At 66.9% G+C, this 114096-nt stretch carries 99 protein-coding genes and 2 pseudogenes (2 of these 101 cut by a window edge); 61 read left to right on the top strand and 40 right to left on the bottom strand.

All coding sequences use genetic code 11. The features are described 5' to 3' along the window. Together ACXI0U_RS17855 and ACXI0U_RS17850 are read left to right on the top strand one after the other, a co-directional pair. Positions 1 to 2028, top strand: the 3' portion of a protein-coding gene (locus tag ACXI0U_RS17855) for an AAA domain-containing protein (RefSeq protein WP_479550621.1). 702 nt of this gene lie to the left of the window's left edge; 2028 of the gene's 2730 nt are visible here — the last part of the coding sequence; the start codon falls outside the window, past its left edge; it ends in the stop codon at positions 2026 to 2028. 180 nt (positions 2029 to 2208) lie between these two features. Then, on the top strand, positions 2209 to 3384 hold the full coding sequence (locus ACXI0U_RS17850; protein WP_479550620.1) for a GGDEF domain-containing protein: 1176 nt from the start codon (positions 2209 to 2211) through the stop codon (positions 3382 to 3384). Positions 3385 to 4061: 677 nt separating this feature from the next. Here the strand turns inward: ACXI0U_RS17850 and ACXI0U_RS17845 are convergent. Beyond that, the gene (locus tag ACXI0U_RS17845) at positions 4062 to 5744 is read right to left on the bottom strand and encodes a hypothetical protein (protein WP_479550619.1); all 1683 of its coding nucleotides are present in this window, start codon (positions 5742 to 5744) and stop codon (positions 4062 to 4064) included. 189 nt (positions 5745 to 5933) lie between these two features. On the opposite strand from ACXI0U_RS17845, the gene ACXI0U_RS17840 reads away from it, so the two are divergent. Further along, positions 5934 to 6473, top strand: a complete 540-nt coding sequence (locus tag ACXI0U_RS17840) for a YaeQ family protein (protein ID WP_021217192.1) — start codon at positions 5934 to 5936, stop codon at positions 6471 to 6473. An 88-nt stretch (positions 6474 to 6561) separates the two neighbouring features. Further along, positions 6562 to 8277 carry a single-stranded-DNA-specific exonuclease RecJ gene (gene recJ / locus ACXI0U_RS17835; protein WP_021217191.1) on the top strand — a complete coding sequence of 572 codons (1716 nt, stop codon included), beginning with the start codon at positions 6562 to 6564 and terminating at the stop codon, positions 8275 to 8277. Positions 8278 to 8669: 392 nt separating this feature from the next. Here recJ and ACXI0U_RS17830 read toward each other — a convergent pair whose 3' ends face one another. Beyond that, positions 8670 to 9464 (bottom strand): SDR family NAD(P)-dependent oxidoreductase, encoded by a 795-nt coding sequence (locus ACXI0U_RS17830; RefSeq protein ID WP_021217190.1) that lies wholly within the window; start codon positions 9462 to 9464, stop codon positions 8670 to 8672. Positions 9465 to 9793: 329 nt separating this feature from the next. Here ACXI0U_RS17830 and ACXI0U_RS17825 point away from each other — a divergent pair, with 329 nt between their 5' ends. The 3 genes and pseudogenes from ACXI0U_RS17825 to ACXI0U_RS17815 all read left to right on the top strand — a co-directional run bounded on the left by ACXI0U_RS17825 (position 9794) and on the right by ACXI0U_RS17815 (position 12949). Beyond that, positions 9794 to 11173: a choice-of-anchor Q domain-containing protein gene (locus ACXI0U_RS17825; protein ID WP_431482585.1), complete on the top strand. Its 1380-nt coding sequence runs from the start codon at positions 9794 to 9796 to the stop codon at positions 11171 to 11173. A gap of 150 nt (positions 11174 to 11323) precedes the next feature. After that, positions 11324 to 12094: pseudogene (locus ACXI0U_RS17820) on the top strand (MCP four helix bundle domain-containing protein); the annotation flags it as partial. Then, the gene (locus tag ACXI0U_RS17815) at positions 12086 to 12949 is read left to right on the top strand and encodes a methyl-accepting chemotaxis protein (RefSeq protein WP_374981941.1); all 864 of its coding nucleotides are present in this window, start codon (positions 12086 to 12088) and stop codon (positions 12947 to 12949) included. The pseudogene ACXI0U_RS17820 and the gene ACXI0U_RS17815, both read left to right, overlap by 9 nt. A 528-nt stretch (positions 12950 to 13477) precedes the next feature. On the opposite strand, the gene ACXI0U_RS17810 is transcribed toward ACXI0U_RS17815, so the two are convergent. Continuing rightward, a complete protein-coding gene (locus tag ACXI0U_RS17810) occupies positions 13478 to 14647 on the bottom strand; it encodes an integrase core domain-containing protein (protein ID WP_111264892.1) in 1170 nt (389 codons plus the stop codon). Between the two features lie 485 nt (positions 14648 to 15132). On the opposite strand from ACXI0U_RS17810, the gene ACXI0U_RS17805 reads away from it, so the two are divergent. Next, a complete protein-coding gene (locus tag ACXI0U_RS17805) occupies positions 15133 to 15504 on the top strand; it encodes a hypothetical protein (protein ID WP_265169622.1) in 372 nt (123 codons plus the stop codon). Further along, positions 15501 to 16070 carry a DUF4166 domain-containing protein gene (locus ACXI0U_RS17800; RefSeq protein WP_479550618.1) on the top strand — a complete coding sequence of 190 codons (570 nt, stop codon included), beginning with the start codon at positions 15501 to 15503 and terminating at the stop codon, positions 16068 to 16070. The genes ACXI0U_RS17805 and ACXI0U_RS17800 overlap by 4 nt, the downstream gene beginning before the upstream one ends. 233 nt (positions 16071 to 16303) lie before the next feature. Here ACXI0U_RS17800 and ACXI0U_RS17795 read toward each other — a convergent pair whose 3' ends face one another. The 9 genes from ACXI0U_RS17795 to ACXI0U_RS17755 form a co-directional block, all read right to left on the bottom strand. Continuing rightward, positions 16304 to 18166, bottom strand: a complete 1863-nt coding sequence (locus tag ACXI0U_RS17795) for an NAD(P)-binding protein (RefSeq protein WP_479550617.1) — start codon at positions 18164 to 18166, stop codon at positions 16304 to 16306. A gap of 67 nt (positions 18167 to 18233) precedes the next feature. Then, a complete protein-coding gene (locus tag ACXI0U_RS17790; RefSeq protein ID WP_043240261.1) occupies positions 18234 to 18710 on the bottom strand; it encodes an ester cyclase in 477 nt (158 codons plus the stop codon). Positions 18711 to 19010: 300 nt separating this feature from the next. Further along, positions 19011 to 20435, bottom strand: coding sequence for a gamma-aminobutyraldehyde dehydrogenase (locus tag ACXI0U_RS17785; protein ID WP_479550616.1), 1425 nt, complete (start codon positions 20433 to 20435; stop codon positions 19011 to 19013). A 68-nt stretch (positions 20436 to 20503) separates the two neighbouring features. Next, entirely contained in the window at positions 20504 to 21310 is an 807-nt protein-coding gene (locus ACXI0U_RS17780) for an ABC transporter permease (protein WP_021217182.1), read from the bottom strand. Further along, positions 21300 to 22250 carry an ABC transporter permease gene (locus ACXI0U_RS17775; RefSeq protein ID WP_479550615.1) on the bottom strand — a complete coding sequence of 317 codons (951 nt, stop codon included), beginning with the start codon at positions 22248 to 22250 and terminating at the stop codon, positions 21300 to 21302. The genes ACXI0U_RS17780 and ACXI0U_RS17775 overlap by 11 nt, the downstream gene beginning before the upstream one ends. A gap of 1 nt (position 22251) precedes the next feature. Further along, positions 22252 to 23280: an ABC transporter ATP-binding protein gene (locus ACXI0U_RS17770; protein WP_479550614.1), complete on the bottom strand. Its 1029-nt coding sequence runs from the start codon at positions 23278 to 23280 to the stop codon at positions 22252 to 22254. 259 nt (positions 23281 to 23539) lie between these two features. Next, positions 23540 to 24691, bottom strand: coding sequence for a putative ABC transporter substrate-binding protein YdcS (gene ydcS, locus ACXI0U_RS17765; protein WP_184487573.1), 1152 nt, complete (start codon positions 24689 to 24691; stop codon positions 23540 to 23542). A 77-nt stretch (positions 24692 to 24768) separates the two neighbouring features. Beyond that, the gene (locus ACXI0U_RS17760; protein ID WP_431482581.1) at positions 24769 to 26274 is read right to left on the bottom strand and encodes a gamma-aminobutyraldehyde dehydrogenase; all 1506 of its coding nucleotides are present in this window, start codon (positions 26272 to 26274) and stop codon (positions 24769 to 24771) included. Positions 26275 to 26378: 104 nt separating this feature from the next. After that, a complete protein-coding gene (locus ACXI0U_RS17755; protein ID WP_021217177.1) occupies positions 26379 to 27290 on the bottom strand; it encodes a LysR family transcriptional regulator in 912 nt (303 codons plus the stop codon). 288 nt (positions 27291 to 27578) lie between these two features. On the opposite strand from ACXI0U_RS17755, the gene ACXI0U_RS17750 reads away from it, so the two are divergent. The 19 genes from ACXI0U_RS17750 (at position 27579) to ACXI0U_RS17660 (ending at position 49853) form a co-directional block, all read left to right on the top strand. After that, on the top strand, positions 27579 to 28298 hold the full coding sequence (locus ACXI0U_RS17750; RefSeq protein WP_316926163.1) for a tellurite resistance TerB family protein: 720 nt from the start codon (positions 27579 to 27581) through the stop codon (positions 28296 to 28298). 464 nt (positions 28299 to 28762) lie between these two features. Then, the gene (locus ACXI0U_RS17745; protein WP_431482580.1) at positions 28763 to 30382 is read left to right on the top strand and encodes a methyl-accepting chemotaxis protein; all 1620 of its coding nucleotides are present in this window, start codon (positions 28763 to 28765) and stop codon (positions 30380 to 30382) included. 1 nt (position 30383) lies between these two features. Next, positions 30384 to 30875 carry a chemotaxis protein CheW gene (locus ACXI0U_RS17740; RefSeq protein ID WP_316926165.1) on the top strand — a complete coding sequence of 164 codons (492 nt, stop codon included), beginning with the start codon at positions 30384 to 30386 and terminating at the stop codon, positions 30873 to 30875. Beyond that, entirely contained in the window at positions 30872 to 32137 is a 1266-nt protein-coding gene (locus tag ACXI0U_RS17735) for a CheR family methyltransferase (protein WP_316926166.1), read from the top strand. Before ACXI0U_RS17740 ends, ACXI0U_RS17735 begins: the two co-directional genes overlap by 4 nt. After that, positions 32127 to 32807 (top strand): chemotaxis protein CheW, encoded by a 681-nt coding sequence (locus ACXI0U_RS17730; protein WP_184487579.1) that lies wholly within the window; start codon positions 32127 to 32129, stop codon positions 32805 to 32807. The genes ACXI0U_RS17735 and ACXI0U_RS17730 overlap by 11 nt, the downstream gene beginning before the upstream one ends. Beyond that, positions 32804 to 35077, top strand: a complete 2274-nt coding sequence (locus ACXI0U_RS17725) for a hybrid sensor histidine kinase/response regulator (protein ID WP_431482579.1) — start codon at positions 32804 to 32806, stop codon at positions 35075 to 35077. Before ACXI0U_RS17730 ends, ACXI0U_RS17725 begins: the two co-directional genes overlap by 4 nt. Beyond that, complete coding sequence (gene cheB / locus ACXI0U_RS17720; RefSeq protein WP_021217170.1) at positions 35074 to 36063, top strand: chemotaxis response regulator protein-glutamate methylesterase; 990 nt, start codon at positions 35074 to 35076, stop codon at positions 36061 to 36063. Before ACXI0U_RS17725 ends, cheB begins: the two co-directional genes overlap by 4 nt. 181 nt (positions 36064 to 36244) lie before the next feature. After that, positions 36245 to 37273 (top strand): diguanylate cyclase, encoded by a 1029-nt coding sequence (locus tag ACXI0U_RS17715; protein WP_431482578.1) that lies wholly within the window; start codon positions 36245 to 36247, stop codon positions 37271 to 37273. Between the two features lie 943 nt (positions 37274 to 38216). Next, positions 38217 to 40256 carry a VIT and vWA domain-containing protein gene (locus ACXI0U_RS17710; RefSeq protein ID WP_431482577.1) on the top strand — a complete coding sequence of 680 codons (2040 nt, stop codon included), beginning with the start codon at positions 38217 to 38219 and terminating at the stop codon, positions 40254 to 40256. Beyond that, positions 40253 to 41599, top strand: coding sequence for an exosortase Q (gene xrtQ, locus ACXI0U_RS17705; protein WP_431482576.1), 1347 nt, complete (start codon positions 40253 to 40255; stop codon positions 41597 to 41599). Before ACXI0U_RS17710 ends, xrtQ begins: the two co-directional genes overlap by 4 nt. 103 nt (positions 41600 to 41702) lie before the next feature. After that, positions 41703 to 42798, top strand: a protein-coding gene (gene prfB, locus ACXI0U_RS17700; protein ID WP_184487585.1) for a peptide chain release factor 2 whose coding sequence is annotated in 2 segments (ribosomal slippage) — positions 41703 to 41774 and positions 41776 to 42798 — 1095 coding nt in all. Because the reading frame shifts where the segments join, the coding sequence is not laid out codon by codon here. A 74-nt stretch (positions 42799 to 42872) separates the two neighbouring features. Continuing rightward, positions 42873 to 44378 carry a lysine--tRNA ligase gene (gene lysS / locus ACXI0U_RS17695; RefSeq protein ID WP_021219498.1) on the top strand — a complete coding sequence of 502 codons (1506 nt, stop codon included), beginning with the start codon at positions 42873 to 42875 and terminating at the stop codon, positions 44376 to 44378. 114 nt (positions 44379 to 44492) lie between these two features. Beyond that, entirely contained in the window at positions 44493 to 45206 is a 714-nt protein-coding gene (locus tag ACXI0U_RS17690) for a TetR/AcrR family transcriptional regulator (RefSeq protein ID WP_021219497.1), read from the top strand. Positions 45207 to 45276: 70 nt separating this feature from the next. Continuing rightward, on the top strand, positions 45277 to 45831 hold the full coding sequence (locus ACXI0U_RS17685) for a hypothetical protein (protein ID WP_431482575.1): 555 nt from the start codon (positions 45277 to 45279) through the stop codon (positions 45829 to 45831). A 2-nt stretch (positions 45832 to 45833) separates the two neighbouring features. Next, positions 45834 to 47129: a flavohemoglobin expression-modulating QEGLA motif protein gene (locus tag ACXI0U_RS17680; protein ID WP_021219495.1), complete on the top strand. Its 1296-nt coding sequence runs from the start codon at positions 45834 to 45836 to the stop codon at positions 47127 to 47129. A 271-nt stretch (positions 47130 to 47400) separates the two neighbouring features. Then, complete coding sequence (locus ACXI0U_RS17675; RefSeq protein ID WP_111262300.1) at positions 47401 to 48147, top strand: TIGR00266 family protein; 747 nt, start codon at positions 47401 to 47403, stop codon at positions 48145 to 48147. Continuing rightward, positions 48144 to 49025 carry an alpha/beta hydrolase gene (locus ACXI0U_RS17670; protein WP_431482574.1) on the top strand — a complete coding sequence of 294 codons (882 nt, stop codon included), beginning with the start codon at positions 48144 to 48146 and terminating at the stop codon, positions 49023 to 49025. Before ACXI0U_RS17675 ends, ACXI0U_RS17670 begins: the two co-directional genes overlap by 4 nt. Beyond that, positions 49022 to 49345: a PA3694 family proteiin gene (locus ACXI0U_RS17665; RefSeq protein ID WP_021219492.1), complete on the top strand. Its 324-nt coding sequence runs from the start codon at positions 49022 to 49024 to the stop codon at positions 49343 to 49345. The genes ACXI0U_RS17670 and ACXI0U_RS17665 overlap by 4 nt, the downstream gene beginning before the upstream one ends. 7 nt (positions 49346 to 49352) lie before the next feature. Next, positions 49353 to 49853, top strand: coding sequence for an O-acetyl-ADP-ribose deacetylase (locus ACXI0U_RS17660; RefSeq protein WP_431482573.1), 501 nt, complete (start codon positions 49353 to 49355; stop codon positions 49851 to 49853). Between the two features lie 266 nt (positions 49854 to 50119). Here ACXI0U_RS17660 and ACXI0U_RS17655 read toward each other — a convergent pair whose 3' ends face one another. Further along, positions 50120 to 52399 (bottom strand): heavy metal translocating P-type ATPase, encoded by a 2280-nt coding sequence (locus tag ACXI0U_RS17655; protein ID WP_431482572.1) that lies wholly within the window; start codon positions 52397 to 52399, stop codon positions 50120 to 50122. A gap of 75 nt (positions 52400 to 52474) precedes the next feature. Between ACXI0U_RS17655 and cadR the strand changes: the two genes are divergently transcribed. Next, positions 52475 to 52942, top strand: coding sequence for a Cd(II)/Pb(II)-responsive transcriptional regulator (gene cadR, locus ACXI0U_RS17650; RefSeq protein WP_374978774.1), 468 nt, complete (start codon positions 52475 to 52477; stop codon positions 52940 to 52942). 122 nt (positions 52943 to 53064) lie between these two features. Here the strand turns inward: cadR and ACXI0U_RS17645 are convergent, their stop codons facing one another. The 4 genes from ACXI0U_RS17645 to ACXI0U_RS17630 all read right to left on the bottom strand — a co-directional run bounded on the left by ACXI0U_RS17645 (position 53065) and on the right by ACXI0U_RS17630 (position 55815). Beyond that, entirely contained in the window at positions 53065 to 53802 is a 738-nt protein-coding gene (locus tag ACXI0U_RS17645; RefSeq protein ID WP_479550613.1) for a hypothetical protein, read from the bottom strand. 134 nt (positions 53803 to 53936) lie between these two features. Then, on the bottom strand, positions 53937 to 54716 hold the full coding sequence (locus ACXI0U_RS17640) for an OmpA family protein (RefSeq protein WP_021219487.1): 780 nt from the start codon (positions 54714 to 54716) through the stop codon (positions 53937 to 53939). A 41-nt stretch (positions 54717 to 54757) separates the two neighbouring features. After that, positions 54758 to 55168: a DUF4398 domain-containing protein gene (locus ACXI0U_RS17635; protein WP_021219486.1), complete on the bottom strand. Its 411-nt coding sequence runs from the start codon at positions 55166 to 55168 to the stop codon at positions 54758 to 54760. Between the two features lie 302 nt (positions 55169 to 55470). Next, positions 55471 to 55815: a hypothetical protein gene (locus ACXI0U_RS17630; protein WP_021219485.1), complete on the bottom strand. Its 345-nt coding sequence runs from the start codon at positions 55813 to 55815 to the stop codon at positions 55471 to 55473. 202 nt (positions 55816 to 56017) lie between these two features. On the opposite strand from ACXI0U_RS17630, the gene ppc reads away from it, so the two are divergent. The 9 genes from ppc to ACXI0U_RS17585 all read left to right on the top strand — a co-directional run bounded on the left by ppc (position 56018) and on the right by ACXI0U_RS17585 (position 65279). Continuing rightward, positions 56018 to 58654: a phosphoenolpyruvate carboxylase gene (ppc, locus tag ACXI0U_RS17625; protein ID WP_431482570.1), complete on the top strand. Its 2637-nt coding sequence runs from the start codon at positions 56018 to 56020 to the stop codon at positions 58652 to 58654. A gap of 156 nt (positions 58655 to 58810) precedes the next feature. Continuing rightward, positions 58811 to 59458 carry an adenylate kinase gene (gene adk / locus ACXI0U_RS17620; RefSeq protein WP_043244036.1) on the top strand — a complete coding sequence of 216 codons (648 nt, stop codon included), beginning with the start codon at positions 58811 to 58813 and terminating at the stop codon, positions 59456 to 59458. Positions 59459 to 59546: 88 nt separating this feature from the next. Beyond that, positions 59547 to 60227, top strand: coding sequence for a tRNA (adenosine(37)-N6)-threonylcarbamoyltransferase complex dimerization subunit type 1 TsaB (gene tsaB / locus ACXI0U_RS17615; protein ID WP_431482569.1), 681 nt, complete (start codon positions 59547 to 59549; stop codon positions 60225 to 60227). 110 nt (positions 60228 to 60337) lie between these two features. Continuing rightward, positions 60338 to 60679 (top strand): hypothetical protein, encoded by a 342-nt coding sequence (locus ACXI0U_RS17610; protein WP_043244041.1) that lies wholly within the window; start codon positions 60338 to 60340, stop codon positions 60677 to 60679. Continuing rightward, positions 60679 to 61539 (top strand): DUF72 domain-containing protein, encoded by an 861-nt coding sequence (locus ACXI0U_RS17605; RefSeq protein WP_431482568.1) that lies wholly within the window; start codon positions 60679 to 60681, stop codon positions 61537 to 61539. The genes ACXI0U_RS17610 and ACXI0U_RS17605 overlap by 1 nt, the downstream gene beginning before the upstream one ends. 61 nt (positions 61540 to 61600) lie before the next feature. Beyond that, positions 61601 to 62428, top strand: coding sequence for an isocitrate lyase/PEP mutase family protein (locus tag ACXI0U_RS17600; RefSeq protein ID WP_479550612.1), 828 nt, complete (start codon positions 61601 to 61603; stop codon positions 62426 to 62428). A gap of 4 nt (positions 62429 to 62432) precedes the next feature. Then, complete coding sequence (locus tag ACXI0U_RS17595; RefSeq protein ID WP_479550611.1) at positions 62433 to 63128, top strand: extensin-like domain-containing protein; 696 nt, start codon at positions 62433 to 62435, stop codon at positions 63126 to 63128. Positions 63129 to 63199: 71 nt separating this feature from the next. After that, entirely contained in the window at positions 63200 to 63982 is a 783-nt protein-coding gene (locus ACXI0U_RS17590; RefSeq protein WP_431482565.1) for a class I SAM-dependent methyltransferase, read from the top strand. Positions 63983 to 64001: 19 nt separating this feature from the next. Continuing rightward, the gene (locus ACXI0U_RS17585; RefSeq protein ID WP_431482564.1) at positions 64002 to 65279 is read left to right on the top strand and encodes a cytochrome P450; all 1278 of its coding nucleotides are present in this window, start codon (positions 64002 to 64004) and stop codon (positions 65277 to 65279) included. Here ACXI0U_RS17585 and ACXI0U_RS17580 read toward each other — a convergent pair. Beyond that, on the bottom strand, positions 65257 to 65919 hold the full coding sequence (locus ACXI0U_RS17580) for a TetR/AcrR family transcriptional regulator (protein ID WP_316926187.1): 663 nt from the start codon (positions 65917 to 65919) through the stop codon (positions 65257 to 65259). The two genes, ACXI0U_RS17585 and ACXI0U_RS17580, sit on opposite strands and share 23 nt — an antisense overlap. A 93-nt stretch (positions 65920 to 66012) precedes the next feature. Between ACXI0U_RS17580 and ACXI0U_RS17575 the strand changes: the two genes are divergently transcribed. Further along, complete coding sequence (locus ACXI0U_RS17575) at positions 66013 to 67116, top strand: efflux RND transporter periplasmic adaptor subunit (protein WP_043244048.1); 1104 nt, start codon at positions 66013 to 66015, stop codon at positions 67114 to 67116. Positions 67117 to 67122: 6 nt separating this feature from the next. Continuing rightward, positions 67123 to 70197 carry an efflux RND transporter permease subunit gene (locus tag ACXI0U_RS17570; protein WP_431482563.1) on the top strand — a complete coding sequence of 1025 codons (3075 nt, stop codon included), beginning with the start codon at positions 67123 to 67125 and terminating at the stop codon, positions 70195 to 70197. A gap of 128 nt (positions 70198 to 70325) precedes the next feature. Here ACXI0U_RS17570 and ACXI0U_RS17565 read toward each other — a convergent pair whose 3' ends face one another. From ACXI0U_RS17565 to ACXI0U_RS17555, 3 genes and pseudogenes are all read right to left on the bottom strand, one after another. Next, positions 70326 to 70874 (bottom strand): hypothetical protein, encoded by a 549-nt coding sequence (locus ACXI0U_RS17565; protein WP_479551104.1) that lies wholly within the window; start codon positions 70872 to 70874, stop codon positions 70326 to 70328. Positions 70875 to 70901: 27 nt separating this feature from the next. Beyond that, positions 70902 to 72058 (bottom strand): annotated as a pseudogene (locus tag ACXI0U_RS17560) (AMP-dependent synthetase/ligase); the annotation flags it as partial. Between the two features lie 40 nt (positions 72059 to 72098). Further along, a complete protein-coding gene (locus tag ACXI0U_RS17555) occupies positions 72099 to 72932 on the bottom strand; it encodes a crotonase/enoyl-CoA hydratase family protein (protein ID WP_431482561.1) in 834 nt (277 codons plus the stop codon). A 101-nt stretch (positions 72933 to 73033) separates the two neighbouring features. Between ACXI0U_RS17555 and ACXI0U_RS17550 the strand changes: the two genes are divergently transcribed. Together ACXI0U_RS17550 and ACXI0U_RS17545 are read left to right on the top strand one after the other, a co-directional pair. Next, a complete protein-coding gene (locus ACXI0U_RS17550) occupies positions 73034 to 73636 on the top strand; it encodes a TetR/AcrR family transcriptional regulator (protein WP_021219470.1) in 603 nt (200 codons plus the stop codon). Positions 73637 to 73660: 24 nt separating this feature from the next. Next, a complete protein-coding gene (locus ACXI0U_RS17545) occupies positions 73661 to 74836 on the top strand; it encodes an aromatic ring-hydroxylating oxygenase subunit alpha (protein ID WP_431482560.1) in 1176 nt (391 codons plus the stop codon). 217 nt (positions 74837 to 75053) lie between these two features. On the opposite strand, the gene ACXI0U_RS17540 is transcribed toward ACXI0U_RS17545, so the two are convergent. The 5 genes from ACXI0U_RS17540 to plsB form a co-directional block, all read right to left on the bottom strand. After that, positions 75054 to 75731, bottom strand: coding sequence for a DUF4197 domain-containing protein (locus ACXI0U_RS17540; protein ID WP_043244051.1), 678 nt, complete (start codon positions 75729 to 75731; stop codon positions 75054 to 75056). Between the two features lie 31 nt (positions 75732 to 75762). Then, a complete protein-coding gene (locus ACXI0U_RS17535) occupies positions 75763 to 76161 on the bottom strand; it encodes a YbaY family lipoprotein (protein WP_431482559.1) in 399 nt (132 codons plus the stop codon). A gap of 76 nt (positions 76162 to 76237) precedes the next feature. Further along, the gene (locus ACXI0U_RS17530; RefSeq protein WP_431482558.1) at positions 76238 to 76771 is read right to left on the bottom strand and encodes a hypothetical protein; all 534 of its coding nucleotides are present in this window, start codon (positions 76769 to 76771) and stop codon (positions 76238 to 76240) included. Next, positions 76768 to 77031 carry a hypothetical protein gene (locus ACXI0U_RS17525; protein WP_271658816.1) on the bottom strand — a complete coding sequence of 88 codons (264 nt, stop codon included), beginning with the start codon at positions 77029 to 77031 and terminating at the stop codon, positions 76768 to 76770. The genes ACXI0U_RS17530 and ACXI0U_RS17525 overlap by 4 nt, the downstream gene beginning before the upstream one ends. 164 nt (positions 77032 to 77195) lie before the next feature. Then, positions 77196 to 79700 (bottom strand): glycerol-3-phosphate 1-O-acyltransferase PlsB, encoded by a 2505-nt coding sequence (gene plsB, locus ACXI0U_RS17520; RefSeq protein ID WP_374978761.1) that lies wholly within the window; start codon positions 79698 to 79700, stop codon positions 77196 to 77198. 228 nt (positions 79701 to 79928) lie between these two features. On the opposite strand from plsB, the gene ACXI0U_RS17515 reads away from it, so the two are divergent. The 5 genes from ACXI0U_RS17515 to ACXI0U_RS17495 all read left to right on the top strand — a co-directional run bounded on the left by ACXI0U_RS17515 (position 79929) and on the right by ACXI0U_RS17495 (position 84951). After that, positions 79929 to 80852, top strand: coding sequence for an ABC transporter ATP-binding protein (locus ACXI0U_RS17515; RefSeq protein ID WP_021219463.1), 924 nt, complete (start codon positions 79929 to 79931; stop codon positions 80850 to 80852). Then, a complete protein-coding gene (locus ACXI0U_RS17510) occupies positions 80849 to 81583 on the top strand; it encodes an ABC transporter permease subunit (protein ID WP_021219462.1) in 735 nt (244 codons plus the stop codon). The genes ACXI0U_RS17515 and ACXI0U_RS17510 overlap by 4 nt, the downstream gene beginning before the upstream one ends. Position 81584: 1 nt before the next feature. Beyond that, positions 81585 to 83420, top strand: a complete 1836-nt coding sequence (locus ACXI0U_RS17505; RefSeq protein ID WP_431482557.1) for a GldG family protein — start codon at positions 81585 to 81587, stop codon at positions 83418 to 83420. A gap of 11 nt (positions 83421 to 83431) precedes the next feature. Then, a complete protein-coding gene (locus ACXI0U_RS17500; RefSeq protein WP_350446876.1) occupies positions 83432 to 84412 on the top strand; it encodes a DUF4340 domain-containing protein in 981 nt (326 codons plus the stop codon). 329 nt (positions 84413 to 84741) lie between these two features. Next, a complete protein-coding gene (locus ACXI0U_RS17495) occupies positions 84742 to 84951 on the top strand; it encodes a cold-shock protein (RefSeq protein ID WP_021219459.1) in 210 nt (69 codons plus the stop codon). A 67-nt stretch (positions 84952 to 85018) separates the two neighbouring features. Here ACXI0U_RS17495 and ACXI0U_RS17490 read toward each other — a convergent pair whose 3' ends face one another. The 5 genes from ACXI0U_RS17490 to ACXI0U_RS17470 all read right to left on the bottom strand — a co-directional run bounded on the left by ACXI0U_RS17490 (position 85019) and on the right by ACXI0U_RS17470 (position 91402). Beyond that, complete coding sequence (locus ACXI0U_RS17490; protein WP_021219458.1) at positions 85019 to 85390, bottom strand: hypothetical protein; 372 nt, start codon at positions 85388 to 85390, stop codon at positions 85019 to 85021. Positions 85391 to 85400: 10 nt separating this feature from the next. After that, entirely contained in the window at positions 85401 to 86204 is an 804-nt protein-coding gene (locus ACXI0U_RS17485) for a putative RNA methyltransferase (protein WP_374978758.1), read from the bottom strand. 2 nt (positions 86205 to 86206) lie between these two features. Further along, on the bottom strand, positions 86207 to 87346 hold the full coding sequence (gene dapE, locus ACXI0U_RS17480; protein ID WP_271658809.1) for a succinyl-diaminopimelate desuccinylase: 1140 nt from the start codon (positions 87344 to 87346) through the stop codon (positions 86207 to 86209). Between the two features lie 94 nt (positions 87347 to 87440). Continuing rightward, complete coding sequence (locus ACXI0U_RS17475) at positions 87441 to 90032, bottom strand: glycosyltransferase (RefSeq protein WP_021219455.1); 2592 nt, start codon at positions 90030 to 90032, stop codon at positions 87441 to 87443. Between the two features lie 221 nt (positions 90033 to 90253). Continuing rightward, entirely contained in the window at positions 90254 to 91402 is a 1149-nt protein-coding gene (locus ACXI0U_RS17470) for an iron-containing alcohol dehydrogenase (RefSeq protein ID WP_043244056.1), read from the bottom strand. Between the two features lie 153 nt (positions 91403 to 91555). Here ACXI0U_RS17470 and tcdA point away from each other — a divergent pair, with 153 nt between their 5' ends. Continuing rightward, the gene (tcdA, locus tag ACXI0U_RS17465; protein WP_479550610.1) at positions 91556 to 92359 is read left to right on the top strand and encodes a tRNA cyclic N6-threonylcarbamoyladenosine(37) synthase TcdA; all 804 of its coding nucleotides are present in this window, start codon (positions 91556 to 91558) and stop codon (positions 92357 to 92359) included. 133 nt (positions 92360 to 92492) lie between these two features. On the opposite strand, the gene ACXI0U_RS17460 is transcribed toward tcdA, so the two are convergent. The 9 genes from ACXI0U_RS17460 to map form a co-directional block, all read right to left on the bottom strand. Next, positions 92493 to 92897 (bottom strand): SufE family protein, encoded by a 405-nt coding sequence (locus ACXI0U_RS17460; RefSeq protein ID WP_316926704.1) that lies wholly within the window; start codon positions 92895 to 92897, stop codon positions 92493 to 92495. Then, positions 92894 to 94096 carry an aminotransferase class V-fold PLP-dependent enzyme gene (locus tag ACXI0U_RS17455; protein WP_479550609.1) on the bottom strand — a complete coding sequence of 401 codons (1203 nt, stop codon included), beginning with the start codon at positions 94094 to 94096 and terminating at the stop codon, positions 92894 to 92896. The genes ACXI0U_RS17460 and ACXI0U_RS17455 overlap by 4 nt, the downstream gene beginning before the upstream one ends. 102 nt (positions 94097 to 94198) lie before the next feature. After that, positions 94199 to 95233, bottom strand: a complete 1035-nt coding sequence (dapD, locus tag ACXI0U_RS17450; protein ID WP_021219450.1) for a 2,3,4,5-tetrahydropyridine-2,6-dicarboxylate N-succinyltransferase — start codon at positions 95231 to 95233, stop codon at positions 94199 to 94201. Positions 95234 to 95311: 78 nt separating this feature from the next. Next, on the bottom strand, positions 95312 to 95659 hold the full coding sequence (locus ACXI0U_RS17445) for an ArsC family reductase (RefSeq protein ID WP_431482552.1): 348 nt from the start codon (positions 95657 to 95659) through the stop codon (positions 95312 to 95314). Between the two features lie 117 nt (positions 95660 to 95776). After that, complete coding sequence (locus ACXI0U_RS17440; RefSeq protein WP_043243670.1) at positions 95777 to 95998, bottom strand: hypothetical protein; 222 nt, start codon at positions 95996 to 95998, stop codon at positions 95777 to 95779. A gap of 9 nt (positions 95999 to 96007) precedes the next feature. Next, positions 96008 to 96394 carry a hypothetical protein gene (locus ACXI0U_RS17435; RefSeq protein ID WP_431482551.1) on the bottom strand — a complete coding sequence of 129 codons (387 nt, stop codon included), beginning with the start codon at positions 96392 to 96394 and terminating at the stop codon, positions 96008 to 96010. Between the two features lie 161 nt (positions 96395 to 96555). Continuing rightward, positions 96556 to 97749, bottom strand: a complete 1194-nt coding sequence (gene dapC / locus ACXI0U_RS17430) for a succinyldiaminopimelate transaminase (protein WP_479550608.1) — start codon at positions 97747 to 97749, stop codon at positions 96556 to 96558. A 40-nt stretch (positions 97750 to 97789) separates the two neighbouring features. Beyond that, the gene (locus ACXI0U_RS17425) at positions 97790 to 100492 is read right to left on the bottom strand and encodes a [protein-PII] uridylyltransferase (RefSeq protein WP_021219445.1); all 2703 of its coding nucleotides are present in this window, start codon (positions 100490 to 100492) and stop codon (positions 97790 to 97792) included. A gap of 38 nt (positions 100493 to 100530) precedes the next feature. Further along, positions 100531 to 101313, bottom strand: a complete 783-nt coding sequence (gene map / locus ACXI0U_RS17420; protein WP_021219444.1) for a type I methionyl aminopeptidase — start codon at positions 101311 to 101313, stop codon at positions 100531 to 100533. Between the two features lie 269 nt (positions 101314 to 101582). On the opposite strand from map, the gene rpsB reads away from it, so the two are divergent. The 13 genes from rpsB to lpxA form a co-directional block, all read left to right on the top strand. Next, complete coding sequence (rpsB, locus tag ACXI0U_RS17415) at positions 101583 to 102326, top strand: 30S ribosomal protein S2 (protein ID WP_021219443.1); 744 nt, start codon at positions 101583 to 101585, stop codon at positions 102324 to 102326. A gap of 127 nt (positions 102327 to 102453) precedes the next feature. Beyond that, positions 102454 to 103323, top strand: coding sequence for a translation elongation factor Ts (gene tsf, locus ACXI0U_RS17410; RefSeq protein ID WP_021219442.1), 870 nt, complete (start codon positions 102454 to 102456; stop codon positions 103321 to 103323). Between the two features lie 199 nt (positions 103324 to 103522). Further along, complete coding sequence (gene pyrH, locus ACXI0U_RS17405; RefSeq protein ID WP_236207095.1) at positions 103523 to 104266, top strand: UMP kinase; 744 nt, start codon at positions 103523 to 103525, stop codon at positions 104264 to 104266. Next, positions 104263 to 104820, top strand: a complete 558-nt coding sequence (frr, locus tag ACXI0U_RS17400) for a ribosome recycling factor (protein WP_021219440.1) — start codon at positions 104263 to 104265, stop codon at positions 104818 to 104820. Before pyrH ends, frr begins: the two co-directional genes overlap by 4 nt. Before the next feature lie 12 nt (positions 104821 to 104832). Beyond that, the gene (gene uppS / locus ACXI0U_RS17395) at positions 104833 to 105579 is read left to right on the top strand and encodes a polyprenyl diphosphate synthase (RefSeq protein ID WP_479550607.1); all 747 of its coding nucleotides are present in this window, start codon (positions 104833 to 104835) and stop codon (positions 105577 to 105579) included. 2 nt (positions 105580 to 105581) lie between these two features. After that, positions 105582 to 106397 (top strand): phosphatidate cytidylyltransferase, encoded by an 816-nt coding sequence (locus tag ACXI0U_RS17390; protein WP_479550606.1) that lies wholly within the window; start codon positions 105582 to 105584, stop codon positions 106395 to 106397. Then, entirely contained in the window at positions 106394 to 107584 is a 1191-nt protein-coding gene (gene ispC / locus ACXI0U_RS17385) for a 1-deoxy-D-xylulose-5-phosphate reductoisomerase (protein WP_184487675.1), read from the top strand. The genes ACXI0U_RS17390 and ispC overlap by 4 nt, the downstream gene beginning before the upstream one ends. Positions 107585 to 107598: 14 nt before the next feature. Next, complete coding sequence (gene rseP / locus ACXI0U_RS17380; RefSeq protein ID WP_479550605.1) at positions 107599 to 108948, top strand: RIP metalloprotease RseP; 1350 nt, start codon at positions 107599 to 107601, stop codon at positions 108946 to 108948. Between the two features lie 74 nt (positions 108949 to 109022). Further along, a complete protein-coding gene (gene bamA / locus ACXI0U_RS17375; RefSeq protein ID WP_021219435.1) occupies positions 109023 to 111374 on the top strand; it encodes an outer membrane protein assembly factor BamA in 2352 nt (783 codons plus the stop codon). A 43-nt stretch (positions 111375 to 111417) separates the two neighbouring features. Further along, positions 111418 to 111921, top strand: coding sequence for an OmpH/Skp family outer membrane protein (locus ACXI0U_RS17370; protein WP_031287668.1), 504 nt, complete (start codon positions 111418 to 111420; stop codon positions 111919 to 111921). A 1-nt stretch (position 111922) separates the two neighbouring features. Next, a complete protein-coding gene (lpxD, locus tag ACXI0U_RS17365; protein ID WP_374978751.1) occupies positions 111923 to 112981 on the top strand; it encodes a UDP-3-O-(3-hydroxymyristoyl)glucosamine N-acyltransferase in 1059 nt (352 codons plus the stop codon). A 48-nt stretch (positions 112982 to 113029) separates the two neighbouring features. Further along, a complete protein-coding gene (fabZ, locus tag ACXI0U_RS17360) occupies positions 113030 to 113470 on the top strand; it encodes a 3-hydroxyacyl-ACP dehydratase FabZ (RefSeq protein ID WP_031287666.1) in 441 nt (146 codons plus the stop codon). Beyond that, positions 113467 to 114096: the 5' portion of an acyl-ACP--UDP-N-acetylglucosamine O-acyltransferase gene (lpxA, locus tag ACXI0U_RS17355; protein ID WP_021219431.1), read on the top strand. The gene runs 147 nt beyond the window's last position; the window shows 630 of its 777 coding nt (coding positions 1-630); the start codon lies at positions 113467 to 113469; its stop codon lies off the right edge, out of view. The genes fabZ and lpxA overlap by 4 nt, the downstream gene beginning before the upstream one ends.

Raw genomic sequence — 114096 nt, 5'->3', positions numbered from 1 at the left:
GCACTGCGGCAACTGCTCGGTGAAGATGCAGGGGCTGAGGTGGGCGGTGAAGCGGGCGCGACCCTCGGCACCCCCAGCCGTCCGGAAGCCCTGCCGGCCTCCCTCAGCCTGGCCCAGCGCCAGGCCCTGGCCAACGCCACCCGCTACCCCCTGAGTTTCGTCGCCGGGCCACCCGGCACCGGCAAGAGCTACACCCTGGCTGCCCTGGCCCTGGACCGCCACCTGCAGGGCGAGAGCGTGCTGCTGGTCAGCCGCAGCCAGCAGGCGGTCACGGTGATCGCCGACAAGCTGCGTGATGACCTCGGCCTGCGCGACGGCGTGTTGCAGGTGGAGGAGCAATCCCTGCTGCGCACCCTGCGTGCGCGCCTCGACCAACTGCTGCAGGGCGAACTGCCGCCGCTGGAGGAGGGCGCCGTGGCCCGCCAGCAGCGGGCACTGAAAGACCTGCTGGACGAGGAGGCCGCGCTGTCCCGGGCATTCGACAAGCGCAGCCGCCAGGCCCTGCGCTGGAGCGGCCTGCTGGTGCGCGCCGAGCGCGGCACCCTGGCCTTCTGGCAGCGCTGGCTGCAGGTGCCCTGGGTCGAGCGGCGGGTGCGCGGCAGCGTGCGCCACTGGCAGATACTCGACGACCTGCGCGATTGCCAGCGCCGCCGCGAGGCCCACAGCCGCCAGTACATCGACAGCCTGCGGGTGGAGCGCCTGCAACGCCTGCTGGACAGCGACCGGCAGACCTTCGTGCGCTACAACCAGGCGATCCGCGCGCGCAGCTCGCAGCGCCAGCAATCGCTGTTCGACGAGCTCGACCCGGCGCGCCTGCTCGCCGCCTTCCCCATCTGGGTGGTGAGCCTGGACGACCTGCACAAGGTGCTGCCGCTGCGCGAGGGGCTGTTCGACGTACTGGTGATCGACGAAGCCACCCAGTGCGACATCGCCAGCGCACTGCCGGCCCTGCAGCGTTGCAAGCGCGCGGTGGTGGCCGGCGACAGCCGCCAGCTGCGCCATGTGTCCTTCCTCTCCCGCGCCCAGGAGCGCCAGCTGCTGCAGCGCGCCGAACTGCCGGAGAGCGACCAGCAGGCCTGGAGCTACCGCGACAACAGCCTGCTCGACCTGGTGGGCGAGCGCCTGGCCAGCCAGCGTGCGCTGACCTTCCTCGACGAACACTTCCGTGGCCGCCCAGCGCTGATCCGCTTCAGCAACGAGGCCTTCTACAACGGCCGCATCCGGGTGATGAAGGAGCGCCCCGAGCAACTCGCCGCCGAAAGCCTCAGCCTGCACCGGCTGGAAGGCCAGCGCGTGCCGGCGGGGCACAACCCGGTGGAGGCGGAGCGTGCCCTGGCGCTGCTCGAAGAGCATGTCGGCCGCTACCGCGACAGCCAGATCAAGCCCAGCGTCGGCCTGCTCTCGCCCTTCCGCGACCAGGTGGAGCACCTGCGCCGCCTGCTCGCCGAGCGCCTGCCGGGCGAGTTGCTGGCGCAGTTCCGCGTGCGCGTGGCCACGCCCTACGGTTTTCAGGGCGAGGAGCGCGACCTGATGATCCTCAGCTTCGCCATCGACGCTGCCGGCGCCCAGGCCGCCCACTACCTCAACCGCGAAGACATGTTCAACGTCGCCATCACCCGCGCCCGCGAGCACCAGATGCTGCTGTTCAGCGGCGACGAGCGGCAGCTCGCCCCCGGTCACCTGCTGCGGCGCTACCTGGAACGCCTGGAACAGGGCCAGGGCCATGACCACGGCGGCCAGGCGGTGGATGCCTTCCAGCAGCAGGTGGCGGAGGCGCTGCAAGGGCAGGGCGTGCGCGTCTGGTCCGGCTACCCGGTGGCCGGGCATTGCCTGGACCTGTTCTGCCAGCGCGGCGAGCGGGTGCTGGCCATCGACCTGATCGGCTACCCCGGCGCCAGCGAGGACGTCTTCGACCTGGAGCGCTACCAGGTGCTGGCGCGCGCCGGGCTGGAAATGATCCCGCTCAGCTACGCGGTATGGACGCTGCAACCCCAGGTGGCCCTGGAGGCTTTGCTGATGCGGCTGTGAATGGCGGCTGGCCATTGGCCGACGGCAGGCCGTGGCGGGCGCACACGGTTACGCGTAAAGTGCGACGCGAGTCACATTTTCATTCGCTGCCCTTTCCGGTATCACCATGCACGCCCTCGCTCGTCACTCCAGCCCGCCGACCCTCTCCGGGGCGGCGATCGTCCGCCATGGAGTGGCGTCATGGCGCTGAACATCCCCACGCTGGTGCTGGTCGACGTCTACATCCTCATGCTCCTCGGCCTGCTGGCGGGCCGCGCCTGGCGCCGGGGCAGCCCCGAGCCCACCCTCGGCTACCTGAGCCTGATGCTGCTGCTCGGCGCGCTGGCCACGGTGCTCGGCAGCCTGCGCGGGATGAACATCGACCTGGTGCCCATCCTCCTCGGCAATATCGTGCTGCAGTTCAGCTGCGCCATGAACTGGACGGCCATGCGCGTGTTCGCCGGGCGCCGCGCGCACCTGCCGGGAATCCTCGCCGGGCCGTTGCTCTGGGCCGTGCTCTGCGCCGTGCCGGCCTTCTATGAATCGCTGCCGGCTCGGGTCTTCGTCAGCACGGCGCTGACCCTGGGCTACACCCTGCTCGCCGGCCTGGAGCTGTGGCGCGCGCGGCACGCGCTGCAGGTGTCCATCAAGCCGGCGCTGGCGCTGCACCTGATCCACTTCGTCACCTACGGCGTGCGCCTGGTGGTGGACCGGGGCGTGCCGTTCCAGGCCGCGGTGGACGGGCAGAGCACCGGTTTCTTCGCGGTGATGGTGTTCGAGACGCTGCTCTACGGCATCGGCATGGCCTTCGTCACCCTGGCGATGGTCAAGGAGCGCACCGAGCTGCAGTACAAGCACGCCGCCTTCAGCGACCCGCTCACCGGCATCGGCAACCGCCGCGCCTTCATGACCTCCGGCGAGGCGCTGCTCAAGGCCTGCGCGGCGCGCAAGGAGTCGGTGGCGCTGCTGCTCTGCGACCTCGACAACTTCAAGCAGCTCAACGACACCTTCGGCCATTCGGCCGGCGACGAGGTGCTGATGGGCTTCTGTGCGGTGACCTCGGCACGCATGCGCAAGCACGATGTGTTCGGCCGGATCGGCGGCGAGGAGTTCGCCTGCCTGCTGAGCGATGCCGATGCGGCCACCGCCACCCTGGTGGCCGAGCGCATCCGCCGCGAGTTCGCCGAAAGCGACCTGCTCGGACCGGGCCGCCTCAGCGTCAGCATCGGCATCGCCACCTCCTCCCAGGCCGGGCACGAGCTGTACCGCCTGCTGTCCCTGGCGGACAAGGCGCTCTACGAGGCCAAGAACCAGGGCCGCAACCGGGTGGAGCACTATCACGCCGCCATTCCCACCCGCCCCGCCCGGGGCAGTTGAAAAACGACCTGCGTGGCCATCGCGGCGTTAAAAACGGGCTCAAGACGCATGCGTCGGGTTGCACCCGACCTACAGGGCCAATTCGTAGGATGGGTAGAGCGGAGCGAAACCCATCAATGCGCAGTCCCAGGCATTACCGCGTGCCAAGTTCGACTCCGCCTGGTGGAGGTAAAAAGCGACCTCCACCCTACACGGCGGTCACGTCCCTGGGCGACTTCAGACTCGTAGGATGGGTAGAGCTCCGCGAAACCCATCAATGCGGGGTCCAGGCATTGCCGCAGTGCCGGGCTCGACTCCGCCTGGTGGAGGTAAAAAGCGACCTCCACCCTACACGGCGGTCATGTCCCTGGGCGACTTCAGACTCGTAGGATGGGTAGAGCTCCGCGAAACCCATCAATGCGGGGTCCAGGCATTGCCGCAGTGCTGGGCTCGACTCCGCCTGGTGGAGGTAAAGAGCGACCTCCACCCAGCGGTCACGTTCCAGCGGTGGCACGAGCGCTTTGTGTAGGGGCGACTTCAGTCGCCAAGCGGCGCGCAGCGCCTGGCATAGGGGGTAAAAACGTCAGCGAGGCAGTCAGCGCAAGGCGAAGACAGGCCAGAAAAGCGCAGTTTACGTGCTGTAAATGAGCATTTTTTGGCCTGGCTTCAACGCTGCGATGGCAACGCAGCTAGTTTTTTCAAGTGCCCAGGGCGCCGTTGGCGAGGGCATCGAGCAACTCCCTTTGCAACTCGTCGGCCCGCTGCGGCGCTTCCGGGCGCAGGCGTTCGATGGCCTGGCGCAGGCGGGCGAGGGGGTTCTCGGGGGCCATGAGGTTGCGCAGGTCGAGCAGGGCGATGGCTTGCGGGTAGCGCCCCTGGTCGATGTGCTGGCGCAGCAGCGTGGCGTCGAGGCCACGGCTGTCACCGTCCAGCTCCAGCAGTCGATCGCGCAGGGCGGTCGCGCGCTCGATCTGGTCGAGGGCGATGGCGGCTTCGGCCAGGGTTTCCAGGTACCAGGTGCGTTCGTCCGGGTCGTCGATTTCCTGCGCTTCCCAGAGCGCCACGGCCTTTTCCAGGGTCTCCAGGGCGGCATCCTGCAAGCCCAGCTGGTGCTGCAGGCGGGCCAGGTGGCAGGCCTGGTCCAACTGTTCATCCCAGTCCAGTTGCTGGCGCAGGGCGTCGAATTCCTCCAGGTCGGCGGTCATCCGTGCCGGGTCGCGGGCTTCCTCGCCCTGCAGCCGGCTGCGCAGTGCCAGCAGGCGCAGGCGTATCCAATCGGTCTCGTTATCCACCGCCTCCATGGCCTCCAGCCCCTGGTGCAGCAATGCTGCGCTCCAGGCCGGCTGGGCCTCGGTGCAGCGGCCGGCCAGCTCCAGGCGCAGCCAGGTGGCGTCGCTGCCGTCGAGGCCGCTGGCGCGCAGCAGGGTGTCGGCACGGGCGGTATCGGCATGGCCGGCGTGCCAGGCCATGAGGTCGGCCAGCAGCTCCAGGTGCATCTGTTCGGGGGCCAGGGCCAGCAGGCGTTCGGCCAGTTGCGGGCGCTCGCTGTCCAGGGCCAAGCGCAGCAGCTCGTGCCAGTCGAGGGCATGCAGCGGCATGTCCGGGCGCGCCAGCAGCTCCAGGGCCTGGGCTTCGCGGTTGCTTGCCAGCAGCAGGGTGATGGCGTCGTTGGCCAGCAGCGCGTCGGGGGCGACGGCCAGCTCGGTGAACAGGTCGAGGCGTTCCTGGGCCAGGCATTCCCGCAGCAGGGCCTGGAAGTCGGCGGGCGCGTCCTGCACCGGCACGCTGAGCATGGCGCGGGCGCGCTCCAGGCTGCGGTCGGCGGCTTCGGGGCGCTCCAGCTGGCGTTGCAGGCCGGCCAGCAGCAGGTTCTGGCGGACGGACAGGGCCTGGCCCACCTGGCCTTCCTGGCCGGCGGTGACGCTGTCGAGCAACTGCTGCGCCTGGTCCCGGCGGCCGGCGGCGGCCATCAGCGGGATGCTCAGCAGGGGGGCTTCGGGCAGGGGGCTGGCGCTGGCTTCCAGCAGGTCGAGGGCGGCGAGGGCGCCCGTCTGTTCCAGCTGGTTCTCCAGCATCGCCTCCAGGGCGGACTGGCGATAGCCGGCCGTGAGTTCGGCCAGGGCGCCCAGCGCCAGGTCGCGGTCGCCGGCGAGCAATAGCGCCGGGGCCACCTGGTGCATGGCCAACTGGCGTGCCTCGCCGTCCAGGCGCTGCGCCAACTGGTGGCCCAGGTGCGGTTCGAGCAGGGTGAGCAAGGCTACCCGGTTGATCTGTGCGGCGCCCTCGGCGCTGACGCGGGGGGCGTGGGTGCGTCGGGCCGAGCGCCACAGGGCGATGGCCAGGAGTGCCACGATGCCAGCCACGATGATGAACGCTTCCATTGGCTTCCTTTCCTGAAGTGCGGACCGGGGCGGCTTATAAAGGGGCCCGGCCCGGGCTGGCAACCCCGAGTCGCGCGGGCTGGGAACCCGAGCGCATTTCCGGGTGCCGAACGGCCGGACGGCGCCCGGGCGCGGTGCCGGGTTTCGGGTTAGACTTGCCGCCTTTTCGCCTAACCAAGAAGCCCGCACATGGCCCTGCAAGCGACGCCCTACAAAGTCGACCTCAATCTCACCGACCTCGATCGCAGCGTCTACGAGAACCTGCGTTTCACCGTCGCCAAGCACCCCTCGGAAACCGAGGAACGCCTGGCCGTGCGCCTGATCGCCTACGCGCTCTGGTACCACGAGCAGCTGGCGTTCGGCCGTGGCCTGTCGGACGTCGACGAGCCGGCGCTGTGGGAGAAGAGCCTCGACGACCGCGTCTTGCACTGGATCGAAGTCGGCCAGCCGGATGCCGAACGCATCACCTGGTGCTCGCGTCGCACCGAACGCTTCAGCCTGGTGGCCTACGGCAACCTGCGTGTATGGCAGACCAAGGTGCTCGACGGTGTGCGCAGCCTGAAGAACATCAATGTTGTGGGGGTCGACCAGGAAGCCCTGGAGAACCTCGCCAAGGATATGCCGCGCGCCATCAACTGGAGCGTGATGATCAGTGACGGCGAGCTGTTCATCACCGACGAGCGTGGCCAGCACGAGATTCCCCTGGAGTGGCTGGCCGGCGAACGCTGACCGCTGCCCCACGCGGCCGCCGGCTCCGTCGCGCGGCCCCCTGTTCCACGGCGGCGCCCCCGCCCCGCAAGCCTGAAGACTGAGCCGCATGCGTATCGATCCCCGCCCGTTGCCCGCCACCCTGCCTGACCTCGGCGACCTGCCGCCCCTGCTGACCCGCCTCTACGCCGCCCGTGGCGTGCAGTCCGCCGCCGAGCTGGACAAGGGCCTGGCGCGGTTGATCCCCTACCAGCAGCTCAAGGGCATCGACGCGGCGGTTGAACTGCTGGTGCAGGCCCTGGAACAGCGCCAGCGCATCCTCTATGTCGGCGACTTCGACGCCGACGGCGCCACCGCCAGTACCGTAGGCGTGCTCGGCCTGCGCATGCTCGGCGCGGCCCATGTCGACTACCTGGTGCCCAACCGTTTCGAATACGGCTACGGCCTGACCCCGGAGATCGTCGCCGTGGCCCTGGAGCGTCGCCCCGACCTGCTGGTGACCGTGGACAACGGCATCTCCAGCGTCGACGGCGTGGCGGCGGCCAAGGCGGCCGGGCTCAAGGTGCTGGTCACCGACCACCATCTGCCGGGCCCGGAACTGCCGGCGGCGGACGCCATCGTCAACCCCAACCAGCCGGGCTGCGAGTTCCCCAGCAAGGCCATGGCCGGCGTCGGCGTGATCTTCTACGTGCTGCTGGCCCTGCGCGCGCGCCTGCGCCAGCTGGACTGGTTCACCCGCACCGGCCGCCCGGATGCCAACCTCGCCGAGCTGCTCGACCTGGTGGCCCTGGGCAGCGTCGCCGACGTGGTGCCGCTGGATGCCAACAACCGCATCCTGGTGCACCAGGGCCTGGCACGCATCCGCGCCGGCCGTGCCCGCGCCGGGCTCAAGGCGGTGCTGGAAGTCGCCGGGCGCCCGGCGGCACGCATCACCTCCACCGACCTCGGCTTCATCCTCGGCCCGCGCCTCAACGCCGCCGGCCGCCTGGATGACATGAGCCTGGGCATCGAATGCCTGCTGTGCGAAGACGAGGCCCTGGCCCGCGACATGGCGGTGCAGCTCGACCAGCTCAACCAGGACCGCAAGGCCATCGAGCAGGGCATGCAGCGCGAAGCCCTGGCGCAGCTCAAGGACCTGCCCCTAGAAGACCTGCCCTTCGGCCTCTGCCTGTTCGAGGCGGACTGGCACCAGGGCGTGATCGGCATCCTCGCCTCGCGCATGAAGGAGCGTTACCACCGCCCAACCATCGCCTTCGCCGACGCCGGCGAGGGCCTGCTCAAGGGCTCGGCGCGCTCGGTGCAGGGGTTCCATATCCGTGACGCCCTGGACGCCGTGGCCGCGCGCCACCCGGGACTGATCAGCAAGTTCGGCGGCCACGCGATGGCCGCCGGGCTGTCCCTGCCTGTGGAAAACTTCGGCGCCTTCGCTGCGGCCTTCGACGCCGAGGTGCGCCGCCAGCTGGATGAGGAGGACCTCACCGGCCGCCTGCTTTCCGACGGCCAGCTGAGCATCCAGGAGTTCCACCTGGAACTGGCCCGCGCCCTGCGCCAGGCCGGCCCCTGGGGCCAGCATTTCCCCGAGCCGGTATTCCACGGCATCTTCCAGGTGGTGCAGCAGCGCCTGGTGGGCGAGCGCCACCTCAAGCTGGTGCTGAAGACCGAATGCGGCTCGGTGCAGCTGGACGGCATCGCCTTCAACATCGACCGCGACCAATGGCCCAACCCCACCGTGCGCTGGGCGGAAGTGGCCTACAAGCTGGACGTCAACGAATACCGTGGGCAGGAAAGCGTGCAACTGATGGTGGCGCACATCGCACCACGCTGATCCCCCTGCACGGTGATGACGGCTGTGTAGGGTGGATGACGCTTCATCCATCCACCGTGCGGGGTTTCGAGCGGCTGGTTGCGCATGGAGTGGGCGATGTTCCCCGTGCCACGTTCGACGCTGATTGCGCCGGCGGTACAGGGTGGGTAAGGGGGCGTAGGGTGGCGCTTCAGCCCACCGTTTCTCCGACCCCCAGCCATTTCGAAGTCCTGCCGAACTCCCGTGTCCCGGCACAGCCGCGTGCCACGTTCGACGCCGCCCGGTGGAGGTAAAAAGCGACCTCCACCCTACGCAGCGGTCATCTCCGCGCGTCAGCCCGGCAGTGCTGTAGGGGCGACTTCAGTCGCCAAGCGGCGCGCAGCGCCGCCGTTTCCGGGCCTTACCAGCAGTGTTCACTTGTACCGCGCCGCCGCGCTGCTGCGGGACATGTTCGGGCCGAGCTTGGTGCGGGCGCTGACCACGGCGGCCCAGTCGCCGGCGTCGGGCAGCGAGGGGATGGTGACCAGTTCGCCCTGGTCGAAGCCGGCCAGCGCGGCGTCCACCATCTCGCCGGCTTCCATGATCATGTTCGGGTCCAGGTGCGCGGCGTCGATGCCGGAGCGCTCCCAGATCTCGGTGCGGGTGATGCCCGGCAGCACGGCCTGCACCTGCACGCCCTTGGGCGCGATCTCGTGGTTCAGCGTCTGGGTCAGGCTCAGTACATAGGCCTTGGTGGCGCTGTAGGTGGCGTTGAACATCTCGGGGATCAGCGCGACCACCGAGGCGAGGTTGATGATCGCGCCTTCGCCGGCCTCGCCGAAGCGCTTGGCGGCGACCACCGAGAGGTGGGTGAGGGCGGTGACGTTGAGCTCGATCATGGAGTCGATCTGGTCCAGGTCGGCATCGGCCAACTGGCCGTTCTGCGCCACCCCGGCGTTGTTCACCAGCACCTTGATGGCGGCATCGCTGGCCAGGCGCTGTTCCACCGCACGCAGGTCGGCGCGCTGGGTCAGGTCGGCCTTGAGGGTTTCCACCTTCACGCCGTATTCGCCGCCGAGGCGTTTGGCCAGTTCGTCGAGGCGTTTCTGGTCGCGGGCCACCAGCAGCAGGTCGAGGCCACGGCGGGCCAGGCGTTCGGCGTAGGTGGCGCCGATCCCGGAGGATGCGCCAGTGATCAGTGCGGTGCCCTTGAGGTTGTGCGAGCTCATTGCGGTGTCTCCGGGAAGAGGGGGGGATGTTTATATGATGCGTGTAATTCACGATTTATATTATGACTATAATTTTAACTGTCAAGCACAGGATCAGAGTCATTCAAGCGGAGCGACGAAAGGATTCCAGGCCGCTGACCGCAAGCTGACGGGTGGCATGGCCGGTGGGCTCCGGGCTGATGAACGGCCGTGAACCGCAGCCGCAGCGGCCGGTCAATTGCCCCGTGGTCGCCAGGATGGCAGGACGCGGATGCGGACCATGTCGACGTGGCAGCCGAGTGGCCGCCGCTGCGTAGCCAATGACCGGCCCCCGCCGAAAGGAACTCGCCATGACCCAGCCCCGCACCCGCACCCTCACCCGGCCGCGCCTGGCCACCTCGCTGATGCTCGCCTCCCTGCTCGCGCTGCCGACCCTCGGCATGGCGCGGGATTTCCAGGTCACCCGCACCGATGACGGCTTCGACGGCCTCTGCGATGCCGACTGCACGCTGCGCGACGCGGTGGAAGCCGCCAACCGCCTGGGTGGCAAGAACCGCATCGTCCTGCCCGCCGGCATCTACGCCCTGACCCTGCCGCCGACCATGGGGGAGGAGGGCGAGATCCTCGACGAGGACCAGAACCTCAACGGTGACCTCGATGTGCGGGCCGGCAACCTGACCCTGGTCGGTGCCGGCGTGGGTGCCAGCGTCATCGACGGTTCGGGCCTGGACCGCCTGCTGGAGATCGACCTCGGCGTCACCGTGTTGCTCCAGGACCTGACCCTGCGCAACGGCTACACCACCAGCAACGGCGGTGCCATCGAGAACTTCGGCTACCTGGTGGTGCGCCGTGTGGCCTTCCAGGACAACCGCGCCAGCTTCGGCTTCTACGATGGCGACGGCGGCGCGATCTCCAACCGCGGCACCCTGGAAGTCCACAGCTCGGTGTTCGAGCGCAACCGGGCCGACTTCGGCGACTCCGGCCGCGCCCTGGGCGGGGCCATCTTCAACGGCGGCCTGCTCACCCTGCGCGACAGCCTGTTCAGCGAGAACGTCACCAACGGCGACGACGTGGTCGCCCTGGGCGGCGCGCTGTTCAACACCGGCACTGCCGACGTGGCCCGCAGCGCCTTCCTCCACCACCGCGCCGATGGGCCCGGCGTGGTCATCCGCAATGACGGCAACGGCGTGCTCAGGCTGACCAACGTCACCGTCTCCGGGAAGAACGCCAACGGCGAGGGGGATTACGACGCCGTGGTTGCCAACGGCTCCGACTACCCGATGTTCGCCGGTACGCCGAGCCTGCAACTGGTCAACGTCACCATCGCCGACAACCTCACCCTCGGCCTGCTCAACCATGGCCGTCTGTCGGTTCGCAACAGCCTGATTGTCGGCAACGGCAACGAATCCATCGGCCCGGCCAACTGCGCCAATGGCGGTGATACGACGAGCTACCAGGCCAGTGGCCTGCTGCTGGGCACCGATACCGGCAACTGCACCGCCGACATCCATGTCAACGATGCCGAGGCCTTCACCCGGGTGCTCTACCCGCTGGCGGCCAATGGTTCCAGCCTGCCGACCCACGCCCTGCGCCCGCGCAGCCCGGCGGTGGACACCGGCGTCGGCTCCTGCACCCGGCAGGACCAGCGCGGTTCCATGCGGCCACGGGATGGCGATGGCGACGGCATGGCGCTGTGCGACCTGGGTGCCTATGAGCGGCCCAAGCCCTGAGGCACAGGCGGATTTTTTGCAAATTGTTTCAAACCTGACGCATCGATTGGAAAAAGCAATTTCAGGATCGGCCCGGTTCGGCTGATAAGACTGGAGCTGCAATCCGAATTGGCAGGGACGCTGGCGAGACCCCAACCCGCAGGTACTGCCATGTCCATACGATCCATCACCATCGCTTCGCGCGCTTCCCTGTGTTTCGCACTGATCACCCTGCTGGTGATCGTCCTCGGTGGTTTCTCATGGCAGCAGATGCATGTGCTGCGGGGTGCTGAACAGGACATCGAGACCAACTGGCTACCCTCCATTCAGACCGCCAACGACATCCAGACCAGCCTGCTGCACGTCCGCCTGGAGAGCCTGCGGCTGCTGGCCAGCACCACCCCCGACGAACAGCGCAACGCGCTCGACCAGTTGCAGAGCGCGCGCCAGACCCTGACCGAGAAAAGCGAGCACTATCGCCGTAACATGATCACCAGTGCCGAAGAGCAGCGCGTGTTCGATGGCTCGGCGCAGGCCCTGCAGGCCTACATGGCTGGGTTGCAGAAGCTGATCGACCTGCAAGGCCGCGACCCCGCCCAGGCATTGCTCTGGGCCAACGGCGGCCAACGCGACCTGGCGACGACCTACCAGCAGCACGTGACCAAGCTGATCGACCTCAACGCCGCTGGCGTCAAGCGCTCGGGCGTTGCCGCCAGCGATGCCTACGACACCAGCATCAACATCGTCATCGGCTCGGTGCTGCTGGCCCTGGCGATGACCGTGGCCCTGGCCATGACCCTCACCCGCAGCATCGTGCGGCCCCTGGGCGACTCGCTGCGCTTCGCCGAATCCATCGCCAAGGGCGACCTGACCCGCACCGTCGAGGTCAGCGGCCAGGACGAGGCCACGCGCCTCAGCGAAGCCCTGCAGCGGATGCAGGAGAACCTGCGGCAGACCATCCGGCAGATTTCCGATTCCTCCATCCAGCTCGCCTCGGCGGCGGAGGAAATGACCACCGTCACCGAGCAGGGCAGCCTCACCCTGCAGCAGCAGAACTCCGAGATCGAGCAGGCCGCCGCAGCGGTCAACCAGATGACCGCCGCCGTGGAGGAGGTGGCCCGCAACGCCGCCTCGGCCTCCACCTCGGCGCGCCAGTCCAGCGAAGCGGCGAACCTGGGCAACCAGCGCGTGGCTGAAACCCTGGAGGCGATCCGCAGCCTCTCGGTGCAGGTGCAGGAAACCGAAGCCCAGGTGCAGGGCCTGGCCCAGCAGGCGGTGGACATCAGCCAGGTGCTCAACGTCATTCGTGCCATCGCCGAGCAGACCAACCTGCTGGCCCTCAACGCCGCCATCGAAGCGGCGCGGGCCGGCGAGCAGGGCCGTGGCTTCGCCGTGGTGGCCGACGAGGTGCGCGCCCTGGCCCATCGCACCCAGACCTCGACCCTGGAGATCGAGAAGATGATCGCCTCCATCCAGAACGGCACCGGCTCGGCGGTTCAGGCCATGCAGGCGAGCAACAGCCAGGCCCAGGCCACGCGCCTGTCCGCCGACGAGGCCGGGCGCGCCCTGCAGGAAATCACCGAAGCGGTGGGCACCATCGACGAGCGCAACCTGCAGATCGCCACCGCCTCGGAGCAGCAGGCCCACGTCGCCCGCGAGGTGGACCGCAACCTGATGAGCATCCGCGACCTGTCGATCCAGAGCGCCGCCGGCGCCCACCAGACCACGGTCGCCAGCAGCGAAGTGGCGCGCCTGGCGGTGGACCTGAAAGGGCTGGTGGCACGCTTCAGCGTGTAAGGCGATTTCCGGGGCGACCGTAGGGGCGAATTCATTCGCCCCGCGCCGCCTCTCCCGGTGGGAACGAATTCATTGGCTCTGTCGGCGTTAGCTGTTGTGGTTTTAATGCAAGTGCTCAAGCACGGTGCTTTCCGGGCACCAAAGGATTTCTGCCACCGCCACAGCATGGGTTTCGCTTCGCTCTACGCCATCCTACGAAAGCCGCCGTTACGTGCACGTTGGGTTGGTGCGCACATCAATGTGTGGATTTGAGCGAAGAAAGTTGGAGCAGCCGCCAACGCCCCTCCAGGAGGCCGAACGCAGTCGTTGCGCCGGGGGACGAGCGGCATGGATGCCGCGAGAGGCGCGCCAGGCCATGGATGGCCCATCGCGCCGGCCCCCAGACGACGCTTGCGGCGAACGCACTGCAGTGCGGCCCGAAGGGCGAGCGTAGCGAGTAACGACGATGGAGTGAGGGAACCCCGGCGAAGCCGGGGCCGGATGACGGGGCATGTATGGATCAACCACATGGGTAACAAAAGAGTTCAGTCACATGGGTGACACTTTCAAGGATAGATAACCCTCCTTCTGCTCTTGCTCATCTACGCGACCAATCACAACCGGGCCGAAATGCACGGCCCAGAGTTCTTCACCAATCTGCTCCAATCCAATCTGTTCGTGCTTGAGCAGGTGCCCTACGTAGATACGTAGTCCCCTTCGATTGAGGATGCCGTTGCAATCTGCCCGATAGACTTCGACATGGCCCGGATACGTCAGCTCCGGCAACTGTTCTGGATAAGTACGTGGTGACTCCTTGTAGCACTGGCTGGGTGTCTGCTGCTTCAGGGCCTCATGAGGTCTCTGCTGGTTGTAGTTCTGAATGAACTCATCGAAGCGCTGCTGTTGCTCTGCCATGTGCGCCGCCACAGGCTGGGTGACTGCTCGTTTCAAGGTCCGGTGCATGCGCTCATGCCGCCCATTCTGCTCAGGCCGCCCCGGGGCTATGCGCTCCGGAATGATCCCCAGACGTAGCCACCAGATCGATAGCTGGGTCAGGCCAGTTCTGCCCGTACTGGCAAACGGTGTTCCGTTGTCGGTCCGCAGGCGCAGTGGCAGTCCATGGCAACGAAACAGCCGCTCAAAGGCTGCCTTGGTCTCCTCCAGTCGTGTCCCTGCCATGCCCTCGCAGGCCAGGAGGTATCGGCTGGCATGATCCATAACCGTCAGGGGGTAGCACCACTTACCGTCCTGGGTCAGAAACTGGCCTTTGTAATCTGCGCTCCAGAGCTCATTGGGCTCGTGGGTCGTCTTCAGCGGTTTTGGATAACTCGGTACCCGGCGGCGAACTCGTCGGGGGGCGATAAGGCCCTCCAGTTTGAGGATGGTGTAGATCGTGGTCCTGGAGGGACTCTGCCCGGGGTAACGTCGCTCAACCAGCGCCTGGATTTTCTTGGGCCCTAGCTCAACCTCCGAGCGCCGTCGCAAGTCGAGGATGTACTCGCGAATGACATAAGGAGTTCGCTCCTGCTCGTGACGCTTTCGGCTCTGCTCGGCAAGCCCTTGCATGCCGGCTTGCTTGTAACGCTCAACCCACTTGTAGCCTGTCTTGCGGCTAATGCCGAAATGCTCACAAAGCCCAGTGAAGCTGCTCACCTGCCTGAGGTAATCAGCGATGAACAATACTTTTTCGTCCATAGGTTTCAGCTCTCGCCAAGGCATGGGGCACCCTCCTGAGGGAACCCCGCTAGGTTAAAAACTGTAACCCATGTGGTTGAACCGATTTGTCACCTATGTGGGTGAGTCATACCGGCAAGCGTTTTTGGTTCCTTTTTTGGCGATTGAAAAAAGGGACTCGCCCGGGGGGGGGGCGAAACCAGAAACATCATCAGAGCTCGGCAATCAGCTGGGCTCAATTCTTCTAGCAACACTTAACGCAGACAGAGCCAATTCATTCGCGAAACGTTTCACCGAGCGGTTTCATCATGGCCCATCGCTGTGTTGGGCCTCGCTGCGCTCGGCGCCAACCTACGGAGCCGTTCTGCGCTTCGTTGGGGTTGGTCTCAGCTCACCGCTTCCCGGCATGGGAACCATCTCCCACTCCCACGGACGAACACCTGTAGGCCTCTGGACAAGCGGCCTGGCGGCGGCATAGCGTTGCCGGGCGCCGGGTTGGCGTGGTTTTCACAGCGTTCCAAGGAGTAATGGTGTTCGATCTTCTCAAGCCGATGTTGTACGTCCGGGTCTATCGCAACCGCATGCTGATCCGCGAACTCGTGGCCCAGCGTGAGCAGGACGTGCATGCCACTTTCAGCACCGAGCGCTTGCTGGTGGGGCAGTTCAACGATGCCCGTGTCGCGCTGCGCCAGGCCATCAAGCTGATGCTGCGTGGCCAGTGGATGTCCATGGCGCCGACCATCCTCGTGCACCCCATGGAGATGATCGAAGGCGGCCTGTCCCAGGTGGAGGAGCGCATCTTCCATGAGCTCGGCGCCGGCATCGGCAGCCGCCGGGTGCGGGTGCATATCGGCGATGAGCTGAACGACGAGGCCGTGCGCCGCCAGTTGGCTGTGCGATGAGCGCGGAGTTGGTCGAGCGCTGGTTCGGCGCGGGCTTCGCCGGGCTGCACCCCTTGTTGCAGCAGCTGCACCGCCAGGGCGGGGTGCTCCAGGGCGAGGTGGAGCTGGCGACCGGCAGCGGTCTTGCCGGTTGGCTGGGTCGCCGGCTGGCGGCGAAGCTGGGGCTTCCCCTGGGGGCGCGACGGGTGCCCTTGCGGGTGGATATCCACAGCGACGAGGCGGGCCTGCACTGGAATCGGCGCTTCGGCGAATCCGCCACCCTGGTTTCCCTGTTCCGCCCCGTGGGGCACTGGCCGGATGGGCACTGGGAGGAAAGCACCGGTGCCTTGCGCCTGGCCCTGAAGGTAGACAGCCACGACGGCGGCTGGCGCTGGGTGCCGATTGCGGCCTGGGTGCGTGGCCTCCGTGTGCCGCTGTTCCTGTTGCCGCGTACCACCGCCTACAAGCGCATCGAAGACGGGCGTTATCACTTTTTCGTCGGCTTCTCCCTGCCGGGGTTGGGGACGTTGTTGTCCTATAGCGGTGGTTTGGAACTGGTGCCGGCGGTGGTGGTGGAGGCGGGGTGAAGTCCGATCGCGAATGAATTCGCTCCCACAGGAAGAGCGGCGACGCTGCGCGCCGCTTGGCGACTGAAGTCGCCCCTGCAGATGCGTCCCCACCGGAGGGGCTGACCGTTGTGTGGAGGTCGCTGTTTACCTCCGGGCGGAGTCGAACCAGGCACCGCGTTATGCCTGAAACCCTGCAAGCCCCATAAAAAACGGGCTCCATCAGGGAGCCCGTCCTCTTCATCGGTTGACGATCAACCCAGCTCGCCCACCGCCCTCCAGGCTTCGTCGATGGCCGCGTGGGCGTAGGCGCTCCAGGCGGCGTCGGAGTTGGCGATGGTGACGTTGCCGACCTTGGTGCGGGCCAGGTTCATCAGCTTCTCGCTCTCGTCCTCATCGTCGAACAGGCTGTTGGCGAAGTAGGCGTAGCCGTGGGACCAGCGGTTCACGGTGATGCCGAGGATGTCCTTCTGGTGGTCGAAACCGACCGGGCCGAGCATGGCCTGGAGCTGGTCGCGGATGGCCTTTTCCATCTGCTCGAAGCTCATGGCGTAGAGCTTGGTGCGGCCGACCCGCGCCTGGGTGCGGGCGTCCATACCCATGTTCGGGCTGGTGGGCACGTGGACCATGTGCAGGCCGATGGGCTGGTTCGGGTCGCGCGGGTGGCGGTAGCCGCCGATGTCCACCGGGTAGTCGAGCTTGACCCGGCTGTAGGGCTGGTTCGGCGCGTAGATCTCGTGCACGCCGAGCTTGCGGAAGCTCTGCCAGTTGCGGATCACCACCTTGGTGTACACCAGCGGGAATTTCACGTTCTGTGCCAGGGCGTGGGTCTGCTCGGCGGAGAGGTCGCGCAGGATGTAGGGGATGATCATGTTGTAGCAGGCCAGCACCGTGTGCTTGCCGCGCACGCGGTGCAGTTGGCCGCCACGGCTGTAGCCGACGTCCACGCCGCCGTCGCGGTTGCGCACGCTGACCACGGTGCTGTTCAGGCGCAGGCGCACCGGGCTCCTGGCTTCGTCGAGCTTGGCGTAGTCGAAGTCGGCGAGGACGATGTCGTCCATGCCCTTGCCCGAGGCCACGGCCGGAATCAGGCCGCGCACCAGCAGGCGCGCCAGCGAGGCGTTGCCGTCGGGGAAGTGGTAGATGTACGGCTCTTCCATCTCCGCCTTGGCCTCTTCGCTGACAGGGGAGAGGTCCATGGCGGCGAAGCCGGGGAAGCCCACCGAGTAGGCGTCGGCGGCGGCCACGGCGTCGATGCTCAGGGCCGAGAAGTCGTTGGTGCGGGCGAGGAAGTAGCGGGTGGCCGCTTCGCTCAGACCCACGTCCTTGCGCAGGAAGTCCTGGTAGCTGGTCTTGGCCAGGTGCGCTTCCTTCTCCTCGCGGCTCTTGCCGGCGAGGTAGTCGCGGGGCGCCTCGTGCAGGTCGATCAGCGCCTGGCGGTCGGCCTCGGGCAGCGGGAAGTCATTGATGAACGCACGCCAGCTGCGGGCGTTGAGTTTTTCCGGGGCGATGTCGTCGGCCACCATGGGCGTCGGGTCGCCGGTCACCAGCTTGTCCTGGCCGAAGCCGGCCTTGTCGAAGAACACCCCACGGGACAGGCCCAGGCCCGGGTAGAAGTCGCGGTCGAAGGCGGTCTCGAAGCGGTCGATATCCACGCCCAGCTGCTTGAGCAGGCCGTTGACCTCGGTGCTGTAGAGACTCTTGGGCGACTGGAAGGCCTCGCTGCCTCCGTAGCCGAGGATCATCCGCCCGCCGGCCTGGAATTCGTTGCGCTTGGCGTGGCCGCCGAAGTCGTCGTGGTTCTCGACGATGAGCACCCGCGCCTGTGGGTTCTTCTGGCGGTAGAACCAGGCCGCGGCGAGGCCGCTGATGCCGCCGCCGACCACCACCAGGTCGTACTCCTCTTCGATCTTCAGGCCGTCGGTGTCGAACACCTTCTTCTCCCAGCCCATCTGGTGCGCCACCTCGAAGGCGCCGGGGTGGCTACCGCGCAGGCCGGTGAGGGCGGGCGGGTAGTAGCGGCCGGAGGGGGCGGCCTGGAGCAGCTGCAGCGGGGTGAGTCCGGCGCCGATGGCGAGGGCAGCGCCGTTGAGGAAGTCGCGGCGGGTGATGGTCATGGTGTACCTGCAAGGCGTTGTCGTTTTTATGCATGGCGCCCGGGTCGTGCCGGGCGCCACGTCGGGCTTACCAGCCCAGTTGTTTATTGAAGCCCAGGGCGTCGTAGTAGTCGCCCTGGTAGGCGATCTTGCCGTCCTTGATGCGCACGAAACTCACCCCTTCGAACTTCAGGGGCTTGTTCGTGGCCGGGGTTTCCGCGCCCCAGGCGCCGCTGTTGGTGCCGCTGAACTCCCACTGGAAGGCGATGCCGTCGGGCCCGACTATGGGCTCGCTGGTCATCCTCCACTTCAGGTCCGGCACCGCGCCGATGAACACCTTGATGACGTTGTCGCGGGCGGCGGCCTTGCCCTTCTGCGGCGTGCCGACGGTGGCGTCGAAGTACTCCGCATCCTCGGCGAGGAAGGTGGCGGCCTTGTCGGCATCGTGGGCATTCCAGGCAGCCATGTAGCCCTCGACTACGGACTTGGCATCGCCGGCGGCCTGGGCCAGGCCGGTGGCGGCGCACAGCAGGATGAAGCTGAAACTACGCAGGGTGGTTCGCATTTCGGTTCTCCTGGGGTTTGGGTGCAGCGGTTGTGAAGCAGAGCCGGTGGTGAGCAGGAACCTGTGGGAGCGAATTCATTCGCGAAAGCCGCGCAGCGGGCAGCCGATTACCTGCCGGCCCTGCGGGCCGGATCGCGAATGAATTCGCTCCCACGAAAAGCGTGCGGAACGCTGAGCGGCTGGGCGTCGTGAGCGACGGCCAGGCTAGGCGGAAGACGGCGAGAAAGCGGAATGTACGTTTGTACATGAGCATTTCGAGCCGGCTTCCAACAACGCCTGGCCTAGCGCAACAGCTCAGGGTCAATGTTTGAACATGACGTGGCGGATGGCGGTGTAATCCTCCAGTCCGTACATCGACATGTCCTTCCCGTAGCCCGACAGCTTCACGCCGCCGTGGGGCATTTCGCTGACCAGCATGAAGTGGGTGTTGACCCAGGTGCAGCCGTACTGCAGGCGCGCGGAGAGGCGGTGGGCGCGGCCGACGTCGGCGGTCCAGAGCGAAGAGGCCAGGCCGTAGTCGGAGTCGTTGGCCCAGGCCAGCACCTGCGCCTCGTCGTCGAAGGCGGTGACCGAGACCACCGGGCCGAAGACCTCGCGGCGGACGATCTCGTCGTCCTGCTGGGCGTCGGCGATCACGGTCGGCTCGAAGAAGAAGCCGGGGCCTTCGACCTTCTTGCCGCCAGTGACGATGCGGATGTGCGGCTGGGCGGCGGCGCGCTCGACGAAGCCGGCCACGCGCTCGCGGTGCTGCTCGGTGATCAGCGGGCCGAGCTCGGTGTCGGCGTCGTCCTGCAGGCCGTACTTGAGGGTGGAGACGGCGGCGCCGAGCTTCTCGACGAACGTCTCGTAGATGCCCTTCTGCGCGTAGATGCGGCAGGCGGCGGTGCAGTCCTGGCCGGCGTTGTAGAAGCCGAAGGTGCGGATGCCTTCCACGGCGGCGTCGATGTCGGCGTCGTCGAAGATGATCACCGGGGCCTTGCCGCCCAGTTCCATGTGCATGCGCTTAACGGTGTCGGCGGTGCCGGCGATGATGCGCGAGCCGGTGGCCACCGAGCCGGTGAGCGAGACCATGCGCACCTTGGGGTGGGTGGTCAGCGGTTCGCCGACGCTGGGGCCACGGCCGAAGACGATGTTGACCACGCCGGCGGGGAAGATCTCGGCCAGGTACTCGGCCAGCTTCAGGGCGGTCAGCGGGGTCTGCTCGGAGGGCTTGAGCACAACGGTGTTGCCGGCGGCCAGGGCCGGGCCGAGCTTCCACGCGGCCATCATCAGCGGGTAGTTCCAGGGGGCGATGGAAGCGACCACGCCCACCGGGTCGCGGCGGATCATCGAGGTGTGGCCGGGCAGGTATTCACCGGCGGCGGAACCGCTCATGCAGCGGCTGGCACCGGCGAAGAAGCGGAACACGTCGGCGACGGCGGGCAGCTCGTCGTTCAGCGCGGCGGCGTAGGGCTTGCCGCAGTTGTCCGATTCCAGGCGCGCCAGTTCCTCGGCGCCGGCGTCGATGCGGTCGGCGAGCTTGAGCAGCAGGGCGGAGCGGTCCTTGGGCGAGGTCTGCGACCAGGCGTCGAAGGCGGCGTCGGCGGCGCGCACGGCGGCGTCGACCTGGGCCTCGCTGGCTTCGGGGATGTCCACCAGGGTGGTGCCACGGGCGGGGTTGAGCACGGCTTGCGCGGCGCCTTCGCCGGCGACCAGTTGGCCGTTGATCAAGAGTTTGGTCTGCATGGTGAATCCTCCAGTCGGGGTTCGCTGATCCGGGTTGGAGCCCCCGCCACCCGGGCGGGGGCGGTTTGTCACTTGCCGCTGCCGGCCACGCCTTCGCCACCCTTGGTCAGGTAGTAGGCGCCGAGGATCGGCAGCATGGTCACCAGCATCACCAGCATGGCGACGACGTTGGTCACCGGCACGTCGCGCGGGCGGCTGAGCTGGTTGAGCAGCCACAGCGGCAGGGTGCGTTCGTGGCCGGCGGTGAAGGTGGTGACGATGATCTCGTCGAAGGACAGGGCGAAGGCCAGCATGCCGCCCGCCAGCAGGGCCGAACCGAGGTTCGGCAGGATGATGTAGCGGAAGGTCTGCCAGCCGTCGGCGCCCAGGTCCATCGAGGCTTCGATGAGGCTGTGGGAGATGCGCCGGAAGCGCGCGATCACGTTGTTGTGGACGATCACCACGCAGAAGGTCGCGTGGCCGATGATGATGGTCAGCAGCCCCGGTTCCAGGCCCAGGCTCTTGAACGCCGAGAGCAGCGCGATGCCGGTGATGATGCCGGGCAGGGCGATGGGCAGGATCAGCATCAGCGAGATGCTTTCCTTGCCGAAGAAGCTGCGCCGGTACAGCGCCGCCGAGGCCAGGGTGCCAAGCACCATGGCGATCAGCGTGGCGACGCAGGCGACCTGCAGCGACAGCTTGATCGACTCCAGCACGTCCTCGCGGGCGAAGGCCACGCTGAACCAGTGCAGGGTGAAGCCCTTGGGCGGGAAGCTGAAGGCCGCGTCCTCGGTGTTGAAGGCGTAGAGGAAGATGATCAGGATCGGGAAGTGCAGGAACACCAGCCCGCCCCAGGCGGCCGCTTTCAGGCCCCAGGATGCTTTCTCAGAGTGCATCGAATGCCCCCAGACGTTTGACGATGGAGAGGTAGACGGCGATCAGCACGATCGGCACCAGGGTGAAGGCGGCGGCCATGGGCATGTTGCCGATGGCGCCCTGCTGGGCGTAGACCATGCTGCCGATGAAGTAGCCGGGCGGGCCCACCAGCTGCGGCACGATGAAGTCGCCCAGGGTCAGGCTGAAGGTGAAGATCGAGCCGGCGGCGATGCCCGGGATCGACAGCGGCAGCACCACCTGGGTGAAGGTCTGGCGGGGCTTGGCGCCGAGGTCGGCGGAGGCCTGCAGCAGGTTCGGCGGCAGGCGCTCCAGGGAGGCCTGGATCGGCAGGATCATGAACGGCAGCCAGATGTAGACGAACACCAGGAAGCGCCCCAGGTGCGAGGTGGACAGGGTGCTGCCGCCGACGCCGGGGATGCCGAGGATGAACTGCAGCACCGGCTCCAGGCCGAACTGCTGGACGAACCACTGGGCCACGCCGCCCTTGGCCAGCAGCAGGGTCCAGGCGTAGGCCTTGACGATGTAGCTGGCCCACATGGGCATCATCACCGCGATGTAGAAGAACGCCTTGGTCTTGCCGGTGGTGTAGCGCGCCATGTAGTAGGCGATGGGGAAGGCCAGCAGGCCGGCGCCGATCGACACCGCCACGGCCATGGTCAGGGTGCGCTGGATGATGTCGAAGTTGGCGGCCTGGAACAGCGCCGAGAAGTTCGCGACGGTCAGCTCCGTGGACACCGCCATGGTGAAGTCGTCGAAGGTGTAGAAGCCTTGCCACAGCAGGCTCAGCAACGAGCCCAGGTAGATGGCGCCGAACCACAGCAGCGGCGGGATCAGCAGCATCGACAGGTACAGCGTCGGCCGGCGGTAGAGCAGGTTGGACAGGCGCCGCATGGCCCCGTTGGGGGCGGCCTGTGCCTGGGCGGTCAGGGTCGCGCTCATGTCACACGCCCTCGCTCAGCTGCACCATGGCCTCGCGGGCCCAGCGTACGGTGATGCGTTCGCCCGGCTGGAACGAGGGCGTGGCGGCCTGCCACTGGTTGTTGGCCTGGCTGATGCACAGGTTCTGGCCGTTATCCAGGCGCAGCTCGTAGCGGGTGGCGGCGCCCTGGTACTGGATGTCGTGGAGCAGGCCGCTGATCTGCACCTCGCCGGCCAGGGCCGCCTCGGCCGTGGCGAAGCGGATGTGCTCGGGGCGGATGGAGAAGGGCTGCTCGTTGCCGGTCAGCTCCTTCGCCACGGCGCCGCGCAGCACGTTGGAGGTGCCGACGAACTCGGCGACGAAGGGCGTGGCCGGCTGCATATACAGGTTGCGCGGGGTGTCCACCTGCTCGATGCGGCCCTTGTTGAACACCGCCACGCGGTCGGACATCGACAGCGCTTCGCTCTGGTCGTGGGTGACGAAGATGAAGGTGATGCCCAGCTGGCGCTGCAGCTTCTTCAGCTCGCTCTGCATCTGCTCGCGCAGCTTCAGGTCCAGCGCGCCGAGGGGCTCGTCCAGCAGCAGCACGCGGGGGCGGTTGACCAGGGCACGGGCCAGGGCCACGCGCTGGCGCTGGCCACCGGAAAGCTGCGCCGGCTTGCGGTCGCCGTAGCCGGCCAGGGCCACCATGCCCAGGGCCTCTTCGGCGCGGTTCAGGCGCTCGGACTTGCCCACGCCCTTGACCTTCAGGCCATAGGCGACGTTGTCGCGCACGTTCATGTGGGGGAACAGCGCGTAGTCCTGGAACACGGTGTTGACGTCGCGCTGGTAGGGCGGCAGGCCGGCGGCCTCCTCGCCATGGATACGGATGGAGCCCGAGCTGGGCTGCTCGAAGCCGGCGATCAGGCGCAGGCAGGTGGTCTTGCCGGAACCGGATGGGCCGAGCATGGAAAAGAACTCGCCGTCCTGGATATCGATGGATACCCGGTCGACGGCCTTCACCTCGCCGAAGAGACGGGAAACCTGGGTGAACTGGACTGCAAGCGTCATGGTGCGGTGCTCCGGTAAAACGAAAGGGTGCAGGTGTGGCGAAACGGTCCCCCCGCCCGCAGGCGAGGGGAAATCTTCAGGTACTGCCTTGGAACCGGCCTCCCGTCTCCCGCAGGGAGAGGGGAGGGTGCTCAGGTACTGGACTGAGCCGAGCGAGCGGCCCGAGGGCGAGGCGCCCCGCAGCGAGACGCGAGACATACCTGCTGGTAGGCGAGCGTCGAGCGAGGACGCAACGACGCCCTCGGGTCGCGCAGCCGGCTCAGCGGCCGCCCATGATGGCGATGTAGTCCTGGGTCCAGCGGCTATAGGGCACGAACTTCCCGCCCTGTGCCTGCGGGGTCTTCCAGAAGGCGATCTTGTCGAACTGGTCGAAGCCGTTGGTGGCGCAGCCTTCGGCGCCGAGCAGCTCGCTGGCCTTGCAGCCGGCGGGGACGGCGGGGAGGGAGCCGAACCAGGCGGCGACGTCACCCTGAACCTTAGGTTCCAGGGACCAGTTCATCCACTTGTAGGCGCAGTTCGGGTGCTTGGCCTCGGCGTGCAGCATGGTGGTGTCGGCCCAGCCGGTGGCGCCTTCTTTGGGTACCACGGAGGCGATCGGCTGCTTCTCCAGCTGCAGGGCGTTGACCTGGTACGGCCAGGCGCTGGAGGCGACCACGCCTTCGTTCTTGAAGTCGCTCATCTGCACCGTGGTGTCGTGCCAGTAGCGGTGGATCAGCGCGTGCTGCTTGCGCAGCAGGTCGAGCACGGCGCTGTACTGCTCTTCGTTCAGCTCGTAGGGGTCCTGGATGCCCAGGGCCGGCTGGGTGGCCTTCAGGTAGAGGGCGGCGTCGGCGATGTAGATCGGGCCGTCGTAGGCCTGCACGCGGCCCTTGTTGGCCTTGCCGTCGGGCAGGTCCTGGGCTTCGAAGATGGTCGCCCAGCTGGTGGGCGCTTCCTTGAAGGTGTTGGTGTTGTACATCAGCACGTTGGGGCCCCACTGGTAGGGCGAGCCGTAGTGTTGGCCGTCCACCGTGTACCAGGGTGCGTCCTTCAGGCGCTCGTCGAGGTTCTTCCAGTTGGGGATCAGCGCGGTGTTGATCGGCTGCACGCGCTTGCCGTAGATCAGGCGCAGCGAGGCGTCGCCGGAGGCGGTGACCAGGTCGTAGCCGCCCTTGGCCATGAGGCTGACCATCTCGTCGGAGGTGGCGGCGGTCTTGACGTTGACCTTGCAGCCGCTGTCCTGCTCGAACTGGCTGACCCAGTCGTAGTTCTTGTCGGTCTGGCCGCGTTCGATGTAGCCGGGCCAGGCGATGATGTCGAGCTGGCCTTCGCCAGTGCCGACTTGTTTCAGGGGCTCGGCGGCCTGCAGGCTGGCGCTGGCCAGCAGGGCGGTGGAGAGCGCACTGAGCAGAGCGGTTTTGCGCGCGGACATTGATGTTCCCTCTTGTTGACTAGTTATTGGTCGGGGCAGTTGAACGTCGTTTCGCGGGCCTTCCGGCCTTTGTTGTTTTAGAAGTCCTGGCCGTGGCGCGCCATGATGTGGCGCACCACGCTGTAGTCCTGCAACGAGTCGCTGGACAGGTCCTTGCCATAGCCGGAGCGCTTCAGCCCGCCGTGGGGCATCTCGCTGGCCAGGGTGAAATGGGTGTTGATCCAGGTGCAGCCGTACTGCAGGCGGTTGGCCAGCTGGAAGGCCTTGTCGAGGTTCTGCGTCCACACCGAGGAGGCCAGGCCGTACTCGGAGTCGTTGGCCCAGTCCAGCGCCTGGTCGAGCTGGTCGAAGCGGGTCACGGTCACCACCGGGCCGAACACTTCGCGCTGGACGATCTCGTCGCCCTGCTTGCAGCCGGCCAGCAGGGTGGGCTGGTAGTAGAAGCCTGCGCCGGAATGCACGGCGGCACCGGTGACGCGCTCGATGTGCGGCTGGCCGAGGGCGCGCTCGACGAAGCTGGCCACGCGGTCGCGCTGGCGCGAGCTGATCAGCGGGCCGATCTCGTTGTCCTGGTCGCGCTTGCGGGCGAAGCGCAGGCTGGAAACGGCGTCGCCCAGCTCGCTGACGAGGCGGTCGTGGATGCCGGCCTGGGCATAGATGCGGCAGGCGGCGGTGCAGTCCTGCCCGGCGTTGTAGTAGCCGTAGGCGCGCACGCCCTGGACCACGGCCTGGAGGTCGGCGTCGTTGCAGACGATCACCGGCGCCTTGCCGCCCAGCTCCAGGTGGGTGCGCTTGAGGGTGCGGGCGGCGGTCTGGAGGATCTTCTGCCCGGTGACGATGTCGCCGGTGAGCGACACCATGCGCACCTTGGGGTGGCTGACCAAGTGGCTGCCGACGCCTTCGCCGCCGCCGGAGACGATGTTGATCACCCCGGCCGGGAGGATTTCCGCGAGGGCGGGGGCCAGGGCCAGGATCGACAGCGGGGTGTGTTCGGAGGGCTTGAACACCAGGGTGTTGCCCGCCGCCAGCGCCGGGGCGATCTTCCAGGCGGCCATCATCAGGGGGTAGTTCCAGGGCGCGATGGAGGCGACCACGCCCACCGGGTCGCGGCGCACCATGCTGGTGTGGCCGGGCACGTACTCGCCGGCGAGCTGGCCTTGCTGGCAGCGTACGGCACCGGCGAAGAAGCGGAACACGTCGGCGGTGGCGGGAATGTCGTCCTGGCGCGCCAGGTGCAGCGGCTTGCCGCAGTTCAACGATTCCAGGCGGGCCAGGTGCTCGGCATTGGCCTCCACCGCGTCGGCGATGGCCAGCAGGGCGGCGGCGCGCTGCGCGGGCGTGGTGCGGGACCAGCCGGCGAAGGCCTTGTGTGCGGCGAAGACGGCGGCTTCCACCTGCTCGATGGAGGCTTCGGCGATGGTGATCAGGGTTTCCCCGGTGGCGGGGTTGAGGATGGGCTCGGCCAGGCCTTCACCGATGGCCAACTGGCCGTCGATCAGCAAATGGGAATGCAGGGTGGGCGTGCTCGCAGTGCCGGCCATCTTCGGGGCTCTTTTCTTCCTGGGTTTTTGTTCTTCAGTCATTCCAGTGCTCCTGGCGGCGCCCGGCATGACTCTGTTTATAGGGCACAGAGCCTAGTGGGCGGGCTTGAGGTCGACAAATTCTAAATATTGAAAGCAGCGTTCGATTAAATCGAAGGCTTGCGGGCGTTCGGCTGTTCGCGGGCCAGGGTGAGGAAGGGGTCCACCAGCGCCGGTCGCGCGGTGCCGCGACGCCAGGCCAGGCCCACGTCCAGCGGCTCGCCCAGGTCCACCAGCGGGCGCGCTTCGATGATGTCGCCCTCCAGGGACCAGGGGCGGTAGGTCATGTCCGGCTGGATGGACAGGCCGAGCCCGGCCGCCACCAGGCTGCGCACCGCTTCCACCGAGGCGGTGCGCAGGGTCACCTGGGGCGTGAGCCCGGCGCGGGACCAGATGCGCTGGGTGTGCAGGCCCATCTCGTCGGCGTTGAGCTGGATCAGCGGCTCGCCGGCGACATCCGCCAGGCTGATGCTGTCGTGCTCCAGCAGCGGGTGCTGGGCCGGCAGCCAGAGGCGGTGGGGCGAGTGGGTGAGCACCTCGGTCTGCAGGGCGTGGCGGTCTTCCAGGTTGGAGAGGATCAGCACGCCGACATCGATCTCGCCGCTGACCAGCAGGTGCTCGATGTAGGGGCGTTCGTCCTCCACCACGCGGGTCTTCACGTTGGGGTAGGCGCGCTGGAAGCGGGTGATCAGGTCGGCCAGGTAGTAGCCGGCCACCAGGCTGGTCACGCCGATGGTGAGGCTGCCGGCCACTTGGTCGGTGCTCTGCTGCAGGCTGCGCTTGGCGTTGTCCACCGTGGCCAGGATCAGGTGCGCCTGGCGCAGGAATTGGTGGCCCTGGTGGGTCAGGGACATGCCCTTGGCGTGGCGGTTGAACAGGCTGACGCCGATCTCCTCCTCCAGCTGCTGGATGGCCAGGGTCAGGGTGGACTGGGAGATGAACACCGCCTGGGCGGCGGCGGAGATGGAGCCCGTCTCGGCGACGGCGATGAAGTGGCGGATCTGGCGTAGGGTCATCATGGGGCGGTATTCCGCAGGTGGAAATGCTGCGCGACAGTATGGTTTATCGAAAATCGAGCGGGTGATTCTTTTTTATCGAATGCTTGGCGCGCGCAACTGGCAGCCCCGTAGCGTCGTAGGATGGGTAGAGCTCGGCGAAACCCATCACTCGCGCGCACCGGACCAGCGAGGAGCGCCACCCCAGCCCAGCGGCAATATCCCGAAGCAATCCGTCGCTCACGGGCTTGGAAACTCGGCGGCTAGAGTGCAGTCCATTGCTCGACTCACCCACCCAATAAGGAGGTTGTGATGAACACCCGTGGATTGCTCGATCAACTGCTCAAATCCGGCCAGGACCTGCTGCAGCAGAAAACCGGCGGCAAGTCCGGCGGTTTCTCCGGTGGCGGCTCCGCTGGCTCCGGTGGCTTGGGCGGCAACCTCGGCAGCCTGCTCGGCGGCGCCGGTGGTGGTGCCCTGGCGGCTGGCGCGCTGGGCCTGCTGCTGGGCAACAAGAGCGCCCGCAAGCTGGGCGGCAAGGCGCTGACCTATGGCGGCCTGGCCGCGCTCGGCGTGCTGGCCTACAAGGCCTATGGCAACTGGCAGGCCAAGCAGGCCGGGGCGCCCCAGGGCGAGCCGCAGACCCTCGACCGCCTGCCCGCGCCCCAGGCCGAGCAGCACAGCCAGGCCATCCTCAAGGCGCTGGTGGCGGCAGCCAAGGCCGATGGCCATGTCGACGCCCGTGAACGCCAGTTGATCGAAGGCGAGCTGGGCAAGCTGACCCAGGACGCCGAGCTGCAGTCCTGGCTGGAGCTGGAACTGAACAAGCCGCTGGACCCGGCCGACGTCGCCCGCGCCGCGCGCACCCCGGAGATGGCCGCCGAGATGTACCTCGCCAGCGTGCTGATGGTGGATGAGGAGCACTTCATGGAGCGCGCCTACCTGGACGAGCTGGCCCGCCAGCTCAAGCTCGACCCCGCGCTCAAGACCGAGCTGGAAGGGCAAGTGCGCCAGGAGTTGCAGGCGAGCTAGGAGGTCGATATTGGCTGTAAGTCTGCGGGGCGGCGCTGTGCGCCGCTTGGCGACTGAAGTCGCCCCTACAGCGCCTCGATAGGGTCGGCCCGGCGAATGGAGATGACCGCTGCGTAGGGTGGCGTTCGCTGTTTACCTCCACCAGGTGGAGCCGGGCCCTGGCACGGGCTTATGCCTGATGCACTGCGTTGATGGGTTTCGGGCTTCGCGCAACGCCGCCCGACCCACTCTTGCAGAACCGCCGTTCGGGTAGGGGGGCCGGGCGGCGTTCCGCTTCAGCCCACCGAATGCCCGGTCATTCCCAGCTACCCCTGCATAACGCCCCGTTTCTGCCAGACTTTCAGGCGGGCCCGCCAACGGGCTTTGTCTTGCAAGGGGGGGGGGCGAGTCTCTAGAGTCGCCGCTTTGTGACGCGTGCGACATTTGGCGCGGTAAATGACAGGGTTTGGCAAACGGGGGTCTACGTGAAGAACTGGTCGGTACGACTGCGCATCCAGGCGAGTTTCGCCATCATCATCGCGATCATGCTGCTGATGGCCGTCACCTCCTATGTGCGCTTGTTCACGGTGCAGAAGGGGGCGGAGCGCCTGGCGGAGGACGCCATGCCCGGCATGTTCCTCATCACCCAGGTACGCAGTGCCTGGACCGATGTGTTCATCCAGACCCTGGAGCGTTTAGGCGCCTCGGACCAGCCGCTGGAGAAGGTCGACCTGGACAACCTGCGCCTGCTCGACGAACGGCTCAATGCGGTCCTGGCCGACTACCGCAAGACCATCCGCGACGATAACGACCTGGTGCTCCTGGAAAACTTCAACCAGAGCCGCAAGCGCTATGACGCGAGCCTTTCCACGGTCATCGAGCTGCACCAGCAGAAACGACTGGGCGAGGCCCGCTCGCTGCTCACCGGTGACCTCACCAAGTTGTGGAACGAAGGACGCGATGGCCTGACCGAACTCATCAGCTACAACCGCAAGACCGCCGAGGGGGCGACCGGCGACATTGTCGACGCCGCGCGTAATGCCGAGCTGAGCATGATCGTCTCGGTGCTCCTGGCCATCGCTGCCGCCTTCGTCTGTGGCGCGCTGCTGGTGCGGGCCATCACCGAGCCGGTACAGCGCGTGGTGCAGAACCTGCAGGCGCTTGCCTCGGGCGACCTCACCGCGCGCCTGCACCTGGGGCGCAAGGACGAGTTCGATTCCATCGAGACTGGCTTCAACAGCATGGCCGATGAGCTGAAGACCCTGGTGTCCCAGGCCCAACGCTCCTCGGTGCAGGTCACCACCTCGGTCACCGAGATCGCCGCCACCACCCGCCAGCAGCAGGCCACCGCCACCGAAACCGCGGCCACCACCACCGAGATCGGCGCCACCTCGCGGGAAATCGCCGCCACCTCGCGGGACCTGGTGCGCACCATGACCGAGGTTTCCGGCGCCGCCGAGCAGACTTCCACCCTGGCCGGCTCCGGCCAGTTGGGCCTGGCGCGCATGGAAGACACCATGCGCCAAGTGATGGGCGCCGCCGACCTGGTCAACGCCAAGCTGGCGATCCTCAACGAGAAGGCCGGCAACATCAACCAGGTGGTCACCACCATCGTCAAGGTCGCCGACCAGACCAACCTGCTGTCCCTCAATGCCGCCATCGAGGCGGAGAAGGCCGGCGAGTACGGCCGCGGGTTCGCCGTGGTCGCCACCGAAGTGCGCCGCCTGGCGGACCAGACGGCCGTGGCCACCTATGACATCGAGCAGATGGTGCGCGAGATCCAGTCCGCGGTGTCCGCCGGTGTCATGGGCATGGACAAGTTTTCCGAAGAGGTGCGTCGCGGCATGTCCGAAGTCGGCCAGGTCGGCGAGCAGCTGTCGCAGATCATCCAGCAGGTGCAGGCCCTGGCGCCCCGCGTGCAGATGGTCAACGAAGGCATGCAGGCGCAGTCCACCGGTGCCGAGCAGATCAACCAGGCCCTGGTGCAACTGGGCGAAGCCACTGGGCAGACGGTGGAATCGTTGCGCCAGGCCAGCTCCGCGATCGATGAGCTCAACCATGTCGCCCAGGGCCTGCGGGCCGGCGTCAGCCGCTTCAAGGTCTGATATGACGATCCGCACGACTCGCCAGCAGCCGCGACGGGGGCGGCTGTACCTGCTGTTCGGCATGGGCAGCGACCGCTACGCCCTGGACGTGCGCGACGTACTGGAGGTGATGCCCCTGCGCCAGCTCAAGCGCGTGGCCGGAGCGCCCACCTGGGTGGCCGGCGTTTTCGACTGGCGCGGCTCGCCGGTTCCGGTGCTTGATCTCGGCGCCCTGGCTTTCGGCGAGCCCGCCCGCGCGCGCACCAGCACCCGGCTGGTGATGGTGCGGTATGCCGGGCACAGTCTCGGCCTGATCCTGGAGCAGGCCACCGAGACCCTGCGCTGCCAACCCGAGGCATTCCAGGACTACGGGCTCGATGGGGGCGAAGCGCGTTACCTGGGGCCGGTTTTCCGCAGTGCACAAGGGCTGGTGCAGCGTGTCGAGGTCGCCGAGCTGCTCGGTGAAGAGGCGCGCGCACTGCTGTTCCCCACCGATGCGGAGGCCGCATCATGAATTCGCGCTTCGAGCGCCTGCTCAAGGAGCGCATCGGCCTCGATGTCGAGTCGGTCGGCCGTGAGCTGGTGGAGCGCGCCATACGCCTGCGCATGCAGGCCATCGGCTGCCGGGGCGAGGACGAGTACTGGCTGAGCCTGGAGTCGTCCCACGGCGAGCAGCAGGCCCTGGTCGAGGCCGTCGTAGTGCCTGAGACCTGGTTCTTCCGCTACCCCGAGTCTTTCGTAGCCCTGGCCCGGCTGGCCTTCGAGCGCCTGCCGCGCCTCGCCTCCGGGCGCCCGCTGCGGGTGCTGAGCCTGCCCTGCTCCAGCGGCGAGGAGCCGTACTCCATCGTCATGGCGCTGCTCGATGCAGGCTTTGCCCCGGCACTGTTCCAGGTGGATGCGCTGGACGTCAGCGAGAAGGTGCTGGAGCGCGCGCGCCAGGCCGTCTACGGGCGCAATTCGTTCCGTGGCGAGGAACTGGGCTTCCGCGACCGCCACTTCCTGGTCGTCGAGGATGGCTATGTCCTCACCGATCAGGTCCGGCGCAAGGTGAACTTCCGCCACGGCAACCTGCTGGCGCCGGGGCTGCTGGCCGGCGAGGCGCCCTACGATTTCGTCTTCTGCCGCAACCTGCTGATCTATTTCGACCGGCCCACCCAGGCCCAGGTGCTGGCGGTACTGAAGCGCCTGATGAGTCCCGAGGGCGCGCTGTTCGTCGGCCCCGCCGAAGCCAGCCTGGTGAGCCAGGACGGCATGCGCGCGCTGGATCTGCCGCAGTCCTTCGTCTTCCTCCCCGGCACCGCCCAGGCTCCGCGCGTTGTCGCTACACCGCGTCCGACTGTGGCGCCCGCGCGACCCGCCGCGCCGATGGCGAAGGCCAAGGCGCCGCCGGCCTTCGCTCGCCCGCTGCACACCCCGAGCGCGCCCCGGCCGGTGGTGCCCGCGCTTGCGCCAGGCCGGGACGGCGCCGCCGAACTGCTGGAGATCGCCACGCTGGCCAATGCCGGGCGCAGTGCCGAAGCCCGCGCCGCCTGCGAGCGCCACCTGGCGGCCCACGGCCCCTCGGCAGCGGTGTTCTACTGGCTCGGGTTGCTCTGCGACGTGGCCGGGCAGCAGCAGGAGGCCCAGGACTACTACCGCAAGACTCTCTACTTGCAGCCCGGGCACGCCGAAGCCCTGGCCCACCTGGCGGCGCTGCTCGCCGCGCGCGGCGACCTGGCCGGCGCCCGGCGCTTGCAGGAGCGCGCCAGTCGTGGAGTGAACGACCATGATCGATAGCCATACCTTGCGCCTGGACGACGCCCAGGCGCCCATCGACGACTGCTGGAACCGCATCGGCGTACATGGCGACAAGAGTTGCGAGCGTCTGCACGAACACATCCATTGCCGCAACTGCGAGGTGCACGCTGCCGCCGCCACCCGCCTGCTGGACCGCTATGCCTTGCACCGCGAGCTGGACGAGGAGCAGGCGGCCGAGGAAGAAAGCCTCGGCGAAACCCGCTCCACCCTGGTGTTCCGCCTTGGCGACGCCTGGCTCGGCCTGGCCACCCGGCAGCTGGTTGAAGTGGCGCCGCAGTCGCTGATCCACTCCCTGCCGCACCAGCGCTCCCTCGGGCTGCTGGGGGTGACCAATGTGCGTGGCGCCCTGGTGGCCTGCCTGTCGCTGGTGGAGGTGCTCGGCCTGGAGCCGGGCCAGGGCGGCCCCCAGGAGCGCCGCGTGGTGCCGCGCATGCTTATCGTCGCCAGCGACGACGGCCCGGTGGTGGCACCGGTGGACGAGGTGGACGGCATCCACGCCATTCCCCTGGGCGCGGTGGTGGAGGCCGGCCGGGGTGCCGCCCAGGTTGCGCGGCCCTTCGCTTCCGGCGTGGTGCAGTGGCGCGGGCGCAGCGTCACCCTGCTGGACGAATCGATGTTGCAGCAAGCCATCGCCAGGAGCCTTGGATGACCCCGGACCAGATGCGTGATGCCTCGCTGCTGGAGCTGTTCAAGCTGGAGGCCGAGGCGCAGACCCAGGTGCTCGGCAGCGGGCTGATGGTGTTGGAGCGCAACCCGCGCCAGGCCGACCAGCTGGAAGCCTGCATGCGTGCCGCCCACTCGCTCAAGGGCGCGGCGCGCATCGTCGGCATCGATGCCGGCGTGCGCATCGCCCACGTGATGGAAGACTGCCTGGTGGGCGCCCAGGAAGGCCGCCTGCACCTGCAATCCGAGCATATCGACGCGCTGCTGCAAGGCTCCGATCTGCTGCTGCGCCTGGGCTCGGCGGCCGGTGCCGACTGGGCCGACAAGGACGGCCGCGCGGATATCGACGCCCTGGTGGAGCGCCTGCAGGCGCTGGCCAGCGGGCAGCGCGTGGCCCCCCGCGAGCCGGTGGCCCGGCCCGAGCCCGCTGCCGAACCCGTGGCGGCGCCCGCCGTGGCCGCACCTGAGGAAGAACCCGTGGCATCCGCCCCAGCGGCCGGCGAGAACCGTGATCGGGTGTTGCGGGTCAGCGCCGAGCGACTCGACCACCTGCTGGACATCTCCAGCAAGTCGCTGGTGGAGTTCCAGCGCATCAAGCCCCTGGGGGATTCGCTGCAACGCCTCAAGCGCCTGCAGGCCAGCGCCGTGCGTACCCTCGACGGCGTGCGCGAGGCGGTGCAGGACGACGCCATGGATGCGGCCTCCCGCGCCATGCTGGCCGAGGCCCGGCAACTGCTGGGCGAATGCCAGCAGATGCTCGCCCGGCACATGGCCGATCTCGACGAGTTCGGCTGGCAGGGCGGCCAGCGCGCCCAGCTGATGTACGACGCGGCGCTGGCCTCGCGCATGCGCCCCTTCGCCGACGTGCTCGCCGGCCAGGCGCGGATGTTGCGCGATCTCGGTCGCAGCCTCGGCAAACAGGTGCGCCTGGATATCGAGGGCGAGAACACCCAGGTCGACCGCGACGTGCTGGAGAGGCTCGAAGCGCCGCTGACCCACCTGCTGCGCAATGCCGTCGACCATGGCATCGAAAGCCCGGCACTGCGGGCCGAGCGTGGCAAGCCGGAGGAGGGGCGCATCCTCCTGCGCGCCCGTCATCACGCCGGCATGCTGGTGCTGGAGCTGCGCGACGACGGCGCCGGAGTTGATCTCGAGCGCCTGCGCACTGCAGTGATCGAGCGTGGTTTCGCCACTGCCGAGACCGGCGCGCGGCTCGACGAAGACGAACTGCTGGCCTTCCTCTTCCTGCCCGGCTTCAGCATGCGCGAGCAGGTCACCGAGGTGTCCGGGCGCGGCGTCGGCCTGGACGCGGTGCAGCACATGGTGCGCCAGCTGCGGGGCGGCGTGCGCATGGAGCAGCGTCAGGGCGAGGGCTCCAGCTTCCACCTGGAGGTGCCGCTGACCCTGTCGGTGGTGCGCAGCCTGGTGGTGGAGATCGGCGGCGAGGCCTATGCCTTCCCCCTGGCCCATATCGAACGCATGACCCGCGTGCCCGCCGAGGCGCTGGTGCAGCTCGAAGGCCGCCAGCACTTCTGGCACGAGGAGCGCCACGTCGGCCTGGTGGCCGCCAGCCAGGTGCTGCAACGCCCCGAGGGCGAAAGCGATGGCGACGGCTTGGCAGTGGTGCTGGTGCGCGAGCGCGAGGCGCTCTACGGCATCGTGGTCGACCGTTTCATCGGCGAGCGCACCCTGGTGGTGATGCCGCTGGACCCGCGCCTGGGCAAGGTCCAGGACGTGTCCGCCGGTGCGCTGCTGGACGACGGTACGCCGGTGCTGATCCTCGATGTCGAGGACATGCTCAAGTCGGTGGGCAAGCTGCTCGGCAGTGGCCGCCTTGAGCGCGTCGGCGGCCTGGCCCGGCAGGGCGCGGGCAGCCGCCGCAAGCGCGTGCTGGTGGTGGACGACTCGCTCACCGTGCGCGAGCTGGAGCGCAAGCTGCTGCTCGGCCGTGGCTACGAGGTGGCGGTGGCGGTGGACGGCATGGACGGCTGGAACGCCCTGCGCTCCGAAGCCTTCGACCTGCTGATCACCGACATCGACATGCCGCGCATGGACGGTATCGAGCTGGTGACCCTGGTGCGCCGCGACAGCCGCCTGCAATCACTGCCGGTGATGGTGGTGTCCTACAAGGACCGTGAAGAGGACCGGCGCCGTGGCCTGGACGCCGGTGCCGACTATTATCTGGCCAAGGCCAGTTTCCACGACGAGGCGTTGCTGGACGCGGTGGTCGTGCTGATCGGGGAGGCGCAGGGATGAGGATAGGGATCGCCAACGACATGCCCTTGGCGGTGGAGGCGTTGCGCCGGGCCCTGGCCCGCGAACCGGCCCACCAGATCGTCTGGATCGCCGGCAACGGCGCCGAAGCGGTGCGCTTCTGCCAGGAGGACACCCCGGACCTGGTGCTGATGGACCTGCTGATGCCGGAGATGGACGGCACCGAGGCGACCCGGCGGATCATGGCCCAGTCGCCCTGCGCGATCCTCATCGTCACCGTGGACAAGGAACAGAACATCCATCGCGTGTTCGAGGCCATGGGCCACGGCGCCCTGGATGCGGTGGACACGCCCGCGCTGGGCACCGACCACGAGCGCGACGCAGCGGCGTTGCTGCGCAAGATCCAGAACATCGGCTGGCTGATCGGCCAGCGCGTGGGCAGCCGCGGGGCTCGCGAGCCCTCGTGCCGGCAGTTGGTGGCCATCGGTGCCTCGGCCGGCGGGCCCGCGTCCCTGGCGCAGTTGCTCAAGCAGTTGCCGGCCGGCTTCGCGCCGGCGGTGATGCTGGTGCAGCACGTCGACGAAACCTTCGCCGCCGGCATGGCCGAGTGGCTGGGCAGCGAGTCCAGCCTGCCTGTACGCCTGGCTCGCGAGGGCGAGCCGCCGCAGCCCGGCCAGGTATTGCTGGCGGGTACCAATAACCATATGCGCCTGCTGCGCAATGGTGAACTGGCCTATACCGAAGAGCCCCGCAGCCATGTATACCGGCCCTCCATCGATGTGTTCTTCGACAGCCTGGTGGCGCATTGGCGGGGCGAGGCGGTGGGCGTGCTGCTCACCGGCATGGGCCGCGATGGCGCGCAGGGGCTGAAGGCCATGCGTGAAAGGGGCTTCCTCACCATCGCCCAGGACCAGGCCAGCAGCGCCGTATACGGCATGCCCAAGGCTGCGGCGGCGCTGGATGCGGCCGTGGAGATCCTGCCCTTGCAGCGGATCGCACCCAGGCTCGTGGAGGCGTTCTCGCGTTGATGGTTTCTCGGGCCGGGGCGCTGCGGTCGGGTCTTGGTGCGTTCGTGCAGCCCGGGGCATCGACGGTGCAAGCCGGGCGGCTCGTTTTTTTGGCGGCGGCGTACCCGTGTCGCGCATTATCATTGGCCGTGCACAGAGGTTGTCTGCGTGTCGTGTGAGGCCTGTAGGCCTGGAGAAAGCTATGCATTACCCCTATCGCAATCAGGCCGAAACGTACTCGCTCACCGAGAACAAGGTGATGGTGCTGCTGGTCGATGATCAGGCGATGATCGGAGAGGCCCTGCGCCGCGCCCTGGCCGATGAGGCCGGAATCGATTTCCATTTCTGCGCGGACCCGCTGACGGCCGTCGAGGTTGCCCGGCAGATACGCCCGACGGTGATCCTCCAGGACCTGGTGATGCCCGGCGTCGACGGCATCAGCCTGCTGGCCGACTATCGAGCCGCCGTCGAGCTGCGTGACATCCCCATCATCGTGCTGTCCACCCGTGACGACGCAGCGATCAAGAGCACCGCATTCGCCGCCGGCGCCAACGATTACCTGGTCAAGCTGCCCGACACCATCGAGCTGGTGGCGCGCATCCGCTACCACTCCCGCTCCTACCTCGCCCTGCAGCAGCGCGACGAGGCCTACCGCGCCCTGCGCGAGAGCCAGCAGCAGCTGCTGGAAGCCAACCTGGTGCTGCAGCGCCTGATGAACTCCGACGGCCTCACCGGGCTGTCCAACCGCCGCCACTTCGATGAGTACCTGGAAATGGAATGGCGCCGTGCCTTCCGTGAACAGACCTCGCTGTCGCTGCTGATGATCGATGTGGACTACTTCAAGGGCTACAACGACCACTTCGGCCATATCGCCGGGGACGACGCCCTGCGCCGCGTGGCCGAAACCCTGCGCGAATCCTGTACGCGCTCCTCCGACCTGGCTGCGCGCTATGGCGGTGAGGAGTTCGCCATGGTGCTGCCGGGCACCTCCAGCGGCGGCGCGCGCCTGCTGGCGGAAAAGGTCCGGCGTGCGGTGGAGGCCCTGGGCATTCCCCATGACCTGCCCCAGGACGGAGCCTCGCTGAGTGTGAGCATTGGCGTCTCGACCCTGACGCCCAAGACCGGCCAGGTGTCGCTGTTGCTGGTGGACCGCGCCGACCAGGGGCTGTACATGGCCAAGAACAACGGCCGCAACCAAGTGGGGCTGGTAGCCGATACGCCCGGCGCCTAGCGTTTTTGCCTGCGCTCCGTACAGACATGTAGGGGCTGTAGGGGCTGTAGGGGCGACTTCAGTCGCCAAGCGGCGCGTAGCGCCGCCGCTCTGAGGACCCCACAGGATGAACGCGTGTTGTAGGGTGTGCCGTGAGCACCGCCGCTCGGTGCCTCCGGCGAGCCCCAGATGCGCGCAGCACCACGTCCGGAGTGAGCGGCGGCTGCATGCTCCCCCTTCAATAGGCCAACAGCCAAGCCACGTTCCAAGGGCGTGGATGTTGACTCGCGAACGGTCTACCCCAGGCAAAAAGCCGGTCAGGTCCGCAGGGCTGAACTCGCAGGCGCGAATTCATTGGCTCTGTCTGCGTTAGCTGTTGTGGCTTTAATACAAGCGCTCAAGCACGGCCCTTTCCGGGCGCCCAAGGGTTCGTGCCACCGCCACCGCATGGGTTTCGCTTCGCTCTACGCCATCCTACGAAAGCCGCCGCTACGTGCACGTTGGGTTGGTGCGCACATCAATGTGTGGATTTGAGCGAAGAAAGTTGGAGCAGCCGCCAACGCCCCTCCAGGAGGCCGAACGCAGTCGTTGCGCCGGGGGACGAGCGGCATGGATGCCGCGAGAGGCGCGCCAGGCCATGGATGGCCCATCGCGCCGGCCCCCAGAGCGGCGATGGAGTGAGGGAACCCCGGCGAAGCCGGGGCCGGATGATGGGGCAAGTTTTTTGGTTCCTTTTCAACGATTGGAAAAGGGACTCGCCCGGGTGGGCGAAACCAGAAACATCACCAGAGCTCGGCAATCAGCTGGGCTCAAATCCTCTAGCAACACTTAACGCAGACAGAGCCAATTCATTCGCGACTGGCGATCACCGCATAACTCCACATAAACACCACGGACCCTGCAAATTGCGTCCACACAGGCCGGCGAACATGGCTGCACGATCCTTTTCCATGGAGTGCACCGCATGTACCGCCCGCCCTTGTCTTCCCGCTCGCCCGGCCGCTGGCTGCTGGCGTTGTTCCTCGTGCTGTTCGGCGTGGCGCCGTGCCTGGCCGAGGAGGCTGCGGAACGTGGCGAGAGCCCCTATTTCGCGGTGGATAACGCCGAGCCGGGCGTCGATGGTCTGCCGCTGAAGTCCACCCGCGTGGAGGTGCAGGTGCTGGGGGTGATCGCCGACGTGAAGGTGATCCAGCAGTACCGCAACGAGGGCTCGCGGGCCCTGGAGGCGCGCTACGTGTTCCCCGGCTCCACCCGCGCGGCGGTGCATGGCATGACCGTGCGCCTGGGCGACCGCGAGTTGCATGCGCAGATCCGCGAGAAGCAGAGCGCCCAGCGCGAGTACCAGGAGGCCAAGAGCGCCGGCAAGACCGCCGCCCTGCTGGAGCAGGAGCGCCCCAATGTGTTCCAGATGAGCGTGGCCAACATCCTCCCCGGCGACGTGGTGGATGTGGAGCTGCGCTACACCGAGCTGCTGCTGCCCACCGATGGCACCTACCACTTCATCTTCCCCACCGTGGTCGGGCCGCGCTACAACGGCGCGCCGGGGCAACCGAGCCACAAGGCCGAGCCCTGGGTCTCCACCCCGCACCTGGCCGAGGGCGACCCTGGCCGCAGCACCTTCTCCCTGCAGGTGGACCTGCAGTCGCCCACCGCCATCGGCGAAGTCGTCTCGCGCACCCACCGCATCGCCCGCCAGGCCATCGCGGCCCGGCACACCCGGGTGACCCTGGAAGAGGGGCAGGGGCCGGGCAACGACCGTGACTTCATCCTCGACTACCGCCTGGGCAGCGAGGTGTTCGAGAGCGGCGTGCTGCTGTCCCGTGGCGCCGAGGAGAACTTCTTCCTGGCCATGGTGGCGCCGCCGGCTGCGGTGAAGGCCAGCAGCATCGTGCCGCGGGAGTACATCTTCGTGGTGGATATCTCCGGCTCCATGCACGGTTTCCCGCTGGACACCACCAAGGTCCTGCTGCGTCGGCTGATCGGCGGCCTGCGCCCGGTGGACAGCTTCAACGTGCTGCTGTTCTCCGGCAGCAGCAGCCTGCTGGCGCCGCAGTCGCAGCCAGCTACCAAGGCCAACATCGAGCAGGCGCTGGTGATGCTCGACACCCAGATGGGCAGTGGTGGTACCGAGCTGCTGCCGGCCCTGCGCCAGGCGCTGGCGATGCCGGCGGATGCGGAACGCTCGCGCAGCTTCGTGGTGGTCACCGATGGCTACGTGACGGTGGAAACCGAGGCCTTCGAACTGGTGCGCAACAACCTGGGCAAGGCCAACCTGTTCGCCTTCGGTATCGGCAGTTCGGTGAACCGCGAGCTGATCGAGGGCCTGGCCCGGGCCGGGCAGGGCGAGCCCTTCGTGGTGCTCGACGACAGCTCGGCGCAAGCCGAGGCCGAGCGCCTGCGGCGGATGATCGACTCGCCGGTGCTGGTGCACCCGAAACTGTCCTTCAGTGGCCTGGAGACCTATGACGTCGAGCCGCTGGCGCTGCCCGACCTGTTCGCCCAGCGCCCGCTGGTGGTGTTCGGCAAGTGGCGCGGCGAGCCCCGTGGCGTGCTGCAGGCCGAGGGCATCGCCGCCAGCGGCCCCTGGCGCAGCGAGGTGCCGATCGAGGCGGGCAAGGTGCACGACGGCGACCAGGCCCTGACCCATCTGTGGGCGCGGCACCGCATCGCGTCGTTGATGGACCAGGAGGCCCTGGAGGGCGGCTTCGGCTACAGCCAGCAGATTCTCGACCTGGGTTTGAAGTACAGCCTGCTGACGCCCTACACCTCGTTCATCGCCGTAGACCAGGTGGTGCGCAACCCCGACCCGGCCGGCAGCACCACAGTCAAGCAACCGCTGCCGCTGCCCCAGGGCGTGAGCGCCCAGGCCCTCGGCACCGCCGAGGCGAGCTCCGCCACCGCCGGCATCCCCGTGCCGAGCACGCCGGAGCCGGCCACCTGGGCGATGCTGGCGCTGGCCCTGCTGGGCATGGGCTGGGTGACCCGCCGCCAGGTGCGTGGGTGAAGGCCCGCGCGCTGCCGGGCTGGACCTGGCTGCTGGCGCCGGTGCTGGCGCTGTGGCCGGTGTGGCTGTGGAGCCTGCGGCGCATGGGCGACGGCTCGGACGACCCCTACGGCGTGGTGGCGCTGGTGGCCCTGCTGCTGGGGCTGTGGCGCGAGCGCCGCAGCTTCCTGGCGACGCCCCGGCGCAGCTGGCTGCTGGTGTCGCTGGCCCTGGCGGCGCTGGCCATTCTCGGCAGCGCGCTGATCCCGGCGCTGGGGCGCGGCGTGCTGGCGGTGCTGGCGGTGATCGCCACCACCCTGGCGCTGCGCCGCCCGGGCCAGCCGGTGCTGGCCTGGCTGGGCCTGGGGCTGCTGGCCTTGCCGATCCTCTCGTCGCTGCAGTTCTTCGCCGGTTACCCGCTACGCCTGGTCACCGCTGAAGCCAGCCTCTGGCTGCTGCGTGGCCTGGGCCACGAGGTGCAGCGCCTGGGCACGGCGCTGCAGGTGAACGGGCAGTTGGTGATGGTGGATGCCCCCTGCTCGGGCGTGCACATGGCCTGGGTGGCCTACTTCACCGCCTTCGCCACTGCCGCCTGGCTGCGCCTGGGGGATAGGCAGTTGCTGCGGCGCCTGCCGTGGATCGGCCTGCTGGTGCTGGGTGGCAACAGCCTGCGCAACACCCTGCTGGTGCTGCAGGAGGCCGGGCAATCGAACTGGCCGGCGTGGATGCACGAAGCCACCGGGCTGGTGGTGTTCATCGGCGTCTGCGCCCTGGTGCTGCGCACCGTGGCGGCGGGGCAGGGGGCGGTGCTGGCGTTGCCCGCTACGACGGCGACCGGCATGGCGCCCTGGCTCCAGGGGCGCTGGCTGGTGGCGGCGTCGTTCCTGCTGCTGGGCGTGGGGTCGCTGCTGGGCCGGCCGATGGCCGAGGCCCGCCCCGTTGCCGCCTTCGTCGAGTGGCCGCAACGTTTCGAGGGCGAGCGCCTGCGGCCCCTGGCGCTGTCGCCGGTGGAGCAGCGCTTCGCCGCGCAGTTCCCTGGGGCCATCGCCCGCTTCAGCACCGGCTCGCGGGTGGTCACCCTGCGCCATGTCACGGCGGCCACGCGCAAGCTGCACCCGGCGGCGGACTGCTACCAGGGCCTGGGTTACGTGATCCGCGCCATCGCCCTGCGCCAGCGCCCCGGCAATGGCGGGCTGCAGCGCTGCTTCGTGGCCGAGGGGCAGGGGCCGGCGCTGCAGGTCTGCGAGTACATCGAGGACGCCGCCGGGCAGAGCTTCAGCGACAATTCCAGCTGGTACTGGGCGGCGCTCAGCGGCCGCTCCAGCGGGCCCTGGCGGGCGGTGACGGTGGCCGAAGCGCTGTAGTCCGACGCCGGGTTTACGGTGGTCGGGCGGGCTGCCCGGCGGGTTTCGAGTCGGGTATACTCGCCGGCTTTTCCGAAAGTTTTGCCTGAGAGCGCTTCCAGCCATGGAAATCAACCCGATCCTCAATAGCATCAAGGACCTCTCCGAACGTACCCAGACCATTCGGGGGTATCTTTGACTACGATCACAAGCATGATCGTCTCGTCGAAGTAAACCGCGAACTCGAAGACCCCAACGTCTGGAACAACCCGGAGTACGCCCAGAATCTTGGCCGTGAGCGTTCGCTCCTGGCGCAGATCGTCGAAACCCTCGACGAGCTGACCGGTGGCCTGGCCGACTCCCGCGACCTGCTGGACATGGCGGTCGAAGAGAACGACGAAGGCGCGGTCAACGACGTTGCCGCCGAAGTCGAGCGCCTGCGCGAGATCCTCGAGAAGCTGGAATTCCGCCGCATGTTCAGCGGCGAGATGGATCCGAACAACGCCTACCTGGACATCCAGGCCGGTTCCGGCGGCACCGAAGCCCAGGACTGGGCCAACATGCTGCTGCGCATGTACCTGCGCTGGGCCGACAAGAACGGCTTCAGCGCCGAGATCGTCGAACTGTCCGAAGGCGAAGTCGCCGGCATCAAGGGCGCCACCGTGCACATCAAGGGCGAATACGCCTTCGGTTGGCTGCGCACCGAGATCGGCGTGCACCGCCTGGTGCGCAAGAGCCCGTTCGACTCCGGCAACCGTCGCCACACCTCGTTCACCGCGGTGTTCGTCTCCCCCGAGATCGATGACAACATCGAGATCGAGATCAACCCGGCCGACCTGCGCATCGACACCTACCGCTCCTCCGGCGCGGGCGGTCAGCACGTGAACACCACCGACTCGGCCGTACGTATCACCCACGTACCGACCAACACGGTGGTCGCGTGCCAGAACGAACGCTCCCAGCACGCCAACAAGGACACCGCCATGAAAATGCTGCGGGCCCGGTTGTACGAGCAGGAGATGCAGAAACGCAACGCCGCGTCCCAGGCGCTGGAAGAGACCAAGTCCGATATCGGCTGGGGCCACCAGATCCGTTCCTACGTGCTCGACCAGTCGCGCATCAAGGACCTGCGTACCGGCGTCGAGCGCAGCGATTGCGACAAGGTGCTGGACGGGGATCTCAACGAGTACCTCGAAGCCAGCCTGAAACAAGGTCTCTAAAGCCGCTGCGCTTGTTCTTTTAGCGATAACTTTTCACCAGGCGCCAACACGCCGAAGCAGGAACCACCAAGACCATGAGCGACCAACAACCCGACCAGCACGAACTGCAACAGGAAGAGAACAAGCTGATCGCCCAGCGCAAGGAAAAGCTTGCCGCCGTGCGTGAAGCGAAGGCCATCGCCTTCCCCAACGACTTCCGCCGCGATGCCTACTTCGCGGACCTGCAGAAACAGTACGCGGACAAGACCAAGGAAGAGCTGGAAGCTGCAGCCATCCCGGTCAAGGTCGCCGGTCGCATCATGCTCAACCGTGGTTCCTTCATCGTCCTGCAGGACAGCACCAGCCGCCTGCAGGTCTACGTGAACCGCAAGACCCTGCCGGAAGAGACCCTGGCCGAGATCAAGACCTGGGACCTGGGTGACATCATCGGCGCCGAAGGCACCGTGGCCCGCTCCGGCAAGGGCGACCTGTATGTCGACATGACCAACGTGCGCCTGCTGACCAAGGCCCTGCGCCCGCTGCCGGACAAGCACCACGGCCTGACCGACACCGAGCAGCGCTATCGCCAGCGCTACGTCGACCTGATCGTCAACGAGGAAACCCGCCACACCTTCCGCGTGCGCTCCCAGGTCATCGCCCACATCCGTCGCTTCCTCTCCGATCGCGGTTTCCTCGAAGTGGAAACCCCGATGCTGCAGACCATCCCCGGCGGTGCCGCGGCCAAGCCCTTCGAAACCCACCACAACGCGCTGGACATGGCCATGTTCCTGCGTATCGCGCCGGAGCTGTACCTCAAGCGCCTGGTGGTCGGTGGCTTCGAGAAGGTCTTCGAGATCAACCGCAACTTCCGTAACGAAGGCGTTTCGACCCGGCACAACCCCGAGTTCACCATGCTCGAGTTCTACCAGGCCTACGCCGACTACGAAGACAACATGGACCTGACCGAGGAGCTGTTCCGCGAGCTGGCCCAGGCCGTGCTCGGCAGCACCGACGTGCCCTACGGCGACAAGGTGTTCCATTTCGGCGAGCCCTTCGCGCGCCTGTCCGTGTTCGACGCCATCCTCAAATACAACCCGGAAATCACCGCGGCTGACCTCAACGATGTCGAGAAGGCCCGTGTCATCGCCAAGAACGCCGGCGCCAAGGTCCTCGGCCACGAAGGCCTGGGCAAGCTGCAGGTGATGATTTTCGAGGAGCTGGTGGAGAGCAAGCTGGAGCAGCCGCACTTCATCACCCAGTACCCCTTCGAGGTCTCGCCGCTGGCACGCCGCAACGACAACGACCCGAGCGTCACCGACCGCTTCGAGCTGTTCATCGGTGGCCGCGAGATCGCCAACGCTTACTCCGAGCTGAACGACGCGGAAGACCAGGCCGAGCGCTTCATGCTGCAGGTCAAGGAGAAGGACGCCGGTGACGACGAGGCGATGCACTTCGACGCCGACTTCGTCAACGCGCTGGAATACGGCATGCCGCCCACCGCCGGTGAAGGCATCGGTATCGACCGCCTGGTGATGTTGCTGACCAATTCGCCGTCTATTCGTGACGTCATCCTGTTCCCGCATATGCGGCCCCAGGCCTGACGCGTGAGAAAAGCCGCCTTCGGGCGGTTTTTTCTTGGCCGGCGTTGAGTTGAATAGCCGGAGAAATGGTCGAAACTGTCTTGCATCCCAGCTGAACCCGGAGGTCCATGCATCTTGCCCAAGTCGTCCCGTAGCGACAGTGCCGCCCAGGCGGCCAGCGCCCTCGCCGAAAGTGTCCAGTACCAGGGCCGCAAGGCCAGCCGGCAGGGCAGCGAGCAACGCCGCCAGGCGATTCTCGATGCCGCCATGCGCATCATCGTGCGTGACGGCGTGCGCGCGGTGCGCCACCGCGCCGTGGCGGCGGAGGCGGAAGTGCCGCTTTCGGCCACCACCTATTACTTCAAGGACATCAACGACCTGATCACCGACACCTTCGCCCAGTTCGTCGAGCGCAGTGCCGAAGCCATGGCCGCGTTCTGGGGCAGCGTCGAGGGTGACCTGCAGGGCATGGCGGCGGCTCTGAGCCGCGACGGTGCCTCGCGCCGGCAGATGACCGACGAGATCGTCGAGATGGCCATCCAGTATGTGCGCCGGCAACTGATCGAGAACCGCGTGCAGCTGCTGGCCGAGCAGGCGTTCCGCCAGGAGGCGCTGATCAACGCCGGCCTGCGGCCGCTGGCCGATGCCCACCGTGGCATCCTCTCCCAGGGCGCCGAGCACTTCTTCCAGGTACTGGGTTCGGATGAGCCGGCCGAGGACGCCAAGGTGTTGACGGCCATCATTCTGCGGATGGAATATCAGGGCCTGCTCGATGGGGTGGATAACCTCGATATCGACGAGATGCGAGCCGTGCTCAAGCGCTACCTCTACCTGGTGATGGGGCTCTAGAACACGGTACGAGACCCCGCATTCAGGCCACCTGTCTTGCGGGGTTTTTCATGGTCACAAGGAGAGCGAAATGAAACCCTGGCGCGCATTGGTCGCCCTGTCCTTCCTGCTGCTGAGCGGGTGCCTGGTCACCTTGCGGGACCCGATCCCTGCCCATGAGCCGGCGCCGATCCCGCTGCTGGGCGACTGGACGCGCAAGGACGAGTGGGGCGAGCGTCTCTACCTGGAGATCAGCCGCGCCGGCTCCAACCTGTACAAGGCCCGTACCTACGAAGGCAGCAAGGACAACCTCGACAGCCTCCAGGAGTACGGCTTCACCGTCGCCCACCATGGCCGCCGCTGGTACCTCTCCGCCGGGCTGCCGAAGAAGTGGGGCGCCAATTTCGCCGTCGCCGGCTTCGAACTCACCACCGACAACGAACTGGTGATCTACAACCTCGATGTCGAACGCCTGCACCAGGAGCTGGAGCACGGCACCTTCGAGGGCGCCAGCGTGGAGATGCCCGAGGGTGACGGCGTGCTGCTGACCTCGTCCTGGGAGAAGATCCAGGCCTGGCTGGACGACCCGGCCAATTCCGATGTCTTCGTCGAGGTGGCGCGCTACCAGCGTTCCACCGAGGAGTGAGCATGAGCCGGCGCCAACTGCCCGACGACTACCAGAACATCGTCCGCACCCTGTCCGACCGCATCGTCCACGCGCAGACGCCGATCCGCGTGCTGGACGCCATCAAATGGGACGACAGCGTTCGCCAGGGCTTCCTCAAGCACAAGGGCAAGGCCATGCCCGAGGTGGACCGCGCCTACTACGAGAGCCGGCCGCTGGCCTTCGACTCCTCGGCGAAGAAGCTGGAATTCCAGAACATCGAGCGCGACATCACCCGCCAGCTGGGGCAGTTCAACCCGGTGGGGCAGATCATGCGGCGCATGTGCAAGGAATACCGCATGGTGATCCGCATGCTCGAAGCGCGCGGCACCGCCGACTTCGGGCTGATCTCCCAGGAGCTCTACGGCGCCGCCTCCGACGCCTTCCACGCCGGTGACCCGACCCTCTCCGACCTGGGGCTGATGCTCTCGGACTACCTGAACAAGATCGACGACCGTGGCGACCTCAAGGACGAGCCCAAGACGCTCACCGCCAAGGACGCCGTGGCCATGCTGCAGAGCCGCCTCAGCGCGGTGTTCGGCGAGGGCGACGACACCATCCGCGTGTTCGAGTCCGACGGCATCGTCGCCGACGCCGCCGCCGGTGCCGACTACATCAAGGTGCGCGCCGACGCCATGTTCAACGAGCGCGACGTGCGTGCCCTGGAAGTGCACGAGGGGCTGGTGCACGTCGGCACCACGCTGAACGGCCAGAACCAGCCGATCTGCACCTTCCTGGCCAAGGGTCCGCCGTCGTCCACCGTGACCCAGGAAGGCCTGGCCATCCTCATGGAGGTGATCGCCTTCGCCTCCTACCCCACGCGCCTGCGCAAGCTCACCAACCGCACCCGCGCCATCCACATGGCGGAGGAGGGGGCCGACTTCCTCGAGGTCTACCACTTCTACCGCGAGCAGGGTTACGGCATGGCCGAGAGCTACGGCAACGCCAGCCGGGTGTTCCGTGGCTCCTCGCCGGACGGCCTGCCCTTCACCAAGGACCTGTCCTACCTGAAGGGCTTCATCATGATCTACAACTACATCCAGCTCGCCGTGCGCAAAGGCAAGCTGGAGCAGATCCCGCTGCTGTTCTGCGGCAAGACCACCCTGGAAGACATGCGCACCCTGCGCCAGCTGGTGGACGAAGGCCTGGTGGCACCGCCCAAGTACCTGCCCCCGCAGTTCCGCGACCTCAACGCGCTGTCGGCCTGGATGTGCTTCTCCAACTTCCTCAATCACCTCAGCCTGGATCGCATCGAGGCGGATTACGCGAATATTCTTTAAACGCTAGCTGGAAGCTTGAGGCCTGAAGCTTGAAGAGAGAGCCTACGAGGTCGGCCCTCCAGCAGCAGGTCTGGATGAAAAACCGCTGTAACAGATGAATGCTTGATACCCGAGGTGGCGCCCAGCACGCTTTCCAGCTTCCAGCTTCCAGCTTCCAGCTTCCAGCTTCCAGCTTCCAGCTTCCAGCTTCCAGCTTCCAGCTTCCAGCTTCCAGCTTCCAGCTTCCAGCTTCCAGCTTCCAGCTTCCAGGCTCACTGAGGTCCCAATCAAAATGCCCAGCCATCAGCTCGACTACGAAATCCTCGGCGCTTCGGCGCAGACCGTTGAGATCATCCTCGACCCGCAGGAAACGGTGATCGCCGAAGCCGGGGCGATGAACTACATGACCGAAGGCATCCGCTTCGAAGCGCGCATGGGCGACGGTTCCTCCAGCGGCGTGCTGGGCAAGCTGTGGGGGGCGGGCAAGCGCCTGCTCACCGGCGAGTCGCTGTTCATGACCCACTTCACCAACGAGGGCCGTGGCCAGCAGCGGGTCGGCTTCGCTGCGCCCTACCCGGGCACCGTGGTGCCCATCGACCTGGCCCAGGTTGGCGGGCGCCTGGTGTGCCAGAAGGATGCTTTCCTCTGCGCTGCCCACGGCACCCAGATCGGTATCGCCTTCAACAAGCGTATCGGCGCCGGCTTCTTCGGCGGCGAGGGCTTCATCCTGCAGAAGCTCGAAGGCGACGGCCTGGCCTTCGTGCATGCCGGTGGCACGGTGATCCGCAAGGAGCTGAACAACGAAACCCTGCGCCTGGACACCGGTTGCCTGGTGGCCTTCACCACGGGCATCGATTACGACATCGGCCTGGCCGGCGGGCTGAAGAGCATGCTCTTCGGCGGCGAAGGCATCCTCCTGGCCACCCTCAAGGGCACCGGCACGGTATGGATCCAGAGCCTGCCCTTCTCGCGCCTGGCCGAGCGTATCTACGAGGCCACCTACAAGGCGCGTGAGGAAACCCGCGCCGGCGGCAAGTGACCCGCTCCTGCCTCCTGCTGCTGGTCCTGCTGCTGCAGGGCTGCAGCGGGCTGCTGTTCTACCCCGAGCGCCAGCTGCCCTTCACCCCCGAGCGTGCCGGCCTGGCCTACCGCGATGTTGGGCTGGTCACTGCCGACGGCCTGCGCCTGCATGGCTGGTGGTTGCCGGCTGCGGCGGGGGTCGAGGTCAAGGGCACGGTGCTGCACCTGCACGGCAACGGCGGCAATGTCGCCTCGCACCTGGGCGGCAGCTGGTGGCTGCCGGAGCAGGGCTACCAGGTGCTGCTGCTGGACTACCGCGGCTATGGCCGCTCCGAGGGCAGCCCTTCGCTGGCGGGGGCCTACCAGGACATCGACGCCGCCTTCGCCTGGCTCGACCGTGCACCCGAAGTGCAGGGCAAGCCGCTGGTGCTGCTGGGTCAGAGCCTGGGCGGCGCCATGGCGGTGCATTACCTGAGCGAGCACCCCGAGCGCCGGGCCCAGCTGCGCGCGCTGGTGCTGGATGGCGCGCCGGCCAGTTACCGTGACGTGGCTCAATTCACCCTGGGCAATGCCTGGTTAACCTGGCCGCTCCAGGTGCCGCTGTCCTGGCTGGTGCCCGATGGCGACAGCGCGATCGGTGCGATTGCCGGTCTGCAGGGCTTGCCGATGCTGATCTACCACAGCATCGACGACCAGGTGGTGCCTCTTTCCAACGGCGTGCGCTTGTATCAAGCTGCGCCGCCGCCGCGGGTGTTCCAGCCGACTCGTGGCGGCCATGTGCAGACCTTCGCCGACCCCACCTGGCGGGAGGTGATGCTGCGCTACCTCGAAGACCCGAACGGTTTCGTCGGGCTGCGACGGCTGGCTGAAGTCCCGAATACAGAGAGTCCCCAATGAGCGAACGCAACCCCATCCCGCTGATCCTCACCGGCGTCGGCACCATCATCGGCACCGTGATGGTCCTCTGGTACTACGGCTACCTGCACTTCGCCAAACCGGAAGATGCGCTGCTGCTGTCCGACTTCACCATGCTCAAGACCGTTCCCGGCGAGGACTACAAGGTCTCGCTGACGCCCGCCACCCAGGTCGCCCAGTGCATCGACGGCGTGCTGGTGTTGTTCGACACCGAGCAGAAGGGCCTGACCGGCGTGCTGGTGAACAACAAGAAACAGGCCGTGCGCTGCATGGGCCAGGAGACCCCGCAAGAGGTCAAGTGAGGGCAGGATGAAGGTCGAGGTCTGGCAGGGCGACATCACCCACCTGGACGTGGACGCCATCGTCAACGCGGCCAATTCCTCGCTGCTCGGCGGCGGTGGCGTGGATGGTGCGATCCACCGTGCGGCGGGTCCTGAGCTGCTCGCCAGCTGCCGCGAATTGCGCGGTTGCCCCACCGGCGAGGCGCGCATCACCCCGGGCTTCCGCCTGCCGGCGACCTTCGTCATCCACACGGTCGGCCCGATCTGGGCCGGCGGCAGCAAACGCGAGCCCGAGCTGCTCGCCAGCTGCTACCGCAACAGCCTGGCCCTGGCGGAATCCGCCGGCGTCGCCAGCATCGCCTTCCCGGCCATCAGCTGCGGCGTCTATGGCTACCCGCTGGAAGCCGCCGTGCGCATCGCCGTTACCGAACTGCGCCGCCCACGCCCGGCCGGCAGCACCCTGCAGCGTGCGCTGCTGGTGGCCTTCTCCGAAGACATGGCACGCCTCTACCGCGACGCCCTGGCCTGATCCGGCTGCTTTTGTAGGGTGGGCTTCAGCCCACTGCTCTTCCCCGCACTGTTATGGATGAGGCCCTGTAGCCCGGGCTTTAGCCCGGGGATGCCGGCTACTCCACTCCCGGGCTGAAGCCCGGGCTACGCAGCTGTCCTGACGCCCCCCTGGTGGAGGTAAAAAGCGACCTCCACTCTACGCAGCGGTCATGCCCATGCGGCGGGGCCGGCTGCTTTTGTAGGGGCGACTTGAGTCGCCAAGCGGTGCGCAGCGCCGCCATTCGCTCACCGCGCCCCACGCAACAACCGCAACCCGTTGAACACCACCAGCAGGCTGGCGCCCATGTCGGCGAACACGGCCATCCACAGGGTGCCCATGCCGGCCAGGGTGAGGGCGAGGAACAGCGCCTTGATGCCCAGGGCCAGGACGATGTTCTGCACCAGCACCGCGTGGGTGCGGCGCGAGAGGCGGATGAACAGCGGCAGCTTGCGCAGGTCGTCGTCCATCAGCGCCACGCCGGCGGTTTCGATGGCGGTGTCGGTGCCGGCGGCGCCCATGGCGAAGCCGATATCGGCGCGGGCCAGGGCTGGGGCGTCGTTGATGCCGTCGCCGACCATGCCGATGCGCTGGCCGCCCTGCTGACGACGTTCCACTTCCCGCAGCTTGTCCTCGGGCAGCAGGTTGCCTAGGGCTTCGTCGATGCCCACCTGGGCGGCGATGGCGGCAGCGGTGTGGGGGTTGTCGCCAGTGAGCATCAGGGTGCGCACCCCGAGCTGGTGCAGCTCGGTCACCGCCTCGCGGCTGGTTTCGCGCACGCCGTCGGCCACCGCGAACAGGGCCATCGGGCCTTCGGCGTCGAGCAGGACGATGGCCGTCTTGCCTTCGCGCTCGAGACTATCCAGGCGCATCTCCAGGGTGCTGGAGCACAGCCCCAGTTCCTCCACCAGGCGATGGTTGCCCAGGTGGTATAGGCGCCCGCCGATCAGCCCCTTGACCCCGCGGCCCGGCAGCGCGGCCAGGTCGTCGACGCCGTGCAGGGCGATGCCGTCGGCCTCGGCGGCGCGGGCCAGGGCCTGGGACACCGGATGGTCCGAGCGCGCGGCGAGGCTGGCGGCCAGGGCGCGCGCCTCATCGGCGCTGCCCTCGCGCAGGGGCACATAGTCGGTCTGCTGCGGGCGGCCTTCGGTGAGGGTGCCGGTCTTGTCCAGGGCGACCCAGGCCAGCTGACGGCCCATCTCCAGGTACACGCCGCCCTTGACCAGCACGCCACGGCGCGCGGCGGCGGCCAGGCCGCTGACCAGGGTCACCGGGGTGGAAATCACCAGGGCGCAGGGGCAGGCGATCACCAGCAGCACCAGGGCGCGGTACACCCAGTCGAGCCAGGCGCCCTGCATCAGCAGCGGCGGCAGCACGGCGGTGAGCAGGGCGAGGACGAACACCGTGGGCGTGTAGATGCGCGAGAAGCTGTCGACGAAACGCTGGGTCGGCGCGCGGGTGCCCTGGGCCTCTTCCACGGCGTGGATGATGCGCGCCAGGGTGCTGTCGTTGGCGGCGCGGGTGACGCGGTATTCCAGCTCGCCCTCGCCGTTGATGGTGCCGGCGAACAGCGGGTCGCCCGGCTCCTTGTCCACCGGCAGGCTTTCGCCGGTGATGGGCGCCTGGTTGACGCCGGAGCGGCCCACCAGCAGCTCGCCGTCCAGGGCGATGCGCTCGCCGGGGCGCACGCGCACCCGGGCATCGGGGCGCACCTCGCTGGCCGGCATCTCGCGCCACTGGCCGTCCACCTGCACGGTGGCCTGTTGCGGGGCCAGGTCCAGCAGGCCACGGATGGCGTTGCGCGCGCGGTCCAGCGACTTGGCCTCGATCAGCTCGGCGAGGGCGAAGAGCACGCTGACCATGGCCGCCTCGGGCCACTGGCCGATGAGCAGGGCGCCGGTCACGGCGATGCTCATCAGGGCGTTGATGTTGAGGTTGCGATTCTTCAGGGCGATCCAGCCCTTGCGGTAGGTGGGCAGGCCGGCGGTGGCGATGGCCAGCAGTGCCAGGCCGGCTTCCAGCCAGACAGGCCCGAAGCCGAACCATTCGCAGGCTTCGGCGGCGAGCGCGGCGACACCGGCCAGCGCCAGGGGCCACCAGGGTTTGTCGGCGGGCTTGGCGGGGGGCGAGGCGGCGTCCAGCGGCTCGGCCTGCATGCCCAGCTGGGCCACCAGCCTCTGCAGCGGTGCCAGCTCGGTGAAGCGGTGCTGCACCTTGAGCACGCGCTGCATGAGGTTGAACTCCAGCGCCTCCACCGCCGCGACCTTGCCCAGGGCATCCCGCAGCAGGCGTTCCTCGGTGGGGCAGTCCATGGCGTCGATGCGCAGGCTGCTCCAGCGCAGCTCGCCCAAGGGCGCGTCCATGGCCTCGGTCGCCAGGGCGGGTTGGGCATGCTCGTGGGCATGGCCGTCGTGGTCATGGTGATGGTCATGGCCGTGCTCATGGTCGTGCGCGTGGCCATGATCGTGCCGCGCCGGGCTGGGACGCGGGTTCGAATGATCGTGGTTGCAGCAGTTGTCCTGGCTCATCGCGGACTCCATTGACGGGAATGGTGCTGATTGCACACCCTGTAGCAACTACAGAGTCAAGCAGGGGAATGAACCATGAAGATCGGCGAGCTGGCACGACTGACCGATTGCCCGGTGGAGACCATCCGCTACTACGAGCGCGAAGGGCTGCTGCCGGAGCCGTCTCGCAGCGAGGGCAACTACCGCCAGTACACCCAGGCCCACGTGGAGCGCCTGGCCTTTATCCGCCACTGCCGTTCCCTGGACATGACCCAGCAGGAAATCCGCGAGCTGCTGCGCCTTCGCGACAGCCCCGAGGCGGACTGCACCGCCGCCAACCGGCTGATCGACGAGCACATGCACCATGTGGAGGTGCGCATTGCGGAACTGCGTTCGCTGCAGGAACAGCTGCGTGCCCTGCGTGCCCATTGCCAGATTGCCGGCAACAGCGAGTCTTGTGGGATTCTCCGTGAGCTGGAGCAGCCGGCGCCGCCGAGCGTCATTTCCGATTCCTGCGCCGAGGCCGGGCACCTGCATGTGCCGGGGGTGCACAAGCGGCATTGAGGGTGCGGCGTTTCATCTGCAACGGTGTGCCGTTCTCGGCTCCGCCTGGTGGATGAGAAGAGCGTCATCCACCCTACATAGCGGTCATGTCCGTGCGCTGCGCAGCGCCGCCATCTGGCGGGCTACTGGGCTTCGAACACGAAGGGGTTCTGCGGATTGGGGAACCGCAGGCGGTGGTGTTCCGCCGGTGTCTTGCTGCCGGGTTGCAGGTAGTCCACCCGCAGGCCAACCGACTCGTTATCGACGGTCTCTTCCAGGTAGGCATTGCTCGGATAGAGGACGCTGCCTTGGGGGGCTTCACGCACTGCTGCGCAGGAGGCGAACAGCGGGGGCAGGTTGTAGAGCGTCTGCCCTTGCACCAGCAGCACCTGGGTGTAGCGATCGGCGCGGCCGCTGCCCTTGGCCGGCAGCTCCAGGCAGAAGGATTCGCCGTTGCGCCAGGCGGTGAGGCTGTAGAGCCCCTCCGGGTCGATCGAGGCGCCGGCCTGCCAATCGGTCGGGGCGAGGTCGGTGACAGCTGCCAGGCTCCAGTGGCGCTTGCCGATATCCAGGCGCTGGCCGTCGAAGGCGATCTCGGGCATGCCCGCTGGCGGCTCGCCTTCCAATGTGCCGGGGGCGCTCCATTGCTCCGAGTCGTAGCGTTTCACCGCAGCCGCCATGGCGTTGACCCAGAGGCACTGCTGCGCCTCGGTGCAGACCAGGGACAGCGCGCTGCCGGCCCCTTCGAACAGGTTGCCACCCAGGAACCGGTAGAAGGCCTCGTAGCCGTCGAAACGCACGGGCTCAGCCAGTGCCGCGAAGGGCAGGGCGGTGCAGAGGGCGAGTGCCAGAAGCTGGCGTAAGGGGGCGGATGACGGCATGGTCCCTGGTCTCCGGGGCGCGATGGCATGCATCCTAGCGGGGCGGCCGGCCTTGCGGAAACGGCGATCGGCGCGGCGCCAAGTCGCGCACAAAAAAGCCCGCCGGGGAGGCGGGCTTTTTCATTACCGAAGGATCAAAGCGCAGCGCGCGGGGCGACCGGGCCGGGACCGTTGGCGATGGTCACTTCCACACGACGGTTCAGCGTGCGCGAGGAGGCGGAGGCATTGCTGGCCACCGGGTAGTCCTTGCCGAAGCCGTGGGTGGTGATGCGCGTGGGGTTCACGCCCATGGCCACCAGGGCGCGGCGCACCGAGTCGGCACGGGCCTGGGACAGGCGCAGGTTGTGGTCGACGGTGCCGGTGTTGTCGGTGAAGCCTTCCACCACCACCTGGCGATCCGGGTTCTGCACCAGGAAGTTGCCCAGTTGCTGGACGTTGCTCATGCCGTTGGGGTTGAGCTCGGCGCGGTCCACTTCGAACAGCACGTCACCCAGGGTCACCACCTGGCCACGGTCGGTCTGCTTGGCCTTGAGCTGGTTGACCAGCACGTCCACCTGCTGGTTGCGCGCATCCAGCTGGGCCTGGGTGCGCTGGGCCGGCGCGTTGGCCAGGGCCTCTTCGGCGGCCTTCTGCTTGATGGTCTGGCGGGCCAGCTCGACGCGCTGGTTGGTGATGTAGGCGAGCTGGTCGACCTGCACCTGGTCCTGCTTGTCGGCGTAGGCCTGTTCGGCGCGGCTCAGCATGTCGCCGGCTTCCTTGGTTTCCAGGGCCGCCAGGGTGTTGGCCTGGGGCTCGGCCTGCAGCTCGGAGTAGTTGCTGCGTGCCTGGTCCAGGTTAGGGTTGGGCTTGGAGGCGCAGGCCACCAGCGCCAGGCTGAGTACGGAGAGAGCGGAAACTGTGATCAGCTTATTCATGACGGATCATCCTTATCGAGGCGGAAAGAGGGCGGCGCGGATCACTGCACGATGATCGGCTGGCGCGAGCCTTCCTCGCGAATCTGCTGGACGCCTTTCTGGGCGTCATCCAGGGTTTTCTGGGCCTTGGTGGCCAGGGCCTTGCGCTCGGCGACGCGGGCGTCCCATTCGGCCTGCTCGGCGATGCGGCGGGCTTCGTCGTAACGCTCTTCACGCAGCAGGTTCTCGGCCTGGGCCAGCTTGTCCTGGGCGTTCTTCATTTCCACCGGGGCGTACTGTGGGCCGCCGGCGCTGACGGCGCTCTTGACCACGGTATTGGTTACGGCGAACTGTTCGGTGGGCGGATTGCCGGCGCAGCCGACGAGCAGGGCGCTACCGCCGGCGACCAGGGCGGCCAGGACTGTTCTGCGAATCGTTACAGCAGGGCTTGTCTTCATGATGTTCAGCTCCATTGGAATTACCTCGCCATTTCAGATCTCATGGCAACTTGCCTGCCAGATGCATGCTTAGGGCCGCTAGATCGACGATTTTCCGCCAAAAATCACCGACTAATGGTTGATGCGCTGGCGTGCTTTTTGTGACAGGGGCATTTCTGGAAATGTTCAATAAAATTTACGTAAATACCCTGGAAAGCCCGCCGCACAAGGGCTGCGGGCGATGGGCCGAGCCCTTCATGTCATGGCGTGCAACGAGGGGGAGGTGGGCGAGATAGGCGGGCAGCGCCGGCCCCAGGGCGGGGCCGGGCAGGGGGCGATCAGTGCTCGGTGCTGTCGTGCTGCTGGTCGAACTGGCGCAGGTGCTTGCGGGAAAGGGCGAGGAAGCGTGGCGTGGGTCCGATGTCCTCAAAGAGCGGGTCACCCTGCTCGTCGGTGGCCACCACCTTGCTGCCCTTGACGTAGGGCAGGCTGGCTTCGAGCTCCTCGAGGGCGGCGCCGAGCAGTTCGCCGAGCAGCTCCTCCAGGCTGCGCTTGGGGTACATCTCGTTGAGGGCGGCGAGTCGTGCCGCGGATTCCACATCCAGGTGGATGCTGTACTGGCTGCGGGTCAGGCGACCCTTGGCGTTTTCTTCCCAATGGCGGATCAGTTCGCGGATCTTCATGGTCACCTCGTGCCGGGCCCGCTCGTGGCGGGCATCTGCTGGAGGTCGGCGGCGCGGTGCCGTCGGCCGGCGGGCGCTTCTGGGGCCCGCCTGTCTTCAGCCTAGCTCGCCGGGGACGATGCAGCGGCATGGTGTCGCACCCTTGTAAGTCGATGGCGCCCTCGGCACTCTGGGGGCTCGACATCTCTCTGGGGAGCCTGTCATGGCGGAAATCGACGCACGCTTGCGCGAAGACGTTCACCTGCTCGGCGAATTGCTGGGCAATACCATCCGCGCCCATCAGGGCGAGGCCTTCCTGGAAAAGATCGAGCGCATCCGCAAGGGCGCCAAGGCGGCCCGCAAGGGCTCGCGGCAGGGCGAGCAGCAGCTCAACGAGGCCCTCGACGATCTCACTGCCGATGAGTTGCTGCCGGTGGCCCGGGCCTTCAACCAGTTCCTCAACCTGGCCAATATCGCCGAGCAGTACCACCGCATCCGCCGGCGCGGGCCGCAGGAGCCGGAGCTCTTCGAGAAGCGCGTGCTGCCGGAGCTGCTGCAGCGCCTGGGCGCCGCCGGGCATTCGCCGGACCAGCTGGCACGCCAGGTGGCGCGGCTGGATATCGAGCTGGTGCTGACCGCCCACCCCACCGAGGTGGCGCGGCGGACGCTGATCCAGAAGTACGACGCCATGGCCGCTCAACTGGCGGCCCAGGACCACAGCGACCTCAGCGCCGACGAGCGTGCCAAGGTGCACACCGCCCTGGAGCGGCTGATCGCCGAGGCCTGGTTCACCGACGAGATCCGCCGCAGCCGGCCGACGCCGGTGGACGAGGCCAAATGGGGTTTCGCGGTGATCGAGCATTCCCTCTGGCACGCGTTGCCGGCATTCATCCGCCAGACCGATCGCACCCTGCATGCCGCCACCGGCCTGCACTTGCCCCTGACCGCCGCGCCGGTGCGCTTTGCCTCGTGGATGGGCGGTGACCGCGACGGCAACCCCAATGTCACCGCCGCCGTGAGCCGCGAAGTGCTGCTGCTGGCGCGCTGGATGGCCGCCGACCTCTACCTGCGTGATGTCGACCACCTGGCCGCCGAGCTGTCCATGCACCAGGCCAGCGATGAATTGCGCGTACGCGTGGGCGTGCACCCCGAGCCCTACCGGGCGCTGCTCAAGCAATTGCGCGAACGCCTGCGCGCCACCCGCGCCTGGGCCCAAGCGGCGCTGGATGGCGAGGTGGCGGCCGGCCCCGAGGTGCTGCAGGACAACCAGCAACTGCTGGAGCCCCTGGAACTCTGCTACCACTCCCTGCACGCCTGCGGCATGGGCGTGATCGCCGATGGCGCGTTGCTCGACTGCCTGCGCCGCGCGGCCTGCTTCGGCCTGTTCCTGGTGCGCCTGGACGTGCGCCAGGACTCCGCCCGTCATCGCGCCGCCCTGGCAGAAATCACCGACTACCTGGGGCTCGGCGACTACGCGGCCTGGGACGAGGACGCGCGCCTGGCCTTCCTCCAGCGCGAGCTGGACAACCGCCGCCCGCTGCTGCCGCCCCATCACAAGCCGTCCGCCGAAACCGCCGAGGTGCTCGCTACCTGCCGCGTGGTGGCCTCGGCACCGGCGGCCTCCCTGGGCTCCTATGTCATCTCCATGGCCGGCGCGCCTTCCGATGTGCTGGCCGTGCAACTGTTGCTCAAGGAAGCCGGGTTGCAGCGGCCGATCCGCGTGGTGCCGCTGTTCGAGACCCTCGCCGACCTGGACAACGCCGCCCCGGCCATCGACCGGCTGCTGGGCCTGCCCGGCTACCGCTCGCGCCTGCACGGCCCGCAGGAAGTGATGATCGGCTACTCCGACTCGGCCAAGGACGCCGGCACCACGGCCGCCGCTTGGGCCCAGTACCGCGCCCAGGAAGCGCTGGTGGAAACCTGCCGCCAGCATCAGGTCGAACTGCTGCTGTTCCACGGCCGCGGCGGCACCGTGGGGCGTGGCGGTGGCCCGGCCCACGCGGCGATCCTGTCGCAACCGCCGGGTTCGGTGGCGGGGCGTTTCCGCACCACCGAGCAGGGCGAGATGATCCGCTTCAAGTTCGGCCTGCCGGACGTTGCCGTGCAGAACCTCGACCTTTACCTGGCGGCGGTGCTGGAGGCGACCCTGTTGCCGCCGCCGCAACCCGAGCCGGCCTGGCGCGCCGAAATGGACCGCCTCGCCGCCGAAGGCGTGGCCGGCTACCGGGCGGTGGTGCGCGAGCACGAGCAGTTCGTCGAGTACTTCCGCCAGGCCACGCCGGAGCAGGAGCTGGGCCGCCTGCCCTTGGGCAGCCGCCCGGCCAAGCGCCGCGCCGGTGGCGTGGAAAGCCTGCGGGCGATCCCCTGGATATTCGCCTGGACCCAGACCCGCCTGATGCTGCCGGCCTGGCTGGGTTGGGAGCGGGCACTGCAGAGCGCGGTGGAGCGGGGCGAGCTGGCGCTGCTGCGGGAGATGCGTGAGCGCTGGCCGTTCTTCGCCACCCGCATCGATATGCTGGAAATGGTCCTGGCCAAGGCCGACGGCAACATCGCCGAACTCTATGACTCGCGACTGGTGGAAAAGGAGCTGTTGCCGCTGGGTGCGCATCTACGCGACCTATTGTCGCAGGCCTGTACGACCGTACTAGGGGTGACCGGGCAGTCCGAGCTTCTGGCGTCCAGTCCCGAGACCCGCGAGGCCATCAGTGTGCGCAACACCTACCTCGACCCGCTGCACCTGCTCCAGACGGAGCTTCTGGCCCGTTCCAGGCGCGCCGAGAACAGCGCCGAAGGCCCCCTGGAACAGGCGTTGCTGGTGAGCGTGGCGGGCATTGCGGCGGGCCTGAGGAACACCGGCTGAAGGGGCTTCTTATCCGACTTTCGGTGGCTTGTGCGGCATAGGGGTGCTGTGTATCTTGATCAACCTTTTGGCCGCTCAACGACGCCGAAACCCGATACTGAGATTGGCCCCAAGAGGCGAATCCGAGACTTCAAAACAATCTTGAGGAGCACATCGATGCGCGTGATTCTGCTGGGGGCGCCCGGTGCCGGAAAAGGTACCCAGGCTGGTTTCATCACCAAGAAATTCGCTATTCCGCAAATCTCCACCGGCGACATGCTGCGCGCAGCGGTCAAGGCGGGCACCGAGCTCGGCCTGAAGGCCAAGAGCGTGATGGATGCCGGCGGCCTGGTTTCCGATGACCTGATCATCAACCTGGTCAAGGAGCGCATCGCTCAGCCCGACTGCGCCAACGGCTTCCTCTTCGATGGCTTCCCGCGCACCATTCCCCAGGCCGAAGCCCTGAAGGACGCTGGCGTGACCATCGACCACGTGGTCGAGATCGCCGTGGACGACGAAGAGATCGTCGGCCGCATCGCCGGTCGTCGTGTGCACCCGGCTTCGGGTCGCGTTTACCACACCGAGCACAACCCGCCGAAGGTCGCTGGCAAAGACGACGAAACCGGTGAAGACCTGATCCAGCGCGACGACGACAAGGAAGCCACCGTGCGTCATCGCCTGTCCGTGTACCACTCGCAGACCAAGCCGCTGGTGGACTTCTACCAGAAGCTGTCCGCGGCCGAAGGCACCCCGAAGTACAGCGCCATCGCCGGCGTCGGCTCGGTGGAAGAGATCACCGGCAAGGTGTTCGCCGCGCTTTCCTGATCGATCGCTGATCGATTCGACCAACGGCCCGCTTGCGGGCCGTTGGCGTTTATAATGCGCGCCTTTTTCGACCCACCTGGATGCACCGATGACCACCCTGCTGGCCCTGGATACCGCCACCGAAGCCTGTTCCGTCGCCCTGCTGCATGACGGCCGCGTGCTCAGTCACTACGAGGTGATCCCGCGCCAGCACGCCCAGCGCCTGCTGCCGATGATCCAGGACCTGCTGGCCGAGGCCGGTGTCGGCCTGCCCGCCCTCGACGCCATCGCCTTCGGCCGTGGCCCGGGTGCCTTCACCGGCGTGCGCATCGCCGTGGGTGTGGTCCAGGGCCTGGCCTTCGCCCTCGACCGCCCGGTGCTGCCGGTGTCCAACCTCGCCGTGCTGGCCCAGCGTGCCCACCGCGAGCAGGGCGTGACCCAGGTAGCCGCGGCCATCGATGCGCGCATGGACGAGGTCTACTGGGGTTGCTACCGCCTGGAGGCCGGCGAGATGCGCCTGGCCGGCAGCGAAGCGGTGCTGCCGCCCGAGCGTGCGGAGCTGCCCCGTGACAGCCAGGGCGAGTGGTTCGGCGCCGGCACCGGCTGGGGCACCTTCGCCTCGCGCATTCCGGTGGCGGTGAGCGGCCAGGCGCCCGACCTGTTGCCCCACGCGCAGGACCTGCTGACCCTGGCCACCTTCGCCTGGGGCCGCGGTGAAGCGGTGGTGGCGGACGAGGCCCAGCCGGTTTACCTGCGCGACAACGTCGCCACGCCCAAGGCGCCGCGCTGAGCGGTCTGACGGCCGGCATTGCCGGGCGTCAGCGGCGATTGAAAATCCCTGGCCATCCGGCTAGATTTCCACCACATTCGCCAACCCCTTTTTCAGCCTGACCTCCATTGATGCGCATCGACGGCTTCACCTCATCCATCTCGCTGGATCGCAGCCCCCGCCAGGGCAGCGCGAATACCGCTTTCCGCGAGGTGCAGCGCGAGGTCGAAACCCGTCGTGATGTGCCGGCCACCCCGGCCAGCACCCAGGGCTTCGAACAGACCGCCCAGCCGCGCAAGGTCGAGGCCAGCAATGCCAGCAGCAACAGCCTGCCGGCCCGCCCCCAGGACATCGTGCAGCAGCGCAACCTGAGCAATCGCGCCAACCAGGCCATTGCCAGCTACGCCACCACCGCCAGCTTCGCGTCGGAGACCGACGCGCCGGAAGTCCTCGGGCTCGACCTCTACGCCTGATGCTGCCGTACTTCCTCGGCTGCCCGTCCTGGAACGAGCCCGCCTGGCGCGGCAGCTTCTACCCCGCCGATACCCGCCCCGCTGAAACCCTCGAGCACTACGCCCGCGTGTTCAACGCCGTGGAGGGCAACACCACCTTCTACGCCCGCCCCTCCGCCGCCACGCTGCAGCTGTGGGCCGAACGCATGCCCGAGCATTTCCGTTTCTGCGCCAAGCTGCCCCGGGACGTCAGCCACGAGGGTGACCTGCGCGACCGCATCGGCGCCACCCAGGAGTTCCTGCGCCTGCTCGAGCCCCTGGGTGCGCGGGTGGCGCCGCTGTGGCTGCAACTGCCGGCGAGCTTCGGGCCGCAGCGCCTGGGCGAGCTGGCGGACTGGCTGGACACCTTCTCCCACCGCGCTATCGCCGTGGAGGTGCGCAACGCCGCGTTCTTCGCCCGGGGCGAGGAGGAGAAGGCCCTCAACCGCCTGCTCCACGAGCGCGGCGTAGAGCGCATCTGCCTGGATTCGCGAGCGCTGTTCGCCTGCGACTCCGACGACCCGGCGGTGCTCCACGCGCAATCCAAGAAGCCGCGCGTGCCGGTCAGGCCGACCGCCTTCAGTGCTGCGCCCCAGGTGCGCTTCATCGGTGGCCCGGACCTGGACGCCAACCAGCGCTACCTCGACCCCTGGCTGGACAAGGTGGCCGACTGGATCGGTGAAGGCCTGGTGCCCCATGTATTCCTGCACACCCCGGACAACCACTTGGCGGCCGCCCAGGCACAGCGCTTCCATGCCGGCTTGATGACCCGCCTGCCGGGCCTGCCGGCATTGGCCGAAAGTGCCGCGCAGCAGGAATCGACACAACTCGACCTGCTCTGAGGCTGTCGCTTTCCCCAAGGCGCGGGTTAAGGTCGGGCCTTTGCAACCAGGGAGAGATGCCATGCCGAGCCAGGCCCAACGTGCCGAAACCTTCCGCGCCCTGCACCAGGACGCCGGACTTCTCGTACTGCCGAACCCATGGGATGCCGGGTCGGCGAAGATGCTCGCCGCCCTGGGCTGCCGTGCCCTGGCCACCACCAGTGCCGGGTTGGCCTTCTCCCTGGGCCGCCGTGACGCCGAAGGCGCGGTGAGCCGTGAAGAGGCATTGGTCAACGCCCGCGCCATAGTCGAGGCCACGCCCCTGCCGGTGGCCGCCGACCTGGAGAACGGCTACGGCGACAGCCCCGAAGCCTGCGCCGAAACCATCCGCCTCGCCGCCGAGGTCGGCCTGGTGGGCGGCTCGATCGAGGACGCCAGCGGCCGTGCCGATGCGCCCATCTACCCCTTCGAGCTGGCCGTCGAGCGTGTCCGTGCTGCGGTGGAAGCCGCGCGCAGTCTGCCGTTCCCCTTCACCTTCGCCGCCCGTGCGGAGAACTTCCTCCATGGCCACCCCGACCTCGACGACACCATCCGCCGCCTGGTGGCCTATGCCGAAGCCGGTGCCGATGTGCTTTATGCGCCGGGGCTGACCACACGCGAGCAGATCATCGAAGTGGTGCGCGCAGTGGCGCCCAAGCCGATCAACCTGCTGGTGGGCTCGCCGGCCTTGAAGGTGGGCCTGGCGGAGTTGGCCGAGCTCGGCGTCAAGCGCGTCAGCCTGGGCTCCAACCTGGCGCGGGTGGCCTACGGCGCCTTCTTCCGCGCGGCGGAAGACCTGCTCTGCGGCGACCTCACGGCCACCCAGCGGGCGATGCCCTTCGACCGTATCAACGACCTGTTCAAGGGCTGAACGGGTGCGCGTGCGCCGGCTGATTCCGCTGCTGATCCTGCTGCTGGTGCTCGGCGCACCCCTGGCGGTGTACCAGAAGTGGGTGCAGCTGCCGCCGCGCTGGGACCCCTGGGCGCCGCTGGATGTGCTTGACGAACCCAACCTGCTGACCCCCTTCAAACTGATGCGCCTGCAGGCCGACCCGACGCTGTGCCGCCTGGCGCTGCAGACCTCCAACCTGAAATACGTGGCGCTGCCGGACAGCGCGCCGGCGGCGGGTTGCCCCATCGAGAACAGCGTGCGCATCAGCGGCTCGGGGCTGGCCTTCAGCAGCAGCTTCATCGCCACCTGCGAGGTGGCCGTGGCCTTCGCGCTGTTCGAGCGCCACGGGTTGCAACCCGTCGCCCGCGAGCTCTACGGCCAGCCGGTGGCGCGCATCGACCACCTCGGCAGCTTCGCCTGCCGCAATATCGGCGGTACCCAGCGTCGCAGCCAGCACGCCTCGGCCAACGCGTTGGACATTGCCGGCTTCCGCCTGGCCGATGGCCGGCGCATCAGCGTGGCCCGCGACTGGGCGGGCGATGACACCGAGGCGCGTTTCCTGCGCCGGGTGCGCGATGCCGCCTGCGAGCACTTCAACACCACCCTGGGGCCGGAGTACAACGCCGCCCACCACGACCACTTCCACGTCGACATGGGCCTGTTCCGCATGTGCCGCTGAGTGCCGCGCACGGGCGCCTGGCGCGCGGCTCTGGCAGAATGCCGAGCATCTTGAAGCAGTGGATCCAACCGATGAGTGATGAGCGGGAACAGGCCCGGGTGCGTGTCGACGCACTGGCGCCGCAGCACCAGGCAGGTGCGGCCCAATGGGCGGCCAGGCTTGGGCTGCCCCTGGACGGCGAGGCGGATTTCGCCCTGCAACTGGGTGACGACGGCCTGCAGCTGGTGGACCTGTCGCCCCAGGCACCGGGCCCGGTGCGGGTCGACTTCGTCGAGGGCGCGGCCGCCCATCGACGCCAGTTCGGCGGTGGCGCCGGGCAGATGATCGCCAAGGCGGTGGGCGTGCAGCCGGGCATCCGCCCGCAGGTGCTGGATGCCACTGCCGGCCTGGGCCGCGACGCCTTCGTGCTCGCCAGCCTGGGTTGCGAGATGGACCTGATCGAGCGCCAGCCCCTGGTCGCCGCACTGCTGGAAGATGGCCTGGCCCGCGCCGCCGCTGACGGCGAGGTGGCTGCCATCGCCACGCGCATGTGCCTGCACACCGGCAATGCCATCGAGCTGATGCAGGGCTGGCAGGGCGAGGCGCCCCAGGTGATCTACCTCGACCCGATGTTCCCGCACCGCGACAAGAGCGCCCTGGTGAAGAAGGAAATGCGCCTGTTCCGCCCTCTGGTGGGTGATGACCTGGACGCACCGGCCCTGCTCGCCGCGGCCCTGGCGCTGGCCAGCCACCGCGTGGTGGTGAAGCGCCCGCGCAAGGCGCCGATCATCGAGGGTGCCAAGCCCAGCTATGCGCTGGAGGGCAAGTCCAGCCGCTACGACATTTATCCGAAGAAGGCCCTGAGCAAGGGCTGACCGCGAGGGAAGGGATTCCATGGACGACGCCATCCGCTGCCCCATCCGCCGCACCCTGGCGCACCTGCCCTGGGTCGGCGATGACCGTGCCGGTGCCCGCCATTGGCTGGCCATGCAGCGCGACCCGCTGGCCTGGTTGCAGAAGGTGCACGCCGAGCAGCCGGACATGGCGGTCACGCGCATGGGGCTGAGCCGGCTCTGGTGCCTGTTCCACCCCCGGGCGGTGCAGGAGCTGATGGTCGACCACCGCGAACACCTGAAACGCTGGGAACCCAGCCTGTGCATGATGCGCCAGTGGAACGGGCGCAGTTTCATGATGCGCGAGGGTGAACCGGCCCGTGAGCGGCGCAAGGAAATGCGGCCGCATATCGCCGCGCCTTCGGCCGCTGAGATCCTGCAACTGGCGGAGCGCTGGAGCGAGGGCATCGAGCCCGGTGCCGAGCGCGACCTCGACCTGGAAATGGCCGCCTACAGCGTCACCCTCACCGGGCGCGCGCTCTTCGAGATCGACCTGGAGCCCGACGCGTTCCGCGTGGCCCGCGCGGTGCGCCTGCTGTCGCGGGTGGCGCTGCTGGAGACCAGCACCGGTATTCCCCTGGGGCACTGGTTCCCCAGCAAGCTCTGCCCGCGCAAGCGCTGGGCCCTGGCGCAACTGCAGGAAGTGGTAGGGCGCTGCGCTGACGAATCACCCCGCCCGCTGGCGGTGCAGCGCGACGAACTGGCCACGCTGCTGATGGCGGGGCACCAGTCCACCGGTGCGACCCTGACCTGGGCGCAGCTGCTGCTGGCCCAGCACCCGGAGGTGCGCGAGGCACTGCGGGACGAACTCAAGGGTGTGGACTGGAGCCGGGTACAGGGCGTGGCCGACCTGCGCCAGTGCCCGCTGCTGCGGGCGGTGATCCAGGAAAGCCTGCGCATCTACCCGCCGGCCTATGGCCTGGTGCCCCGGCAACTGACGGCGGACGTGGAGGTGTTCGGCCAGGGCTTGAAGAAGGGCGACATCGTCATGCTGTCGAGCTGGATCACCCACCGCGACCCGCGCTGGTTCGAGGCGCCGCTGGAGTTCCGCCCGCAACGCTTCATCGAGCCTTCGACCTGGCCCAAGGGCGCCTACTTCCCCTTCGGGCTGGGGGATCGCGCCTGCCCGGGCACGGCCATGGCGATGATGGACCTGGCGGTGTCCCTGGCCTGGTGGGTCGAGCACTGGGACGTCGAGCCGCTGGGGCCGATCGAGCCCCAGGGCTGGTTCTCCCTGCGGCCCAAGCGGGCGCGGGTCAGGTTCGTGCGGCGGGGGTGATGTCCTCGGCGCGGTAGGCGCGGAGGAACAGCTCCACCACTTCCTGCACATGCTGCTCGGCCTCTTCACCCTGGAGGGGCGTGGCGCAGCCGATCAGCAGGCGGAAGTTGTGCCCGCCCTTGATCAGGCAGAAGAAGTGCTCGGCGGCGTTGATCGGCTTGTCGATGCGCAGCTTGCCGGCCTTGTCCGCCTGGATCAGCAGGCGCTCCATCTCATTGAGGATCTGCTGCGGGCCGGCATCGAAGAACAGCTTCGAGAGCTTCGGGTCCTGGTTGCCCAGGGTGGCCATCAAACGGTGCAGTTCGATGGACTCGCTGCTGTTGATCAGCGCCTGGAAACCCATGCCGATGTTGCGTAGCACAGTTTCGATGGTCCCACCGAGGGGCAATTCGAACAGCAGCTCCGGCAACTGCTCCATGCACTTGGCCTTCACCGCGGCGGAGAACAGCGTCTCCTTGTCGGTGAAGTGGCTGTACACGGTGAGTTTGGAGACCCCGGCTTCGGCGGCGATGGCGTCCATGCTGCTGCCGTCGTAACCCTTGCTGAGGAACAGCGACTTGGCCGCCTCGAGGATCGCCGCACGCTTGGCCGGGTCCTTGGGGCGGCCGGGGCCGCTGGCTTGTAAAGTTTTGTCAGACATTCGCGTTTAAATACTGGACTGGTGAGTTTGCTATTTTTACTATACTCGGCAGTATAAATATTCCAACAGCACTTTTGCGAAAGGTCATACACCATGTTCCGCCATGTCCTGCCCCTCGCTCTGCCTTTGACACTCTCTTTGCTCGTCGGTGCCTGTGGCAACAGCGAGACCGTCCAGCAATCGATACGCCCGGCCATGGTGGTGCAGCCACAGCCCGCCGGCGACGCGATGGTGACCTACCCGGGCGAAGTGCGCGCCAGGCTGGAGCCGGAACTGGCGTTCCGCATCGGCGGCAAGATCACCCGGCGACTGGTGGACGTGGGGGACCGGGTGAAGGCCGAGCAGCCGCTGGCCGAACTCGACCCGCAGGATGTGCGCCTGCAACTGGAAGCCTCCCGCGCCCAGGTGACGGCGGCCGAGGCCAACCTCAAGCTGGTGCGCGCCGAGCGTGACCGCTACAAGACCCTGCTGGACCGCAAGCTCATCAGCCCCTCGCAGTTCGACAACGTCGAAAACCAGTACCGCTCCGGCGAGGCGCGGCTGAAACAGATCCAGGCCGAATTCAACGTGGCCAGCAACCAGGCCGGCTATGCCGTGCTGCGCGCCTCGCAGAACGGCGTGATCGCCACCCGCCGCGCGGAAGTGGGCCAGGTGGTGGCGGCCGGGCAGACCGTGTTCACCCTGGCCGCCGACGGCGAGCGCGAAGTGCTGATCAGTCTGCCGGAGCACGCCATCGACCGCTTCAAGATCGGCCAGGAAGTGGCCGTCGAACTCTGGTCGCAGCCCGACAAGCGTTTCCCCGGGCGCATCCGCGAACTCTCGCCGGCTGCCGACCAGCAGTCGCGCACCTTCGCCGCGCGCATCGCCTTCACCGCCGGCGAGGTGCCCGCCGAGCTGGGCCAGAGCGCCCGCGTCTACATCCAGGCCAACGGTGAGGTGCCGCTGTCGGTACCGCTCTCGGCGCTCACCGCCGAAGCCGGTGCGCCTTACGTCTGGGTGGTGAACCCCGACAGCTCGAAGATCGAACGCCGCCCCGTGCGCGTCGGCCCCTACGGTGAAGACCGCGTACCGGTGCTCGAAGGCCTGAAGCCCGAGGACTGGGTGGTCGCCGCCGGTGTCCAGGTGCTGCGTGAAGGCCAGGAAGTCCGCCCCGTGGACCGCGCCAACCGCGCGGTGAAGCTGATCGCCAAGGAGTAGGGCAGAGTGAACTTCAACCTTTCCGCCTGGGCGCTGAAGAACCGTCAGATCGTCCTCTACATCATGCTGCTGCTGGGCATAGTCGGTGCGATCTCCTACACCAAGCTGGGGCAGAGCGAAGACCCGCCCTTCACCTTCAAGGCCATGGTGATCCGCACCAACTGGCCCGGCGCCAGCGCCGAGGAAGTGTCCCGCCAGGTCACCGAGCGCATCGAAAAGAAGCTCATGGAGACCGGCGAGTACGACAAGATCATTTCCTTCTCCCGCCCCGGCGAATCCCAGGTGACCTTCCTCGCGCGGGACTCGATGCATTCCAACGAGATCCCCGAGCTCTGGTACCAGGTGCGCAAGAAGGTCAGCGACATTCGCCACACTTTGCCCCAGGGCATCCAGGGGCCGTTCTTCAACGACGAATTCGGCACCACCTTCGGCAACATCTATGCACTGACCGGCGAGGGCTTCGACTACGCCGTGCTCAAGGACTACGCCGACCGCATCCAGCTGCAACTGCAGCGGGTCAAGGACGTGGGCAAGGTCGAGCTGCTCGGCCTGCAGGACGAGAAGATCTGGATCGAGCTCTCCAACACCAAGGCCGCCACCCTGGGCCTGCCGCTGGCCGCCGTGCAGCAGGCGCTGGAAGAGCAGAACGCCGTGGCCGCCGCCGGCTTCTTCGAGACGGCCAGCGACCGCGTGCAGTTGCGCGTCAGCGGGCGCTTCGACTCGGTGAAGGAGATTCGCGACTTCCCCATCCGCGTGGGTGACCGCACCTTCCGCATCGGCGATGTCGCCGACGTGCACCGTGGCTTCAACGACCCACCCGCGCCGCGCATGCGCTTTATGGGCGAAAACGCCATCGGCCTCGCGGTCTCGATGAAGGCGGGCGGTGACATCCTCATCCTCGGCCAGGCCCTGGAAGGCGAGTTCGCCCGCCTGCAGGAAACCCTCCCGGCCGGTATGCAGCTGCGCAAGGTCTCCGACCAGCCGGCGGCGGTGAAGACCGGCGTGGGCGAGTTCGTCCGCGTGCTCACCGAGGCGCTGATCATCGTGCTGCTGGTGAGCTTCTTCTCCCTGGGCCTGCGCACCGGCCTGGTGGTGGCGCTGTCGATCCCCCTGGTACTGGCGATGACCTTCGCCGCCATGTACTACCTGGGCATCGGCCTGCACAAGATTTCCCTCGGCGCGCTGGTGCTGGCGCTGGGCTTGCTGGTGGACGACGCGATCATCGCGGTGGAGATGATGGCCATCAAGATGGAGCAGGGCTACGACCGGCTCAAGGCGGCCAGCTACGCCTGGACCAGTACGGCCTTCCCCATGCTCACCGGCACCCTGATCACCGCCGCCGGCTTCCTGCCCATCGCCACCGCGCAATCGGGCACCGGCGAATACACCCGTTCGATCTTCCAGGTGGTGACCATCGCCCTGCTGGTGTCCTGGATCGCCGCCGTGGTCTTCGTGCCCTACCTGGGTGACCGCCTGCTGCCGGACCTGGCCAAGCGCCACGCCGAGAAGCATGGCGGCAGTGGCGCCCACGACCCCTATGCGACGCCCTTCTACCAGCGCGTGCGGCGCGTGGTGGAGTGGTGCGTGCGTCGGCGCAAGACGGTGATCGTGCTGACCCTGGTGGCCTTCGTCGCCGCCATCGCGATGTTCCGCTTCGTGCCCCAGCAGTTCTTCCCGGCCTCCGGGCGCCTGGAGCTGATGGTCGACCTGAAGCTGGGCGAGGGCTCCTCGCTGAGCAACACCGAAGCCGAAGTGACGCGCCTGGAGAAGATGATCAAGGAGCACTCGGGTGTGGATAACTACGTGGCCTACGTGGGCACCGGTTCGCCGCGCTTCTACCTGCCGCTGGACCAGCAACTGCCGGCGGCGAGCTTCGCCCAGTTCGTGGTGCTGGCCAAGACCATCGAGGACCGCGAGGCCCTGCGCAGCTGGCTGATCCAGACGCTCAACGACGAGTTCCCCAGCCTGCGCAGCCGCGTCTCGCGCCTGGAGAACGGCCCGCCCGTGGGTTACCCGGTGCAGTTCCGCGTCTCCGGCGAGCACATCGACGAAGTCCGCGCCTACGCCCGCAAGGTGGCCGACAAGGTGCGCGAGAACCCCCACGTGGTGAACGTGCACCTGGACTGGGAAGAGCCGAGCAAGGTGGTGCGCCTGAACATCGACCAGGACCGCGCCCGCGCCCTGGGCGTGAGCACCGCCGACCTGTCGCGCTTCCTGCAGAGCTCGCTCACCGGCTCCACGGTCAGCCAGTTCCGCGAGGACAACGAGTTGATCGACATCCTCCTGCGCGGCACCCCGCGTGAGCGCCAGGAGCTGGCCCTGCTGCCGAGCCTGGCGGTGCCCACCGACAGCGGCAAGAGCGTGCCCCTGTCGCAGATCGCCACCCTGGAATACGGCTTCGAGGAAGGCATCATCTGGCACCGCAACCGCCTGCCCACCGTGACCGTGCGCGCCGACATCTACGACAAGTCGCTGCCGGCCAGCCTGGTGACGCAGATCCTGCCGACCCTGGAACCGATCCGCGCCGAACTGCCCGACGGCTACCTGCTGGACGTGGGCGGCACGGTGGAGGACTCGGCCCGTGGGCAGAAGTCGGTGAACGCCGGCGTGCCGCTGTTCATAGTCGTGGTGCTGACGTTGCTGATGCTGCAGCTGAAGAGCTTCTCGCGTACGGCGATGGTGTTCCTCACCGCACCCCTGGGGCTGATCGGGGTGACCCTGTTCCTCCTGGTGTTCCGCCAGCCCTTCGGCTTCGTGGCGATGCTCGGCACCATCGCCCTGGCGGGGATGATCATGCGCAACTCGGTGATCCTGGTGGACCAGATCGAGCAGGACATCAGCGCCGGCCTGGACAAGTGGCACGCCATCATCGAAGCCACGGTGCGCCGCTTCCGGCCCATCGTGCTCACCGCCCTGGCGGCGGTGCTGGCGATGATCCCGCTGTCGCGCAGTGTGTTCTTCGGCCCCATGGCCGTCGCCATCATGGGCGGCCTGATCGTCGCCACGGCGCTGACCCTGCTGTTCCTGCCGGCGCTCTACGCGGCCTGGTTCCGGGTCAAGGAAGTGCCCCGCGCCGTGTAGGCCGGGCTGAGGTACGAGGCCCAACGTTGCGATGCCACTTCAGGCACCGCGCGTTGGGCCTCGCTGCGCTCGGCGCCAACCTACGGACTGTCCGTAGGTGGGTGTAGAGCGCAGCGAACCCCATCGATTCACTCGTACATCCCATCCAGCAGCAACGCGAAGTTGCGCTCCACCACCGGGCGCTTGAGCTTCTGCGTCGGCGTCAGTTCGTCCTGCTCCTGGCTGAGCAGGCGCGGCAGCAGGGCCCAGGTCTTGATCCGCTCCACCTGGGACAGCTCGGCGTTGATGGTGTCGATGTGCCCCTGCAGCTCCGCCAGCAACGCCGGTGCCTGCAGCCAGGCCTCGGCATCGCCCGCCAGGCCCTGGCGTTTCGCCCAGATGGCCAGGCTCTGCGGCTCCAGGGCGAGCAGGGCGCTGAGGTGCTTGCGCCGGTCCCCGTGCACCAGCGCCTGCTCCACCAGCGGGTGCTGCTTGAGGCGCGTCTCGATGGGCGTTGGGGCGATGTTCTTGCCGCCGGCGGTGATGATCAGTTCCTTCTTGCGACCGGTCAGCCAGAGGTAGCCGGTGGCGTCGATCCGCCCCAGGTCGCCGCTGCGCAGCCAGCCATCGAGGGTGAAGGTTTCGGCGGTCTTCTCCGGTTGCTGGAAGTAGCCCTGGAACACATGGGGGCCGCGCACCAGCACCTCGCCGTCGTCGGCGATGCGTACCTCCACGCCGGGCAGGGGCCGGCCCACCGAGCCGGCCTTGTTCGGGCCGCCTTCGTTGCTGGTGAGAAAGGCGGTGGATTCGGACATCCCCAGCCTTCGTACAGGGGCAGGCCGAGGGCGGCGAAGAAGTTCACCAGCTCGGCGTCCAGCGGCGCGCCACCGCTGACCAGGGCGCGGATGCGCGAGCCGAACAGACGCTGGCGCAGGCCGTTGAGCACCAGACGCCGGGCCAGTTGCAGGCGCAGCCCGCCGCGCTGGCGGATGCCGGTGCGCAGGGCCCAATCGAGCACGCGGCGCTTGCCGGGCGCCAGGGTCTGACGCTGGGCCATGACGGCGGCGTGGAGCTTCTCGAAGAGCCTGGGCACGCTGCCGAAGAAATCCGGCTGCACCTCGGCGATGGCCCGGGGCACGTCGTTGATGTCCGGCACGTAGGCGGCCTGGGCGCCACACCAGAGGCGCTGGTAGTGACCGATCACCCGTTCGCCGACATGGGCCATGGGCAGGAAGGCGAGCCCGGTGTAGCGCGGGGGTGGCAGCTGGTAGGCAGCGATGGCGGCCAGCAGGTTGCCGTGGCTGAGCATGGCGGCCTTGGGCTCGCCGGTGGTGCCGGAGGTGAACACCAGGTTGGCCAGGGCCTGGCGGTGGAGAGCCTGCCAGCGCTGATGGACCTGCTCGGCGCTCACCCCGTTGCCCTCGGCGATGAAGGCCTCCAGGCCCGTCGCGGCGCCGTCCGCCTCGGTGTCGATGGCCACCACGCGCAAGCCCGGCAGCGAGACGCCACGGGCCTGTTCCAGGCGCTCGACGAACAGCAGGCGGCAATCCGCACGCTGCAGTTGCTGGGCCGCCTGCGCCAGGGTGAGGCTCGGGTAGAGGCCGACGCTGACGGCGCCGGCCATGAGCACGGCGAAGTCCAGCAGGCTCCATTCGAGGCGGGTGCGGCACCAGATCGCCACGCGGTCACCGGGCTCGACGCTGGCGGCGACCAGGGCCCTGGCCAGGGCCTCGCTACGTTGTGCCACGGTGCCCCAGTCGAGGCTGCGCCAGGCGTCGTTTGCCCGCACCTGGGCGGCGGGCCAGTCGGGCGTTTGCCGGGCGCGCCAGGCGAGCAGGGCGGGAATGCTGGGGAGATCGGCCGGCGGTTGCTGCGTCGTCATCGAACACCTCCTGTACTCGGGTTGGACGGGCGGGAACGGTTCAGGGAATCGGCTGGCCCGAGTCGCGTTCCTTCACCGCCTGGGCGAACCCGACTTCCTCGCAACGCGCCTTGAAGCGCACGCCTTCCGGGCTGTGGCGGGTGATGCCGTCGAACAGTGTGGCGAACATTTGCGTGGTTTCCAGGCCCATGTTGTGGAAGGCCTGGTTGATCATCAGCTTCTGCATCATCAGCTGGTTACGGGGGATGCCCTGCATGCGCGCGGTGAGCGCTTCCACCGCCGCGTCCAGCTCGGCCAGGGGCACGCTCTGGTAGACCAGGCCCAGGCGCTGGGCCTCGCGGCCGTCGATGAGGTCGCCGGTGAGGAGCATGCGCTTGGCCTTCTCCGGGCCCAGGCGGTAGACCCACATGGCGGTGGTCGGGCAGCCCCAGACCCGCGCCGGCGGATAGCCGATCACCGCTTCGTCGGCCATCAGGATCAGGTCGCAGCACAGGGCGATGTCGCTGCCGCCGGCCACCGCCGGGCCCTGCACCTTGGCGATCACCGGCTTGTAGCTGCGGAACAGGCTCATGAAGTGCTCGGTGTTCTTCTTCATCAGCGCGTAGTCGACCATCGGGTCCCAGGGCATTTCCTGGCTGCCGTAGATGCCGCGCGGGTTCTCGGCGAAGAACTTGAGGTCGTAGCCGCTGCAGAAACCACGGCCGGCCCCGGTGAGGACGATCACGTGCACCGCGTCGTCGGCATTGGCGCGCAGCACGGCGGCTTCGAGGTCGGCGGGGAGGCGGTCGTCGATGGCGTTGAGCCGCTCGGGGCGGTTGAGGGTGAGGGTGGCGATGCGGCCGTCGACCGCGTAGTGGACGGTGGAATCGGTCATGGAAGCGCTCCGTGGTTTTTTATTGGATCGGGGCTTGGCGTGTCGGGAGAAATAAGTAAACTGAATTCACTTTTCCTGTCCAGCGCTTTATCGAGAGCCCCATGACCGATCTTTCCCCCAAGGCCCAGAGAACCCGTGCCAGCCTGCTGGACGCTGCCCGCGACGAATTGCTGGAGCTCGGCGGCGGCCTGGAGGTGGGGCGGGTGGCGGAGCGGGCCGGCGTCTCGGTGGGGCTGATCTACCGCTACTTCGCCTCCCGCGCCGGGCTGCTGGCCGCGGTGGCCGAGGACTTCCACGACCGCTACCAGGCCGAGGTGATGGTCGCCGACCCGCTGCCCGGCGCCGAGGACTGGTGCAGCCGCGAGGAGCAGCGGGTGCGCCGCGCGGTGCAGTTCGTCTACGCCGAGCCCCTGGCACCGCTGCTGTTGGTGAGCCTGGCGCGGGAGCCGGAGGTGGCCGCGCTGGAAGCTCGGCGCATCACCGAGAACGTACGCCAGGGCGCCGACAACATCCGCCGGGGCCAGGTTGCCGGGCAGCTGAACGCCAGCCTCGACCCGGAGCTGGTCTCGGCGATGATCCTCGGCGGCATGCACCAGGCCCTGCTCGAAGCCCTCGGCCGCTCGCCGCGCCCGCCGGCCGATCAGCTGTCGCGGCAGCTCTGGCATTTCATCCGGGGTGCCCTGGCGCCACTCCAGCCGACATGACCCCAACAACAAGAAGAGGCAGGCATGCAGCACGCGACACAGGTGGAACTGCTGAAGAAGACGCTGGCGCTGGCCGAGCGAGGACAATCCGACTGCCTGGAGGCGCCTTCATCGCTGGCGGTGGACAGCTACCTCGACGAGGCGCGTTACCGGCGTGAGCGGGACGAGGTGCTGCGCCGCGAGCCGCTGCTGGTGGCGCGCTCCAGCGAGGTGACGGCGGGGCGCTTCATCACCCGGGACCTGCTGGCGCCATTGCTGCTGGTGCGTGACGAGGCGGGGCGGTTGCGCGGCTTCCTCAACGTCTGCAAGCACCGTGGCACCCAGTTGGTGGCGGAGGCGGAAGGTGCCAACCGGGTGTTCGTCTGCCCCTACCACGCCTGGGCCTACAACCCCGATGGGCAACTGCGCGGCATTCCCCATGGCTATGGTTTCGAGGGCGTCGACCGTGGTTGCCTGAACCTCACCGAGGTGCCGGTGGCCGAATGTTTCGGCGCCATCTGGGCGCGCCACTCGCCCGGCCCCGCACTGGACATGCCGGCGTTCTTCGGCCCCGAGCTGATGGCCGACTTCAGCAGCTTCGCCCTGGAGGGGCAGGTGCTCTTCGACCCGCGCGACATCCGCCGGCCGGTGAACTGGAAGTTGACCATCGACACCTTCTTGGAGAACTACCACGTGGCCAAGGCGCACCAGGCCACCATCGACCCCCTGTTCTGGCCCAACCTGGGGCTGTTTGAGCGCTTCGGCCGGCACATCCGCAACTACTACGTGAAGCGCAACCTGCGCGAGGTGCTGGAGCAGCCGGAATCCGAGTGGGACCTGCGCCGCCATGGCAACCTGCTGTACTTCATCTGGCCCAACACCCTGGTGCTGGTGGAGCCGGACCACATCGACTTCTCCAGTGTCTTCCCTGACGGCCCGCTGGCCACCCGCGTGCTGGGCTACAACCTGCTGCTGGAAGAACCGGCGACGGACAAGGCCCGGCGCTATTTCGAGAAGAACAACGAGATCCTCTATTCCGCCCTGGAGGAAGACTTCGCCATGGCTGCACGGGTGCAGAACGGCATCCGCGCCGGCGCCAGCGACCGCCTCTGGCATGGGCGCTACGAGCAGGCGCTGCGCTGGTTCCACCAGGGGCTGGATGAGGCGCTGGGGGAGTCCCGCGTCGAGGTGGTGGGCGGTGCGGTTTCGCCGGGGACGTAGGTTGGGCCAATCCATCGCACATGGGGCCACCCAGATGCGATGCCGGGTGCGGGCTCTTTTCGCGAATGAATTCGCTCCCACGGGGCAACTCCCATAAGGCATTTGCAGGTTGGGTTGAACCCGGGCACGTTGGGCCTCGCTGCGCTCGGCGCCAACCTACGGTGCTTGAACAGAAAAGCCCGGCGCTTGGCCGGGCTTTTTCGTTTCGGGCTGAGGCTCAGAGCACGCCGAAGACCTTCTTCGCCAGGCCGGTGGCGGCAGCGGCGGGGTTCTTGCGGATGCTGGCTTCCTGGTCGGCGATCATCTTGAACAGGCCGTCGAGGGCTTCTTCGGTCACGTAGCTCTCGATGTTGGCGCTCTTGGCGTCGACCACACCGAAGCTCGCGGCCTGGCCGGCGAAACTGTTGTACTGCTTGGCCAGGCCGACCTGGTCGGTGGCTTTCTTGACGATGGGCAGGAACTTGGCGCGCAGCTGTTCGCGGCTGGTCTTGTTCAGGTACTGGGTCGCGGAGTCTTCAGGACCGGAGAGGATGCCCTTGGCGTCCTGCACGGTCATCTTCTTCACCGCGTCCACCAGCAGCGCCTGGGCTTCCGGCACAGCGGCTTCGGCGGCCTTGTTCATACTGGCTTCCAGCTGGTCGACCTGGGCCCCCATGCCCATCATCTTCATGGTCTTGGCGGCCTTGCCGAGTTTGCCCGGCAGCTCGATGCGCACTTCGGGGTTTTCGCTGAAGCCGCCCGGCTTGCCGAGTTGCTGCACGGCGACCTTGGCGCCCTGGGTGAGCGCGTCCTTGAGGCCGCCGCTGGCGTCCTGCTGGCTGAGGTCGCTGAGGGAGAGGGCGAAGGCGCTGGCGGAGAGGGCGAGGCCGGCGACCAGGGTGGTGAGTCGGAACATGGCGGCATCCTTGTGGCGGAAAGGCGGGTTGTCAGGGAACGGCATCGACCTTGATGCGCAGGTGCTGCGGGTCGCTGCCGTCGAGTTTAACCGAGTGGCGCTCGGTGCTGATGAACAGCAGCTTGCCGTCGCGCTCGATGCGCGCGCTCACCGCATAGTCATGGCCGGGCTGCAGGTTGGCCGGGTCGTAGCTGAGCTGGAAGGGCAGGGGCACCTGGCCTTCGACCCGGCCCTGCTGGTAGGCGAGCTCGCGGGCGGGGGCATCGGCCAGCGAGACGTCCTGCAGCGAGACGCGCAGCGTGGCATCCGGCGGCAAGGCGCTGCGTTGCAGGTAGAAGACCTCGCCATTGAGATGGGCCTGGGTCGGGGGCTGGACGGTGGTGCAGGCGACGAGCAGGGCGCTGGCGAGCAGCAGGCTGGGGGACTTCATGGGGCCTCGTGGTTCGATGGACAGCGATACACACACTATAGAAGCCAGGGGGCGGGGGTACAGCCCCGAGTGCCCGTCAGTCCTCGAGCGGTGGGCGGTCGTCCAGGGCCTGGGTGATCGTCTGCAGGCGCTGCCGGGCGTTGATCAGCTGTTCCAGCTGCTGCGCAAGGGTCAGGCTTCTGCGGTGCAGATCCGCCTCGCGCTCGTCCAGTTCGGCGGCCCGGCCAGCGAGCCTGGCAGCCTCCGCCCGCAGGTTTTTCGCCTGGGTGCGCTGCTCGGCGTCACGCCTGGCGAACTCCCGGGCGCGCGCTTCGCTGAGGGCCTTGAATCGGGCCAGGCGTTCGACGAGGTGGTGTTCCAGCTGTTGCAGGCGCGCTTCCCGGGCAGACGAGGGGCGCGCTGCGGCCTGGGGCTGGGCGGGGATGGACCAGGTGCTGCCTTGCGGCTGGCGGGACACCTTGCCGGCCACCGCCATGAGCCGTGTCAGGGCGTCCTTGCCGAGCAGCACGGAGCGGTGTTCTTCCAGGCGGCTCGGCTCCACCGGCTCGATCAGCGGCAGCGCCTTGAGGTTCAACAGGTGGAATTCCAGGGGCTTCCGACGCGCGGTCATGGCGTGCGCTCCCGGGTCAGTTCCTTGAGCACCCGTTTCACCTGGGGCCAGTGCTCGGCGTCGATGGTGTCGAGGCTGTAGCCCTCGGGGTGGATGCGGATTTCGGCGATGTAGGCCTTGCAGCGCTGGCCGGGCTGGGCTTCGTCGAGGGTGTAGAGGAGGAAGTCGCGCTCCAGGGCGGCGATCCCGAAGCAGCAGAGGATGGCGGCGTTGACGACCTGGCCGTCGGCGTTATGGATGGGGATTGATCTCAGCAGCATGGTCGGCACCGTCCCTGTGGGTGGAGTCCTGCGTAGCGCAGGTCGGTCATGGTACTGAGCGGCCGCACGGCAGCCGTTCGGCACGCTCCGATGCAGCCTGTAGGCGAGTTCTCTAAATCGACAGGGTGAAACAAGGCCGGCCCCGGGCGGGGCCGGCTTGGGGGTCAGCTGGCTTCGGCGGGCGCTTCGGCTTCGGCGTCCACTTCGCCCTGGCGTTCCAGGGCGACCTGGCGGATCGACAGGCGGATCTCGGCCGGCAGCACGCGCTTGGCCGCGCCTTCGGCGAGGTCACCCAGGGCTGGGTGGTAGCTGAGCTTGCCGGCTTCGTCCTGGCGCAGCACGCGCTGGTCGAGGAGGGTCTGGATGAAGTGGCGGAACAGGCTCTTGTCGAAGAACTCCGGGGCGTTGAGGCCGTGGAGGATCGACAGGCGCTGGGCCATCACGGTGCACAGGTCTTCCAGTTCCTCGGCGGCCAGCTGGTTCTGCCCGGCGTTGAGCAGCAGGGCGATGGCCATGTAGAAGCGTTGCAGGGTCTGGGCGATGGAGCGCGAGAGCAGCGTCAGCAGCACGAATTGGCGCGAGCTCGGCGCCGGGCGCACATAGGTTTCGTTCTCGAACTTCAGCAGCCCCTGTTCGACGAAGGCCTCCAGCCACTGGTCGACCACGGCATCCAGCTCGTCCAGGTTCCAGCGGATGAACAGTTCGGCCTGCAGGTAGGGGTAGAGCGCGCGGGTGTAGCGCAGGATCTGCTCGCGGCTCATGCGCCCGCTGCTCTGGAAGAAGCTGGCGAGCAGCGCCGGCAGGGCGAAGATGTGCAGCACGTTGTTGCGGTAGTAGGTCATCAGGACGGCGTTCTGCTCGTCCAGGTAGAGGATCTTGCCCAGGGCGTCCTTCTGCTCGGCCAGCAGGTTCATGCTCTGCACGTACTGGATCAGCGCCTGGCCATCGCCTTCCGGCAGGGTGGCGTGGGGCGAGTAGGGCACGGCGCGCAGCAGGGCCAGGTAGAGGTCGAGCACGCGGGTCAGGGCGCGTTCGTCCAGGGCCAGGCGGCTGGTGGACAGCAGCGCCAGGGCCACCAGGTTGACCGGGTTGATCGCCGCCGCGTCGTTGAGGTGGCGGGCGACGCGGGTGGCCAGCTTGTTGGTGGTGTCGCTGAGCCATTCCGGGCGGTACTGCGGGCCCAGTTCCTGGTCGCGCCAGGTCGGCTGTTCCTGGTCGAGGAATTCGGCGAGCTTGATCGGCTCGCCGAAGTTCACCGCGACGCTGCCGAAGCGTAGCTTGAGGGCGCCGATGACTTTGAAGATGTCGAAGATGGATTCTTTCTTCTTGCTCGCGCCACGCAGCTCGCCCAGGTAGGTGCGGCCTTCCAGCACGCGCTCGTAGCCGATGTAGACCGGCACGAAGACGATGGGCAGGCGCGAGGAGCGCAGGAAGCTGCGCAGGGTGATGGCGAGCATGCCGGTTTTCGGGTGGAGCATGCGGCCGGTGCGCGAACGTCCGCCCTCGACGAAGTACTCCACCGGGAAGCCACGGCTGAACAGGGTGTGCAGGTATTCGTTGAACACCGCGGTGTAGAGCGGGTTGCCCTTGAAGGTACGGCGCATGAAGAAGGCGCCGCCGCGACGCAGCAGGCCACCGATCACCGGCATGTTGAGGTTGATGCCGGCCGCGATGTGCGGTGGGGTCAGGCCGTTGCGGAACAGCAGGTAGGAGAGCAGCAGGTAGTCGATGTGGCTGCGGTGGCAGGGCACGTAGATGACTTCGTGGCCCTGGGCGATCTCCTGCACCCCTTCGATGTGGTTGACCTTGATGCCTTCATAGAGCTTGTTCCAGAACCAGCTCAGCACCACTTCGAGGAAGCGGATGGCGGTGTAGGCGAAGTCGGAGGCGATCTCGTTGCCGTACTTCAGCGCCTGGGCCTCTGCCTTGGCCGGGCTGATCTTCTCGCGTTCGGCTTCTTCGGCTATCACCTGGCGCACCTGGGGCGCGTGCACCAGGCCCTTGACCAGGTTGCGGCGGTGGGAGAGGTCGGGGCCGATGACGGCGGTCTTCTGGTTGCGGAAGTGCACCCGCAGGATGCGCTGCACCATGCGCTGGGTGCGCTCCGGGCCCTTGCCCTGGGCGATCAGCTCGCGCAGGTGGATGGGGGCGGAGAACTGCACGCGGGTCTTGCGCCCGAGGATGAGGATGCTGACCAGCTTGCGCAGGCGCCCGGTGACGGCCCAGCTGTCGGCGAACAGCAGCTTCCAGGGGCTGGTCTCGCGGTCCGGGGACTGGCCCCAGAACACCGTGACCGGAATGATCTGCGCGTCATCCACGGCGTGCTGCTGGATGGCGTCGAGCACCCGCACCAGAGTCGGCGAGGTGCCGCGCTTGTCCTGGCCGCCGAACCAGCCGGGTTCGGGGGTCAGGTAGAAGAAGGCGGCGGGCTCGAGGGTGTCGCCCACCGCCACCGGCAGCACCGGGCGGGGCAGGCCGGCCTTGGTGCACTCCCGGTCCACCACCGCCAGGTCGCTGGCCGAAGGTTGCTGGAGCACATAGAGCACCGGCTTGCTGCGGTCGAGCTTGAGGGTGAAGGCGGACTGGTTGATGGTTTCCGAGCGCACCCAGAGATAAAGGAGGCGGCGCAGGGTACCGAAGGCCAGGCGGCGGAAGGGCGAGCGGGTCATACGGAGTCTGTAGTCGAACGAGCGAGTGCTCGGGGTGGCTAGTTTGCCGTATTCGCCATCCAGCCGCAAAAAGCACCTAACGGTCTGAAAACCATGGGGCCGCCAGGAAACTTCCGGAATCTTCTGCTGTCTTGCTATGCCGCCGGGGGACTCCTTATAGTCCGCCGGCGTTTTGCAAGGCCCCAGCGGCCAGCATGGCCGGGGGCTTTTCCCTTTGGGGTAGAGGCCATGATCGAACTAAAAAAACTGACCAAGCGTTTCGCGCAGCACACAGTGGTGGATGACCTGTCCTTCGGCGTCCAGCAGGGGGAGGTGCTCGGCTTCCTCGGCCCGAACGGTGCCGGCAAGTCCACCACCATGAAGATGCTCACCGGGTTCCTCGCGCCGACCTCCGGCACTGCGAGCGTGCTCGGCTTCGACATCCAGACCCGCACCCTCCAGGCCCAGCAGCAGATCGGCTACCTCCCCGAAGGTGCGCCCTGCTATGGCGACATGACGGTGCGCGGCTTCCTCGAATTCATCGCCGAGGTACGCGGCTTCCGTGGCGCCGAGAAGAAGCAGCGGGTGACCCGCGCCGCCGGCCAGGTGGAGCTGGACAAGGTGCTGGGGCAGTCCATCGATACCCTGTCCAAGGGCTTCAAGCGCCGCGTGGGCTTGGCCCAGGCGATCCTCCATGATCCGCGTGTGCTGATCCTCGACGAGCCCACCGACGGCCTCGACCCCAACCAGAAGCACCAGGTGCGCCAGCTGATCCAGAGCCTGGCCCAGGACAAGATCGTGATCATCTCCACCCACATCCTCGAAGAGGTGGCGGCGGTGTGCACCCGCGCGGTGGTGATCGCCGCCGGCAAGCTGGTGGCCGACGGCACCCCCTACGAGCTGGAGAGCCGTTCGCGCTATCACCAGGCGGTGACCCTGGTGGCCGACGAGCCCCTGGATCCGCTGGCCCTGGCGGTACTGCCGGGCGTTGCCGGCGTGGAGGAGAACCCCCACGGCAGCGGCCTGACGGTGCTGGCCAAGCCTGGCGAGGTGATCTTCCCGCAGGTCAACCAGCTCATCCACCAGCGCGGCTGGAAGGTCAAGGAGCTGGATGTCGAGCGGGGTCGCCTGGATGAAGTGTTCCGCAGCCTGACCCGGGGAGAGGCGGCATGAAGCAGTTGCCGGTCATATTCAAGCGCGAGCTGGCGAGCTACTTCGCCACGCCGCTGGCCTATGTGTTCATCGTGATCTTCCTGGTGCTGTCCGGGGTCTTCACCTTCTACCTGGGTGGTTTCTTCGAGAGCGGCCAGGCCAGCCTCGCGCCCTTCTTCAACTTCCACCCCTGGCTCTACCTGTTCCTGGTGCCGGCCATCGCCATGCGCCTGTGGGCGGAGGAGCGCAAGTCCGGCTCCATCGAGCTGCTGATGACGTTGCCGATCACCCGCTTCGAGGCGGTCACCGGCAAGTTCCTTGCCGCCTGGGCCTTCGCCGGCCTGGCGCTGCTGCTGACCTTCCCGATGATCGTCACGGTCAACTACCTGGGCGAGCCGGACAACGGCGCCATCGTCACCGGCTACATCGGCAGCTGGCTGCTGGCGGGCTCGTACCTGGCCATCGGCTCGTGCATGTCGGCGCTGGCCAAGAACCAGGTGATCGCCTTCATCCTCGCCGTGGTCATGTGCTTCCTGTTCATGGTCAGCGGCTTCCCGCTGGTACTCGACGCCTTCAGCGCCTGGGCCCCGCAATGGCTGCTGGACGCGGTGGCCTCGCTGAGTTTCCTGACCCGCTTCGAGGCCATCAGCAAGGGCGTGATCGACCTGCGCGACCTGCTCTATTTCGTCACCCTGATCGCCGCCTGGCTGGCCGCCACCGCTGTGGTGGTCGATCTGAAGAAGGCCGACTGACATGAAGAAACTGATGTATTCCAGCGCCGGCCTGCTGCTTATCGCCCTGGCCTTCCTGGCGTTCAACATGGTCTCCGGGCTGGCGCTGACCAACGCCCGCATCGACCTCACCGAGCAGAAGCTCTACACCATTTCCGACGGCACCCGGCAGATCCTCGGGGAGCTGGACGAGCCCATCAACCTGTACTTCTTCTACTCCGACAAATCCGCCAAGGACCTGGTGGTGCTGCGCAACTACGCCAAGCGCGTGGAGGAGATGCTCAAGGCCTATGCCCAGGCGTCGGACGGCAAGATCAAGCTGCACATCGTCGACCCCGAGCCCTTCTCCGAGGACGAGGACAAGGCCGCCGAGTTCGGCCTGCAGGCGGTTCCGCTGCAGCAGGGCGGCGATTCGGTCTACTTCGGCCTGGCCGGGACCAACAGCGTCGATGACCGGCAGATCATCCCGTTCTTCCCCCTCGACCAGGAGGAGTTCCTCGAATACGAGATCAGCCGCCTGGTGCAGAGCCTGGCCAAGCCCCAGCGGCCGGTGGTCGGGGTGATGTCCGGGCTGCCTATCAATGGCGGCTTCGACATGCAGACCCGCCAGCCCGGTCAGCCCTGGATGGTGATGGAGGAGATCCGCCAGCTGTTCCAGATCGAGAGCATCAAGCCCAGCGTCGACCAGATTCCCGACAAGGTGTCGGTGCTGCTGCTGGTGCACCCGAAGAACCTCTCGCAACAGACCCAGTACGCCATCGACCAGTTCGTACTGCGCGGCGGCAAGCTGCTGGTGTTCGTCGACCCCTACAGCGAAGCCGACCACGGCGTGCAGATGCCCGGCGAGATGGGCGGCGAGGACAAGGCCTCCGACCTGCCGGCGCTGTTCAAGGCCTGGGGCCTGGAGATGGTGCCCGGCAAGGTGGTGGGCGATGGCGCCTACGCCATGTCGGTGAGCATGGGCGAGGGCCAGCGCCCTGCGCGCCACGTCGGTTGGCTGAGCCTGCCGAAGAAGGCCCTGGACGCCAGCGACATCGCCACCTCCAGCCTGGAGACGGTCACCGTCGCCACCGCCGGCATCCTGCGCCCGCTGGAGGGTGCGAAGACCCATTTCGCGCCGCTGATCCAGAGCTCGGAATACGCCATGCCCTTCGATGCCGGGATCTTCGCCACCCTGCGCAACCCCGATGTGCTGATGCGCGAGCTGAAGCCCAGCGGCGACCGCTACGCCATCGCCGCGCGCATCGGCGGGCCGGTGCAGAGCGCCTTCCCCGATGGCATCGAGGGCCACAAGGACGGCCTCAAGGCGGCGGACAACATCAACGTCATCGTGGTCGCCGACACCGACATGCTCAGCGATCGCATGTGGGTGCAGGTGCAGGACTTCTTCGGCCAGCGCGTGCCGCAGCCCTGGGCCGACAACTCCGGCTTCGCCATCAACGCCCTGGATAACCTGACCGGTTCCGAAGCGTTGATCAGCGTGCGCTCCCGGGGGCGCTTCACCCGGCCCTTCACCGTGGTCGAGTCGCTGCAGCGTGAGGCGGAGACGCGCTTCCGCGAGCAGGAGCAGGTGCTGCAGCAGCGCCTCGCCGACACCGAGGAGAAGCTGGCCAGCCTGCAGAAGAACCAGGACCCGACCAAGGCTCTGGAACTGACCCCCGAACAGCAGGCCACCCTGCAGCAGTTCATGCAGGAGAAGGTGCGCATCCGCAAGGAGCTGCGTGAGGTCAACTACCAGCTCAACGCCGATATCGAGAAACTCGGCCGTACCCTCAAGCTCATCAACATCGTCCTGGTTCCGCTGGTGCTGACCCTGGGCGTGCTGCTGCTGTGGTTCTGGCGTCGTCGCCGGGCCTGAGGAGAGAACCGATGGGACGCAAGGCACTGTTGTTCCTGGCCCTGGTGGCCATCGCCCTGGTGCTGGCCTATGTCGGCCTGCACCGGGCCCCCGAACCTCTCGCGGTGAAGGGGCCGTCGCCCTTGCTACCGGCGCTGCAGGGCCGGCTCGCCGAGGTGGACCGCATCGAGGTGGAGCGCCCGGGGCAGCCACTGCTGCGCCTGGCACGGCAGAGCGGCACCTGGGTGCTGCCCGACAAGGCCGGCTACCCGGCGGCGGCCAAGCCGGTGGCCGACCTGCTGCGGGCCCTGGGGGATGCGCGGGAAATCGAGGCGCGCACCGCCAAGCCCGAGCTGCACGGCCAACTCGGCCTGGCGGACAAGGGCGAAGGCCAGGGCATCCGCGTGAAGCTGCAGGGCGAAGGCCTGCCCGAGCAGGTGCTGCTGGTGGGCAAGCCGGGCCAAGGCGGCAAGGGACAACTGGTGCGCCTGGCCGGCGAGAACCAGAGCTGGCTGATCGACACGCGTATCGCCCTGCCGGAGACCGAGCTCGGCTGGCTGGATCGACGTATCGCCAGCATCCCCTTCGCCAGCGTGCGCCAGGTCGAGGTGAAGTTCCGCCAGGGCAATGGGCTGGCGGTCTACCGCGATGCCGAAGGCGAAGCGAACCTCAAGGTCCGCCAGCTGCCGGCCAACCGTACGCTGGCCTACGAGGCGGCGGCCAATGGCATGGCGACGCTGTTCGCCGACCTGGAGTTCGCCGACGCCGCACCGCTGGACCAGGTGCAGTTCAAGGACAAGCCGTTGCTCGAGTTCAGCCTGCAGGACTTTGCGGGTGGCCAGCTCGATGGGGTCATCCTGGGGCAGGGCGAGCAGTACTGGATGCAGTTGAAGCGCAAGGACAAGTTCGACGGCGAGCAAGTTGCGGGTCGTCTCGATTGGGCTTATCGCATCGAGGCGTTCCAATACCAGGCGCTGGCGAAGAGGCTCGAAGACGTGCTCTCGGCCAAGTAAGAAGGGCAACTACCGGGGTGTGCGAAAGGCATTTCCAAGTTGCTTTTCAAACGCTCCGGGAGTGCCCCATTTTGTGACCCGAAAGACCCATAAAAGGGCGTGAAAGCCCTGCCGGCCGGCGGTTTCACGGCATTCTAAAAAAGTGCTTTTCTGTAGCATTTCCTGTCGTATACTCCGGTCGCGGTGGTTAAAAGAACGCTATTCGGAATACCCGCCCACGCCTCTCTGGACTGCGGTCGGCTATAAAAAGAAGAACGTCCTTGCCCAACCGTCTAAGCCTCTTGAATAAGGGGCAACACAATAAAATTGCGAGTTTGGAGAGAGTAGTAATGGCTGATCGTGAGGTCGGAACCGTCAAGTGGTTCAATGACGCTAAAGGCTATGGATTCATTCAGCGCGAAAGCGGTCCGGATGTCTTCGTTCACTACCGTGCTATCCGCGGCGATGGGCATCGTTCCCTGGTCGAAGGCCAGAAAGTGGAATTCGCGGTGATCCAGGGACAGAAAGGCCTGCAGGCGGAAGACGTCTCCAGAGTCTGACGACTCCAAGCAAAAGGCCCGTCGATGACGGGCCTTTTGTTTTCTGCAACACCACTCGCGGCTGCACTCAGTCGGTGCGCCAGACGATCTCGCTGCTGCCTTGGGCGTTGACCCTGATCCAGCGGTCCGCATCGTCCTCGCCTTCTTCTTCCTGCCAGCCACCCGGTGCGCAACGGATTTCCACGCCCAGCGCGGCGAACGCGGCCAGTGCGCAGGAGAGGTCGTCCTCCCAGGGCGTCGCATCGCTCTCCAGCAGCAGGCTGTGCCATTTGCCCACCGCGCGCGGCAGCCAGGTCACGGGGATGCCGCCGGCGTTGCATTTGAAGGTCTGGCCCTTCTGCTGCCAGGGCGAGCAGTCGCCCAAGGCCTGCGCCAGCCAGGCGGAAACGGCGTCCTGGTCGGCGTCCTTCAGGTAGATCTCGATATCGGGTTGGCGCATGGCGGGGGTCCTAGTTTCTGACGATCCAATCGTAGCGTATGGAGACCGTCACTTCGAAGGCGTCTTTGATCACGGCGGCACGGCGTTCGGCGCTGGCGCGCCAGCCGTGGGGCGTCATGGCCAGAAGGTCGGCACGGGCTTCGCTGCTGGCCAGCTGCAGGTCGAATTCGAGGGTTTCGCTGTGTTCCAGCTTCATGCCCTCGGGGATCAGTGTCAGGTGCTTCTCGTCGTCGTAGTCGCGCACCTCGTCATACAGGCGCTCGCGCAGCTGCATCAGGTGGCCGCGGGTCGGGCCCATGCGCAGCAGGCCACCGCCGGGGGTGAGCAGGCGGCGGGCCTCCTGCCAGTCCAGCGGGCTGAAGACGCTGGCCAGGAGCTGGCAGCTGGCGTCCGCCAGGGGCACGCGGGCCATGCTCGCCACCAGCCAGGTCAGGCCGGGGGCGCGGCGGCAGGCACGCTTCACCGCTTCGCGGGAGATGTCCAGGCCGTAGCCGTCGGCGTCGGGCAGCGCATCGGCGATCTGCGTCGTGTAGTAGCCCTCACCGCAGCCGATATCCAGCCAGCGCGCGGGGCTGCGCTCGGCGGCCAGCTGCGCCAGGCGGGCGGCCAGCGGCGCGTAGTGGTCGCCTTCGAGGAAGCGTCGGCGGGCCTCGACCATGGCGGCGTTGTCACCGGGGTCGCGGCTGTTCTTGTGCTGCACCGGCAGCAGGTTCAGGTAGCCCTGGCGGGCGCGGTCGAACCGGTGGTTGGCCGGGCAGGCGACGCCGTTGTCCACGAGGGACAGCGGCGCCTGGCAGATGGGGCAGGTGAGCATGATCAGGCCAGCAGCCGCACGAGGGTCTGCTGGTAGATCTCGGTCAGCAGGTCGAGGTCGCTGGCCAGCACGCGCTCGTTGACCTGGTGGATGGTGGCGTTGACCGGGCCGAGCTCGACCACCTGGGTGCCCATGGTGGCGATGAAGCGGCCATCGGAGGTGCCACCGCTGGTGGACGGGGTGGTCTCGCGACCGGTGACGGCCTTGATGCTGGCGGCCACGGCGTCGAGCAGCTCGCCCGGCTCGGTGAGGAACGGCAGGCCGGACAGGGCCCATTCCACGTGGTAGTCGAGGCCGTGCTTGTCGAGGATGGCATTGACCCGCTGCTGCAGGCCTTCGACCGTGGATTCGGTGGAGAAGCGGAAGTTGAACACCGCCACCAGCTCACCCGGGATCACGTTGGTGGCGCCGGTGCCGGAGTTGAGGTTGGAGACCTGGAAGCTGGTGGGCGGGAAGAAGGCGTTGCCGTCGTCCCAATGCTCGGCGGCGAGTTCCGCCAGGGCCGGGGCGGCGAGGTGGATCGGGTTCTTCGCCAGGTGCGGGTAGGCCACGTGGCCCTGAATGCCGCGCACGGTGAGGGTGGCGCCAAGGGAGCCACGGCGGCCGTTCTTCACCACGTCACCTACCAGTGTGGTGCTGGAGGGCTCGCCGACGATGCACCAGTCCAGGCGTTCGCCACGGGCGGCCAGGCGCTCGACCACGGCCTTGGTGCCATGGTGGGCGGGGCCTTCTTCGTCGCTGGTGATGAGGAAGGCGATGGCGCCCCGGTGCTGCGGGTGTTCGGCGACGAAGCGCTCGACGGCGATGATCATCGACGCCAGGCTGCCTTTCATGTCGGCGGCGCCACGGCCGCAGAGCATGCCCTGCTCGTCGATCTTGGCGTCGAAGGGCTGGTGCTGCCAGGCCTGCAGCGGGCCGGTGGGCACCACGTCGGTATGCCCGGCGAAGCACAGCACGGGGCCTTCACCGCCACGGATGGCCCAGAAGTTCTCCACGTCCTCGATGCGCATGCGTTCGATGCGGAAGCCGAGCGCTTCCAGGCGGCGCATCATCAGCTCCTGGCAGCCTTCGTCGACCGGCGTGACCGAGGGGCGGCGGATGAGGTCGCAGGCGAGCTCGAGGGTGGGGGAGAGGGCGGTCATGCAGGGCTCCGGTAAGGCGGCAAGGCGTGAAAAGGACGACATCTTAAAACATAAACGGCGGCCATTGGCCGCCGTTTAGGTCACTCGCTACGGGTCAGGCCGTGGCTTCCGGATGGGGCTGTTCCAGCGGCTTGGGTGCCGAAGAGAGCAGCGCCATGATCAGCGCGGCGAGGTAGGGCAGCGACTGCACCAGCAGCATGGCCACCCAGAACTTCACGTCGGCGCTGGGCAGGCCCTGGACGATGCCGATGCCGATGGCGGCGCCCCACAGCAGGAGCATCACGAAGACTTCTTCGCGGGCTTCCGCCAGGGCCATCATCAGGCCGTGGTTGCTGCGCATCTTCGGCGTGCGGAAGAACGGGATGCTGGTGGTGAAGAAGCCGTACAGCACCGCCTTGGCGATGGTGTGCGACAGGGCCAGGCCCGCTACCGCAGCGCAGAACGCGTCCTTCAGGTTGACGCCGACGGCGCGCTGGTAGAGGAACACGATCTTCGCCACCTTGAAGAAGAACAGTGCCAGCGGCGGGATGGCGAAGATCAGCAGCGGCGGGTCGACCCGTTGCGGCACGATGATCATCGCGGCCGACCAGAGCAGCGCACCGATGGTGAAGAAGATGTTCAGGCCGTCGGCGATCCACGGCAGCCAGCCGGCGATGAAGTGGTAGCGCTGGCCACGCTTGAGCTCGGAATCCTTGCCCAGGAACAGGCTGCGGGCGTGGCCCTTCATGATCTGGATGGCGCCATAGGCCCAGCGGAAGCGCTGCTTCTTGTAGTCGATAAAGGTGTCCGGCATCAGGCCCTGGCCGAAGCTGTCATGGGCGTAGGCGGCGGCATAGCCTTTTTCGAACACGCGCAGGCCGAGCTCGGCGTCTTCGCAGATGGTCCAGTCGGCCCATTGCAGCTCGTCCATCACGGTGCGGCGGATCATGGTCATGGTGCCGTGCTGGATGATCGCGTTGCGGTCGTTGCGGGTCACCATGCCGATGTGGAAGAAGCCCTTGTACTCGGCGTAGCAGAGCTTCTTGAAGGTGTTTTCCTTGCCGTCGCGGTAGTCCTGCGGCGACTGCACCACGGCGATCGATGGGTCGGCGAAGTGCGGGACCATGTGCTTGAGCCAGTTGGGGTTCACGCAGTAGTCGGAGTCGATCACCGCCACGACTTCGGCGTCGGGCGCGGTGTGCGGCAGGATGTAGTTCAGCGCGCCGCCCTTGAAGCCGGCGAGCGGGGCGACGTGGAAGAAGCGGAAGCGCGGACCGAGCTGCTCGCAGTACGCCTGCACCGGTTCCCAGACGGCCGGGTCCTTGGTGTTGTTGTCGATGATGATGACTTCGTAGTCTGGATAATCCAGCGCGGCGAGGGCGTCGAGGGTCTGTTTGACCATCTCCGGCGGCTCGTTGTAGCAGGGCACGTGGATCGACACCTTGGGCCGGTAGGGCGAGTCGCCGATCACCGGCAGGAACGGCCGGCGACGGGAGCGTACCCAGACCGCCTCGGCCAGTTCATGGGCCTCGGTGAGCAGGACGATGAACACGCCCAGGGCACCGACGCCCAGGAGCACGCCGACGGTGAGGCTGAACCAGGTGCTGTATTGCTGGCTGTAGTCGTAGGCGATCCACACCAGCACCGAGCCACCGGCGAAGGCGACGAAGGTGAGGAAGGTGCGGCCGCGCTGACGCAGGGCGCTGCCGTCGATGAGCATCAGGGCCAGGGCCAGCAGGGCCATGACCACCGAGGCGACGGCGAGCATGCGCCATTGCGGGATGGCGATCACCGGGCCTTCGAAGTTGAACTTGGGCTGGCGCTCCAGGTTGTAGACGCCCCAGTAGGCGCCCACCGAGCCTTCGTCACTGGCCTTCCACGGCTGGTCGAAGGCTTCGATCACGAAGTAGTTGTAGCCCTGGGCGTTGAGGGCGTTGACCAGGGTGCGCAGGTAGATGGCCTGGTCGGCCTGGGAGGCGTCGGCGCCGCCGCGCATGCGGCCGTTGCTCGGCCAGCCCACTTCGGAGAGCAGCAGCGGCTTCTTCGGGAAGGCCTTCTTCAGGTCCTTGGCGCGCTCCAGCACGAACTGGGTGGAGTCCTCCATGGGGATGAATTCCCAGTAGGGCAGGACGTGGGCGGCGACCAGGTCGACGTGGTTGGCCAGCTCCGGGTACTTCAGCCAGATGTGCCACTGCTCGGAGGTGGTCACCGGCACCTTCACGGCCGCGCGGACGCGGTCGAGGTAGACGGAGAGGTCCTTGCGGCTGATCTCGCGGCGGAACAACGCTTCGTTGCCGACCACTACGCGCACGACGCTGCGCGAGTTGTTGGCGATCTCGATGGCCTTGGTGATCTCGCGCTCGTTGCGCGCTTCGTCCGGGCTGATCCAGATGCCGAGGGTCACGCGCAGGCCGAATTCCTCGGCGATGCGGGGGATGTCGGCGAGGGTGCCGTCCACCGAGTAGGTGCGGATGTTGTCGGTCTGCTTGCTCAGCAGCTCGAGGTCTTCACGGATCTGCTCGTCGGTGGGGTAGCGGTCCTGCTGGGGGTTCTGGTCCACACGGAACGGCGAGTAGGAGTAGCCGGAGATCTGCTCGGGCCAGTCCGGGGCACTGACGGGACGGTTGTAGAGCGCCCAGATTCCGGTGAACAACGCGGCGACCGCCACGAAGACCACCAGGTTGAGTCCAAATTTACGCGATGGCATAGGGATTTCAGGTTCCGAAGCGTGGAACGGGGAGATAGCGCCAGCGAGCGCTGGTCGGCGCGCATGCTACTCCGGCGTCCGGCGACTGTATAGATTCTGTACGAACGATAGCCGTGCCTGCCGGCCATTGCACACAGGCTTTGTCCCTGGGGTTGCGGAGAAGTTCGCGGCGATTTCCCGGGCCCGCTGCTGGCGTTGTGTCAGGCCCGGTACGAAGGGGATTACAGGGCACGCAGAAGGATGCGCTCGCTGGCTTCCAGGTCGAGGTCGCGACGCTCGCTGAGGGCCGTCATGCCGTGGCGCTCCAGCTGGGCCAGCACCTGGGGGATGGCTTCCGCGTCCAGGCCGTGGTCGGCGAGGCGGGTGGGCACGCCCATGGCTTCGAAGAAGTCGCGGGTGGCGGCGATGGCGCCGTCGATCCGGGTGTCTTCGTCCCCTGTCAGGCCCCAGACCCGCTCGGCGTACTGGGCCAGCTTGGCGCGCTTGGGTTCGCGGCGCTCGGCCAGCAGCGCCGGCAGCACCACGGCCAGGGTCTGGGCATGGTCGAGGTGATAGAGGGCGGTGAGCTCGTGGCCGATCATGTGGGTCGCCCAGTCCTGCGGCACGCCGCAGCCGAGCAGGCCGTTGAGGGCCTGGGTGGCGCACCACATGAGGTTGGCGCGCACGGCATAGTCCTCGGGGTTGGCCAGGGCCTTGGGGCCTTCCTCTATAAGGGTGAGCAGCAGGCCTTCGGCCTGGCGGTCCTGCAGCGGCGCATCGGCGGGGTAGGTGAGGTACTGCTCCAGGGTGTGGACGAAGGCGTCGACCACGCCATTGCCGATCTGCCGCGCCGGCAGGCTGAAGGTGGTGCGCGGGTCGAGGATGGCGAAGCGCGGGTACAGCAAGGGGCTGGAGAAGGGCAGTTTCTCCTGGCGCGTCACATGGGTGACCACGCCGTGGGGGTTGCTCTCCGAGCCGGTTGCGGCGAGGGTCAGCACGCAGCCCATGGGCACGGCCGCCTTGGCCCGGGTGCCGGTGAGCAGGTCCAGCGGGTCGCCGTCATGGCACAGGGCCGCGGCGATGAACTTGCTGCCGTCGATCACCGAGCCGCCGCCAACGGCGAGGATGAAGTCGCAGCCTTCGCGGCGCGCCAGTTCCGTGGCTTTTACCAGGGTGTCGAATTGCGGGTTGGCCTCGATGCCGGCGAAGCGGGTCAGCGCATAACCGGCCAGGGCCTGTTCCACCTGCTGCCAGACGCCGTTCTGGAAGATGCTACCGCCGCCGTGGGTGACCAGCACCCGGCTGCCGGCGGGAATCTCACGGGCCAGCTTGTCGATCTGGCCTTCGCCGAAATGAATGCGGGTGGGGTTATAGAAGGTGAAGTTGCGCATGCTGGGCTCCCTTGTTGTTATCGGCCGACTATAGCGCTGGCGGGCAGCGGGCCGATCTATGGCCCACCATTCAGCGGTGTCGGGCTTGGGATGGCGGTCGACGCTTCCTATAATGCGCGCCCGGCCAGGTGGCTGGCGAGTTGGGAGCTAGGCATGAGTACAGACGAACGTTTCGGTGGCATCGCCCGCCTTTATGGCCTGGAGGGCGCCGCGCGCCTGCAGGCGGCGCACGTGGCGGTGGTGGGCATCGGCGGCGTCGGCTCCTGGGCGGCCGAGGCGCTGGCGCGATCCGGCGTTGGTGAGATTTCCCTGTTCGACCTGGACGATGTCTGCATCACCAACACCAACCGCCAGGTGCACGCCATCACCGGTGCCGTGGGGCGTGCCAAGGTGGAGGTGATGGCCGAGCGCATTCGCGCCATCAACCCGGCTTGCGTGGTGCATGCGGTGGCCGACTTCGTCACCCGCGAGACCATGGCCGAGTACATCACCCCCGAGCTGGATGCGGTGATCGACTGCATCGACAGCGTGGCGGCCAAGGCGGCGCTGATCGCCTGGTGCAAGCGCCGCAAGATCCAGATCGTCACCACCGGCGGCGCCGGCGGCCAGGTGGACCCGACGCAGATCCAGGTCACCGACCTGAACAAGACCTTCAACGACCCGCTGGCGGCCAAGGTGCGCTCCATGCTGCGCCGCGACTACAACTTCTCCCGCACGGCGGGGCGCACCTACAGCGTGCCCTGCGTGTTTTCCACCGAGCAGCTGCGCTACCCCAAGCCCGATGGCTCGGTGTGCCAGCAGAAGAGCTTCGTCGGTGAGGGCGTGAAGCTGGACTGCGCCGGCGGCTTCGGCGCGGTGATGATGGTGACCGCCAGCTTCGGCATGGCCGCTGCGGCCAAGACCGTGGACAAGCTGGTGGCCGGTGCGCGGCGGCCGTCGGAGCGGGCTGCCGGTTAGAGGGTTGTTTCGGGAATCTCATCGCGAATGAATTCGCGCCTACCCAAGGATGCTGATGACTCGCATGAGCCCTTGGCCGTAGGGCGGGTGAAACCCGCCGGCTGTAGCGGCCTTGTGTCGGGTTGCACCCGACCTACCTAGCGGTCTTGCGTATCTGTTCGAGCACGGCGTTGAGGCCGTTGCTGCGGGACGGGGAGAGCTGGCGGCCGAGGCCGAGCTGGGTGAACCAGTCGGCGAGGTCGAGGGCGGCCAGCTCCTCTGGCGGCAGGCCCTGGACGCGCACCAGAAGCACGGCCAGCAGGCCGCGGATCAGCCGGGCGTCGCTGGCGGCGCGGAAGTGGCGCTGGCCATCCTTCATTTCACTGACCAGCCAGACCTGGCTTTCGCAGCCATGCACACGGTTGGCGTCGCTGCGTTCTTCGTCTGCCAGGGGTTCCAGGCGCTCGCCCCATTGCATCAGCAGGCGTGCACGCTGTTCCCAACTGCCGGCGCCGGTGAAGGCTGCGAGGGCCTCGGAGGCGGCGGGTGGCAGGTTCATCGCAGCAGCTCCAGGGCCTTGTCCAGGGCAACGAAGAAGCGCTCCAGGTCGGCGCTGTCGTTGTAGAGGCCGAGGGAGACACGGATCGCGCCACTGAGGCCGAGCCCCTTGTACAGCGGCATGGCGCAGTGGTGCCCGGCACGCACGGCGATGCCCTGTTCGGTGAGCAGGTGGGCGAGGTCGGCGTTGTGCACGCCTTCGACGCCGAAGCAGGCCAGTGCCACCCGGGGTTCGCCCACCAGGCGCACACCGTCGCGGGCGGCGAGGCCGGCCAGCAGCTTGGCGTGGAGCACGGTCTCGTGGGCGGTGACGGCGGCGGCATCGAGGCTGCCGAGGTAATCCAGCGCGGCGCCGAGCCCGATCACCGGGGCGATGGCCGGGGTGCCGGCCTCGAAGCCCAGGGGCGCGCTGTGGAAGTCGGCGTCCTGGTAGTCGGCGCGGTGCACCATCTCGCCGCCGAACTGCCAGTGGTCCAGGCGGGCCAGGGCATCGGCCTTGCCATAGAGCACGCCGACGCCTTCCGGGCCGTAGAGCTTGTGCCCGGAGAACACATAGAAGTCGCAACCCAGGGCCTGTACGTCATGACGGCCGTGGACCACGCCCTGGGCGCCATCCACCACGGTCAGCGCGCCCTGCTGGCGGGCCATGGCCAGCAGCTCGGCGAGGGGCTGCCAGCGGCCGAGCACATTGGACAGCTGGCTGACGGCGAGCAGGCGGGTACGCGAATCGATCAGCTGGCGGGCCTGGTCGAGGTCGATATCGCCCCGTGCATCCAGCGGCAGCACCACCAGTTCGAGCTGGCGGCGGCGTGCCAGTTGCTGCCAGGGCAGCAGGTTGGCGTGGTGTTCCAGGGCGCTGATGACGATGCGATCACCGGGCGCGAACTGCCGCTCCAGCCCATAGGCCAGCAGGTTGAAGGCTTCGGTGGCGCCCCGGGTGAAGACGATCTGCGCCGGGTGGGCGGCATTCAGCCAGTGGGCGACACGCGTCCGGCTGCCTTCGAAAGCCCGGGTCGCCCGCTCGCCCGGCAGGTGCTGGGCACGGTGCACATTGGCCGCGCCGCTGGCGTAGTAGCCGAGCAGGGCATCGAGCACCGCCTGGGGCTTCTGCGAGGTGGCGGCGCTGTCCAGGTAGGTCTGCCCCTCGGCGTCGAGGGCCGAAAGGGCGGGGAAGTCGGAGCGCCAGGGGGACAGAAGCATAGCGATGAGCCTGAGACCGGAAAGTGCTGGAAGCCAGAAGCTGGAAGCCGGAAGTACTCGAGGTCACTTCCGGCTTCTGGCTTTCGACTTCAAGCTGTCTTTTTAATTATGCGCGTGAAGGGCTTCGTTCAGCTCGATAGCCGTCTTGTTGGTCTTGCACTCGACGGCGCCGTTCTGCGAGTTGCGGCGGAACAGCAGGTCGGGCTGGCCGGCCAGGTCGCGGGCCTTGACCACTTTCACCAGGGCGTTCTGGTCGTCCAGCAGGGCGACCTTGGTGCCGGCGGTGATGTACAGGCCGGCTTCGACGATGTTGCGGTCGCCCAGGGGGATGCCGATGCCGGCGTTGGCGCCGATCAGGCAGCCTTCGCCCACGGCGATGACGATGTTGCCGCCACCGGAGAGGGTGCCCATGGTGGAGCAGCCGCCGCCCAGGTCGGAGCCCTTGCCGACGAAGACGCCAGCGGAGACGCGGCCTTCGATCATGCCCGGGCCTTCGGTGCCGGCGTTGAAGTTGATGAAGCCTTCGTGCATCACGGTGGTGCCTTCACCCACATAGGCGCCCAGGCGCACGCGGGCGCTGTCGGCGATGCGCACGCCGGCGGGGACCACGTAGTCGGTCATCTTGGGGAACTTGTCCACGGAGAAGACTTCCAGCAGCTCGCCCTTCAGGCGCGCTTCCAGCTGGCGTTCGGCCAGTTCGGTGAGGTCGACGGCGCCGTGGCTAGTCCAGGCGACGTTCGGCAGCAGCGGGAAGATGCCGGTCAGGTTCAGGCCGTGGGGCTTGGCCAGGCGGTGGGACAGCAGGTGCAGCTTGAGGTAGGCCTCCGGGGTGGAGGTCAGGGCGGCGTCTTCGGCCAGCAGGGTGGCGACCAGCGGCTTCTGGCTTTCGGCCAGGCGGGTCAGCAGGGCGGACTGGGCCGGGTCGATTTCCTTGAGCGCGGAGGCCAGGTCAGCGGCCTGGGCATTGCTGAAGGCGATGGCCTGGTTGCCGGCGCTGTAGCCAAGGATCGGGGTGATGGCCTCGACCAGCTGGGCGCTGGGCTTGAGCAGGGGCTGGGCGTAGAAGACTTCCAGCCAGTTGCCCTGGCGGTTCTGGGTGCCGACGCCGAAAGCGACGCTGAAGAGTTGGGTGGACATGGTGATTCCTCGTTCTGAATAGGTTGGATCAGGCGGCCCGGTCGATGGCTTGCCGGGCGGTGCCGAGACGGTGTGCGGTCACTTGAAGGCGGCGGCGTAGAGCTCGGGCTTGAAGCCGACCAGGGTGCGGGTGCCCAGGTCGAGTACCGGTCGCTTGATCATCGACGGCTGGGCCAGCATCAGTTCGATGGCCTTGGCCTGGTCGAGATCGGCCTTCTGCGCTTCGTCGAGTTTGCGGAAGGTGGTGCCGGCACGGTTGAGGACGGTTTCCCAGCCATGTTCGGCACACCATTTCTGCAGATTGGCGCGGTCGATGGCGGAAGCCTTGTAGTCGTGGAAGGCATAGCTCACGCCCTGCTCGTCGAGCCAGGTGCGGGCCTTCTTCATGGTGTCGCAGGCCTTGATGCCGTAGAGGGTGATGGTCATGGGGCAGCTCGGAATCACGTGAACCAAGGGGGCGCGCAGCCATGGGCGCGCGACGTCGGTCGGCGATTATGCCACGCGGGATTGTCCGGTGGGGCGCCTGCGCGGCGCACCGTGCCGTCAGAGGAAGAACACAGCGAGGCCGAGCACAGCGACGACCGCGCCGAGGGCGCGCACGAGTGTCGGCGCCGATTGGAGCTGGCGCTCGGGGGCCAGGCGCACCAGGGGGTAGCGGCCATAGAAGCGCGCCAGGGCAGTGGACACCTTGCCCGGGGCGAGTAGCAGATAGAGCGCGACGGCGAGCAGGAGGATGCCGATTGCCAGGCGGAGTGTGCTGTCCATTCGAAACTCCTAGAGTGCCCAGCGCGTGACGTTGTGGGACACGCTGATATCGACGCCGCCGTAGTCGGTCGAGACGCTGGTGGGGATCATCGGGCCATTGGGGATCTTGATGCCACCGCCGATCTTGACGCCAGCACCGGCTTCCACGGAGACGCCGCCCATGTAGCCGTAGCCCTCGAAGCTGTCGGAGGACTTGGCGGCATCGTCGCTGAAGCGGAAGGTGCGGGATGTGGCGCGGAATGCGGGAAGACCTACACCGATGCCGGCCATGTAGATGGTGTAGAGAGAGGTGCGGCCGTTGCTGGTGTCGCGCACTTCGGCGTTGAACACGCCGCCGCCGACGATGACGTGGCCGACCGCGCCGCCGATGGTGATGGTCACTTCGAAGACTTTCATCCTGACTCCTGCTCCATGGATGGCCGGCCCCGGTCCAACCGGGGTCTGCGAGCTCATCCTTCCCTGGATGAGAGGCCGGATTTTCAGGGCCCCTGCGCCAAGGGGCAAGCCTGGATGTTCGGCTTTGTGACACCTGCCCGTTCGCTGACCGGGCAGTCGGATCAGAGGCTGCGGACGAAGTCGCGGATGCGCTCGGCGGCTTCGATGCACTCGGCGAGCGGTGCTACCAGGGCTATGCGCACGCGGCCGGCGCCGGGGTTGAAGCCGTCCACCTCGCGGGAGAGGTAGGAGCCGGGCACCACGGTGACGTGCTCGCGGACGAAGAGCTCGCGGGTGAAGGTCTGGTCGTCCACCGGGGTTTTCGCCCAGAGGTAGAAGCCACCGTCCGGGCGTTGCACGTCGAGTACGCCACCGAGGATGTCGAGCACGGCGTCGTACTTCTCGCGGTACAGGTCGCGGTTGGCGCGCACGTGGGCTTCGTCGTTCCAGGCGGCGATGCTGGCCAGCTGGGTCTGCACGGGCATGGCGCAGCCGTGGTAGGTGCGATAGAGCAGGAAGGCCTTGAGGATGCTGGCATCACCGGCGACGAAACCGGAGCGCAGGCCCGGCAGGTTGGAGCGCTTGGACAGGCTGTGGAACACCACGCAGCGGGCGAAGTCGCTGCGGCCCAGTTCGGCGCAGGCGCTGAGCAGGCCGGCAGGCGGGTTGGCTTCGTCGAAGTACAGCTCGCTGTAGCACTCGTCGGCGGCGATGACGAAATCGTATTCGTCGGCCAGGGCGATCAGCTTCTTCAGTTGTTCGACCGGCACCAGGGCGCCGGTGGGGTTGCCCGGGGAGCAGAGGAAGAGGATCTGGCAGCGCTGCCAGACCTCGGCCGGTACGGCGTCGAAGTCGGGGTTGAAGCCGTTCTCCGCCAGGCAGGGCAGGTAGTGCGGCTCGGCGCCGGCGAGCAGGGCTGCGCCTTCATAGATCTGGTAGAAGGGGTTCGGGCTGACCACCAGGCCGTTGTCGGTGCGGTTGACCACGGTCTGGGTGAAGGCGAACAGCGCCTCGCGGGTGCCGTTGACCGGCAGCACGTGGCGGGCGGCGTCGAGCCAGCCGGTGGGCACCTTGAAACGGCGCTCGCACCAGGCGGCGATGGTTTCACGCAGGGCCGGGATGCCGAGGGTTGTGGGGTATACGGCCATCTGCTCGAGGCTATCGGCCAGGGCCTTGGCGACGAAGTCCGGCGAGCGGTGCTTGGGCTCGCCGATGGACAGGGCGATGGCCTTCTTGTCGGCGGGCTGCACGCCGCCGAGCAGGGCGCGGAGCTTTTCGAAGGGGTAGGGCTGCAGGTGGTTCAGCGCGTCGTTCATTCGTTGTTCCTGGCTACTGCGAGCGGCTGCACAGGCGCGCTCAGATACTGATGCGATTCGGGTCCACGCCCTGGGCGTTGGCTTCGGAGAGCTGCGAGACGATGGCGGCCTGCAGGCGCCGGCACAGCTCTGGGTCGGCCAGCGGCTGGTTGTCGGCGTCGGTGACGAAGAATACGTCTTCCACCCGCTCGCCGAGGGTGGCGATCTTGGCGTTCTGCAGCGACAGGTCGAAGTCGAGGAAGATGCGCCCGATGCGCGCCAGCAGGCCGGGGCGGTCGGGGGCGATCAGTTCGAGCACGGTCACCGGGCGCTGGGCGTCGTTGGAGATGGTCACCTGGGGCGGGAAAGCGAAGTGCTTGAGCTGGCGCGGTACGCGGCGCTGGATGATCGCCGGGTACTCGTCGGGGTTCTTCAGCGCCTCGATCAGGCCCTCGCGGATTTCCTTCACCCGCGCCGGGTTGTCGCCGATGGAGCCACCAGCGGTGTCGAGCACGATGTAGGTGTCGAGGGTGAACTGGCTGGTGGAGGTGATGATCCGTGCGTCGTGGATATTGAGGTTGAGCTGGCTCATCGCGGCCACGGTCACGGCGAAGAAGTCGTGCTGGTCCGGGGCGTAGATGAATATCTGGGTGGCGCCCTCGAACTCGCGCTGGGCGGTTTCCTTGATCAGCACCAGCGGGTCGTTGCCGGCCGGGTGCTGGAGGATGGCTTCGGTGTGCCAGGCCACGTCGTTGGCGGTGTGGCGCAGGAAGTAGTCGTCGCCGAGCTGGGACCAGAGTTGCTCGGCGTCGTCCTGGTCGATGCCGTTGCGCACGAGGATGTCGATGGCGGCGGTCTGGGTCTGGCGGATCTGCTCTTCGCGGTCCAGCGGGTTTTCCAGGCCGCGGCGCAGGGCGCGCTTGGTTTCGGTGTAGAGCTGGCGCAGCAGGCTGGCGCGCCAGGAGTTCCACAGGCTCGGGTTGGTGGCGTTGATGTCGGCCACGGTGAGTACGTAGAGGTAGTCGAGGTGGGTCTGGTCGCCGACCAACTGGGCGAAGTCGAAGATCACCTGCGGGTCGGAGAGGTCCTTGCGCTGCGCGGTGGTGGACATGACCAGGTGGTTCTGCACCAGCCAGGTGACCAGGCGCGAGTCCCAGGCCGGCAACTGGTGCCGGGCGCAGAAGGCTTCGGCGTCGACGGCGCCGAGCTCGGAATGGTCGCCGCCACGGCCCTTGCCGATGTCGTGGTAGAGACCGGCGATATAGATCAGCTCGGGCTTGGGCAGCTTGTCGATGACCTTGCTGGCGAGCGGGAACTTCTCCGCCAGTTCGGGCCACTTGAGCTTGCGCAGGTGCTTGATCAGGTTGAGCGTGTGGGCGTCGACCGTGTAGATGTGGAACAGGTCGTGCTGCATCTGCCCGATGATGTGGCCGAACTCGGGCAGGTAGCGGCCGAGGATGCCGTAGCGGTTCATCCGCCGCAGGTTGCGGTGGATGCCCTGGGACGACTTGAACAGCTCGATGAACAGGCTGGTGTTGCGGATGTCGCTGCGGAAGTCGTCGTCGATCAGGTGGCGGCTGTCGCGCAGCAGGCGGATGGTGTCGGCACGCACGCCCTTGATCTCGGGGTGCTGGGCCATCAGCACGAAGATTTCCAGCAGGGCGAAGGGGGTGCGCTTGAAGACGTTGGGGTGGGTGACTTCGATGTAGCGGTCACGCAGCTGGAAGCGGCTGTTGAGCGGCTGCGCGGGCGACGACTCGGCGCTGCGCAGGATGACTTCCTCGAAGTGCTGGTTGATCAGGTCGCTGAGCTCGGCGACGCCCATCACCACGCGGTAGTACTTCTGCATGAAGTGTTCGATGGCCTGCTTGGCATCGTCGCCCTGGAAGCCCAGCAGCCCGGCCAGCTTGCGCTGGTGGTCGAACAGCAGGCGGTCCTCGGCGCGGCCGGCGAGCATGTGCAGGGCGTAGCGCACCTTCCAGAGAAACTCCTGGCTGGAGGCGAGCATGCTGCATTCGCTTTCCACGAGGAAGCCTTCCTTTACCAGGGCGTGCAGGTTGAGGCTGCCGAACTGGCGGCGGGCGACCCAGAGGATGGTCTGGATGTCGCGCAGGCCCCCGGGCGAGCCCTTCACGTTGGGCTCGAGGTTGTATTCGGTGTCGTTGTACTTGGCGTGGCGGGCCTTCTGCTCCTGGCGCTTGGCGAGGAAGAAGTCCTTGCTCGGCCACATGCGCTCGGGGCTGGTGACGTCCTGCATGCGCCTGCGCAGGCTTTCCGGGCCGGCGATGGTGCGGCTTTCCATCAGGTTGGTGACCACCGTCAGGTCGGCACGGGCCTCGTCGGCGCACTCGTCCACCGAGCGCACGCTCTGCCCGACTTCCAGGCCGATGTCCCAGAGCAGGGTGAGGAAGCCTTCGATGGATTCGCGGAAGGTCTCGTGGTCGGCGCTGTCCAGGAGGATCAGCAAGTCGATGTCGGAATAGGGGTGCAGCTCGCCCCGGCCGTAGCCGCCGACCGCCAGCAGGGCGATGTCGGCGTCTTCGCTCCAGTCGAAGCGCTCCCAGGCGGCGCGCAGGAGTTGGTCGACGAACCAGGCGCGGTCTTCCACCAGGCGGCGGATGTCGCGGCCATTGGCGAAGCGGGTGTCGAGCACCTCCTTCGCCTGGCGGATGGCCTTCTTGAAGGCGGCGATGGGGCTGGATTTCAGCGCCAGCTCGGCCTGGAACTGGCCGCGGTCGAACAGTTCGGGATCCACCTGCGGCATCGGTCGCCTTCCTTATAGCTGTGGGGCGGGGTCAGGACTTAGGCAGAAACCCGGGGAATGGTGTCGTCGCTGCGCAGGGTGAAGATCTCGTAGCCGGTCTCGGTCACCACCAGGGTGTGTTCCCACTGCGCGGAGAGCTTGCGGTCCTTGGTGATGGCGGTCCAGCCGTCGCCCAGTACCTTGGTCTCGGCACGGCCCTGGTTGATCATCGGCTCGATGGTGAAGGTCATCCCCGCCTTGAGCTCCATGCCGGTGCCGGCACGGCCGTAGTGGAGGATCTGCGGCTCTTCGTGGAACACCGCACCGATGCCGTGGCCGCAGAACTCGCGGACCACCGAGAAACCGTTCTTCTCGGCGTGCTTCTGGATCACCTCGCCGATGTCGCCCAGGCGGCAGCCCGGCTTGACCAGTTCGATGGCCTTGTACATGCACTCCTGGGTGACCTGGGACAGGCGCTCGGCCCAGACCGGCACCTTGCCGACGTGGAACATGCGGCTGGTGTCGCCGTGGTAGCCGTCCTTGATGACGGTTACGTCGATGTTCAGGGTGTCGCCGTCTTTCAGCGCCTTCTCGTTGGGAATGCCGTGGCACACCACATGGTTGATCGAGGTGCAGATGGACTTGGGGAAGCCCTTGTAGTTGAGCGGGGCGGGAATCGCTTTCTGCACGTTGACGATGTAGTCGTGGCAGATGCGGTCGAGTTCTTCGGTGGTCACGCCGGGTTTGACGTGCTCGCCGATCATCTCCAGGACTTCTGCGGCCAGGCGGCCTGCCACGCGCATCTTTTCGATTTCTGCGGGCGTCTTGATGGTCACGGTCATGGCGGTTCTCGAGCGTTTCTATATAAAGGATGCAATCTTAACAGCTGGAAGCCCGAAGCTTGAAGCTGCAAGAAGGCCCGACGCGTCTCGCTTCGGGTTCTGAGCTTATAGCTTCGGGATGATTTCTGTGCTATAAAACGCGCCGCTTTATGGGCAACCCTGTCCAGAAGCACAAACCCCACACACGTATCGACACGATTTCCTGGGTGCCCGCAAGGGTTGGAGATTGGGGTACGTGGAGGCCTAACCCGACTTATCAAGGAACTATCATGTCCCAAGTCAACATGCGCGATATGCTGAAGGCCGGTGTGCACTTCGGCCACCAGACCCGTTACTGGAACCCGAAAATGGGCAAGTTCATTTTCGGCGCGCGTAACAAGATCCACATCATCAACCTTGAAAAAACCCTGCCGATGTTCAACGAGGCCCTGTCCTTCGTTGAGAAACTGGCTGCAGGCAAAAACAAGGTTCTGTTCGTCGGCACCAAGCGTTCCGCTGGCAAGATCGTCCGCGAAGAAGCTGCTCGTTGCGGCTCCCCGTACGTCGATCACCGCTGGCTCGGCGGCATGCTGACCAACTACAAGACCATCCGTCAGTCGATCAAGCGTCTGCGTGATCTGGAAGGTCAGGCTCAGGACGGCACTTTCGCCAAACTGACCAAGAAAGAAGCGCTGATGCGCACCCGCGATCTGGAAAAACTGGAACGCAGCCTGGGTGGTATCAAGGACATGGGCGGCCTGCCGGACGCTCTGTTCGTGGTTGACGTTGACCACGAGCGCATCGCTATCACCGAAGCCAACAAGCTGGGCATCCCGGTCATCGGCGTAGTCGATACCAACAGCAGCCCGGAAGGCGTTGACTACATCATCCCTGGTAACGACGACGCCATCCGCGCCGTTCAGCTGTACCTGGGTGCCATGGCTGACGCCGTACTGCGTGGCCGTCAGAACGCCAATGGCGGTGCTGACGAGTTCGTCGAAGAAGCTGCTGCTTCCGAGGCTGCCGAAGGCTGAGGCCGGCGCGCTTAGCGTTACCCGGTGCGCAAGAAGGGGGCTAGGCCCCCTTTTTGCCACCTTAGATATTTGTCTGCCCGGAATGCCGGGCTGAATGGTTGAAAACCTATTCAAGAGGATAGCGAACATGGCAGAGATTACTGCAGCCCTGGTTAAAGAACTGCGCGAGCGCACCGGCCTGGGCATGATGGATTGCAAGAAGGCCCTGACCGCGGCCGAAGGCGACATCGAAAAAGCCATCGACGACATGCGTGCCGCGGGTGCCATCAAGGCTGCCAAGAAGTCCGGCAACATCGCTGCCGAAGGCGCCATCGCCGTCAAGGTTGCTGCCGACAACAAGGCCGCCGTGATCATCGAAGTCAACTCCCAGACCGACTTCCTGGCTCTGCAGGACGACTTCAAGAACTTCGTCGCCGCCACCATCGACCAGGCTTTCGAAGAGAAGCTGACCGACGCCGCTCCGCTGGTTGCCTCCCGCGAAGACGCCCGTCTGGCCCTGGTTTCCAAGACTGGCGAAAACGTCAACATCCGTCGTCTGACCCGCGTCGAGGGTGACGTCGTTGGTGCCTACCTGCACGGCCACCGCATCGGCGTTCTGGTCAGCCTGAAAGGCGGCAGCGTCGAACTGGCTCGCGACATCGCCATGCACGTGGCTGCCAGCAACCCGCAGTTCCTGAACGCTTCCCAGGTTTCCGAAGAAGCCGTTGCCAAGGAAAAGGAAATCTTCCTGGCCCTGAACGCCGACAAGATCGCCGGCAAGCCGGAAAACATCGTCGAGAACATGGTCAAGGGCCGTATCGCCAAATTCCTCGCCGAAGCCAGCCTGGTCGAGCAGCCGTTCGTCAAGGATCCGGAAGTCAAGGTCGGTGACCTGGCCAAGAAAGCCGGCGCCGAGATCGTTTCCTTCGTACGTTACGAAGTAGGCGAAGGCATCGAGAAGGTCGAAGTGGACTTCGCTGCCGAAGTTGCTGCTCAAGTCGCTGCAACCAAGCAGTAAGACAGCCTAGGCTGTCGCCCTGGAAGAGGCTGCCCGCTCACGCGCGCGGCCTCTTCGTCAAACTGGGGAGCCCTTTTGGGTGGCTCCGTGGCCAGGCCCGCCAGGCGGGCACCAAGTGCCGCGTGCGTAGTCGAAGCTACGCTCCAGAACGCGGGAGCCCCGTGCTCCATGAATTCAATACGCCGCAGGAGAACTCGTAATGGCTCAGCAGGTGAGTGGTCGTCAACCTCGCTATAAACGCATTCTGCTCAAACTCAGCGGCGAAGCCCTGATGGGTGCCGAGGAGTTCGGGATCGATCCGAAGGTCCTGGACCGCATGGCGCTGGAAATCGGTCAGTTGGTGGGCATTGGCGTCCAGGTCGGCCTGGTCATCGGCGGCGGCAACCTGTTCCGCGGTGCCGCCCTCAGTGCCGCCGGCATGGACCGGGTCACCGGCGACCACATGGGCATGCTGGCCACCGTGATGAACGGCCTGGCCATGCGCGACGCCCTTGAGCGTTCCAACATCCCCGCACTGGTGATGTCGGCCATCTCCATGGTCGGCGTGACCGATCACTACGACCGCCGCAAGGCCATGCGCCACCTCAAGAGCGGCGAAGTGGTGATCTTCTCCGCCGGCACCGGCAACCCGTTCTTCACCACCGACTCGGCGGCCTGCCTGCGCGCCATCGAGATCGATGCTGACGTGGTATTGAAAGCCACCAAGGTGGATGGCGTGTACACTGCCGACCCCTTCAAGGATCCGAACGCCGAGAAGTTCGAGCACCTCACCTACGACGAGGTGCTGGATCGCAAGCTGGGCGTGATGGACTTGACGGCGATTTGCCTGTGTCGTGACCAGAAGATGCCGCTGCGGGTCTTCAACATGAACAAACCCGGCGCCCTGTTGAACATCGTTGTGGGTGGCGCCGAAGGAACCCTGATCGAGGAGGGCGAGCAATGATCAACGAGATCAAGAAGGACACGCAGGAGCGCATGACCAAGACCCTGGAGTCGCTGGGCCATGCCTTCGCCAAGATCCGCACCGGCCGTGCGCACCCGAGCATTCTGGACAGCGTGATGGTGTCTTACTACGGCACCGATACCCCGCTGCGCCAGGTGGCCAACGTGACCGCCGAGGATTCCCGCACCCTGGCCCTGACCGTGTTCGACAAGAGCATGATCCAGGCGGTCGAGAAGGCCATCATGACCTCCGACCTCGGCCTGAACCCGGCTACCGCGGGTACCACCATCCGCGTACCGATGCCGGCCCTGACCGAGGAAACCCGCAAGGGCTACACCAAGCAGGCTCGTGCCGAGGCCGAGAACGCCCGTGTCGCGGTGCGTAACATCCGCCGTGATGCACTGGCCCAGCTGAAAGACCTGGTGAAGGAAAAGGCGATCAGCGAGGACGAAGAGCGTCGCGCCGCTGATGACGTGCAGAAGCTGACCGACAAGTTCGTCGCTGAGGTCGATAAGGGCCTGGAAGGCAAAGAAAACGACCTGATGGCTGTCTGACGGCACCCGCATATGGAAAAGAAAGGCGTTTCTCCAGCGATCCCGCGTCATGTGGCGATCATCATGGATGGCAACAATCGCTGGGCCAAGAAGCGCCTGCTGCCAGGCGTCGCCGGCCACAAGGCCGGTGTCGACGCCGTTCGTGCGGTTATCGAGGTGTGCGCCGAGGCCGGTGTCGAGGTGCTCACCCTGTTCGCATTCTCCAGTGAGAACTGGCAGCGCCCGGCCGACGAGGTCGGCGCGCTGATGGAGCTGTTCCTCTCGGCCTTGCGCCGGGAGGCGCGGCGCCTGAACGACAACCAGATCCGCTTGCGCATCATCGGTGATCGTTCGCGCTTCCATCCCGAGTTGCAGGCCGCGATGCGCGAAGCCGAGCTGCTGACCGCCGGCGAGCATCGCTTCACCCTGCAGATCGCCGCCAACTACGGTGGCCAGTGGGACATCACCCAGGCCGCTCAGCGCCTGGCCCGTGAAGTCCAGGCCGGGCACCTGCAGGTGGACGAAATCACCCCCGGGCTGTTGCAGAACTGCCTGGCCACTGGCGACCTGCCGCTGCCTGACCTGTGCATCCGCACTGGTGGCGAGCATCGCATCAGTAATTTCCTGCTCTGGCAGCTGGCCTATGCCGAGCTGTATTTCTCCGATCTGTTCTGGCCTGACTTCAAGCACGAAGCCATGCGCAAGGCCCTGGCCGATTTCGCCATGCGCCAGCGCCGGTTCGGCAAGACCAGCGAACAGATAGAAGCCGAGGCCCGCTAACGATGCTGAAACAACGAATCATCACCGCGCTGGTGCTGCTGCCCATCGCGCTGGGAGGTTTCTTCCTGCTCGATGGCGGTGCTTTCGCGCTGTTCATCGGCCTGGTGGTCAGCCTGGGTGCCTGGGAATGGGCGCGTCTCGCCGGTTTCGGCACCCAGCCTGCCCGTGTTGGTTATGCCGCACTGGTGGCGGCCCTGCTGTTCGGTCTTTACCAGGTGCCGGCCCTGGCGCCCTGGGTTCTCGCTGCCGGCATCCTCTGGTGGGTGGCAGCGACCTTGCTGGTGCTCGGCTATCCCGCCAGCAGCCGCTACTGGGGTGGCTCTGTGGGCAAGCTGGTCATCGGCCTGCTGATTCTCCTGCCGGCCTGGCAAGGCCTGGTGCTGTTCAAGCAGTGGCCGCTGGCCAACTGGCTGATCCTTGCGGTGATGGTGCTGGTCTGGGCTGCCGATATCGGCGCCTATTTTTCCGGCAAGGCCTTCGGCAAGCGCAAGCTGGCTCCGGCCGTCAGCCCCGGCAAGAGCTGGGAAGGGCTGATCGGCGGCCTGTGCACCAGCCTGCTGATCACCCTCGGCGTGGGTATCTTCCGCGGCTGGGCGGGCGGTGAGCTGCTCGCCGGCCTGCTCGGTGCGGCGCTGGTGGTGTTGATCTCGGTGGTGGGCGACCTCACCGAAAGCATGTTCAAGCGCCAGTCCGGCATCAAGGACAGCAGCAACCTGCTGCCTGGCCATGGCGGCGTGCTCGACCGTATCGACAGCCTCACCGCGGCCATCCCGATGTTCGCCGCGCTGCTGTGGATCGCGGGCTGGGGCAGTCTGTGAGTCGTCCCCAGCGCATTACCGTGCTGGGGGCCACCGGCTCCATCGGCCTCAGCACCCTGGACGTCATTGCGCGGCACCCGCTGCGCTACGAGGCCTTTGCCCTGAGTGGTTTCAGTCGCCTGTCCGAGCTCCAGGCGCTGTGCCTGCGGCACCGCCCGCGCTATGCCGTGGTGCCCGACCATGAATCCGCCCGCCATCTGCAGGCCGGCTTGCAGGGTGCCGGCCTGACCACCGAGGTGTTGGTGGGCGAGAGCGGGCTGTGCGAGGTCGCCTCCCATCCCGAGGTCGATGCGGTCATGGCCGCCATCGTCGGTGGGGCCGGGCTAAAACCGACCCTGGCGGCGGTCGAGGCCGGCAAGCGCGTGCTGCTGGCCAACAAGGAAGCCCTGGTGATGTCCGGTGCGCTGTTCATGCAGGCGGTGCGCCACAGTGGTGCTGTACTGCTGCCCATCGACAGTGAGCACAACGCGATCTTCCAGTGCCTGCCCGGCGACTACGCCCGTGGGCTGGCCCAGGTCGGCGTGCGGCGCATCCTCCTCACCGCGTCCGGTGGCCCGTTCCGCGAAACATCGCTGGACGCGCTGCGCGATGTGACCCCCGAGCAGGCCTGTGCCCATCCCAACTGGTCCATGGGGCGCAAGATCTCCGTGGACTCGGCGAGCATGATGAACAAGGGGCTCGAGCTGATCGAAGCCTGCTGGCTGTTCGATGCAAGCCCGGCGCAGATCGAGGTGGTTATCCACCCTCAGAGCGTCATTCATTCCCTGGTCGACTACGTCGACGGTTCGGTGCTGGCCCAGTTGGGCAACCCCGACATGCGCACGCCCATCGCCCATGCCCTGGCCTGGCCGGAGCGTATCGATTCCGGTGTCTCGCCCCTGGATCTGTTCCGTATTGGCCGTCTGGATTTCCAGGAGCCCGATGAAACCCGTTTCCCCTGCCTGCGCCTGGCGCGACAGGCGGCGGAGGAGGGCGGCAGCGCCCCGGCGATGCTCAATGCCGCCAATGAGGTGGCCGTGGATGCCTTCCTCGGGCGGCGGATTCGCTTCACCGAGATCGCGAGTATCATCGACGAGGTGCTGAACCGCGAATCGGTGCTGGCGGTCGAAACGCTGGACGCCGTGCTGCTCGCGGACGCCCGTGCACGCGCTGCGGCGCAGGATTGGCTGGCCCGTCACGGGCGCTAGCCCGGAGGTTTACGATGAGCGCGCTTTACATGGTTTTGGGCACCCTGGTGGCGCTCGGTGTGTTGGTTACCTTTCACGAGTTCGGCCACTTCTGGGTCGCTCGCCGCTGCGGCGTCAAGGTCCTGCGGTTCTCCGTCGGCTTCGGCACCCCGCTGGTGCGCTGGCATGACCGCCAGGGCACCGAGTTCGTGATCGCCGCCATCCCCCTGGGCGGCTACGTGAAGATGCTCGACGAGCGCGAGGCGGAGGTACCTGCCGCGCTGCTCGACCAGTCGTTCAATCGCAAGCCTGTCGGCCAGCGCATCGCTATCGTCGCCGCCGGCCCCATCGCCAACTTCCTGCTTGCACTGCTGTTCTTCTGGATCCTGGCCATGCTGGGTACCCAGCAGGTGCGCCCAGTGGTGGGTTCGGTCGCCCCCGACAGCATCGCCGCCCAGGGTGGCTTGCAGGCGGGGCAGGAAATCCTCTCCATCGACGGCAAGGCGGTCAGCGGCTGGGGTGGGGTGAACCTGCAACTGGTGCGTCGTCTCGGTGAAAGCGGTGAATTGAACCTGGTGGTGCGAGGCGAAGGCTCGTCTGCCGAGACGCCGGTGCTGCTCAATCTGGATAAATGGCTGAAGGGCGCCGACGAGCCCGATCCCATCGGCTCTCTCGGCATCCGTCCCTGGCGCCCGGCCATGCCGCCGGTGCTGGACGAGGTGCCGGAAGGTCCGGCGCAGGCAGCTGGCCTGCGCCCTGGGGACCGTATCCGCGCGCTCGACGGGCAGGTGCTCGACGACTGGCAGCAACTGGTCGATTTCGTCCGCAGTCGCCCCGGGCAGCGCATCACTGTGCGCTACGAGCGTGACGGCCAGGTCGCCGAGATGCCGGTCACCTTGGGTGCGCGTGGCGAGGGTGAAGCCCGCAGCGGCTTCCTCGGTGCGGGTGTCAAGGCGGGCGAGTGGCCGAAAGAGATGCTGCGCGAGGTCAGCTTCGGTCCGCTGGATGCCATAGGTGAGGCAGCGGGTCGCACCTGGTCCATGAGCCTGCTAACTCTGGATTCCCTAAAGAAAATGTTGCTCGGCGAGCTCTCGGTAAAAAACTTGAGCGGGCCGATAACCATTGCTAAAGTGGCGGGCGCTTCAGCCCAGTCCGGCGTGGGAGATTTCCTGAATTTCCTGGCCTACCTGAGCATAAGCCTGGGGGTTCTCAATCTGTTGCCAATTCCCGTCCTGGACGGGGGGCACCTGCTGTTCTACCTGATTGAATGGGCGCGTGGACGACCACTGTCAGAGCGGGTGCAAGCGTGGGGGGTGCAGATCGGCATCAGTCTAGTCGTCGGGGTCATGCTATTGGCTCTGGTGAACGACCTGGGTCGTCTGTAACGCGTCACTGAATTCCGGATCTGCCGCCCTTCGCGGCAGATTCCTTATTATCAGTTGGAATAAAAAAGGACTTCATGAAACGCCTGCTGCTAACTGCGGTGCTCGCCGCACTCATGATCGGCGAAGTTCACGCCGAGTCCTTCACCATCTCCGACATCCGCGTAAACGGCCTGCAGCGGGTATCCGCCGGCAGCGTGTTCGGTGCTCTGCCGCTCAACGTCGGCGATCAGGCGGATGACCGCCGCTTGGTTGAAGCCACTAGGGCCCTGTTCAAGACCGGTTTCTTCCAGGACATCCAGCTTGGCCGTGACAACGGCGTTCTGGTGATCACCGTTGTCGAGCGCCCGTCGATTTCCAGCATCGAAATCGAGGGCAACAAGGCCATCACCAGCGAAGACCTGCTCAAGGGCCTGAAGCAGTCCGGCCTCTCCGAGGGCGAGATCTTCCAGCGTGCCACCCTCGAAGGCGTGCGTAACGAACTGCAGCGCCAGTACGTGGCCCAGGGCCGTTACTCCGCCGAGATCGACGCCGAAGTGATCCCGCAGCCGCGCAACCGTGTCGCGCTGAAGATCAACATCAACGAAGGCACGGTTGCCGCGATCCAGCACATCAACGTGGTGGGTAACACAGTATTCCCCGATGAGGACCTGATCGGCCTCTTCGAGCTGAAAACCACCAACTGGCTGTCCTTCTTCAAGAACGATGACAAGTACGCCCGCGAGAAACTCTCCGGTGACCTGGAGCGCCTGCGTTCCTATTACCTGGACCGCGGCTACATCAACATGGACATCTCCTCCACACAGGTGTCCATCACTCCGGACAAGAAGCACGTCTACATCACCGTCAACGTCGACGAGGGCGAGAAGTACACCATTCGCGACGTCAAGCTCTCCGGCGACCTGAAGGTGCCAGAAGAGGAAGTGAAGGCGCTGCTGCTGGTCAAGGAAGGTCAGGTCTTCTCCCGCAAGATCATGACCACCACGTCCGAGCTGATCACCCGCCGTCTGGGCAACGAGGGATACACCTTCGCCAACGTCAACGGCGTGCCTCAGGCACACGATGAGGATCACACCGTTTCCGTGACCTTCGCCGTCGACCCGGGCAAGCGTGCCTACGTCAACCGCATCAACTTCCGTGGCAACACCAAGTCCGAGGACGAAGTGCTGCGTCGCGAAATGCGTCAGATGGAAGGTGGCTGGGCGTCGACCTACCTGATCGACCAGTCGAAGACCCGCCTCGAGCGTCTGGGCTTCTTCAAGGAAGTCAACGTCGAGACCCCGCAGGTCCCCGGCACCGACGACCAGGTGGACGTCAACTACAGCGTGGAAGAGCAGCCCTCCGGCTCCATCACCGCCAGCGTCGGCTTCGCCCAGAGCGCAGGCCTGATCCTCGGTGGCTCGATCAGCCAGAACAACTTCCTCGGTACCGGTAACAAGGTCAGCATCGGTCTGACCCGCTCCGAGTACCAGACCCGCTACAACTTCGGTTTCGTCGACCCCTACTGGACCGTCGACGGTGTGAGCCTGGGCTACAACGCTTTCTACCGCACCACCGACTACGACGACCTCGATGTCGACGTATCCAGCTACTCGGTGAACAGCCTCGGTGGCGGCGTCAGCGTCGGCTACCCGATCAACGAGACTTCGCGCCTGACCTTCGGCTTGACCGTGCAGCAGGACGAGATCGACACCGGCCTGTACACCGTCGACGAGATCTTCGACTTCATCCGCCAGGAAGGCGACAGCTACCTGAACTTCAAGGGCTCCATCGGCTGGTCCGAATCCACACTCAACCGTGGCGTGCTGGCCAACCGCGGTCATTCCCAGAGCCTGGTGCTGGAAAGCACCCTGCCGGGCAGCGACCTGTCGTTCTTCAAACTCGACTACCGCGCCCAGCTGTTCACCCCGCTGAGCCAGAACACCGCGCTGCGCTGGCACACCGAACTGGGCTACGGCGACAGCTACGGCTCCACCTCCGAACTGCCGTTCTACGAGCATTACTTCGCCGGCGGCTTCAACTCGGTGCGTGGCTTCGAAGACAGCAGCCTCGGCCCGCGCAGTACTCCAAGTAAGGGTAAAAACCCAGGTACCATCACCGACCCGGACCAGGATCCGTTGCCCTTCGGTGGCAACGTGCTGGTACAGGGCGGCGTAGAGCTGCTGTTCCCGCTGCCCTTCGTCAAGGACCAGCGCCAACTGCGTACCGTGCTGTTCTGGGACGTGGGTAACGTGTTCGACACCAGTTGCTCGTCCACCGCGACCAACTGCAGCAGCATCAACGCAGGCGACCTCGCCAGCTCCGTGGGTGTGGGGCTGACCTGGATCACCGCGCTGGGGCCGTTGAGCTTCAGCCTGGGCATGCCGGTGAAGAAGCCGGACAATGCCGACACCCAGGTATTCCAGTTCTCCCTGGGCCAGACTTTCTAATTGCTGATCAAGAAGACAACAGTGTTTGTTGCAGGAGTGCATCGTGCGTAAGTTGACTCAAATCGTTCTGGTTGCCGCGGCCCTGATGGCCTCTCCGGCTTTTGCCGAGATGAAGGTTGCGGTACTGAACTATCAGATGGCGCTCCTCGAATCGGATTCGGCGAAGAAGTACGCCGTTGATGCCGAGAAGAAGTTCGGCCCGCAGCTGACCAAGCTGAAGACCCTGGAAAGCGACGCCAAGCGCATCCAGGACCGCCTGGTCAAGGAAGGCGAGAAGATGCAGCAGGCCGAGCGTGAGCGCCTGGAGCTCGAGTTCAAGCAGAAAGCCCGTGACTTCCAGTTCCAGTCCAAGGAACTGAACGAAGCCAAGGCCGTGGCCGATCGCGAAATGCTCAAGCAGCTCAAGCCGAAGCTGGACCAGGCCGTCGAAGAAGTCCTGAAGAAGGGCAGCTACGACCTGGTGCTGGAGCGTGGTGCGGTGATCGATGTCAAACCTCAGTACGACATCACCCGCCAGGTCATCGAGCGCATGAACCAACTGCGCTGATATGACCGCCCCGACCTTTACCCTCGGCCAGTTGGCCGAGCGTCTCGACGCCACCCTGCGTGGCGACGAGGCAAGGGTTGTCTCCGGATTGGCCACCCTGCAGGACGCTGGCCCCGATCAGCTGACCTTCCTGGCCAATCCGCAGTACCGCAAGTTTCTCGTCGATACCCGCGCTGCCGCCGTGCTGCTGACCCCGGCCGACGCCGAAGGCTTCACCGGTGACGCGCTTCTGGTGCCCAACCCCTACCTGGCTTACGCCCGGCTCTCCCACCTGTTCGATCCCAAACCCGTCTCCGCTGCCGGCATCCATCCGAGCGCGGTAGTCGCGACCGATGCCATCGTCGATCCGTCGGCGAGCATCGGGCCTGGCGCGGTGATCGAGTCCGGTGCGCAGATCGGCGCGGGCGTTACCATTGGCGCCTATAGCGTCATCGGTGCCCGCAGCGTGGTGGGCGAGGGTGGCTGGCTGGCGCCGCGAGTCACGCTTTACCACGATGTCCGCATCGGTAAGCGTGTGGTCATCCAGTCGGGTGCCGTGATCGGTGGCGAGGGCTTCGGCTTCGCCAACGAGAAGGGCGTCTGGCAGAAGATCGCGCAGATCGGCGGCGTCACCCTGGGCGACGATGTCGAGGTGGGTGCCAATACCACCATCGACCGTGGCGCCCTGGCCGACACCCTGATCGGCAACGGTGTGAAACTGGACAACCAGATCATGATCGCCCACAACGTCCAGATCGGTGACAACACCGCTATGGCCGGTTGCGTGGGCATTTCGGGCAGTACCAAGATCGGCCGCAACTGCATGATTGCAGGCGGCGTCGGCATGGTCGGGCATATCGAGGTCTGCGATGGCGTGTTCGTCACCGGCATGACCATGGTCACCCGTTCCATTACCGAGCCTGGTGCCTATTCCTCCGGTACCGCCATGCAACCTGCAGCGGATTGGAAGAAGAGCGCAGCCAGGATTCGCCAGTTGGATGACATGGCGCGTCGTCTGCAACAGCTGGAAAAGCGCCTGGCGTCAGTGACCCCGGGCGGGGATGCTTCATCTGATGCGTGACCCGCGCAGCGCCGCGCATCCCCAATCCCCTTTTAAGGCTCCAGGAAAATGATGGACATCAACGAGATTCGCGAATACCTGCCGCACCGCTACCCTTTCCTTCTGGTGGATCGGGTCGTGGATCTGGATATCGAAGGCAAGCGCATTCGCGCCTACAAGAATGTCAGCATCAACGAGCCATTCTTCAACGGCCACTTCCCCGAACACCCGATCATGCCGGGCGTGCTGATCATCGAAGCGATGGCCCAGGCTGCCGGCATTCTCGGTTTCAAGATGCTCGACGTGAAGCCGGCCGACGGCACCCTGTATTACTTCGTCGGCTCCGACAAGCTGCGCTTCCGCCAGCCGGTGCTGCCGGGTGACCAGCTGATCCTCGAAGCCAGCTTCCGCAGCGTCAAGCGCAGCATCTGGAAGTTCGAGTGCCAGGCCAGTGTCGATGGCAAGGAAGTCTGCTCGGCCGAAATCATTTGTGCGGAACGCAAATTATGAGTTTGATCGACCCTCGCGCCATCATCGATCCGTCAGCTCGGCTGGCGGATGACGTCCAGGTCGGCCCCTGGTCGATCATTGGACCCGATGTGGAAATCGGCGAGGGTAGCGTGGTCGGCCCCCATGTAGTGATCAAGGGCCCGACCCGCATCGGCAAGCACAATCGCATCTACCAGTTTTCTTCGGTAGGCGAGGACACGCCCGACCTGAAATACAAGGGCGAGCCCACCCGGCTGGTGATCGGCGATCACAATGTGATCCGCGAGGGCGTCACCATCCACCGGGGTACCGTGCAGGACCGATCCGAAACCACCATTGGCGACCACAACCTGCTGATGGCCTATGTGCACATCGGCCACGACAGTGTGATCGCCAATCATTGCATCCTGGTCAACAACACCGCGCTGGCGGGCCATGTCCATGTGGATGACTGGGCGATCCTCTCCGGCTTCACCCTGGTCCACCAGTTCTGCCGCATCGGCGCCCACAGCTTCTCCGGCATGGGCACCGCCATCGGCAAAGATGTTCCGGCCTATGTCACCGTGTTCGGCAACCCCGCCGAGGCGCGCAGCATGAACTTCGAGGGCATGCGCCGTCGTGGTTTCTCCGCCGAGGCGATCCAGGCC

Source organism: Pseudomonas sp. C9D1, from assembly GCF_056491235.1.
Note: the sequence above shows the minus strand (reverse complement) of the source record. Positions and strands in the feature narration are given on the sequence as shown.

Coding starts and splice junctions, on each gene's coding strand:
- ACXI0U_RS17850 (WP_479550620.1), top strand. CDS start 2,209: ATGGCGCTGAACATCCCCACGCTGGTGCTGGTCGACGTCTACATCCTC.
- ACXI0U_RS17845 (WP_479550619.1), bottom strand. CDS start 5,744: ATGGAAGCGTTCATCATCGTGGCTGGCATCGTGGCACTCCTGGCCATC.
- ACXI0U_RS17840 (WP_021217192.1), top strand. CDS start 5,934: ATGGCCCTGCAAGCGACGCCCTACAAAGTCGACCTCAATCTCACCGAC.
- recJ (WP_021217191.1), top strand. CDS start 6,562: ATGCGTATCGATCCCCGCCCGTTGCCCGCCACCCTGCCTGACCTCGGC.
- ACXI0U_RS17830 (WP_021217190.1), bottom strand. CDS start 9,464: ATGAGCTCGCACAACCTCAAGGGCACCGCACTGATCACTGGCGCATCC.
- ACXI0U_RS17825 (WP_431482585.1), top strand. CDS start 9,794: ATGACCCAGCCCCGCACCCGCACCCTCACCCGGCCGCGCCTGGCCACC.
- ACXI0U_RS17815 (WP_374981941.1), top strand. CDS start 12,086: ATGCAGGAGAACCTGCGGCAGACCATCCGGCAGATTTCCGATTCCTCC.
- ACXI0U_RS17810 (WP_111264892.1), bottom strand. CDS start 14,647: ATGCCTTGGCGAGAGCTGAAACCTATGGACGAAAAAGTATTGTTCATC.
- ACXI0U_RS17800 (WP_479550618.1), top strand. CDS start 15,501: ATGAGCGCGGAGTTGGTCGAGCGCTGGTTCGGCGCGGGCTTCGCCGGG.
- ACXI0U_RS17795 (WP_479550617.1), bottom strand. CDS start 18,166: ATGACCATCACCCGCCGCGACTTCCTCAACGGCGCTGCCCTCGCCATC.
- ACXI0U_RS17790 (WP_043240261.1), bottom strand. CDS start 18,710: ATGCGAACCACCCTGCGTAGTTTCAGCTTCATCCTGCTGTGCGCCGCC.
- ACXI0U_RS17785 (WP_479550616.1), bottom strand. CDS start 20,435: ATGCAGACCAAACTCTTGATCAACGGCCAACTGGTCGCCGGCGAAGGC.
- ACXI0U_RS17780 (WP_021217182.1), bottom strand. CDS start 21,310: ATGCACTCTGAGAAAGCATCCTGGGGCCTGAAAGCGGCCGCCTGGGGC.
- ACXI0U_RS17775 (WP_479550615.1), bottom strand. CDS start 22,250: ATGAGCGCGACCCTGACCGCCCAGGCACAGGCCGCCCCCAACGGGGCC.
- ACXI0U_RS17770 (WP_479550614.1), bottom strand. CDS start 23,280: ATGACGCTTGCAGTCCAGTTCACCCAGGTTTCCCGTCTCTTCGGCGAG.
- ydcS (WP_184487573.1), bottom strand. CDS start 24,691: ATGTCCGCGCGCAAAACCGCTCTGCTCAGTGCGCTCTCCACCGCCCTG.
- ACXI0U_RS17760 (WP_431482581.1), bottom strand. CDS start 26,274: ATGACTGAAGAACAAAAACCCAGGAAGAAAAGAGCCCCGAAGATGGCC.
- ACXI0U_RS17755 (WP_021217177.1), bottom strand. CDS start 27,290: ATGATGACCCTACGCCAGATCCGCCACTTCATCGCCGTCGCCGAGACG.
- ACXI0U_RS17750 (WP_316926163.1), top strand. CDS start 27,579: ATGAACACCCGTGGATTGCTCGATCAACTGCTCAAATCCGGCCAGGAC.
- ACXI0U_RS17740 (WP_316926165.1), top strand. CDS start 30,384: ATGACGATCCGCACGACTCGCCAGCAGCCGCGACGGGGGCGGCTGTAC.
- ACXI0U_RS17735 (WP_316926166.1), top strand. CDS start 30,872: ATGAATTCGCGCTTCGAGCGCCTGCTCAAGGAGCGCATCGGCCTCGAT.
- ACXI0U_RS17730 (WP_184487579.1), top strand. CDS start 32,127: ATGATCGATAGCCATACCTTGCGCCTGGACGACGCCCAGGCGCCCATC.
- ACXI0U_RS17725 (WP_431482579.1), top strand. CDS start 32,804: ATGACCCCGGACCAGATGCGTGATGCCTCGCTGCTGGAGCTGTTCAAG.
- cheB (WP_021217170.1), top strand. CDS start 35,074: ATGAGGATAGGGATCGCCAACGACATGCCCTTGGCGGTGGAGGCGTTG.
- ACXI0U_RS17715 (WP_431482578.1), top strand. CDS start 36,245: ATGCATTACCCCTATCGCAATCAGGCCGAAACGTACTCGCTCACCGAG.
- ACXI0U_RS17710 (WP_431482577.1), top strand. CDS start 38,217: ATGTACCGCCCGCCCTTGTCTTCCCGCTCGCCCGGCCGCTGGCTGCTG.
- lysS (WP_021219498.1), top strand. CDS start 42,873: ATGAGCGACCAACAACCCGACCAGCACGAACTGCAACAGGAAGAGAAC.
- ACXI0U_RS17685 (WP_431482575.1), top strand. CDS start 45,277: ATGAAACCCTGGCGCGCATTGGTCGCCCTGTCCTTCCTGCTGCTGAGC.
- ACXI0U_RS17680 (WP_021219495.1), top strand. CDS start 45,834: ATGAGCCGGCGCCAACTGCCCGACGACTACCAGAACATCGTCCGCACC.
- ACXI0U_RS17675 (WP_111262300.1), top strand. CDS start 47,401: ATGCCCAGCCATCAGCTCGACTACGAAATCCTCGGCGCTTCGGCGCAG.
- ACXI0U_RS17665 (WP_021219492.1), top strand. CDS start 49,022: ATGAGCGAACGCAACCCCATCCCGCTGATCCTCACCGGCGTCGGCACC.
- ACXI0U_RS17660 (WP_431482573.1), top strand. CDS start 49,353: ATGAAGGTCGAGGTCTGGCAGGGCGACATCACCCACCTGGACGTGGAC.
- ACXI0U_RS17655 (WP_431482572.1), bottom strand. CDS start 52,399: ATGAGCCAGGACAACTGCTGCAACCACGATCATTCGAACCCGCGTCCC.
- cadR (WP_374978774.1), top strand. CDS start 52,475: ATGAAGATCGGCGAGCTGGCACGACTGACCGATTGCCCGGTGGAGACC.
- ACXI0U_RS17645 (WP_479550613.1), bottom strand. CDS start 53,802: ATGCCGTCATCCGCCCCCTTACGCCAGCTTCTGGCACTCGCCCTCTGC.
- ACXI0U_RS17640 (WP_021219487.1), bottom strand. CDS start 54,716: ATGAATAAGCTGATCACAGTTTCCGCTCTCTCCGTACTCAGCCTGGCG.
- ACXI0U_RS17635 (WP_021219486.1), bottom strand. CDS start 55,168: ATGGAGCTGAACATCATGAAGACAAGCCCTGCTGTAACGATTCGCAGA.
- ACXI0U_RS17630 (WP_021219485.1), bottom strand. CDS start 55,815: ATGAAGATCCGCGAACTGATCCGCCATTGGGAAGAAAACGCCAAGGGT.
- ppc (WP_431482570.1), top strand. CDS start 56,018: ATGGCGGAAATCGACGCACGCTTGCGCGAAGACGTTCACCTGCTCGGC.
- adk (WP_043244036.1), top strand. CDS start 58,811: ATGCGCGTGATTCTGCTGGGGGCGCCCGGTGCCGGAAAAGGTACCCAG.
- tsaB (WP_431482569.1), top strand. CDS start 59,547: ATGACCACCCTGCTGGCCCTGGATACCGCCACCGAAGCCTGTTCCGTC.
- ACXI0U_RS17610 (WP_043244041.1), top strand. CDS start 60,338: ATGCGCATCGACGGCTTCACCTCATCCATCTCGCTGGATCGCAGCCCC.
- ACXI0U_RS17605 (WP_431482568.1), top strand. CDS start 60,679: ATGCTGCCGTACTTCCTCGGCTGCCCGTCCTGGAACGAGCCCGCCTGG.
- ACXI0U_RS17600 (WP_479550612.1), top strand. CDS start 61,601: ATGCCGAGCCAGGCCCAACGTGCCGAAACCTTCCGCGCCCTGCACCAG.
- ACXI0U_RS17590 (WP_431482565.1), top strand. CDS start 63,200: ATGAGTGATGAGCGGGAACAGGCCCGGGTGCGTGTCGACGCACTGGCG.
- ACXI0U_RS17585 (WP_431482564.1), top strand. CDS start 64,002: ATGGACGACGCCATCCGCTGCCCCATCCGCCGCACCCTGGCGCACCTG.
- ACXI0U_RS17580 (WP_316926187.1), bottom strand. CDS start 65,919: ATGTCTGACAAAACTTTACAAGCCAGCGGCCCCGGCCGCCCCAAGGAC.
- ACXI0U_RS17575 (WP_043244048.1), top strand. CDS start 66,013: ATGTTCCGCCATGTCCTGCCCCTCGCTCTGCCTTTGACACTCTCTTTG.
- ACXI0U_RS17555 (WP_431482561.1), bottom strand. CDS start 72,932: ATGACCGATTCCACCGTCCACTACGCGGTCGACGGCCGCATCGCCACC.
- ACXI0U_RS17550 (WP_021219470.1), top strand. CDS start 73,034: ATGACCGATCTTTCCCCCAAGGCCCAGAGAACCCGTGCCAGCCTGCTG.
- ACXI0U_RS17545 (WP_431482560.1), top strand. CDS start 73,661: ATGCAGCACGCGACACAGGTGGAACTGCTGAAGAAGACGCTGGCGCTG.
- ACXI0U_RS17540 (WP_043244051.1), bottom strand. CDS start 75,731: ATGTTCCGACTCACCACCCTGGTCGCCGGCCTCGCCCTCTCCGCCAGC.
- ACXI0U_RS17535 (WP_431482559.1), bottom strand. CDS start 76,161: ATGAAGTCCCCCAGCCTGCTGCTCGCCAGCGCCCTGCTCGTCGCCTGC.
- ACXI0U_RS17530 (WP_431482558.1), bottom strand. CDS start 76,771: ATGACCGCGCGTCGGAAGCCCCTGGAATTCCACCTGTTGAACCTCAAG.
- ACXI0U_RS17525 (WP_271658816.1), bottom strand. CDS start 77,031: ATGCTGCTGAGATCAATCCCCATCCATAACGCCGACGGCCAGGTCGTC.
- plsB (WP_374978761.1), bottom strand. CDS start 79,700: ATGACCCGCTCGCCCTTCCGCCGCCTGGCCTTCGGTACCCTGCGCCGC.
- ACXI0U_RS17515 (WP_021219463.1), top strand. CDS start 79,929: ATGATCGAACTAAAAAAACTGACCAAGCGTTTCGCGCAGCACACAGTG.
- ACXI0U_RS17510 (WP_021219462.1), top strand. CDS start 80,849: ATGAAGCAGTTGCCGGTCATATTCAAGCGCGAGCTGGCGAGCTACTTC.
- ACXI0U_RS17505 (WP_431482557.1), top strand. CDS start 81,585: ATGAAGAAACTGATGTATTCCAGCGCCGGCCTGCTGCTTATCGCCCTG.
- ACXI0U_RS17500 (WP_350446876.1), top strand. CDS start 83,432: ATGGGACGCAAGGCACTGTTGTTCCTGGCCCTGGTGGCCATCGCCCTG.
- ACXI0U_RS17495 (WP_021219459.1), top strand. CDS start 84,742: ATGGCTGATCGTGAGGTCGGAACCGTCAAGTGGTTCAATGACGCTAAA.
- ACXI0U_RS17490 (WP_021219458.1), bottom strand. CDS start 85,390: ATGCGCCAACCCGATATCGAGATCTACCTGAAGGACGCCGACCAGGAC.
- ACXI0U_RS17485 (WP_374978758.1), bottom strand. CDS start 86,204: ATGCTCACCTGCCCCATCTGCCAGGCGCCGCTGTCCCTCGTGGACAAC.
- dapE (WP_271658809.1), bottom strand. CDS start 87,346: ATGACCGCCCTCTCCCCCACCCTCGAGCTCGCCTGCGACCTCATCCGC.
- ACXI0U_RS17475 (WP_021219455.1), bottom strand. CDS start 90,032: ATGCCATCGCGTAAATTTGGACTCAACCTGGTGGTCTTCGTGGCGGTC.
- ACXI0U_RS17470 (WP_043244056.1), bottom strand. CDS start 91,402: ATGCGCAACTTCACCTTCTATAACCCCACCCGCATTCATTTCGGCGAA.
- tcdA (WP_479550610.1), top strand. CDS start 91,556: ATGAGTACAGACGAACGTTTCGGTGGCATCGCCCGCCTTTATGGCCTG.
- ACXI0U_RS17460 (WP_316926704.1), bottom strand. CDS start 92,897: ATGAACCTGCCACCCGCCGCCTCCGAGGCCCTCGCAGCCTTCACCGGC.
- ACXI0U_RS17455 (WP_479550609.1), bottom strand. CDS start 94,096: ATGCTTCTGTCCCCCTGGCGCTCCGACTTCCCCGCCCTTTCGGCCCTC.
- dapD (WP_021219450.1), bottom strand. CDS start 95,233: ATGTCCACCCAACTCTTCAGCGTCGCTTTCGGCGTCGGCACCCAGAAC.
- ACXI0U_RS17445 (WP_431482552.1), bottom strand. CDS start 95,659: ATGACCATCACCCTCTACGGCATCAAGGCCTGCGACACCATGAAGAAG.
- ACXI0U_RS17440 (WP_043243670.1), bottom strand. CDS start 95,998: ATGGACAGCACACTCCGCCTGGCAATCGGCATCCTCCTGCTCGCCGTC.
- ACXI0U_RS17435 (WP_431482551.1), bottom strand. CDS start 96,394: ATGAAAGTCTTCGAAGTGACCATCACCATCGGCGGCGCGGTCGGCCAC.
- dapC (WP_479550608.1), bottom strand. CDS start 97,749: ATGAACGACGCGCTGAACCACCTGCAGCCCTACCCCTTCGAAAAGCTC.
- ACXI0U_RS17425 (WP_021219445.1), bottom strand. CDS start 100,492: ATGCCGCAGGTGGATCCCGAACTGTTCGACCGCGGCCAGTTCCAGGCC.
- map (WP_021219444.1), bottom strand. CDS start 101,313: ATGACCGTGACCATCAAGACGCCCGCAGAAATCGAAAAGATGCGCGTG.
- rpsB (WP_021219443.1), top strand. CDS start 101,583: ATGTCCCAAGTCAACATGCGCGATATGCTGAAGGCCGGTGTGCACTTC.
- tsf (WP_021219442.1), top strand. CDS start 102,454: ATGGCAGAGATTACTGCAGCCCTGGTTAAAGAACTGCGCGAGCGCACC.
- pyrH (WP_236207095.1), top strand. CDS start 103,523: ATGGCTCAGCAGGTGAGTGGTCGTCAACCTCGCTATAAACGCATTCTG.
- frr (WP_021219440.1), top strand. CDS start 104,263: ATGATCAACGAGATCAAGAAGGACACGCAGGAGCGCATGACCAAGACC.
- uppS (WP_479550607.1), top strand. CDS start 104,833: ATGGAAAAGAAAGGCGTTTCTCCAGCGATCCCGCGTCATGTGGCGATC.
- ACXI0U_RS17390 (WP_479550606.1), top strand. CDS start 105,582: ATGCTGAAACAACGAATCATCACCGCGCTGGTGCTGCTGCCCATCGCG.
- rseP (WP_479550605.1), top strand. CDS start 107,599: ATGAGCGCGCTTTACATGGTTTTGGGCACCCTGGTGGCGCTCGGTGTG.
- bamA (WP_021219435.1), top strand. CDS start 109,023: ATGAAACGCCTGCTGCTAACTGCGGTGCTCGCCGCACTCATGATCGGC.
- lpxD (WP_374978751.1), top strand. CDS start 111,923: ATGACCGCCCCGACCTTTACCCTCGGCCAGTTGGCCGAGCGTCTCGAC.
- fabZ (WP_031287666.1), top strand. CDS start 113,030: ATGATGGACATCAACGAGATTCGCGAATACCTGCCGCACCGCTACCCT.